Here is a 115343-nt window from a genome sequence, read left to right on the forward strand (position 1 = left end):
CGAACTCCCACTGGGTCGCGAAAGGATCTTGCGGATAGTCGCGGAAGCTGAGGCCCGGCTCGGTCCGGCTGGCGAGGGCATAGAAGCGGCGGGCCTGGTTGAACTTGTTATTCTCATACCAGCCGCCGACGGTGAAATTCTGGATGCCGAGCGAAAAGTCGATGCTGCCGAACACGCCGATCCGGTCCATCCGATATTCGGTGGTGCGCACCGAGATCGGCACGCCGTTGGGACTGGGCACATAAGGGGTGGCCCACAGGCCCATGCCCTTGTTGTTGTGATAATAGCCCTTCAGCTTGAAGCTGGCATGTTCGCCCAACGGCGCGCTGACGCCCAGCGCGCCCAGCCAGTCCTTGCGCAGGCCCGCCGCGTCATAATAGGCGTCGTCCAGGCTGATGACATTGCCGGGGAATACCGATCCGGCCGCCCGGTTGGATGGAGGCAGCCCAGTGATGTCCGATCGCCCGTCCGGGACGGGCAGGCCGCTCGAATTGTTCACCCGGTCGATATTGTTGGCGATGTCGGCATATTGGATCGCGCGGGCATAGTCGGGATATGTGTTGTCCCAGTTCCAGCCGAGGCGGCGGATCATCGACATCGACATGTCCTGATAATCCTGTTCCCGCCGGTCGGAATAGCTGAGCCAGCCGTCGACCGTTGCGGCGCCGACGGGGATCACGACCTTCGCATTGCCCATATGCTGGTCCTGCGTGCCGTTGCCCTTGAACTTGTCGGTCGAGCCATAGCCGTAGGACAGATAGCCGCGAATGCCGTCCCGGCTGCCGAGCGCCAGCCGGGCGAAGCCGCGCCATGTCTCGTTGCTGCCATAGGTCAGGTTGCCCTGCGCGCCGAAGGATCCGCCGCTCAGATAATCGGCGGGGTCGGCGGAGAATGTCTCGATCGTGCCGCCCAGCGCATTGGTGGCCTGCGTGCCGATCGACCCTGCGCCCTGGGAGACGCGGACGCTGCCGATATTTTCGGAACTGATCGCACGGGTGATGTGCAGCCCGTTATGGTTGCCGTAGCTCATGTCGCCCAGCGGAATGCCATCGAAGGTGAAGCCGAGCTGGTTCTGGTTGAAGCTGCGGATGGTGACGCGCTGCGACCATTCATAATTGCCGAACGGATCGGACGCCTGGAAATTGACGCTGGGCAGCTTTTCGATCGCCTTGAGCGGGTTGGTCCCGGGCGTCAGCGTCAAGATATCCTGGTTGGTGATTTCCTGCACCTGGCGGGTTTCGCCCCGGCCGAAGACGATGATGTTCGCGCCCTCGACCGCGGTGGAGTCGGCGGGCTGACTGTCCTGCGCGAAGGCTGGAACGGCGATGACGGATGCCGACGTCATCAGCAGGGTCGTTATGGTACGCATGGCCGGGAAGTCCCCCTTTTCAAGACTTGGATCGGGGGGCGATAGTCCGGCGATGTTGCATTGCGATGAGCGCGGGTTGACCGGAACAAGTCAGTCCCGTGACGAAGCTGTGACAGGCTGGGCCGGGCACGCCGCGACGGGCGGAAAAGGAAGGGCCGCGACGATCACGGCCCTTCCTGACCCTGAGGGAAATTACTTCATCGTCGGAATGACGAAGCTCTGGTCGATCACCGCGCCGCCGGTGGGCCAGCGCTGCGTGATCTTCTTGGTCCGGGTGTAGAAGCGCACGCCGTCCATGCCATATTGGTCGAGATCGCCGAAGCCCGAGCGCTTCCAGCCGCCGAAGCTGTGATAGGCGACAGGCACCGGGATCGGCACATTGATGCCGACCATGCCGACCTCGACCTGCGCGGCGAATTTGCGGGCGGCATCGCCATTGCGGGTGAAGATGGCGACGCCATTGCCATATTGATGCTTCGTCGGATAGCTTAACGCTTCCTCGAAGGTCTGGGCGCGCATGATCTGAAGCACGGGACCGAAGATTTCGTCCTGATAGCTTTTCATGTCCGGCGTCACCCGGTCGATCAGGGTCGGGGCGAGATAATAGCCCTCCTCATAACCCTGCAGCGAGAAACCCCGCCCGTCGACGACGATTTCCGCGCCTTCGTCGGCCGCCATCTGGATATAGCTTTCCACCCGCGCCTTGTGCTGGCCCGTGACGAGCGGGCCATATTGGGCGTCGGGGTCGGTCGGGATGCCGGGGCGCAGCGTTTCGATGGCGCTCACCAGCTTTTCGCGGAACGCGTCCGCCGTCGCTTCGCCCACCGGCACGACCACCGGAAGCGCCATGCAGCGTTCGCCCGCCGAGCCATAGGCCGCGCCGACGATATCGGCGACCGCCTGGTCCATGTCGGCGTCGGGCAGGATGATGCCGTGATTCTTCGCCCCGCCCATGCACTGGGCGCGCTTGCCGTTGGCGGCGGCGCGCTGATAGACATAGTTGGCGATATCGGACGATCCGACGAAGCTGACCGCCTTGATATCCGGATGGTCGAGAATGGCGTCGACGATCTCCTTGTCGCCATGGACGACGTTCAATATGCCCGCGGGCAGGCCCGCTTCCAGCGCCAGTTCGGCAAGGCGCACCGGCACCGACGGATCGCGTTCGGAGGGCTTGAGGATGAAGGCGTTGCCGCAGGCGATCGCCATCGCGCTCATCCACAGCGGGATCATCGCCGGGAAGTTGAAGGGGGTGATGCCCGCCACGATGCCCAGCGGCTGGCGCATCGAATAGACGTCGATGCCGGGACCGGCGCCCTCGGTATATTCACCCTTCAGCAGGTGCGGGATGCCGCAGGCGAATTCCACGACCTCCAGCCCGCGCTGAATATCGCCCCTGGCGTCGGCGATCACCTTGCCATGTTCGGACGAGAGCAGATGGGCGAGTTCGTCCATATTCTGTTCGATCAGTTCCTTGTAGCGGAACATCACGCGGGCGCGGCGCTGCGGGTTGGTCGCGGCCCATTCGGGCTGCGCTTCGCGGGCGCTGTCGATCGCCTTCTGCAGATGGGCGGGATTGGCCAGTTCGACCTGCGCCTGCACGGTGCCGGTCGCGGGATCGAGCACGTCCGACAGGCGCGCGCCGGCGAGCGGGGCTGGCTTGCCGTGGATGAAATGGGTGATGGAACGCATTGTCCGGCTTCCTCTCCTGACGAAATATGGCGAATCTATAGACGGGTCGGCTTTGCAGCGATACCTATAGGATGACACATTGGTTGTGCGGAAATGCCCATGCTCAATTCCGATGAACTGCGCCTTTTCCTTGCCGTCATGCGGGAGGGCAACATGCTTGCCGCCGCCCGGCGCTTGGGGGTCGATCATAGCACCGTCGCGCGGCGCATCACCAGCCTGGAGACGGCGCTGGGCGCGCGGCTGTTCGACCGGTCGCCGCGCGGGGTCACGCCGACGCCCGCCGCCTTCGCGCTGGTCGCCCATGCCGAGCGGATCGAGAGCGAACTGCTCGCCGCGGCCGCTAGCGTGGCGGGGCGTGACCGGGAGATTGAGGGGATTGTCCGGCTGGCGACGCCGGAGGCCTTCGCCAGCCATATGGTCGCGCCCCATGTCGCCGCGCTGCGGGCGCGGCATCCCCGGCTGACGCTGGAACTGGCTTCGGAAAGCCGCGCCGCCAGCCTGTCGAAGCGGGAGGCCGATATCGCCGTGATGCTCAAACCCCCGCCCAAGGGCCGGTTGGTGACGCGCAAGCTGGCGGATTACCGGCTCGGCCTCTATGCCGCGAAGGATTATCTGGAGCGGGAGGGGCTGCCCGTGGCGCGCGGCGACCTCAACCGGCATATCTTCGTTTCCTATATCGAGGAACTGGCGGGTTTCCCGGAGATGATCGCCCTCGACCAGATATGGCCCGGCGCCACCATCGCCTTCCGGGCGAGTTCCAGCGCGGCGCAGCATGCGGCGGTGGCGGCGGGCATGGGGATCGGCGTGCTGCATGTCTTCGCCGCGGCGCAGGATGAGCGGCTGGTGCAGATCATGCCGGGCCAGATGGAGGTGTGGCGCAGCTATTGGCTGGTCATGCATGCCGACCTGCAGCGCCTGCCGCGAGTCCGGGCGGCGGTGGATTTTCTGGACGAGGTGATGAGGGCGATGCGCGACCGGCTGTGACGGGGACCGGGTGACATAGGTGACACGACAGAGGCGCCGGAAAGCCCTGTTTTTCCTGCATTTCCTACAAAGTCAAAGAGCCGGTCACGACCCTAGCCTGAGAGGTCCGCTGTAGGACAGGAAAAACAGCCCGCCCTCATCGCCGCCCGTCGAAGAGGGAAGTGCGCCGGGGGCGTTGCAGTTCGACCGGGCGGCCCAGTTCGCGTTGCAGCATGGCGAGCATCCAGGCCCGGTGGCGGGCGAGATAGTCGGCGAAGCCGTCCGGCCGGGCGGGATCGAAGACCGGTATGTCCCAGTCCGCCGGCTGCTCCAGATAGGGGAGGATGGTCTGTCCGGCGCCATCCTCCGGCAGGTCGACATGGCGGCCCGCATAGCTGTTGCGTTTGAAGCGGATCGAGCGGGCCGGGCCAAATCCGGCCTGGATCAGATAGTCCGGCCCGCTGCGTCCCGTCTCGCTGCCATAGCGCGCATGGCCCGCGACCTTGAAGACATTGCGCCTGAACCGGACGTCGCGCGCCCAGCCGTCCCATTGCGTCGCCACCACCATCTGCACGTCCTGCGCCTCGGGCACATGGATGACATTATGGTCGATCCGGACGCCCGACACATTGCCCGCAAGCTGGAAGATACGCGTCCCGTCATTGCGACTGACATTGAAGCGGGCGCGGGTTCCCCGATTGCCGAGATTGTCCGGGCCGTGCCGGGGTGAACAGACCAGCAGGAAGCCGCCCGCATTGTCATGGCTGTAATTGTAGAGAAAGGTCGTCCGGCGCGAATTGAAGTCGGAATCGAAGCCCTGGCCGTCATAGCGGGTGCGGGTGAAGGCCGCTTCGTTGAGCTGGATCAGGCTGTCGTCGGTGCTCCATTGCCAGATGGCGGCGGTATAGCCCGGCGCCCGGCTGCCCGCCTGGCGCACGATATTATGCTCGATCAGCGCCCCGTCCGTACCCCTGGGCACGATGCCGTCGCCGCCGATATCCTCCAGGAAATTGTCGCGGATGACGACCTGGGTGCTGGGAAACCAGTCCTGCGCCGTCACCCGGTCGCTGATCCCGGCGATGCCCGACCGGTCCGTCCGCCAGACGATGTTGCGTTCGATCACCAGGTCCTCAAAGCGCGTCGGCACCCTCTGCCCGGTGGCGCGGAAGACGATGCCGCCATTGTCCTTGCGATCGTTGGTGCCGCGCACGTCATGGATATAGAGATCGCTGATCCGGATGCCGCGGGTCACGCCCCGGTCCTGCGCCGACACCAGCAGGCCGAAGCGCTGCGCGGGCGTGGGGCCGTCATTGGTCAGTTCCAGTCCGCTGACGCTCACATGGCCGGCGTCGACGATCGCGACGGCATGGGGGGACAGGCCGCCGGCGTCGATGCGGGGGCGCGCTCCGCTGCCGGTCGCGGCGATGGTGATGGGGGTGCCCTTCCGGCCCGATCGCGTCAGCGTCAGGGCTTCACGCCAGACCGATCCCGCCAACAGCAGCACCTGGTCGCCCGGTTTCAGAGGGAAATGGCCGACCTTGCCCAGCGTGCGCCAGGGGCGGTCGGGCGCCCTGCCGTCGAAACCATCGTCGCCCGTCAGGGAACTGACATAATAGGTTTCGGCGCTGGCGGCTGAAATGGATGCAGCCGCCAGCAGCGCGAGAGAGACGATTTTCGCGGCCGTGCTCAACATGGACGGGGAGCATTATAATGGGATGGAACCGGATTTCGCCATATGGATTCCGTCGTTCCGGATGTTTGATCCGGGGTCGGGCTTCATCTTGCGCGCGGCGTGAAAGAAGCCGGGTTCCCGGGTCAAGCCCGGGATGACGGCCGTGAGACTGGACTGAGTTCCATGTCCTAGACCTGCGGCGAGGGCCGCCTTTGCCGGTCGCAGGGCATGAGATGGCAGGCCGCGTCCTTGCCGGGGGGAATGGCGGGCTTGCGCTGCCATGGCGGGGTCCAGCCGGGAGGGGCGGAGCCGCAGAAATAGGGCGAGGAGGGATTGGCGTCCGGCATCGCGGCGGCCGATGTCTGCGCGCAGGCGAGAGCGGCGAGGGCGAGCGCGCTATACCGCATGGCTGAACCGCCGCTCGGCCGGTTGCAGATAGGCGTCGAAACAGGCGGCGATGCTGCGGGCATAGGGCAGGGCCTCCGGCAGCAGGACGAGCTGGTCGCCGCTCAGGCGGATCAGGCCCAGCCGATCGAAATGCGACAGGTCGGGAAGGGGGATGGCTGGGTCGATCCGGGCGTGGCCCTGGCACAGCAACGCTTCGATGATGCGGCCCCGGCGCTGGTCCTCCACGGTGCGCAGCGTGCCGCGCGTGGCGGAGATTTCGCCCGCCTCCACCCGTTCGCGCCAGGGTCCGGCCTGCTTTTCATTCTGGACGATGAGGTCGGGAAACTGGCTGATCGCGCTGGCGCCCAGGCCCAGCAATATGTCCGCGGGATCGTCGGTGAAGCCCTGGAAATTGCGGCGCAGCCGCCCCTCCGCGGCGGCCCTGGCGATGCTGTCGCGCGGCTGGGCGAAATGGTCGAAGCCGATCGCGTCATAGCCCGCGGCGGTGAGCGTTCGATAGCCCTGCGCCGCCATGGCGAAGCGGGTGGGAAGGTCCGGCAGCGCGCTGGCGTCGATGCGGCGCTGGCGGGGCAGAAGCTGGGGCATGTGCGCATAGCCGAACAGGGCGATGCGCGCGGGGCGCAGCCGGACGCTTGCCTCCAGCGTGGCGGCGAGATCGTCGATGCTCTGGCCCGGCAGGCCGTACATCAGGTCGAAGCCGGTCGCGATGCCCGACAGGCCAAGCTGGTCGACGGCGCGTGCCACCGTTTCGAGCGGCTGGATGCGGCCGATGGCGGTCTGCACATGCGGCGTGAAGGTCTGGACGCCCAGATTGACCCGGTCGACGCCCATGGCCGCCATGGTCGAAATCCATTGCCGGTCGAGGCGGCGGGGGTCCAGCTCGACCGAGATTTCCGCATGATGCGCGTCGAAGCAGAGCAGCAGTTGCTGGAGCAGCCGGACGAAATCGACCAGTGGCAGCGAATTGGGACTGCCGCCGCCAAAGGCGATCCGCCGGACCCGGCCGCGCCCCTTCAGCCGCCCCGCGACCAGCGCGATTTCCCGTTCCAGCGCCTCGACATAGGCGGCGAGGCGCTGGGAGCGGTTGGCAGCGCCGGTGTTGCAGCCGCAATACCAGCAGATGTCGTGGCAATAGGGGATGTGGACATAGAGCGAGAGCGCCGCATCCCTTTCCACCCCCTCCAGCCGGGCGGAAAGGTCCGCCGCGCCCACCTCGCCGCCGAACTGCGCCGCGGTGGGATAGCTGGTGTAGCGCGGCACGGGCCGGGCAAGCAGATCGGGATGATAGGTCCACATGCGCGTCTGATGGCAGCCGGGGCGGCAGGCCGCATTGAGGGAGGTCAAATTTCCGCTTGCGCAGGATCAATGCCGGGGAGGCGCGGGCAGGGCAGAGGGACATCACCGACAACAGGGATGGAGACAGGCCCATGACAATCAAGACGATCCTGCTGGCCGCCGCCGGTTGCGCCATCATCGCCGCTCCGGCCCAGGCCGCGACGACAGGCCTGGCCAAGGGCGACGTGCTGGTGCGGCTGCGCGGCATCATGGTGGCGCCCAACGAGAAGAGCGGCAGCGTGCTGCCCGCCTTTCCCGGCGAGAAGGTGAAGGTCGACAACAGCGTGATGCCGGAAATCGACGTCACCTATATGGCGACCGACCATGTCGGCTTCGAGCTGATCGCCGCGACCACCAAGCACAGCGCCAGCGGGCGGAGCGGGACGACCGGCGCGATCGGCCGGCTCGCCTCCACCTGGGTGCTGCCGCCGACGCTGACCGTGCAATATCATTTTCTGCCCGAGGGCAAGGTCCGGCCCTATGTCGGCGCGGGGGTGAATTACACGCTGTTCTACAATGAGAAGGCGTCCGGCGCGCTGGAAAGCGCAGCGGGGGCGACCAGCGTGCACATGTCCGACAGCTTCGGCTGGGCCGGGCAGGCGGGGGTCGATATCGACCTGAACGACAAGCTGTTCCTGAACCTGGACGTCAAATATATCGACATCGACACCACCGCGCGGCTGACGACCACGGCGGCGGGGGTGCAGCGGGTGAAGCTGGCGCTGGACCCGTTGGTCTTCGGTGTCGGGGTGGGAATGAAATTCTGACCCGGTTGGACGGGGGCGGTGGCCGGAGCGGCTGCCGCCCCTTCCCGCAATGGGGTTGGAATGGTTCGCGCAGAGGCGCGGAGGACGCGGAGAAGACCCGCGCCGTCCTCTGCGCCTCTTGACGCCCTAACTCTCTAAGCCGCGAGGGCCTTTACCACGAAGGGCAGGCGTTCGCCGTCCGGTTCGGTCAGGGTCAGATAGCTGCCCGGCAGGATCGCATGGGCGTCCAGGCGGAAGATATTTTCGTCATCCTCCTCGCCCGGTTCATAGGATAGCGCCCAGCCTTCGGACGTGCGCAGCAGGCAGCCGTGGCGGTCCGGCTCGTTGGGCCAGAAGCGCCGCACCGTCGCCAGTTCGGGATGATGGCGATATTCCTGCTCGTCGATCAGCCCGTCATGCCCCAGCGGCAGGCGCATCACATAGCTGCGCGCCGCCGATCCGTTGGGAAAGGCGGGCGTGCGGGCGAGTTCCAGGCGTATCGTCGTCCATGTCATGGCCCTGCAATCCGATTTCGCGGGCCGAAAGGATATAAGGACTATCCCGGATGGCGGGGGCGGGGCCGACTGCCCTAGCCATGGCGAAGCAAGCCATTGACGGAGACGGGCCATGAAATCGGTGCTGCTGCATATCCATGACGACCGGGGCGCGGAAAGCCGCCTGCAGGCGGCGTGCGACATGGTTCGCGCGACGGACGGTCATATCCATTGCGTGCAGGTGACGACGCTGCCCGATTTCGTGGCGGCCGACATGTATGGCGGTGCTTCGCTGGCACCCGCGATGGTCGATGAGCTTCATGCCATGGACGAGAAGCTGCGCGCGCGGACCGAGGAGCGGTTGCGGCGCGAGGGCGTGAGCTGGGACTGGCGGCAGGCCGACGGGGATATCGTTCGCGGGCTGCTGTCGGCGGCCAAGCTGAGCGATGCGATCGTCGCCACCCTGCCCGAAGGGATGCGCAGGGATTATCATGATCCGTTGCCGCTCTGCGCCGATCTGGCGCTGGCGGGGCGGACGCCGGTGATGGCGGTGCCGCAGTCGGCCAGGGCGATGATGGTGGCGGGGCGCGCGCTGGTCGCCTGGGACGGATCGCAGGAGGCGGCGGCGGCGCTGCGGGGGGCGGTGCCGCTGCTGAAGCTGGCGCAGGAGGTGCATGTGGTGACGGTGGAGGAAGCGGGCAAATATCCCTTCCCCGCGACCGATGCGCCCGAATATCTCGCCCGGCACGGCGTCATGACGCAGCTCCACACCTGGCCGCAGGATGGCCGCGCGGTGGCGGACGCGCTGATGGCGGCGATCCGGGTGCTGAAGCCGGACTGGCTGGCGATGGGCGCCTATGGCCACAGCCGCTTGCGCGAATATGTGTTCGGCGGCGTGACCCGCACGGTCCTGCAGGAAGTGCGCGTGCCGGTCTTGCTGGCGCACTGAAGACGCGCCATGGTGCGGTGATGGGGGTAGCGGACGACGATACCGAGGGCTTGAGCCAACGCGAGCATAGCCTGGAGCAGGCGCTGCTGGGGTCGATCCTGGCGACCGTGCCCGATGCGCTGATCGTGATCGACATGCGTGGGGCCATCGTGTCGTTCAGCGCGGCGGCGCAGCGCATGTTCCAATATGCCGAAAGCGACGTGCTGGGCGAGAATATCTCGATGCTGATGCCCTCCCCGGACCGGGAGCGGCATGACGGCTATATCGACCATTATCTCCATACCGGCGAGAAGCGGATCATCGGCATCGGGCGGCTGACCAGCGCCAGGCGGCGGGACGGGTCGACCTTTCCCATCGAACTGTCGGTGGGGGAGGTGCAGGATCAAGGGCGGCGGCTGTTCACCGGCTTCATCCGCGACCTGACCGAGCGGCAGCAGGCCGAACGGCGCGTGGCCGACCTGCAGGCGGAACTGGCCCATGCCAGCCGGGTGACGGCGATGGGGACGCTGGCGTCGGCGCTGGCGCATGAGCTGAACCAGCCACTGACCGCCATCGCCAATTATCTGGAGGCGGGGCGCGACCTGCTGGACGCCGGGGGGCCGGTGGACCGCGAGATGCTGCGCGAGGCGATGGACGAAAGCGCGAGGCAGGCGCTGCGCGCGGGCGAGATCATCCGGTCGCTGCGCGAGTTCATCAAGCGCGGCGAGACCATGCGCCAGCCCGAACCGTTGCGCGCGCTGCTGGCGGAAGGCGCGGCGCTGGCCTTCATCGGCGCGGACAGCCGGGGCATCGACATGGACATCCAGGTCGACCGGCGCATCGACAAGGTGCTGGTGAACCGCGTGCAGTTGCAGCAGGTCATCATCAACCTCGTCAAGAATGCGGTCGAGGCGATGGCGGGCAGCCCGGCGCGCATCCTGCGCCTGTCCGCTGTGCCGATCGACAGCGGGCGGGTGGAGGTGGTGGTGGCCGACAGCGGCACCGGGCTTGACCCCGACATGTCGCGCACGCTGTTCACGCCCTTCACCACCACCAAGGCGTCGGGCATGGGTGTGGGCCTGTCGATCAGCCAGACGATCATCGAGGGGCATGGCGGGCGCATCTGGGCGCGGCCTTCGCCCTGGGGCGGCACCGAATTTCATTTCACCCTGGACGCGGCGGACGAAGCATGAGCGAACCCTATACCATCTATGTCGTGGACGATGACGAGGCGATCCGGCGATCCCTGTCCTTCATGCTCAAGACCAGCGGCTATGCGGTCCGGCTGTTCGAGGGCGGGACGGCCTTTCTGAAGGCGGCCGCCGATCTGGAACCGGGCTGCGTGCTGCTGGACGTGCGCATGCCCGATATCGACGGGCTGGAGGTACAGCGGGAATTGCGGGCGCGGGGCGTGATGCTGCCGGTGGTGATCATGACCGGCCATGGCGACATCGACATGGCGGTGGGCGCGATGAAGGCGGGGGCGAGCGACTTCATCGAAAAGCCGTTCGAGAAGGTGGCGCTGCTGGGGTGCATCGAGGCGGCGCGGAAACTGTCCGTCGCCGACCGCAGCGCCAATGCGCGGGCGGAGGAGGCGCGGGCGCGGCTCAACGCGCTGACGGAACGGGAGCGCGAGGTGCTGGACGGGCTGGTCGAGGGGCTGCCCAACAAGACCATCGCCTATGATCTGGGGATCAGCCCCAGGACGGTGGAAATCCATCGCGCCAATCTGATGCAGAAGCTGGAGGTGAAGAGCCTTGCCGAAGCGCTGCGGATTGCATTTCATGCGGGGAGCGAGGCGGACAAGGCTGGGTGAGGGGTTTAGACCCCGCGCAGCCGTTCGGCAGCCATTTGCTTGTCCTTTGGAACGAACAATTTACTCTTGTGAGGGAAATCTGACCGGGCTGGAAGCTCTGTCCTTCCCCGAGGCGCAGCGCGCATCGAAGCTTCGAGCCAAGTCGGAGAGTTTCACTGCACCCAGCCGGGCGACCAGCAAAGCCTCCGCCTCCGCAAGCGCTTCCTCCAGTGCTTGGTTGACAGCCCCCTCAACCGCGCAATCGGGATTGGAATGTTCATTGCCGATCGCAAAGATGCGCGATCCCCCTACCGCCCGATGCACGTCGAGGAGTGACACTGTCTCCAAATCCGCCGCAATGACCCAGCCACCGCCATGGCCCTTTTCCGAGCTCACATATCCTGCGTCCCGCAAGCCAGCCATCGTGCGTCGGATGACGACCGGGTTGGTGCCCAGCATCGCTGCAATGGCTTCGGACGTCATCGCCCCTTCATGCCGCGCCATATGAAGCAACACATGGAGCATTCGCGAAAGGCGGCTGTCATTACGCATCTCTCGATCCTTCGCATTCCAGTCGGCATTGGCAAGCATGATATTTCACGATACTTATAATGTTACGTGATTCGTGGAGCAGGTGAAATGCGAGAGTTTGAAAATCCGAACCATTGGGACGCGGCCGCTCAACACTATGAGAAGACGGCCCATCCTTTCACCGCGCACTTCGCCCAGGCGGCTATGGCTCGCGTAGCCCTGGGGCCGGGTAGCCATGTACTTGACATTGCGGCAGGCACCGGCGCGCTGGCGCTGGCCGCCGCCCGGACAGGCGCTCACGTGCTTGCGACAGACTTCTCGCCCGGAATGGTCGCGCGCATCGCCGCGGCACGGCTTCCCAATGTCGAGGCGCGTGTGATGGATGGGCAGGCCCTTGCACTGGCTGACGGAGCGTTCGATGCCGTCTTCTCGATCTTTGGGGTCATCATGTTTCCCGACTGGCGAAAAGGACTGGCCGAAATGGCGCGGGTCACGCGCCCCGGCGGTTACGGCATTGTCGCAACCTGGCAGGAACGTGGTGCAGCCACTTTCCTGCTGCTCGGCAATATTCGCCGTAAGCTCTTCCCCGGCCGCGATGACGTGACAATGCCGGAGGCCATAGGCGCCCTGAGTGATCCGAACGATCTCGGCCGCGAGATGATGATCGCTGGCTTTCAAGACCCGCAGATCGAGCGTGTCACCCATGACTATGCGCTCGACGTCACGGCGCTCGACGATCCCGACACGTTATTCGGCATGTCCCCTGACTGGACCAGCCTTGGCGAGGAGGAAAGGGCAAGCGTTGTTGCGCAGGTACGGAAAATGGCGGGTGAGCGTTCGATCTTGCCCATTCCCTCAACCGCGCTGATCGGGGTCGCTCGACGCTGATAAAATCCGATGGCGGCGCTTTTGGCGGGGATCGGCCAACCGCGTTTCAACTCGAGCGCGCCGCGCTCGACCCGTTGCCGCCTTCGATCGGGTTAGCCCCGATAGGGACAATTACGGATAGGTCCGATCCCGCTGCGGAGTCATGCAGCGGACATGGATATGCGATTTGATCTGGCGCAAAAGGCGCCGCGCGATGCCGAGATGGCGCTGATGATGACACCGGCGGCGAGCGGTTGCGGCGCGGGCTGTTGCGACCGGTGCGAAGTGCGCGATCAGGCGGTCTGTGCCGATCTCGACGCGAGGGAGCGCGAGGCGCTGAACCGGATCGGGCGGCGCGTCACGCTCAAGGCCGGGCAGACCGTGATGTGGGAGGGCGACAGCTCCACCCTGGTCGCCAATGTGATCGAGGGGACGCTCAAGCTTTCCACCTCCACCGGGGACGGGCGGGAGCAGATTGTCGGCGTCGTCTACGCGTCGGATTTCATCGGGCGGCCCTTTGGCGCGCGCACGCCGCATAGCGTGACGGCGCTGACCGATGCGCGGCTGTGCCTTTATCCGCGCGGGGCGTTCGACGGCTTCGCGCGCACGCATCCGCAACTGGAGCATCGGCTGTTGCAGCGGACGCTGGACGATCTGGACCGGACGCGGGCCTGGATGCTGCTGCTGGGGCGGAAGAATGCACAGGAGAAGGTCGCGACGCTGCTGCTCGACATGGGGCGGCGGCTGCGGGGCGGTCGCGATGGGGTGATCGAACTGCCCCTGTCGCGCCAGCAGATCGCCGACGTGCTGGGGCTGACGATCGAGACCGTGTCGCGGCAGATCAGCGAGATGAAGCGGCTGGGCGTGATCGCGCTGGTGGGACGGCGCGGGGTGCGGATCTGCGACGCTGCGTGGCTGGAGAGTCTGGCCGAGGGGGAATGAGGTTAGGCGGTGCTGGATTAGAGTATCCGTGATGATCAAGCCTGAGATTGGGGCCAGCATCTATCGGCTTTGAGCAGAGCGTTTGCGGTGACGACGATCTTTCGCATGACGGCGGTGATGGCGATTTTTGCGGGCTTTCCTGCGGTGACGAGTTGTTGGTACTTTGCCTTGAGGTCAGGGTTGTATCGGGCGGCGACGAGGGCCGGCATATAGAGGGCCTGCCTCACGTTGGCACGTCCGCCGCGGATGAAGCTTTTGCCTTTCCCTTGTCCGGATTGGCGCGGGATCGGTGCAAGGCCGGCAAGGGATGCGGCCTGCTTGTTCTCAAGGCTGCCGAGTTCGGGCATGGTGGCGATGAGCTGGTTGGCGGTCAGCGTTCCCACACCCGCGATGCTGGTCAGGATCTGGTGTCGGCGAGCGAGTACGGCATCGGCGGTGATCAGGTTGGAGATCTCGGCATCGAGGGCCTCGATATGTCGATCGATCTGTTCGAGCCGCTGGCGACACTGGCGCTTGAGAAAGGCGATGGTGAGATTTTTCTCACGATTTTTGAGCGCGGTGCGATCACGAACCAGGCCGTCTCGGGCATTGATGAGTTCCGCCATTTGGGTCTGCTGTGCGCTTCGAGCGGGTCTGACGGGTGGCTGCAAGGTTGCGGCCATACGAGCCAGCAGGATGGCGTCAATGCGATCAGTCTTGGCCAGCGTGCCAGTCGCCTGGGCGAAGCGCCGGACCCGTTCAGGGTTGAGCTTCACACAGGGCCAGTTGGTCAGCGCCGCCTCCAGTGCGCGATGATAGGTGCCGGTTGCCTCATAGGCGATCCGTTCGATCGGCCATTGTCGCAGCCAGGCGATCAGCGCCTTGTGGCCCTTGGCGGTATTGGCAAATTGGCGCTCGGCGCCGACGGGGTAGGCATGGCAATCGAGGCTCGCTTTGGAGATGTCGATGCCGATCGTCTCTGGTAGATTGTCACTCATCTTTTCCGCTGTCCCATGCTTGTCATCCGGGTCCAAAACCCCGGTATCCGTTCGGGCCTGATGGAAAAGAAAGGGGCGATCCTACTCTAATCCGGTCCCTTAACGACCGGCGGTTTCGCGATCCGTCCCCTTCCGCCCGGACCGGGGTGGCCACCCCGGTCCGGGCAATCCAGCATGACCCAAACGGACGGCAATGTCATAAGACAAGCGGTTTCGATCTGATGGCATCATCTGACGGTTCAGAAATCGCGGCAAATCAAAAGAATAGAGCGGTCGATCTGATGGAATCAGATCGACCGCTCTAGGGGGAGCGGGCTGGACGCCCGCGCGATCCTGTGGATCGCATCCCTCTCACCCAGCTACGACTAGGCAGCAAGCTGCCAAGTCTGCGCATCCCTCTCCCTCAAGTGAGAGGGGTTATTGGTGTCCCCTTCCCACCCACTAGGGACATTCCCCTACAGACCCGTCCCGCCGCCTTTGACAGAGGTCAATGCATGAAAGGGGCGCCCGCGCGAAGGGCGCCGTGAAGCCTTTGACGGGGACATCCGATGGAGCAACTGGTTTGGAAGACGGGCGGCTGGTTCGCGCTCGCCACGCTCGCCTTTCTGGCGATGCTGGGGGCGGCGGATTTCGGCTTTGCCGTGCATATGGCGATCGTCTGCGCGGCGGCGCTGGCGGTGGCCGTGCTGACGATGCGGCGCGCCGACTATGAGGGGATCGCGCGGGGCTGGCTGAAAATGCCCGCCGATCAGGGCGTATATGATGACGATCCCATCCGCTGGGGCGTCATCGCGACCGTCTTCTGGGGCCTGGCGGGCCTTCTGGCCGGGCTTTACATCGCGCTTCAGCTTGCCTTCCCGGCCCTGAACCTGGGCCTGGAATATACCAGTTTCGGGCGGTTGCGGCCCTTGCACACGTCGGCCGTGATCTTCGCCTTCGGTGGCAATGCGCTGATCGCCACCAGCTTCTACGTCGTGCAGCGCACCTGCCGGGCGCGGCTGGCCTTCCCGGCCCTCGCGCGGTTCGTCTTCTGGGGATATCAGCTCTTCATCGTGCTGGCGGCGACCGGCTATCTGCTGGGGATTACCGAGGGCCGCGAATATGCCGAGCCCGAATGGTATGTCGACCTGTGGCTGACCATCGTCTGGGTCGCCTATCTGCTGGTGTTCGGCGGCACGGTGCTGCGGCGCAGGGAGCCGCACATCTATGTGGCGAACTGGTTTTACCTGAGTTTCATCCTGACGATCGCGATGCTGCATATCGTCAACAACCTGTCCATGCCGGTGAGCTGGCTGGGGTCCAAGAGCTACAGCGCCTTTGCGGGCGTGCAGGATGCGCTGACGCAGTGGTGGTACGGGCATAATGCGGTGGGCTTCTTCCTGACCGCCGGCTTCCTGGCCATGATGTATTATTTCGTGCCCAAGCAGGCGGAACGGCCGGTCTACAGTTACCGCCTGTCGATCATCCACTTCTGGTCGCTGATCTTCCTCTATATCTGGGCGGGTCCGCACCATCTGCACTATACCGCGCTGCCGGACTGGGCGCAGACATTCGGCATGGTCTTTTCGATCATGTTGTGGATGCCGAGCTGGGGCGGGATGATCAATGGTCTGATGACGCTGAACGGTGCGTGGGACCGTATTCGCACCGATCCGATCATCCGCATGATGGTGATGGCGCTGGCCTTCTACGGCATGAGCACTTTCGAAGGGCCGATGATGTCGGTGAAGACGGTGAACAGCCTGTCCCACTATACGGACTGGACCATCGGCCATGTGCATTCGGGCGCGCTGGGGTGGAACGGGCTCATCACCTTCGCCTGCCTCTATTATCTGACGCCGCGCCTGTGGAAGCGGGAACGGCTCTATTCGCTGCGGCTGGTGAACTGGCACTTCTGGCTCGCGACTGTGGGGATCGTGCTCTACGCCGCGTCGATGTGGGTCGCGGGCATCATGGAAGGGCTGATGTGGCGCGAATATGGGGCTGACGGCTATCTGGTCTACGCCTTTTCCGAAGTCGTGAAGGCGACCTTCCCGCTCTATCTGATCCGGGCGGCGGGCGGCCTGCTCTACCTGACGGGCGCGGTCATCATGGCCTGGAATATCGGCAGGACCATCGCGGGCAGCCCGCTGCGCGAGGAAAAGCCGATGAACGATGCCGCCTATGACGCCGCCGCCGACCGGCCGCTGATCGCCCAGCCCGCCTGAAGGAGTATCGACCCATGGAAACCAAGGCCAAGGGCAAGTTGTTCGACCATGGCAGGCTGGAGCGCAATGTCTCCCTGCTGGGTATTGCCGCGCTGATCGTCGTCGCCATCGGCGGCATCGTGGAGATCGCGCCACTGTTCTGGATCGACAATACGATCGAGAAGGTGGAGGGGATGCGGCCCTATACGCCGCTGGAGCTGGCGGGACGCAATATCTACATCCGTGAGGGCTGCTATAATTGCCATAGCCAGATGATCCGTCCGTTCCGGGACGAGACGGAACGCTATGGCCATTACAGCCTGGCCGCAGAGAGCATGTTCGATCACCCCTTCCAATGGGGATCGAAGCGCACCGGGCCGGACCTGGCGCGGGTGGGCGGCAAATATTCGGATGAATGGCATGTCCAGCACCTGAAGGACCCGCGCGCCGTGGTGCCGGAATCGATCATGCCGACCTATGCCTTCCTGTCGGAGCGCGAGCTGAAGCCGGCCGACATGCGCAAGGATCTGACCGCACTCAACGATGTCGGCGTGCCCTATACGAAGGACGACATCGCCAAGGCCAATGACGATCTTAAGGCGCAGGCCGATCCGGATGCGGACTCCAGCGATCTCATCAAGCGCTACCCCAAGGCGCAGGCGCGCGATTTCGACGGCAATCCGGGGAAGGTGACGGAGATGGATGCGCTGGTCGCCTATCTCCAGATGCTGGGCACGCTGGTCGATGTGGAGAGCGCCAGGCCGCAGGAGACGCTTTCCAAGGAGTCCGGGCAATGAGCTATGACGAATTGCGCCAATTTGCCGACAGTTGGGGGCTGGTGTTGATGGGGGTGAGTTACCTGACCTTCGTCGGCTGGCATTTCCTGCCCAGGGGGCGCGAGCGGAGCGACGAGGCGGCGCGCGCCATTTTCGAACAAGAGGAAGCCGATCATGGCTGACGAAAAGCGCATCGACGCCGCCACCGGCACCGAGATCAAGCATCATGAATGGGACGGCATCCAGGAACTGGACACGCCGCTGCCGCGCTGGTGGCTCTGGACCTTCTACGCGACGATCCTGTTCGCGATCGGTTATATGATCGCCTATCCGGCCTGGCCGTTGATCGACCGGGCGACAGGCGGCGTGCTGGGCTGGTCGAGCCGGGGGACGCTGGAAAAGGAACTCGCCGCGCGGGAGAGGCAGATCGCGCCGGTCCGGCAGGCGATCGCCGCGACGCCGATCACGGCGCTGCCCGGGCAGCGCCAGCTTATGCAGCAGGCGATCGAGGGCGGCCGTGCGGCCTTTCGCGTGCATTGCGTGCAATGCCATGGATCGGGCGCGGCGGGATCGAAGGGCTATCCCAACCTGAATGACGACGACTGGCTGTGGGGCGGTGATCTGGCGACGATCGAGAAGACGATCACCGACGGCGTCCGCAATCCCGATCATGCCGCCACCCGGCAGTCGCAGATGCCCGCCTTCGGCAAGGATCAGTTGTTGAGCGCCGCGCAGGTCGATGATGTGGTCGCGCATGTCCGCGTCATCAGCGGGCAGGACAAGGCGAGCGCGGCGTCGCGGCGCGGGGCCACGGTCTTTGCCGACAATTGCGCGGTGTGCCACGGCCCTGCGGGGAAGGGCAACCGGACGGTCGGCGCGCCCAACCTGACCGATGCGATCTGGCTTTATGGCGGCGACCGGGAGACGATCCACGAAACCGTCTGGAACAGCCGCCATGGCGTGATGCCGCGGTGGGACGACAAGCTGGACAAGGCCACCATCCGGATGTTGGCGGCCTATGTGCACAGTCTGGGCGGCGGCGAGGCGGCGCCCGCGGCCAGGGCCGATGCGGGGCATTGAACCATGCTGATGGCCGGAGCCGGGGCGCTGTATGAAAAGCGCAAGGGCGTCTATCCCAAGGCGGTGGACGGCTTCTATCGCCGCCTGAAATGGGCGGTGATGGCGGTGACGCTGGCCGTCTATTGGGGCACGCCCTGGCTGCGCTGGGATCGCGGGCCCTATGCGCCGGACCAGGCGGTGCTGGTCGATCTGGCGCACCGGCGCTTCTACATGTTCGCGCTCGAAATCTGGCCGCATGAATTTTATTATGTCGCCGGGCTGCTGGTGATGGCCGGGGTCGGGCTGTTCCTCGTCACCTCGGCGGTGGGGCGGGCCTGGTGCGGCTATGCCTGTCCGCAGACGGTGTGGACCGACCTCTACCAGCATGTCGAGCGGTTCATCGACGGCGACCGCAATGCGCAGATGCGGCTGGCCAAGGCGCCCTGGGGCGTGGCGAAGATCGGCCGCAGGCTCTTCAAATGGGCGGTCTGGCTGGCGATCGCTTTCATAACCGGCGGCGCATGGATCTTCTATTTCGCCGATGCGCCGACGCTTCAGGCGCAGTTCTGGAGCGGGACCGCCGCGCCCGTGGCCTATGCGACAGTGGCAGTGCTGACGGCGACGACGTTCGTGCTGGGGGGCTTCATGCGCGAACAGGTCTGCATCTACATGTGCCCCTGGCCGCGCATCCAGACGGCGATGCTGGACGAGAAATCGCTGATCGTCACCTACAAGGAGTGGCGCGGCGAGAAGCGCGGGAGCCTCAAGAAGGCGGAGGCGCATCCGGGCACGTTCGGGGATTGCATCGACTGCAACCAGTGCGTCGCCGTCTGTCCCACCGGCATCGACATTCGCGAAGGGCCGCAGATCGGCTGCATCACCTGCGCGCTGTGCATCGACGCGTGCGACAAGGTGATGGCGCAGGTCGGGCGGCCGAGGGGCCTGATCGACTATTGCACGCAGGAGGATGCGGAGGCCGAGCAGAAGGGCAGGGCGCCCCGGCCGGTGCTGAAGACACTGCTGCGGCCCCGGACCATGGCCTATTTCGCCGTCTGGGCGGGGATCGGCGCGGCCATGCTGTTCGCGCTGGGTGCGCGGACGCGGATCGACATCAGCGCGCAGCAGGACCGCAACCCGATTTTCGTGCGCCTGTCCGACGGCGCGATCCGCAACGCCTATACGGTGAAGCTGCGCAATATGGAGACGCGGCCTCGTGCCATGGAGATCGGCGTCGAAGGCCTGAAGGGCGCGGCACTGTGGACCGATGCGGGATCGCGCGAGGCGGCCCGCGCCACGCTGCGCACGACCGTGCCCGCCGACAGCGTCGCGAAGCTGCGCGTCTTTCTGGTGCAGCCCGCAGGCGGAACGGCACGGCAGGATTTCCGCTTCACGGTGCGCGGACTCGATAGCGAAGGCGGCGGCGACAGCGAACCCGCCCGATTTGAAAGGCCCTGAGGATGAATGGCATCTCTTATCCCCGCCGCCGCTTCACCGGCTGGCACATGACGGCGATCCTGGTCGCCTTCTTTGCCGTGGTGATCGCGGTGAATGTGCTGATGGCGACGGTCGCGGTGCGGTCCTTCGGCGGGACCGTGGTGGAGAACAGCTATGTCGCGAGCCAGAAGTTCAACGGCTGGCTGGCGCAGGCGCGGGCGCAGAAGAAGCTGGGCTGGCGCGATGCCGTGGCGCTGGATGACGGGCGGCATGTGCGCCTGACGCTGAACCGGACGGGCGCGAGCGTCGGTGCGGTGGCGCAGCATCCGCTGGGGCGGGCGGCCGACATTCCGCTCCGCTTCCGGGAAGTGCGACCCGGCCTGTATGTCAGCGACCATGCCCTTCCGGCGGGGCGCTGGCAGGTCCGGTTCGATCTGCGCCATGGCGGTCAGGCGATGCATCTGTTGCGGGAGGTCGACTGATGGCTACCCAGCCCCTGATGCCCCATGATCTTCCGGTCGAGGTGAAGGAAAGCCTGTTCGCCGTGCCGGGCATCCATTGCGTGAGCTGCATCGCGAAGATCGAGCGGGAACTTCCCCTGGCCGATAGCATCCAGTCCGCGCGCGTCAACATGAGCGCGAAGCGGGTGGCGATCCTGCACGATCCGGTCATGACCCCGCCGGAGCTGAAGGCGGCCATCGCCGCCATCGGTTTCGACGCGGAGCCGCTGGCCGATCCGGGCGTCGATATCGCGGCGGCGGAGAATAGGGCACTGCTGCGCGCACTGGCGGTCGCGGGCTTCGCGGCGATGAACATCATGCTGCTGTCGGTGTCGATCTGGTCGGGGGCGGAGGGGGCGACGCGGACACTGTTCCACTGGCTCTCGGCACTGATCGCCCTGCCGACCGTGGCCTATGCGGGGCAACCCTTCTTCCGGTCGGCCTGGGCGGCGCTGCGGCAGGGGCGCACCAACATGGATGTGCCGATCAGCATCGGCGTGCTGCTGACGACGGGCATGAGCCTGTATGAGACGGCGGTGGGTGGCGCCCATGCCTGGTTCGACGGTGCGGTCATGCTGCTGTTCTTCCTGCTGGCGGGGCGGGTGCTGGACAGCATGATGCGAGGCCGGGCGCGGGCGGGCGTGGCGGCGCTGCTGCGGCAGACCGCGCCGGGCGCGCTGGTGCTGGAAAGCGGCGGCGCGAGCCGGTGGACCGAGGCGGGCGCCCTGCGGCCGGGGATGCGGATGCTGGTGGCGGCGGGCGAGCGGCTGGCGGCGGACGGACGGATCGTGGAGGGGGAAAGCGGGCTGGACATCGCCTTCCTCACCGGGGAAAGCGCGCCGGTGCGCGTCTGTCCGGGCGACGCGGTGCAGGCAGGGGCGCTGAATGTCGAGGGGCCGATAACGGTCGAGGTGACGGCGGCAGGCGCGGATACGGTGATCGCCGACATCGCCCGGCTGATGGAGCAAGCGGGGCAGGGCAAGTCGCGCCATGTCCGGCTCGCCGACCGGGCGGCGCGCTATTATGCGCCCTGCGTGCATCTGCTGGCGGCGCTGTCCTTTGCCGGGTGGATGATCGCGGGGGCGGGCGTGCATCAGGCGCTGCTGATCGCGGTGGCGGTGTTGCTGATCACCTGTCCCTGCGCGCTGGGGCTGGCGGTCCCGGCGGCGCAGATCGTCGCCTGCGGCACGCTGATGCGGCGGGGCGTGCTGGTCAAGGACGGGTCGGCGCTGGAACGGCTGGCGGAAGTCAGCGAGGCGGTGTTCGACAAGACCGGTACGCTGACGCTGGGGCGGCCTGTGCCCGTGAACCTGCGGCGCCTGTGGCGGGAGGATCGGGCGATCCTGCTGGCGCTGGCGCAGGCGAGCCGCCATCCCCTGAGCATCGCGCTGCGGCAGGCGCTGGAGACGGAGGGAATCGTGCCTGCCCCGCTTTCCGGCATCCGCGAAGTGCCGGGAGAGGGCCTGTTCGCGGAATTCGAGGGCGTGGCGGTGTCGCTGGCGCGGCCGCGCGGCCTGATCGACCTGTTCGGCCTGGCGAGCGAATATCGGCGCGGGAAGCAGGCGATGCTGCTGCAGTTCACCGATGCCCTGCGGCCGGATGCGCCGGAGACGCTGGATGCGCTGCGCGGCATGGGCGTCAAGATATTGATCGCCAGCGGCGACCGGCCCGATGCGCTGGAGGATATCGCCCGCATGACGCGCGCGACCGCGATCGGCCATCTGCGTCCGGCGGACAAGCTGGCGCTGATCGGGCGGCTGCGCGCCATGAGGGAGAAGGTGCTGATGGTCGGCGACGGGCTGAACGATGGCCCGGCGCTGGCGGCGGGGCATGCCAGCATGGCGCCCGCATCGGCCAGCGACGCCAGCCAGTTGACCGCCGACGCCGTGTTCCTGGGCGACAGGCTGGCGCCGGTGGCGCTGACCGTCCATGTCGCACGGCGCACGGTCAGGATCGTGAAGCAGAATTTCGCGCTGGCCATCGGCTATAATGCGCTGGCGGTGCCGCTGGCCATTGCGGGCAAGGTCACGCCGCTGGTCGCCGCGGTCGCCATGTCGACATCCTCGCTGATCGTGATCGCCAACGCGCTGCGCCTGAAAGGAGCCGTGAAATGACCGGAATCGGCCTGCTCATCCCGATCGCGCTGGGTCTGGGGCTGCTGGGCCTCGCCGCCTTCTTCTGGGCGCTGCGCGACGGGCAGTTCGACGATGCCGACGGGGCGGCCAACCGCATCCTGATCGACGACGAGTGAGCGGCGCGGGTCATGGGGGCGCTTGCCCTGCCGCGCGTCCCGGCTTAACGACCCTGGATCATGCCCCGGCGCAAGGACATATGGAGATGCGGGATCGCCCGCGCGCCGGTCGCGGACATCATGTCCGCAGGCGGCATCGGGGACGACGTCCACTGGCTGCCGGAGGAATCCGACTTCGCCTTCCTCGCCGATCCTTTCGGCTGGCGGGACGAGGCGGGGCGGCTGCACATCTTTGCCGAACATTATGACTATCGCACGCGCCACGGCGTCATAGAGGCGCTGATCCTGGATGCGGAACTACGGCTGGTCGAGCGGAAGCCCTGTCTCGCCGAAGACTGGCATCTTTCCTATCCGCAGGTCTTTGCGGGCGAAGGCGCGGTCTGGATGCTGCCCGAAGCGCATCGTTCGGGCGCGCTGACGCTCTATCGCGATCATGGCGCGCTGGACGATTGGCGGGCGGAATGCCCGATCGCGCTGGATTGCGTGCCGGTCGACGCCAGCATCCTGCGGCATGAGGGGCGCTGGTGGCTATTCTATTCGCCCGCCAGCAGCAAGCTGTCCAAACAGGCGCATCTGCATGTCGCATGGGCGGAGACGCTGACAGGACCATGGACGCCGCATCCGGGCAATCCGGTACGGGTGGACCGGGCGTCGGCCCGGCCCGGCGGCGTGCCGCTCGCGATCGGGGGACGGATCATGCTGCCGGTGCAGGATTGCAGCGCGACCTATGGCGGCGGCATCCGCCCGCTGTGGATCGACCGGCTGGATGACGGACATTTCCACGCCGTGGCGGGCGATCCGCTGGCTCTGCCGCCTTCGGCGGGGAAATATGGCGCGGGAATGCACACGCTGGCGGCCTGCGGCGATGTCACTCTGTTCGACGTGAAGCGGATCGATACGTCGCTTCGCGGGCTGGCGCTGGATGTCAGGCGGCGGCTTGGCGGATATGATCGATGATCGCGCTGCCCGTCGCGGCGAAATGCTCCCAGGAAAAGCGGTCCAGCATGTCGGCGCGGGCGGCCTGACCCATTTGCGAGAGCCGGGCGGGGTCTGAAAGAAGCGCCGCCAGCGCGCTGGCCAGCGCGTCGACATCGGCGGGGGGCGCGGTGAGGCCGGTGACATTCTGGCGGATGGACCAGGGCAGTTCGCCCACGGCCGAGGCGATGACGGGAAGGCCCGCCGTCAGCGCTTCATGCGCGGCAATGCAGAAGCCTTCGGAACGGGAGGGCTGCACATAGAGGTGCAGGGTGGAGAGAAGATGATGCGGGGCCGGTTCGAAGCCGGTGAAATGCAGATCGTCAAGGCCTGCCTGACGCCTCAGTTCCTCCAGTTGATCGCGCTGCGTTCCGTCGCCCGCGACGCGGATGTCGAGCGGGACGGGTGCGGTGAAGCCTTCGGCGCGCAGGCGCGCAAAGGCTGCGATCAGCACGTCATAGCCCTTGACGGGGTGCAGCCGCCCGAGGCTGCCGATGCGGAGCGTTTCGCCGGGCTGCCAGGGCCGCGCCTGCGGCAGCGCCGGGTCGGCGGCGAAGATCGGCCAGCATCGCAGGCGCTCTTGCGGCACGCCGAGCCGGTCCCCGGTCAGCGCGGTGACCGATCGGGAGTCGCCCACCCAGAGCAGGGCGCGGCTTTGCAGCAGCCGCATCAGCCGCCGGTTCCAGGGCTTGAGGAAAGCGGCATGTTGCCAGCTGATGACCGGCAGGCCGAGGTGCGGGCCGAGGATGAGGCCGAGGATCGTCGCGCGGCTGAGGGACGTCCAGATATGGGTCGCGCCCCAGCCGGTGATGGCGCGTTTCAACCACAGGGCGGCGGCAGGATGATCGGCAAGGCCGCCTTCCCGGACCAGCGGGTCGAGACCGGCCGCTTCGATCGCGGGCAGGCCCCGGCGGTCGCGGGGGGTGAGGGCGAAGACCCGGACCTGCGCCCCCGCATCGCGCAGGACGCGGGTGATGGCGGGGACGGGTTGGGATGCGCCACCGCCCTCGACCGAATTGATGACATAGGCAATGCGGATGGCCTCCGGGCGCAGGGGCTTTGGGTGCAGGGGCTGGGAGCGCGGGGGCGTCATTGCGCGAGGCTGCGGCGCCAGACCAGGGCGGCGAGCAGCCCGCTCGCCAGCAGCGCCTGCCCCACCGCCTGGATCCCCGCGCCCATCAGGCCCACGCTTTGCAGCAGCCAGGGCAGCACCGGCAGGAAGATCAGGCTGGCGAAGAGATTGGCGCTCATCGACAGGGCGGGATAGCCCATGGCGGAGAGGGCCGAGCTGCATGGCGGGCCGATCACGGCGATCATGCGCGCGGCGATCAGCACGACCATGACGCTGCCCGCCGCCTGGAAGGCAGGGCCTGCCAGCAGGGTGACGATGGGGGTCGGGAACAGGGCGGCGACGATGGTGACCGGGGCGGCGGCGGCCAGGGCGATGCCGATCACACGGCGCAGCGTCCGGCGCAGCGGCGCGCCGCCTTGCCCCGCCGCGACCATGCGGGCGAGTTCGGCATAGGCGGTGTTGCCCAATATCTGCGCGGGCTGGGCGATGATGACGGTGGCGCGCTGGGCGACCGCGAACAGGCCTGCCATCGCTGGACCGAGCACCCAGCCGACGATCAGCGGTGCCACGCGGCCCGCCAGTTCGCTCAGGGTGACGTCGGCATTGCTGGCGACGAGGAAGCGCCAGATGCCCGGATTGTCGGCGCTGGCGCTGCCGCGTTCGGGGTGGAGCAATATCGCGCCGAGGCGGCGATGCGCGCACCAGAGGCCCATGCCCCAGAGCACGGCGAATTCGGCCAGCGCGGCGGCGAGCCAGGCGGCGAGGAAGCCCTTCAGACCCCAGCCCATCAGCAGCGCGAGCGAAGCGCCGATCAGCCGCACCAGGGGCTGCACCATATTGTGCAGGCCGATGAGGTCGAACCGGTCGATCAGTTGCAGATAGCCCGCTGGGGCGGAGCGCACCGATCCCAGTACGGCAAAGCTGTAGGGGATGGCGAAGGCCACGGTTTCCGGCGGCCAGCCGAGGCGCGGGCCGACGAAGGGCGCGAGCGCCATGGCCGCCACGATCGCCGCCCCGCCGCCCGCCAGTTCGACCGCCGTGCCGAAACGCAGCAGCCGCGCCAGCCGGTGGGGAGCGTCCTCCTCCCGCGCTTCCGCGCCGTACCGGACGATGGCCTGCCAGGCCGGAAATTCGACGATGCCGCAGACCGCCGTCACATAGCCGTGAACCAACACCAATATGCCATAGTCGCGCGGACCCAGCGCCCGCGCGGCGATGACCAGATAGACAAGGCTGATAAGCCCGGCCCCGGCCTTTCCGCCGAGCACCAGCCCCAGCCCCTTGAAGATACGTCCGGCAGTTCCCGCGCTGTGCGTCATGCCCGCGCTTTGCGTCATGATGGCGAAGAAGACCAGTCCTTTGCGCGCAGGGCGGTGCCATGGCAGCTGCGGGCGGCAAGCCTTGCGCTCAGAAAATGGTAGAAATACCAGTCCAGCGCGGCGGCGGGGATATAGCGGTAGAGCAGCCTTTCGGCGCGCGTCCAGCTCACCGCCTTGCGGCAGGCGCGGCGGTCGGACGGGAAGCAGACATGATCGGCATGATACAGCGCCGGACCATGGCGCATCACGCGATGGACGATCTCATGATCCTCCAGCACATAGGGCCAGCGCGCGGTGTCGAAGCCTCCGGCCGCCCGCAGCGCATCGGTACGGAAGGCCTGGGCATAGCCGCCGGCATGGCATTTGCCGGGAAAGCGGCGGCTCTTGCGCAGGATGAAGGCGGTTCGCTGGCGCGATTCCGCGGTGGAGGGGGGGGCGTAAAGGTCGATGGCCATGACGGCCGAGGCTTGGGGATGGCCGTCGAACAGGGCGATGATGCGCTGCACATAATCGGTCGGATAATGGGTGTCGGCGTCGCAGATCGCGACCAGCGGCGTTTCCACGCGGGCCAGTCCCTCCGCCATGGCATGGATCTTTCCGGGCACCGGGCATGGGACGAGGCTTGCAAGGCCGCCGAGGGGCGCCGCATGGGCCACCGCTTCGTCCGCACCCTGGTCGGTCGATCCATTGTCGACCATCAGCAGGCGGAAGCGCCGGTCGCTCTGGGCCGCAAGGCTGTCGATGGTGGGACCGATCCACCCCTGTTCATTGAAAAAGGGCAGGATGATCGTCAGCTTTTCCGTCATGCCGCCCGGGTCGTCCGGCGGCCCGCGCCACTCGCCCGGCGCCGTTCCGCCAGCGCGGCGATGACGTCGGCGGCGCGGTCGGACGACGGGCGGCCGTCAAGGTCGAAACTCTCGTTGAACAGCTGGGCCTGGGCGGATCGATAATGGCTGTGGTGCAGCTCTTCCGCGCGATCCAGCGCTTCGCCGAGCTGGTCGGGATGGGTGATGACCTCGCCTGCCTGCCAATGGGCGAAATTGGGATCGCCCCGCCATTCGATGCCGTGGCTGTTCAGGAAGATGCAGGGGCGCGGTTGCAGCAGGAATTCGTAGACCTGGCTGCTGGCGTCGCCCAGATAGATGTCGGCGGCCATGGTGTAGCTCATGTCGGTGGAGGCCCGGCTGCCGAGGTCGAAATGGATATTGTCGCCATGCAGATAGCGATTCTCGATCTTGCCCGCGCGATTGATCGTCAGCCGGTCGATGGTGAGGACGAAGGGCCGCTCGAACAGCATGACGTGGGGCGCGAAGATCAGCTCACGGCTATCGTTGCGGCCGAAAAAGTCCAGCACCTCGCGGCCATGGCGATACCAGGAGGAGAGGTGCGGCGAGACATGCGGGTTGTAGAGCACGACCGGCCGGTCGCGGTCGAAATGATGGGTCCGGCCCGCCTGCCGCACCATGTCGAACTTGGGATAGCCCACGATGCTGATCGTGTCGGGATCGACCCCCGCCTCCACGATCAGGCGGCGGCGTATCTTCTCGCCCGAGCATAGCACATGGTCGAAGCGCGCGCTGGCCCTGTCGAAGCCGATGGCACGGTCGCCAGCGCCGTGACGGGTGTGGACCATGAACAGATCGTCTAGGCCATAGCGCGTCTTGAGCAGCAACGACGTCTTTTCCGCGACCACCAGCATGTCGAGGCTGCGGAAAAAATCCAGATTGTCGCGATAGAGCATCAGCTTGCCCGCCGGGACCAGCCCGCCCAGCAGGCTCGCGATCCGCGCCGACCGGGCGCCGAGCGTCAGGCGGACATGCTGGATGGCCGACCCCAGCCATCGCCCGGCCAGCCGTTCCACTTCGGCTGCCAGCCGGTCATTGGTGGTGGCGACGACGATCTCGCCGTCGAACCCACGCTTCGCGAGCGCGACGGCGATGGGCAGGCTGTGGGCGACCTGATGAATCTGGTCGTGGTTGAACAGAAATCCGACGCGCATTCGGTACAGACGTTGCGCTCCTGACGCTGCCTCAGTCGCCCTTCGGCCAAATGTGAATTTTTTTTCAGACTGCGACCAGCTTGTTGATCGGGGCGCTGCTTTAGCTACCCAATGGCCCAGGGAGCCGCTTGTTCCGGAGTCGGCGGGCGGACAGAACAATGCATGTGAACGCCGATCAGGAATCCGATGTCGAAACGCTGTACGGCCTGCATAGGGCCGAACTGCGCAGGCTGTTGCTGGCGCGAGTGGGCGATCCGGCGGAGGCGGAGGATCTGTTGCAGGAATTGTGGCTGCGCGCGCGGCAGCGCCCGGCCGGGCCGGTCGAAAATGGCCGGGCATATCTGTTCCGCATGGCGCAGAATCTGGTCGTCGATCGTCTGCGGGAGCGGCAGCGGCGCATGGCGCGGGAAAGGCGCTGGTCGGACCAGGAAACCGACTTCACCCCCACCGGCGTGGAGCCGTCGGACCGGCGCGAGACGGCCGAGGACCAGATCATCGCCAGGGAGCAGGTGGCGGCGCTGCTATCCGCGATCGCCAGTCTCCCGGAGGGTGCGCGGCGGGCGTTCGAACTGCACAAGCTGGATGGCTTCAGCCATGCCGAAGTGGCGCAGCGGCTGGGGATCAGCAAGAGCGGCGTCGAAAAACACATGGCCGTCGCGATGAAATATCTGCGTCGTGCGTTATTGGACTGAGGTAAGGGAGCGGGCGTGCCGTCTGAGCCGAGGTAAAGGGAAGGAAGCGGTTCGGACTTGGACGAACGGGTGATCGACGAAGCGCTGGCCTGGCAGGTCGAGCTTGCCCGCGACGATGCGGACTGGGAAGGCTATATGGCCTGGCTGGAGGCCGACCCGCGCCATCGCGAAGCCTTCGATTCCGTGGCGCTGACCGAAGCCATGGTGGATGAGCACAGGAACGAGGTTCGCGCGCTGCTGGAGGCGCAGGCGCCGGATTCCCCGTCCGCAAATACCCTGTCCCCCACGTCGCCCTATCGGCCCCGGCGGCCGCTTCGCTGGGTGATGGGCGGCGGTTTGGCGGCGGCGCTGGCGCTCGCCGTCGGCCTGCCGATGATGTGGGCGCCGGAGGCCGTGACCGGCTATGCGGCCCATGCCGGAAGCAGCCGGACCGTGGCGCTGGCGGACGGCGCGAACGTCATTCTCTCACCGGCGAGCCGGATCCTGGTTCATGGCAGGAACGCCGCGCGCATCGAACTGGCGAGCGGAGAGGCCTATTTCGCCGTGCGGCATGATCCCTCGCGCACGCTGACCATCGAGGCCGGACCCTATCGCATCACGGACATCGGCACGCGCTTTTCGGTCAATCTTTCCGGCGGGACTTTCCGGATAGCCGTTTCGGAAGGCGCCGTCGCCGTCAGTTCCGACAAGGCGAACGGGCAGGTGCGGCTGCAGGCCGGGCAGCAACTGACGGGCGGCGCCGACGGAAATCTGGCGCTGGCGCCAGTGGCGGTCGCGGATGTCGGTAGCTGGCGCGATGGGCGGCTTTCCTACAATGATGCGCCGCTGGCCCTCGTCGTCGCCGATATTTCCCGTTATTCCGGCCGTCGCATCATCGTCGATTCGTCGCTGGAGACCAGACATTTTTCGGGCACGCTCGTCATTGGTGATGGATCGAGATTGTTGCCCGATCTCGCGGCGGTCATGGGCCTTGCCGTGCATCCGCAGGATGGCGGCGCCCTTCGCCTTGGCGGTGCTGATCGCTGAAGGGGCAGGGGTCGCCAGTCCGGCGCACGCCAGGGAAGAAAAGTTCAGCTTCGATCTTCCGGCAGGCCCGCTTGCCCAAAGTCTTTCGCGTTTTTCGGAGCTGACGGGGGTTTCCGTCGGCTATCCCGGCGCCCTGCCGGTGGTGACGGTCCGGCGGGTCAGCGGAACCATGGCTGCGGAGACGGCGCTGCACAAGCTGCTGGAGGGCACGCATCTGCGCGCGGTGCAGGCGGGACCGCGGCTCTACCGGCTGGAGCAGGCGGCGTCGCGGCACGCCGCCCGGGCTCCGGCGGCGGCGCTGCCCCCCGCGGGGCCGGGAGCGGATATCGTCGTGACCGCGCTCAAACGGCCGCAATCGCTGGATGATGTGGCGCTGTCCGTCTCCATCCTGGGGGCGGAGGGGCTGGGATCGGCCTCGCGCTCGCTGGCCAGCCGGGACATGAGCCTGACGATGGAGGGGCTGGCCATGACCAATCTGGGGCCTGGCCGGAACCGGCAGTTCATCCGGGGCGTGGCGGACAGTCCCTTCCTGGGGCAAAGCCAGTCCACCGTGGCGGTGCAGGTCGACGATGCCCGCGTGACCTTCAATGCGCCCGATCCCGACCTGCGGCTGATCGATGTCGACCGGGTGGAGATATTGAAGGGGCCGCAGGGGCCGCTCTACGGTTCGGGCGTGCTGGGTGGCATCTACCATGTCGTGACCCACCAGCCGGAACTGGACGATGCGTCCGCCTGGGCGCGGCTGTCGGGATCGGCCGTGGATCATGGCGGTACGGGCAGCGGTGGCGAGGGGATGGTCAACCTGCCGCTGATCGCCGGGCGGCTGGCGGTGCGGGCGGTCGGATACCGGTTCCTCGACGGCGGGTGGATCGACAATATAGGCGTGGCGAAGGACAGCAATTCGACGCGGACGAGCGGGTTGCGGGTGAGCGCGAAATGGGCGCCGTCGCAGGACTGGTCGGTCGATGCGGGCTATGCGGTCCAGAATATCGGGTCGCGCGACAGCCAATATCTCCTCACTGCCGGGAGGGATCTGGAACGAGCCGGCCATCGGCCGGAACCGACCGACAATGACTTCATGCTGGTCCACGGTACCGTCACCGGGCATCTGGGCGGCGTGCAATTGCTGTCGGCGACCAGCTATGTCAGGAATGCCTTTGGCTATGGCCTGGACGCCAGCGCGGCCGCCGCGCATTTCGGCCTGTCCGGCGCGGCATGGTTCGACGACGACCGGCATTATTCGTTGTTCAATCAGGAATTGCGCCTCTCTTCCGGGCGAGACAGCGGCTGGGTCGCGGGTGCATCCTATCTGCGGGCTTCGGCCAGCGAACGGGGGACCGTGACCGGTGAAAGCGGAAAGACCCGCACGGTCGTGCAGACCCAGCGCATCGTCACCGAATATGCGCTCTTCGGGGAGGCGAGCGCGCCTCTCCTGGCACGTCTCGACGCAACGCTGGGCGCGCGGCTCTTCTATTCCCTGGCGCAGGATGAAACGCGGGAGGCGGGCAAGCGGCGGGTCGATGAATCGACCGGCAAGATCATCCTGTCGCCCAGCATGGCCCTGTCCTACCGGCTGGCGGGCGGCGGCATCCTCTATCTGCGCTATGCGCGGGCGATGCGGCCGGGCGGGCTTGCGCCGTCGGGCATGACCGCCTCGGGCCATTTCGACGCGGATGAACTGGGCACGTTCGACCTGGGGATGCGGCGCGGCTTCTGGGGCGACCGGCTGCTGCTGTCCGGCAGCGCCTATTATACCGACTGGCAGGAGATCCAGTCCGACTATCTGCTCGCCAACGGCCTGATCACCACGCGCAATGCAGGGCGTGCCCGCATCATCGGGATCGAGGCGGCGGCCGACTGGCAGGTCGGCGCGGGCTTCGCCCTGAAGCTCGGCGGGTCGGCGCAGGATGCCCGGCTCACCCACACGGCGGATGGCACCAAATTGAGGGATCGCCGCCTACCCATCACGCCCGGCCTGTCGGGGCGCGCTGCCCTCTCCTACAGCTACAGGCTGATCGGATGGAGCGGGCAGACGGCGGTCCAGGCCAATTATATCGGCAAGGCGCGGTTGAGCTTCGACGACGATCTCGACCGGTCGATGCAGCCCTATACCAGCGTGGCGGTCAATTCGACGCTGGAACGGGGGCCATGGACGGCGGGCCTGCGCGTCGACAATCTGTTCGACGTGCGGGGCGACAGCTTCGCCTTCGGCAATCCCTTCTCGATCCGGGTCGCGCCGCAATATACGCCGCTGCGGCCGCGCGCCATCACGCTTTCACTGGCGCGGCGGTGGTAAGAGACTTCACGTCGAAGATGGCGGTATAGCCGACATGGTCCGACAACATGCTGCCGTCGGCGGCATGGCCGAAGGGGACGTCGATGCCGCGGAGGGACAGGCGCATGGTCGGGCTGCCTGTGAAAAACTCCCAATCCCGCGCGCGATAGCGGGAATAGCGGGCATCGCCGTTCAGAGGGATGGCCTTGCGGCCCGCTTCGTCATAGGCGTCCGCCACGGCCGCGCCCGGCAGCCATTGCCTGAAGGCGCCGGTCAGCAGGTCGCTGCGCCGGGCGGGATCATGCCCCATGTTGAAATCGCCCGCGACGATCATCGCATTGCGCGGATCATGGTTGCTGCGGATGAAGTCGCCAAGGCAGGCCAGTTGCAGGCCATAGGCATGGTTCGACCGGTCGTTGGCCACGCCGGAGGCGCGGCGGCTGTTGAGATGGGTGGTGACGATATCCACCGGCTCGGGCTGGCCCGGCAGCCTGATCCGGGCGAGCAGCGCGCCCTTGTTCGCCAGACAGTCGAACCCCGCGCAGGCGAAGGCGGGAAAGACGATGCGGCGAGTGTCGACGATGGGATAATCGGACAATATCTGCAGGCCGCTGCCGACGAATTTGGGCAGCCCCTCCCCATGGCTCCAGCTCTCGGCGGCGGCGAAGGCGCGGTCGCTGGCCGTTGGCACCTGGCCGTTCACCGCATCCTGATCCGCGCCGGTGGCGATATAGCGATAGCCCGCCTCGCGCCCGATCGCCTGCGCTTCCTGCGTGAAGGCCTCCTGCAGCACGACGATGTGCGGATTGCGCCCCTCGCCGCGTAGCAGGCGCAGCCTGGCGGCGATGCGGGTGAAGTCGGCGTCGCGGCCCCATGCGACCGGCCAGGGCAGGCCATGGATATTATAGGTCATCACCGGCAGCGTGCCGTCGAAGGCGGACGGCGCCTCTGGCAGGAGCGTGCTGCGCGTATCGGCGGAAGGCGCGACGGCCAGCAGCGCCGCGGCGGCCAGCATCCGGAACATATGACCGGCAATGGACAAGATTTTCTCTCCTGCGAGCATCAGCGGATTGACGGCGGCGCAGGCGTTTCGCCTCAGTCCTGCCTGCGGAGAAATTCCATTTGTCGGAAGATCGCATCGACTCCCCGCAAATCGTGATGGCGGCCTCACACGGTCTATTGTCAATCTTATCGATAGAGAATAAATATCCGCTCAGGAGGAGCCCTCATGCGCCTGAAGCCGGACCAAATTGACCCTCATGCCACGATCCTCACCGTGCCCGGACTGTCGAACAGCGGCCCCGGTCATTGGCAGACGATATGGGAAGCGGAACTGCCCCATTGCCATCGGGTCGAGCTGGGCAATTGGGACGCGCCCCATCGCAACAGCTGGATCAGCAATCTGGGGCACGCCATCGGCGGGATAGACGGGCCGGTGATCCTGGCGGCGCACAGCCTGGGATGTCATGCCGTCGCCTGGTGGGCGGCCTTCGAACTGCAGGAATGGAGCGAGAAGGTGATCGGCGCCCTGCTGGTGGCGCCGCCGGAAGTCGATTCCGGCGTGGCCGATCCCCGCCTGCGCGATTTCGGCCCGGCGCCCAAGGCTTTGCTGCCTTTCCCGTCCATCGTCGTCGCCAGCCGCAACGATCCCTATATTTCCATGGGCAGGGCGCGGTTGCTGGCGCAATTCTGGGGCAGCCAGTTCGCCGATGCAGGTGAGTCGGGTCACATCAACGCCGACTCGGGACTGGGCGATTGGGCCTTCGGGCAGTTCCTTCTGTCCCGCTTCACCAAGGGCGGAGACGGCGCCAGTCCGGTCGACCTCGATTTCGACCAGATCAGCAGCGAGCGTGAACGCAGCGCCGTCGCGACCCTGCTCTACGGGGTCTGATCTTTCCTGCGCATGATCGCCATGCGGTCCCTCCTAGGGGACATGCCATGGCAGGAGGGTCGGCGCTTCGCGGGCGCGAAGCCATTACTCCGCTCGTTCCGCCCCTGAGGCCCGCCGCGCCGCCGCCATGATCTCTTCGGACAGGGCCGGGTCGCCGACTCCGCGCGCCAGTACCATCGCCCCGACCAGTTGCGCCATACGGGCCAGCGCTTCCTCGCGAGAGATGTCCGCCGACATGGTTTCGATGACGCCGGTCAGCGCTTCGAAACCGTCCCGGAAGGCTTGCGCCAGCGCGCCGCCCCGCCGCGCCGCATCGGGGCCGAGGGCGATGAGCGCGCAGCCTGTTTCCGGCGCATCGCGATTGCGGGCGCTCAGATAATCGTCCGCTATGGCCGCAGCCGCCCTGTCCGGACCCGCCGCCTCGGCGATGGCGCGCCATCTGTCGGCGCTTCCGGCGAGCGAAGCAGCGCAGGCCTCAGCCGCCAGAGCCTCCTTGGACGGGAACTGATTGTAGAAGCCGCCATGCGTCAGGCCGGATTCGCGCATCACTTCATGGATGCCGACGCCGTCCACGCCATGCGCCCGAAACAGGCGCGATGCCGTGTCAATCACCTTGTCCCGGTTGCGCGCGGCCTGTTCCCGGCTGACCTTCATGTCCACATGCCTCCAATTGGCCTCTTGCACTTATATATGATATTCATCATTTAACACCAGTCCGAATTGCGCCGGAAGGGGTTTCATGCTGTCCACCAAGATTGCGCGCCGGCTGGCCGCGCGCCATGTTCATTATGGCTGGGCCGTGCTGGGCACGACCTTCCTTACCATGTTGGTGGTCGCGGGCGCGGTGGGCGCGCCGGGCGTGTTCATCGTGCCGCTGCAGAAGGAATTCGGCTGGAGTGCTGCCGATATTTCCGGCGCGCTCGCGATCCGATTTCTTCTCTTTGGCGGGATCGGGCCTTTTGCCGCGGCCTTCATGAACCGGTTTGGCGTGCGGCGGATGATGCTGATCTCGCTGGGCATCGTCATCACCGGCCTGCTGTTGTCGCTGGGCATGAGCCGCTTGTGGCAGCTTGTTTTGCTGTGGGGCGTGGTCATCGGGATCGGCACGGGCCTGACCGCGATGGTGCTGGGCGCGACGGTCGCGACCCGCTGGTTCACGCAGCGGCGGGGGCTGGTCATGGGACTGCTGTCCGCCAGCACGGCGACCGGGCAACTCGCTTTCCTGCCCCTGCTGGCCAGCCTGACCGAGCATTTCGGCTGGCGCCCGGCGATCATGCTGGTGTGCGGCGCGATCCTGCTGGCGGCGCTGGCCGCGCTGCTGCTGATGCGGGATCGCCCGTCGGATCTGGGCCTGCCGCCCTATGGCGAGACGGACATCCACCCCGCGCCGGCCCAGCCCGGCAGCCTGGGTGCCTTGATGCTGACGCCGATCCATGTGTTGCGGGACGCGGCGCGGGTACCGAGCTTCTGGATCCTCTTCTTTTCCTTCTACATCTGCGGCGCCAGCACCAACGGGCTGGTCCAGACCCATTTCATATCGCTTTGCGGCGACTATGGACTGGCGGCGGTGGGCGCGGCGTCGATGCTGGCGATGATGGGACTGTTCGATTTCGCGGGCACGCTGGCTTCGGGCTGGCTGTCCGACCGGTTCGACAATCGCTGGCTGCTATTCTGGTATTATGGCCTGCGGGGATTGTCGCTGCTCTACCTGCCGTTCAGCGATTTCTCGCTCTACAGCCTGTCGATCTTCGCCATGTTCTACGGTCTGGACTGGGTCGCCACCGTGCCGCCGACGGTCAAGCTGACGGCCCAGCGCTTCGGCGCGGAGCGGGCGAATATCGTCTTCGGATGGATTTTCGCCGGGCACCAGATCGGCGCGGCCAGCGCGGCGCTGGCAGGTGGTCTTTCCCGGACGGTCTGGCAAAGCTATATCCCCGCCTTCGTCGCGGCGGGCATATTGTGCCTGATCGGCGCGGCGCTGGTGCTGCTGATCAATCGCGGACGTGGCAAGGGCCTGGCTCTCGCCTGAAGGGAGAGGGTGATGCTGAAGGGAAAGACAGCCCTTGTGACCGGGGCCGGGCGGGGCCTGGGGCGGGAAATCGCGCTGGGGCTGGCAAGGCAGGGCACGCATCTGCTGCTGCATGGCCGCAACCGGGCGGCGGTCGACAAGGTGGCGGCGGACATCGCGACGCTGGGCGGCAGCGCCGACAGCCTCGCCTTCGACCTGACCGACGGGCAGGCCGTGGCCGATGCGGTGGCGGGGCGCGGCCCGATCGACATCCTCGTCAACAATGCCGGTTATCGCGACCGCAGGCCGATCGACCAGCTTGAGCGGGCAGCGGTGCGCCAGATGCTCGAAATCAATCTTGTCGCGCCTTTCGATCTGGCACGGAGGATCGCTCCGGCCATGCGGGCCGGAGGCCGGATCATCAACATCACCTCGATCGCCGGACAGATCGCCCGGTCAGGCGATGCCGCCTATACCATGAGCAAGGGCGGGCTGGACGCGCTGACCCGCGCGCTGGCGGCGGAACTGGGCCAGCGCGGGATCACGGTCAATGCGGTGGCTCCCGGCTTTTTCGCAACCCTCGCCAATGAGGAGATGGTCGCCGATCCCGCCATTGCCGAGCATCTCGCCCGGCGCACCTCGCTGGGCCGGTGGGGCCGCCCGGAGGAGATTGTCGGTCCCGTCCTGTTTCTCGCTTCGGACGCGGCCTCCTATGTCACCGGGCAGGTTCTGGCGGTCGACGGCGGCTATACCGCGCATTTTTAGGCTGCCAGCCCCTTCATCCTGAGCAGCGCATCCACCTGCGGCGCGCGTCCGGCAAAGGCCTGGAAATTCTCGGCCGCCGGGCGGCTGGCTCCGGCAGCCAGGATTTCGCGGCGGAAGGCGGTTGCCCCGCCGCCCGGCACATCGCCATGCGCGAAAATCTCGAAAGCGTCGGCCGACAACAGTTCCGCCCAGAGATAGGAATAATAGCCCGCCGCATAGCCGCCCGCGAAAATATGGCTGAAGGCATGGGCAAAGCGGTTCCACTCCGGCGGGCGGATGACGGACACGGCGGCACGGACCTGGGCCAGCATCTCATCGACGCGGGCGCCCTTCGCCGGATCATAGTCGCGGTGGAGCAGCAGGTCGAAGGTCGCGAACTCGATCTGGCGAAGCAGGGCCAGGCCCGCCTGGAACTGGCGCGCGGCGAGCAGGCGGTCGAACATCTCCACCGGCAGGGGTTCGCCGCTGTCCACATGGCCCGACAAGCCGATCAGCGTGTCGCGATCCCAGGCGAAATTTTCCATGAACTGGCTGGGCAGTTCCACCGCATCCCATTCGACGCCGGAAATGCCGCCGATGGAGGGCAGGTCGACCTCCGTCAGCAGATGGTGCAGCACATGGCCGAATTCATGAAACAGCGTCACCACGTCATTATGCGTGACCAGCGAAGGGCGGTCGCCCGCGGGCGGTGCGAAATTGGTGGTGAGATAGGCGATCGGGCGGTGGAAGCGATCCGCATCGCGGAAGCGGGAGCGGCAGACGTCCATCCATGCGCCGCCGCGCTTGCCGGCGCGGGCGAACAGGTCGAGATAGACTCCCGCCACGACGGTGCCGCTGGCGTCCTGCACATCGTAGAAGAGTATGTCGGGATGCCAGGTCGACACCTCCGCCCGCCTGAGCAGACGCACGCCGAAAAGCTGTTCGATCAGCGCCTGCGTTCCGGCGAGCACGCGCGGAAGCGGGAAATAGGCCTTCAGCGCCTCCTGATCGACGCCATGGAGCGTCCGGCGCATCGCCTCCGCCACATAGTTGAGGTCCCAGGGCCGGATATCGTCCAGACCCAGATGTTCGGCCGCGAAGGCCCTGGCTTCTGCCAGTTCCCGCTCGCCCACCGGCCGTGCCCGTCCGGCAAGGTCGGCAAGGAAGGCCAGCGCCTCGTCCGCGTCGGCGGCCATCTTGGTTTCCAGCGAATGGGCGGCGGAATCGGCAAAGCCCAATATCTGCGCCGCCTCATGCCGCAGCGCCATGATCGCGTCGATCCGTTCGCTATTGTCGTGGCTCTTGTCCTCCGCCTGGTCCGAGGCGCGGGTGTTGTGGGCACGGTAGACGCGCTCCCGCAGGGCCCGGTCCTGTGCATGGTAGAGGATCGCCAGCACGCTGGGCTGGCGCAGGGTGATGAGCCAGCCGGTCAGCCCCTTTTCCTGCGCATAGGCGGCCAGGATCGCCCTGTCACTGTCCGGCACGCCGGCGAGCGCGGCCTCGTCGGTGACATGCTCGCTCCATGCCTCGGTCGCGTCGAGCACGGCATTGCCGAATTTGGTGCTGAGGTCGCTCAAGGTCACGCCGATTTCCAGGAAACGCTGGCGCGCCTCCCCCTCCAGCGCCACGCCCGCAAGCCGGAAACCGCGCAGGGCGAGTTCCACGGCGCGTTTGCGGGCGGCGGGCAGGGTCACGAAATCGGGGCGGGCGGCCACAGCGGCCACGGCGTCATGATGGGCGCGGTTCTGGCCCGCTTCCATGAGATAGGCGGTCATCAGCGCCTGCGCCGAGGCATGGGCCTCGCGCAGTTCCGGCGTGTCGGCGACCGAGGCGAGATGGCCGACGGGGGACCATGTGCGTGACAGCAGGAAATCGGCGCGCTCCGCGGCCAGCACGACGGAGTCGAAATCATGGCCGGGCGATGCGGTGATGGCCTCGATGGCCGCGCGGTGAGCGGTAATCGCCTCCTCCATGGCGGGAACGACATGGGCTGCCTGAATGGCCGCAAAATCGGGAAGGTCGCTGTCGGCCAGAAGGGGGTTGGCGGCCAGAAGAGGCTTGGCGGCTGGCAGGGGATCGGAGGTCGTCATGGTCACTCGCAGGGAAGGGATATCCCCTAATTGGGTCATGTCGGGCGGCTCTTCAAGCGATCATGACGGGATGCTATCGATCCGGCATGAATAAAGGCTGGAGCTTTGCAATCGACCGGGGTGGCACGTTCACCGATATCGTCGCGCGGTCGCCGGACGGGGAGGTCGTCGTCCGGAAGCTGCTGTCCGACCATCCCGAACGCTATCGGGACGCCGCGGTGGCGGGCATTGCCGAAATCGTGGCGGCGCATGGCGAGGCACCCATAGACGCGGTGAAGATGGGAACGACCGTCGCCACCAATGCGCTGCTGGAGCGCAAGGGCGAGCCGGTCGTGCTCGCCATCACGCAAGGTTTCGGCGATGCGCTGCGCATCGGCTATCAGTCGCGGCCGGACATTTTCGCCCGCCGGATCGTCCTGCCGGAGCCGCTGTACGGCCAGGTGATCGAGATCGACGAGCGCATGAGCGCCGAGGGCGAGACGTTGCGCCCGATCGATGTCGACAAGGCACGCCGGGATTTGCGGGCGGCCCATGCGGCGGGCTATCGCGCCATCGCTATCGTGCTGATGCATGGCTGGCGCTGGACCGCGCATGAGGCAGCGGTGGCGGAACTGGCGCGGGACATCGGCTTCACACAGATATCCGTCAGCCATGTCGTGGCGCCGCTGATCAGGCTGGTCGGGCGCGGCGATACCTGCGTGGTCGACGCCTATCTCTCCCCCGTGCTGCGGCGCTATGTCGACCGGGTGGTGACGGTCCTTGGCAAGCGCACGCGCCTGCTCTTCATGCAGTCGAGCGGCGGTCTGACCGATGCGGCCGCCTTTCAGGGGAAGGATGCGATCCTTTCCGGTCCCGCCGGTGGCATCATCGGCATGGCGCGAACAGCGGAGCAGGCCGGTTTCGACCGGGTGATCGGCTTCGACATGGGCGGCACCTCGACCGATGTGTCGCACTATGCCGGGGCCTATGAGCGGAGCAGCGAAAGGCAGGTCGCGGGCGTTCGCGTGCGGGCGCCGATGCTCGAAATCCATACGGTGGCGGCGGGCGGCGGTTCCATCTGCCATTTCGACGGCGCCCGCTTCCGGGTGGGACCGGACAGCGCCGGGGCAGTGCCGGGACCTGCCTGCTATCGCCGGGGCGGGCCGCTGACCGTCACCGATTGCAACGTCATGCTGGGCAAGATCTGCCCCGAGCATTTCCCGGCCGCCTTCGGGCCTGATGGCGACCTGCCCATTGACCGGCAGATAGTAGAAGACGCCTTTGAAGCGCTGGCCGGCACGATCGAGGCCGCGACCGGGGAGCGCATGACGGCTGTGCAGATCGCGGAAGGCTTCATCCGCATCGCAGTCGAGAATATGGCCAATGCGATTAAGCGGATTTCCATCGCGCGCGGACATGATGTCAGCCGCTATGCGCTGGCCTGCTTTGGCGGGGCGGGCGGGCAGCATGCCTGTCTGGTGGCCGATGCGCTGGGCATGACGCGGATCATGATCCACCCGCTGGCCGGAGTGCTGTCCGCCTATGGCATGGGTCTGGCCGACATCAGTGATCTGCGCCAGCAGACGGTGGGACTGCCCCTGGATGATGTGGCGGCGCTGGAGCAATGCCTCGGGCGGATTGGGGCGGAGGCGGAAGCCGCCGTGCTGGCGCAGGGAGTGGCGGCGAAGGCGATTATGATCCATCGGCGCGCGGCGCTCCGCTATCAGGGCAGCGAGAGCGCGATGGAAGTGCCGTTTGCCTCCCCCGAAGCGATGCGGGCGGATTTCGAGGCCCTGCACAAGGCGCGCTTCGGCTTCGTCGCGGCGGAGACGCCGGTGGTGGTCGAGACGGCCATTGCCGAGGCCGTCGGGCAGTCGGGAATGCCGCAAGCCCATCCCTTTGCCCGGATGAGCGCTGAGCCGGTCCGCCTGGGCACCAACGGGGCGGGCTGGCCGATCTGGGACCGGGCGTCGCTGGGGGGCGGTGTGGATCTGCCAGGTCCGGCGCTGATCATCGATCCTTCGGCAACTACGATAGTGGAACAGGGATGGTCGGCGGGGGTGGACGTCCATGGCAACCTGATCCTGCGCAGGTCGAAGGCGCGCAGCGCGGCGGCCGCGATCGGAACCCATGCCGATCCGGTCATGCTGGAGATTTTCAACAGCCTGTTCATGGCCATGGCCGAGGAAATGGGGGTCGCGCTCCAGAACACCGCATCCTCCGTCAACATCAAGGAAAGGCTCGATTTTTCCTGCGCGATCTTCGATGGAGAAGGCGCACTGATCGCCAATGCGCCGCACATTCCGGTGCATCTGGGGTCGATCGGCGACAGCATCCGTACGGTGATCGAGGCCTGTGACCAGGGGCGCGACGGACGAGGCATGAAGCCCGGCGATGCCTATGTGCTGAACGCGCCCTATCGCGGCGGCACGCATCTGCCCGACATCACCGTCATCATGCCGGTCTTCGTCGACGGGGATGGCGAACCCGCCTGGTATGTCGCCGCACGGGGGCATCATGCCGATATTGGCGGGATCGCGCCCGGATCGATGCCGCCCGACAGCCGGACGGTGGATGAAGAGGGTGTCCTGATCGATAACCGGCTGCTGGTAGACGCCGGGCGCTTTTGCGAGGCGGAGATGCGGGCGCTGCTGGCTTCGGGTCCATGGCCCGCGCGCGATCCGGATCGCAATATCGCGGACCTCAAGGCGCAGGTCGCCGCCTGCACGCGCGGCGCGCAGGAATTGCGGCGCGTGGCGGGCGACTATGGGCGGGAGGTGATCGACGCCTATATGGGCCATGTCATGGCCCATGCGGAGGAGGCGGTCCGGCGGCTGATCGCGCGGTTGCAGGACGGCCGCTTCACCTATGCGATGGACAATGGCGCGGAGATTGCGGTGTCCGTTGAGGTGGATGCCGTGCGCCGTTCGGCAGTGATCGATTTTGCCGGGACCAGCGCCCAGCAGGCCAATGGTTTCAACGCCCCCTTCAGCATTTGCCGGGCGGCGACCCTCTATGTCCTGCGCACGCTGGTGGACGACGCCATTCCGCTGAACGACGGATGCCTGCGCCCGGTCACCTTGCGGGTTCCCGAAGGATCCATGCTCAATCCCCGCTACCCCGCCGCCGTGGTCGCGGGCAATGTGGAGACCAGCCAGGTCATCACCGATGCGCTGTTCGCCGCCTGCGGGGCGCTGGCGCCGAGCCAGGGGACGATGAACAATTTCACCTTCGGCGACGACCGGGTCCAATATTATGAGACGATCGCCGGGGGCGCGGGGGCGGGTCCGGACTTCGATGGCGCCAGTGCGGTGCAGACCCATATGACCAACAGCCGGCTAACTGATCCGGAAATATTGGAAAGCCGCTATCCCGTGCTGCTCGACCGCTTCGCCATCCGGCGGGGGTCGGGCGGGGATGGCGCCCATCGCGGCGGGGACGGGGTCGAGCGGCACATTCGTTTCCGGCGGGCGATGCGCGCCAATATCCTGTCCAATCGCCGCGCGATCGCGCCTGCGGGGCTTGGTGGAGGGGAGGCGGCCCTGCCGGGGATCAACCGGATCCGGCGCGCGGACGGGCGAGAGGAGATGCTTCCCGCGACCGCTTCGGCCGAAATGGAGGCGGGCGACGTCTTCGTCATCGAGACGCCGGGCGGGGGCGGATTTGGCGAGGCGGTCAGGCGAGGGTGAGGTAGATTTCCGCTTCGATCACCCAATCCGCGCCGATCTGGCGCCATTTGGCGGAATATCTGCCGGACGCCAGCACCTGGCCGGATGTCGCGGCGGCACCCTGCCAATGGCCCTGTTCCATGGCGATCGGTTCGACAGTCGAGGCCTGGATCGTTTCCGGCGTCCGGGCGTAGATCGTGCGGTCGGGCGCGGCGAATTCACGCTTCCAGGCCTGAAGCTGTGCCTTTCGACCGGCAATGACCCCACTGTCCGACCCAGTGACCAGCACGGCATTCTGCGCCAGGATCGGGCCGATCGCGCTCAGGTCCGCTTCGGCGAGGGCACGATTGAAATCGGCGCGGCGGAGGCGGATGGCGAGGTCGGGAGAAAGGGTCATGGGGCTGTCCTATGCGCAATCATCCGCGCAGAACAGCCCCGAGACGTGTCACCCCGCCGTCCAGCCGCCACCCAGCGCCCGGAACAGATCGACCTGCGCGAAGGCGACGGCGCGGTCGGCGCTCGCGAGATCGCTTTGCGCGGCGGCCAGCGTACGCTGGGCATCGAGGACCGTCAGGAAGTCGATCTGGCCTTCACGCTGGCGGGCGAGGCTGATGCGGGCGGCCCGGTCGGCGGCCTCCCTCGCGGCCCTGAGCGTGTCACGGCGTTCGAGCGCATGGGCATAGACCGACAGCGCCGTCTCCGTCTCCTCCAGCGCCCGCAGCACCGTGCCGTCGAAGGCGGCAAGTGACGCGTTGCTGTCGGCCTTTGCAGCGGCGATGCGCGCGCGGATCGGTTCCTGATTGGGGAAGGCCCAGTTGATCAGCGGTCCCAGCAGCCAGCGGAACGGACCACCGCCGAAAATATCGCCGCCGCCGATCGCCGTGGTGCCGATCGCACCGCCCAGCGTGATGCGCGGATAGAGGTCCGCCGTCGCGACGCCAATGCGCGCGGTGTCGGCGGCCAGACGCTGTTCGGCGGCACGCACATCCGGGCGGCGGGCGAGGAGGGCGCGGCCGTCGCCGACCGGGATCGGCTGGCTGAGGTCGGGTGTGTCCTTGAGGTCGCGGACGGTAGCTGGCAGCTCCTGCGGTGTCCGTCCCGTCAATGTGGCGAGGCGGAACAGCGCGCCGTCGCGGTCGGCGAGCAGGCTGGGAATGAGGGCGGCCTGGCTGTCGCGCAGCGCCGTCACCCGGATCAGGTCGAGCCGGTCGGACCGGCCGACCTCGAACCGGGCATTGGTGATGCGGATGCTGTTGTCGAGCAGGGCGACCGTCTGCCGGGCGACCGCGATGCGCTCGGCGGAGCTGGTGGCGTCGACATAGGCGCGCACCGTGTCGGCGACCACCGCCACGCGGACCGCGTCTGCATCGGCGGAAGCGGCGTTGACGTCCCCCTTCGCCGCCTCGATGCTCCGCTTGACGCGGCCGAACAGGTCGATCTCATAGGCGACGTTGAGGCCCGCATCGACGGTCCAGTTTTCCCTGTCCGTGCCAGGAAGGGTCTGGGCGGCGGAGGCACGGCCATAGCTTGGCTGGGCGTTGAGCGTCGTCTGGGGAATGCTGTCGGAGCGCGCGCCGCGCAACTGGGCGCGGGCCTCTTCCAGACGGGCGACGGCGACGCGGATGTCGGTATTGGCCTTCAGCGCATCCTGCACCACGCTATCGAGCAGCGGGTCGTTATAGAGCCGCCACCAATGGTCGTCGGCCTGAGCGGTGCTGACCGCCGGGCCGCCGGCGCCGATGAAGGCGCCCGCAGCCGTGGTGGGGGTGGCCGGTGCCTTATAGTCCGGCCCAGCGGCGCAGGCGGTCAAGGCCGATGCGCCGAGCAGCAGGGGGAGGAGGTGTCTTGTCATCTTCTTGTTCCTATTCCGCAGGTTGCAGCGCGGCGGGGGCCTGACCCTTGCCCTTGCGGGCAAAGCGGTCGCCGAGGGCGCGGCAGACGACATAGAAGGTGGGGGTGAAGAGCAGGCCGAAGGCGGTCACGCCGGTCATGCCGAAGAAGACGGCGGTACCCAGCGCCTGACGGAGTTCCGCCCCTGCCCCGCTTGCGATCACCAGGGGCACGGCGCCCAGGATGAAGGCGAAGCTGGTCATCAGGATCGGCCGCAGGCGGATCTGGGCAGCCTGAACGGCGGCTTCGACCGGCGACAGGCCCTGTTCTTCCTCCGCCTGCTTGGCGAATTCGACCACCAGGATGGCGTTCTTCGCCGCCAGCGCGATCAGCACGACAAGGCCGATTTGCGTGAGGATATTATTGTCCATCCCCCGCAGGTTCACGCCCAGCATGGCCGCGAACAGGCACATCGGCACGATCAGGATGATCGAGAGCGGCAAAGTCAGGCTTTCATATTGCGCCGCCAGCACCAGGAAGACGAAGAACACGGCCATGGCGAAGACGATGCCGGCGGTATTGCCCGCGATCTTCTGCTGATAGGCGACGCCCGTCCATTCGCTGCCGTAACCGGCAGGAAGGGTGGATGCCGACAGCTTCTCCATGGTGGTCAGCGCCTGACCCGAACTGGTGCCCGGAGCCGTATCGCCGTCGATTTCCACCGCAGGGAGCAGATTGTAGCGCACCACGCGATAGGGACCGGTCCTGTCTTGGAAGGTCGAGACCGAACCGATCGGAACCATCTGCCCGCTGTTGGAGCGGGTTTTCAGGTTGGCGATGTCGGCGACGCTGCCGCGATGGTCGGCATCGGCCTGGGCGGTCACGCGATAGGTGCGACCCAACAGGTTGAAGTCGTTGACGAAGGCCGAACCCAGATAGACCTGCATCGCCTCGAACACCCGTTCGGGGGGTACGCCCAGCAGGTCGGCCTTGCGCCGGTCGACATCGGCATAGACGCGCGGGGTGCCGACGTCGAACAGGGTGTAGACCATGTTGAGGCCGGGGGTCTGGTTGGCCTTCCCGATGAAGTCCTGGGCGACCTTGTTCAGCTCCGCATAGCCGCGATCCTCGCGGTCCTGCACCATCAGGCGGTAGCCCCCGGCCGAACCGATGCCCTGGATGAGCGGCGGCGGGATGAGCAGGATGCGGGCCTTGTCATAACCGGCGACGGCCTTGTTCGCCTGTTCCATGATGCCCTTATAGGTGGCGCCTTCCTTTGCGCGCTCGGCGAAGCTGTCGAACGGGAAATAGATGGCGGCACTATTGGGTGCCTGGGTCTGCGACGGCCCATGGAAGCCCGCGAACATGACCGCGCCGCGTATGCCCTTGATCGGCAGGATCTTCTCCGCCACCTCGCGCGTCGCCTTGTCGGTGCGCTCGAGCGAGGCGCCGGAGGGAAGCTGCACCACAGCGAGGAAATAGCCCTGGTCCTGCGCGGGGATGAAGCCGCCGGGCGTCACCCAGATCAGGGCGATGGTGGCGACGATCAGGCCCGAATAGGTCAGCAGCATCTTCTTCGGCCGGGCGACGAGGAAGCGGGTGAGGCGGGCATAGCCCGTGCTCAGGCGATCGAAGCCGGCGTTGAAACGGTCGGCCGCCCGGCCCGCAAGCTGGCGCCAGCGAGGGGCGTTGTCCAGGTCATGCGCGCCATGCTTCGCCTTCAGCAGCAGCGCCGCCGCCGCCGGAGACAGGGTGAGCGAGAGGATCAGCGAAATGATCGTCGCGGTCGAGATGGTGACGGCGAACTGCTGGTAGAAGGCGCCCGAAATGCCGGTGATGAACAGCGTGGGCACGAACACGGCGCACAGGACCAGGACGATGGCGACCAGCGCGGTCGATACCTCGTCCATCGAGGTGCGGGCGGCCTCCAGCGGGGACATGCCCCGTTCGATATTGCGCTCCACATTCTCGACCACGACGATGGCGTCGTCGACGACGATGCCGATGGCGAGGACCAGGCCGAAGAGCGACAGGTTGTTGAGCGAATAGCCCAGCCCCGCGAGGATCGCCGCCGTGCCGATCAGCGACACCGGGATGGCGATGATCGGGATGATCGCCGCTCGCCAGTTCTGGAGGAAGACGAGGATCACGAGGACCACCAGCACTACCGCTTCGAACAGGGTGTGATAGACCGCGTCGATCGACTGGCTGATGAACTCGGTGGGATTGTAGATGACGCTATATTCCAGCCCCTTGGGGAAGCGGGTCTTGAGCTGGTCCATCTCCGCCTTCACCTTTTCCGCCGCGTCCAGCGCGTTGGAACCGGGGCGTTGCATCACCGCGATGACGACCGTGGGCTTGCCCGAAAGATAGGTGTTGATGCCATAATCCTGCGCGCCCAGTTCGACACGGGCGACGTCGCCCACCCGGACCTGGCGGCCATCGGCGTCGGTGCGGATGACGATGTCGGAAAATTGTTTCGGTTCGGTCAGGCGGCCCTGCATCTCGACGCCGAGCTGGAAGGCTTCCCCCCGATCATAGGGAGGCTGGCCGATGGAGCCGGCCGAAACCTGCACATTCTGGGCGCGCAGGGCGGAGACGATCTCGCCCGCCGTCAGGTTGAGCGCTGCCGCCCGATCCGGATCGATCCAGATGCGCATCGCATAGTCGCGCGAGCCGAAGAGCTGCACGTCGCCCACCCCGTCGAGCCGGGCGAGCCGATCGCGGACCTGGGTCAGCGCATAGTTGGAAAGATAGTTGCGGTCGAACGTGCCGTCCGGCGACTGGAGATTGACCACCATCAGGAATTCCGGGGTCGTCTTGCGGGTGACGACGCCCAGGCGCTGCACCTCCTCCGGCAGGCGGGGCACGGCGATGGCGACACGGTTCTGGACGAGCACCTGCGCGGCGTCGAGGTCGGTGCCGACCTTGAAGGTGACGGTGATCGTCACCTTGCCGTCGCCGGTCGACTGGCTGCTCTGATAGAGCATGTCGTCGACGCCGTTGATTTCCTGTTCGATCGGCGCGGCAACCGTGGACGCGACGGTTTCGGCGGAGGCGCCGGGATATTGGGCGGACACCGTGACCGTGGGCGGCACGATGTCGGGATATTGGGAGACGGGCAGGCCGACGAAGGCGATGGCGCCGACCACGGTGATGATCACCGCGATGACGGCGGCGAAGATCGGCCGGTCGATGAAGAAGCGGGAGAGGCGCATCGGAATGTCCTTTGCGTTGGACGAAGGGACGGCGCGCGATCCGGCGGGGGTGCCGGACCACGGGCTTTCGCATCTTTGGTGCGGGCGGTTTAGCGGGCGAAGGTCGCCTGTGCGGCGATCGGCGCGGCGCCGTCCGTCGGGGTGATCGGGGCCGGGCTGGCCTTGATCGCCGTCGGCCGGGTCGCGACCTTGGCGCCGGGCATGACGGCCTGGATGTTCGATACGATCACCCGATCGCCGGGCGTCAGCCCCGTGCGGATGATGCGCAGGCCGTCGACCACCGGGCCGAGTTCGACCGGCTTGGCGATAACGCTATCATCCTTCCCGACGACAAGAACGGTCTTGCGGGCCTGATCGGACTGGATGGCTTCGTCGGGCACCAGCAGGGCGTTGACCTTGCCGCCATTGGCGAGCCGCATATTGCCGAACATGCCCGGCGTCAGGAACATGCCGGGATTGTCGAACAGGGCACGGGCGCGGATGGTGCCGGAGCGTGGATCGAGTCCGTTGTCGGTGAAGTCGAGATGGCCCTTGTGACGATAATCGGCTTCGTCCTGAAGGCGGACTTCGACCGCGCCGCCCGCTGCTCCGTCACGCTGCGATTTCAGATAAAGCGCTTCGGAGGCGTCGAAGTTGAAATAGATCGGATCAAGCTTGTTGACGGTCGTGAGCAGGGTGGCACCCGCGCCCTCGCCGGCGGACACCAGATTGCCGATATCGACCCGGCGGTCGGAGACGCGGCCGGAAATGGGCGCGCGGACCTGCGTGAACTCGACATCCAGTGCGCGCTGGCGTTCGCGGGCTTGCGCACCCGCAAGGGCGGCTTGCGCCGCTTGCAGGCGGGAGCGCAGGGCATCGACCTCGCTCGCCGAAACCGCCTCGTCGCCGGTCAGGCGCTGGACTCGGCTATAGTCGTTGTGGGCGAGGAGGAGGGCGCTGCGTGCACTGGCGGTGCTGGCCTTCGCTTCTGCCAGCGCGGCTAGGAAAGGCCGCTGGTCGATGGTGAAAAGAAGCTGGCCCGCCTTCACATAATCGCCGTCCCTGAAGTGGATCGCCGTTACCGAACCGGAGACGCGGGGACGGATTTCGACCGTCTGGCTGGGCGCGAAGCGGCCTACATAATCGTCCCACTGCGTCACCGCGCGGGACAGGGGAGCGGAAATGCCCACCGTCACCAGCGGGGTGGCCGCCGCCTGGGCGCTGGGCCTGTCGACCAGCTTCCAGCTCATGCCGCCTGCGACGGCGAGGGCGAGGACGCCCAGGGAAATATGGCGCTTACGCCAGCGGGAGAGGGGGATTGCCGAACGGCTGTCGGCGTCGATCGGGGTGTGCATGTTCATGAGAATGGAACTCCGGGAACCTTGGCCGACTGCGAAGCGGCAGGCATCGGCCGCTTCGCAATCGCGAAGAAAATCATGCGCGCCGTTCGGCGCTTATCCGGGCCAGCAGCGTTTCGAGCTGGCCTTCGTTGAAGCCGGCCTTGATGAAGGCCTTCAGATAGGAGGGGCGGGCGGTCCAGCCGCGATGCCACGCCTCGACAGCCAGGCGGCGCAGGCTCTCCAGCCGGGAGTCGGCCAGGCGAGGGTTGGCGCCTTCGCCGAAAATCCATGCCTTCAGCCGGTCCCAGCGGTTCGGCGGGCGCAGCGACGACAGGCCGTCATGGCGGGCAAGCTGGATGATCTGCCATTCGATCGGCGCGAAACCGATGACGGGCGCTACTCTGGTGGCGATTGCGCCGCCATCTTCGGCAGAGGCGGCAAGGTGCAGAAATGCCATGGCTGTTCCCCTGTGAAAGGCACAAGTCCGGATGATCGGGCGGGCAGCTTGCCGTCCGGTGCGGGCCATCCGGCCTCGGGTGAAAAAGCGGTCCCGGCCGCGCGGATCATGAACCCGCGCGTCAGGCAATCAGATGTTGATCAGGTCGCGACCACCCTGTCGGGACAGCCGCTTGGGATCGTCAGTGAAGACAGAGTGGATGAAATGTTCGCATCGCAGACCTCTCTGGATAACAGGCCTATTCAATACTGAATGGTATATAATGCGATGCAGCAATGGGGTCAACGATATTTTTATACCGATCGGTAATTTTTCGGCATTAATCCATAAAACCCTGAATTTTCGTTACTTTCCGGGCCATATCGCGAGCGTGGTTTCCACCAGCTGCTCCAGCCGCTCCGGCGGCACACCCGCCCCCGCCTGCACGGCCATGCCCTGCATCACGGCGGAAAGATAGGTAGCAAGCGCCTGCGGATCGATGGTTTCGGGAAAATCGCCCTCGTCCCGCGCGCGCTCCAGCCGGGCCAGCAGCGCAGCATCCGACGACGCGCGCCGGGCGATGACATCGTCGCGGATCGATTCGGCCTGGACGGCGCAGGCTACGGTGCTGATGACGCCCAGGCAGCCATGCGGATCGGTGGTGCCGGTCTGGATCGCCAGCGACCCGCGCAGCAGCCGTTCGGCCACGCCCTTCGCCGTGGGCGCTTCCAGCGCGGTTCGCGTGTAACAGAGCTTGTCCCGCTCATAGAGGTCGAGCGCCTTGCGGAACAGCGATTCCTTGTTGCCGAAACAGGCATAGAGACTGGGCTTGGTGATGCCCATCGCCTCGGTCAGTTCGGCCATGGAGGCGCCTTCATAGCCGCGCCGCCAGAAGACGGTGAGGGCGGCGCTCAACGCTTCCTCGGGATCAAACTCCCGCGGGCGGCCCCGTGCTGCTTGTGCCTGCGTTTCCATACCGGTCGGTACATAGTGTGCGGATGGCCCTGCGTCCATAGGGAAGCGGGATTATCTTTCAGGCGTTTTCCCGGCCCTGTCGCCCGGCAGGATCGCCGCCCTCCAGGACGATCCGGTCGATCCGGCGGAGCATCTTGCGGAAGGCATCGACCTCGGCTGCGCTGAAATGGGAAAAGATGCGGCTTTCCAGTTCGAGCGCCTTGGGGGCGATCGCGGCGTGGAGCCGCTCGCCCGCCGCCGTCAATGCCAGAAGGTGCGACCGGCGATCCTCCACATTCGGACGGCGGACGAGCAGGCCGCGATCCGTCAGCGCGATGGCGGCGCGGCTGACCGTCACCTTGTCCATGCGGGTCAGGACGCAAATCTGTTGCTGGGTGATGCTGCCCTTTTCCGCGACCCAGGCGATGACCCGCCATTCGGGGATGGTGATGTCGAACATCGCCTCATAGATTTGCGCTATGCTGTCGCTGAGGAGCGCCGTCGTGAAGGACAGGCGGTAGGGCAGGAAATCGTCCAGTCGAAGCATTTTGTCGGCCATGGGTAATAGTATCATTTGATACCTTATCCGCAAGCCGCTATACCGGTATCAAATGATACCGGTTCGGGAGCGGCATTTGATGGAAGACGATCGCTGGCATGGCCCCGCCATGATGCCCGGCTTCGGCAATCATTTCGCGACGGAGGCGGTTGTGGGCGCCCTGCCCCAGGGGCGTAATTCGCCGCAGCATGTGCCGTTCGGACTTTATGCGGAGCAATTGTCGGGCACCGCCTTTACCGCCCCGCGCGCAGAGAACCGCCGGAGTTGGCTGTACCGGCTGCGGCCCGCGGCCAATCATCCGGCCTATCGGCCCTATGAGCGGGAAGGCCTGTTGCGAAGCGGGCCTTTCGACGAGGTGCCGCCGACGCCCAATCGCCTGCGCTGGGATCCCATGCCGATATCGGCAGAGCCGACGGATTTCGTGGATGGCCTGGTCAGCTATTGCGGGGCGGGCGATCCGGCGGCGGGGGAGGGGCTGGCCGTCCATCTTTACACCGCGAACCGGGCCATGGAACGCCGGGCCTTCACCAATGCCGACGGCGAGATGCTGATCGTGCCGCAGCAGGGCGCACTCCGCATCGTCACGGAAATGGGCGTCATGGACGTCGCGCCCGAGCAGATCGCGCTGATCCCGCGCGGGGTGCGGTTTCGGGTCGATCTGCTGGAAGACAAGGCTCGCGGCTATGTCTGCGAAAATTACGGGCCGCTCTTCCGCCTGCCCGATCTGGGGCCGATCGGCGCCAACGGCCTTGCCAATCCGCGCGATTTCGAAACACCCGCCGCCCGGTTCGAGGATGATGACGGCCATTATGAGATCGTCCAGAAATTTGGCGGGCGGCTCTGGACTACAGTGCAAGGACATTCGCCCTTCGACGTCGTCGCCTGGCATGGAAATCTGGCGCCGTGCCGTTATGACCTGCGGCGGTTCAACACCATCAACACGGTCAGCTTCGATCATCCCGATCCGTCGATCTTCACCGTGCTGACATCGCCCAGCGAGCGGACGGGAACGGCCAATTGCGATTTCGTGATCTTTCCGCCGCGCTGGATGGTGGCGGAGGATACATTCCGCCCGCCATGGTTTCACCGCAATGTGATGAGCGAGTTTATGGGCCTGATCCACGGCGTCTATGATGCCAAGGCGGGCGGCTTCGCGCCGGGCGGGGCCTCGCTGCACAATTGCATGGCGGGACATGGTCCGGACAAGGCGAGCTATGAAGGCGCGGTGCGGGCCGATCTGAAGCCGCACCGGATTGCCGACACCATGGCCTTCATGTTCGAAAGCCGTTTCATGTTCAGGCCCACCCGCTTTGCTGTGGAAACGCCGCTGGGCCAGCTCGATTATGACGATTGCTGGGCGGGCTTTGAAAAGGCGCGATTGCCGGAAGGGGATGGGGCGTGAATTTCCCGCAGATCGACGAAACCCACGACCCCGCAAGGTCGAGCTGGGTCGAGGGAGCCGATGGACATACGGATTTTCCGGTACAGAACCTGCCTTATGGGATATTCTCCCCTCCAGGCGGCACCGCGCGGGCGGGCGTAGCGATTGGCGATCGGATTTTCGACCTCAAGGGCGCGGCGCGCGGAGGTCTGCTGCCCGCCGCTGCGGCGGCCGTGCTGGATGGAACGACGCTCAACGCACTGCTGGCGCTGCCGGGGAGGGATCGCATCGCGCTGCGGCAGGCCTTGAGCACCCTGTTCAGCGACGAGAGGCAAAGCGGCGCGGTCGAACCCCTGCTGCACCGGGCGGCCGATTGCCTGCTGCATCTGCCCGCGGCGATCGGCGATTATAGCGACTTCTATGTCGGCATTCACCACGCCACCAATATCGGCAAGCTTTTCAGGCCCGACAATCCGCTGCTCCCCAATTATAAATATGTGCCGATCGGCTATCATGGGCGTGCATCGTCTATCCGGCCTTCGGGCGTGCCGGTGGTGCGGCCGCGCGGGCAGCGCAAGGCGCCCGATGCCGATGTGCCGCTGGTCGGGCCGAGCCAGCGGCTGGACTATGAGCTGGAACTGGGTATCTGGATCGGCCCGGGCAATCCGCTGGGCGATCCGGTGCCGATCGCCGAGGCGACAGACCATATTGCAGGCTTCTGCCTGCTCAACGACTGGTCGGCGCGGGATTTCCAAGCGTGGGAATATGTGCCGTTGGGGCCGTTCCTGGCCAAGAATTTCCAGACGACCATTTCGCCCTGGGTGGTGACGGCCGAAGCGATGGCGCCCTTCCGCATTCCCCAGCCCCAACGTCCGGAGGGCGACCCGCAACCTCTGCCCTATTTATGGGATGAGGCGGATCAGGCAGGCGGCGCGCTGGCCATCGATCTGGAAGTGTATCTGTCTAGCGCACGGATGCGGGCGGAGGGGCTGGCGCCGCTGCGACTGTCGCGCGGGCCTGCTTCGTCCATGTACTGGACGGCGCAGCAGATCGTCGCCCACCATGCCTCCAACGGCTGCGACCTTCGCCCCGGCGATCTGCTGGGGACAGGGACGCTCTCGGCGGCGACGCGGGATGGCTATGGCAGCCTGATGGAACTGAGCGAAGGGGGGAAGGTTTCCATCGCCCTGCCGACGGGCGAGCAACGGACCTTCCTGGAGGATGGCGACGAGCTGGCGCTGAAGGCGGTGGCGCGGGCGGAGGGTTTCGCGTCGATCGGCTTTGGCGAATGCCGCGCGGTGATCATGCCCGCGCGATGAGGTGAGTTTCCGTATTTGACGCGGCGCGTCGCGAAGCGCAGCATGGCGTCCGGACAATTATCCGGAAGAATGGACCCGATGCAGTCGCACGAAGCCAGCGTTGATATGAAACGGTTGATCGAGGATTGGGTTCATTTGCACGGCCGGACGCGCGACCAGTTGTTACCATTACTTCATGCAATCCAGGAAGAGGTCGGCTTCATCGACGATGCGGCGGTTCCGCTGATCGCGCAGGCGCTGAACCTGAGCCGCGCCGATGTGCATGGCGTGGTGACCTTCTATCATGATTTCCGGCGCATGCCTGCCGGGCGGCATGTGGTGAAGCTCTGTCGGGCGGAAAGCTGTCAGGCGCGGGGCGGGGCGGCCATCGAAGTGGCGGCGGCGCAGCGGCTGGGCGTCCCCATGGGCGCGACGCGGCGTGATGGACAAGTGACGCTGGAGCCGGTCTATTGCCTGGGCCTGTGCGCGGTGGGGCCGAATGCGCTGGTCGACGGGCGCCCGGTGGCGCGGATCGATGCCGCCGCGATCGAGCGGATCGCGCAGGAGGTCGCGGCATGAAGCCGGGCCAGAAAAGCAAAATCTATGTCAGCCGCGACATGGCGTCGGTCGCGCTGGGCGCGGACGAAGTGGCGCAGGCCTTCGCGGCGGCGGGGTGCGAGGTCGTGCGCACGGGCAGCCGGGGCCTGTTTTCCATCGAGCCGCTGGTCGAGGTGGAACAGGACGGCGCCCGCGTCGGCTTCGGGCCGGTGGGACCGCATGATGTGGCGGCGGTGCTGGACGGTAGCCACGGGGCGCGGCTGGGCGATGTGGCGGCGCTGCCCTTCCTTGCCGGGCAGCAGCGTTTCACCTTTGCCCGCTGCGGGGTGATCGATCCGCTCGATCCGGAGGATTATGCCGCCCATGGCGGCTGGCGCGGGCTGGATGCGGCGCGGGGCATGGCGCCGCAGGCGGTGGTCGATGCGGTCAAGGCATCAGGCCTGCGCGGGCGCGGCGGGGCGGGTTTTCCGACCGGGATCAAATGGCAGACGGTGCTGGATGCGGCATCGGACGCGAAGTTCATCGTCTGCAACGCGGATGAGGGGGACAGCGGCACCTTTGCCGACCGGATGCTGATGGAGGGCGACCCCTATTGCCTGATCGAGGGCATGGCGATTGCCGGGCATGCCGTGGGGGCTGGCCATGGCTATGTCTATATCCGCAGCGAATATCCCTTTGCCATCGCGACGATGCGCGAGGCGATCGAGCGGTCGGCTGAACGGATCGCGCCCTTCACGCTGGAGGTGCGGGTGGGCGCCGGCGCCTATGTCTGCGGGGAGGAGACGGCGCTGCTCGACAGTATCGAGGGCAAGCGGGGACAGGTGCGGGCAAAGCCGCCTCTGCCCGCGCTGGCCGGGCTGTTCGGGCAGCCAACGGTCATCAACAATGTGCTCAGTCTGGCGGCGGTTCCCTTCATCCTGGCGGAGGGGGCGGAGGCCTATGCGGCGGTCGGCTTCGGGCGGTCGCGCGGGACCATGCCGGTGCAGCTGGCGGGCAATGTGAAGCATGGCGGGCTGTATGAAATCGGCTTCGGCATCACGCTGGGCGAGTTGGTGAACGACATTGGCGGCGGGACGGCGAGCGGGCGGCCGGTGCGCGCGGTGCAGGTGGGCGGGCCTTTGGGGGCCTATTTCCCGCCCGCCATGTTCGACCTGCCCTTCGACTATGAGGCGTTCGCGCAGGCGGGCGGGCTGATCGGCCATGCGGGGATCACCGTGTTCGACGACAGGGTGGACATGGCGCATATGGCGCGGTTCGCGATGGAATTCTGCTCGGTCGAAAGCTGCGGCAAATGCACGCCCTGCCGGATCGGATCGACGCGCGGGGTGGAGATCATGGACCGGATCATCGCGGCGCGCGACACGCAGCCGGTGGTGGCGGAAGGCGTGGAGGGCGGATTGGCCAGAGCGCTTCATTCGCGCTCGCCCGCCCGGATCGACGCGGGGCTGGAGGCGCAGACGGCGCTGCTGCGAGATCTGTGCGACACAATGAAATATGGGTCGCTCTGCGCGCTGGGCGGGTTCACGCCCTATCCGGTGTTGAGCGCGCTCGACCATTTTTCAGAGGATTTCGGGGCATTGGCTCCGGCGAAGGAAGCGGCGGAATGACTTTTACGCGCGAAACCGATCATGGGACACCGCCTGCCATCGCGACGGGCAGGAGCGTTACGCTGACCATCGATGGCGAAACAGTGACGATGCCGGAGGGCACGTCGATCATGCGGGCGGCGTCGCTGACGGGCTGTTCGATTCCCAAGCTTTGCGCGACTGACAATGTCGAGAGCTTCGGTTCCTGCCGCCTGTGCCTGGTCGAGGTGGAGGGACGCAGCGGCTATCCCGCATCCTGCACCACGCCGATTGCCGATGGCATGGTGGTGCGCACGCAGAGCGAGCGGCTGAAGCAGCTGCGGCGCGGGGTGATGGAGCTGTATATCTCCGACCATCCGCTCGATTGCCTGACCTGCCCGGCCAACGGCGATTGCGAATTGCAGGAGCAGGCCGGCGCGGTGGGCCTGCGCGAGGTGCGCTATGGCTATGATGGCGCGACCAATATGGGGCAGGCCAAGGACCAGTCGAACCCCTATTTCGACTTCGACCCCAGCAAGTGCATCGTCTGTTCGCGCTGCGTGCGGGCTTGCGACGAGGTGCAGGGGACGTTCGCGCTGACCATCGAGGGGCGGGGTTTCGATTCGAAGGTTTCGCCCAGCCAGGGACAGGATTTCCTGTCGTCCGAATGCGTGTCCTGCGGCGCCTGCGTTCAGGCCTGCCCGACCGCGACGCTGACCGAGAAGAAGGTGGTGGAAATCGGGACGCCGGACCGGGCGGTCGTGACCACCTGCGCCTATTGCGGCGTCGGCTGCACCTTCCGCGCCGAGATGCGCGGCGAGGAACTGGTGCGCATGGTGCCCTGGAAGGAGGGCAAGGCCAATCACGGGCATAGCTGCGTCAAGGGCCGCTTCGCATGGGGCTATGCCCAGCATCGCGACCGGATATTGCAGCCGATGATCCGGTCTTCGGTGGAGGAACCATGGCGCGAGGTGTCGTGGGAAGAGGCGATTGCCCATACCGCCGGCGAATTCCGGCGCATCCAGGCGAAATATGGCACGCGCAGCATTGGCGGGATCACCTCCAGCCGCTGCACCAATGAGGAGACTTTCCTCGTTCAGAAGCTGATCCGGCAGGGGTTCGGCAATAATAATGTCGATACCTGCGCGCGGGTCTGCCATTCGCCGACCGGCTATGGATTGAAGACGACCTTCGGCACGTCGGCGGGGACGCAGGATTTCGACAGCATCGCCCAGGCGGACGTCATTCTGGTGATCGGCGCCAATCCGACCGACGGGCATCCGGTCTTCGCCAGCCGGATGAAGAAGCGGCTGCGTGAAGGCGCGAAGCTGATCGTCATCGACCCGCGCCGGATCGATCTGGTGCAATCGCCTCATGTCGAGGCGGCGCATCACCTGCCGCTGCGGCCCGGCACCAATGTCGCGATGCTGACGGCGATGGCGCATGTGACCGTCACTGAAAATCTGTTCGATGAGGCCTTCATTCGCGAACGTTGCGACTGGGAAGAGTTCATGGACTGGGCCGCCTTCGTCGCGGAACCCTCCCGTTCGCCAGAGGCGGTCGAGCCGCTGACCGGGGTGATGGCGCAGGAGGTGCGGGCGGCCGCCCGGCTCTATGCCACGGGAGGAAATGCCGCGATCTATTATGGCCTTGGCGTCACCGAGCATAGTCAGGGATCGTCGACCGTGATGGCGATCGCCAATCTGGCGATGGCGACCGGCAATATCGGGCGCGAGGGCGTGGGCGTGAATCCCCTGCGCGGGCAGAATAATGTGCAGGGCGCCTGCGACATGGGCAGCTTCCCGCATGAATTTTCCGGCTATCGCCATGTGTCGGACGATGCGGTGCGCGCGTCTTTCGAAAAGGCATGGGGCGTGGCGCTGGATGCCGAGCCGGGGCTGCGCATTCCCAACATGCTGGATGCCGCGACCGATGGGACGTTCAAGGCCATCTTCATCCAGGGCGAGGATATCCTGCAGTCCGACCCCAATACCCATCATGTCGCGGCGGGGCTGGCGGCGATGGAATGCGTGGTGGTGCAGGATCTGTTCCTCAATGAAACCGCCAATTACGCCCATGTCTTCCTGCCGGGATCGACCTTCCTGGAGAAGGACGGCACCTTCACCAATGCCGAACGGCGCATCCAGCGCGTGCGCAAGGTGATGGCGCCGCTGAATGGCTATGGCGATTGGGAGATCGTGCAACTGGTGGCGCAGGCCATGGGGCTGGACTGGTCCTACAGCCATCCTTCGCAGATCATGGACGAGATCGCCGCGCTGACGCCCACCTTCGCGGGGGTGCATTATGACCGGCTGGATGCGGAAGGGTCGCTCCAATGGCCCGCCAATGACGCGGCGCCGCATGGCACGCCGACCATGCACATCGACGGCTTCGTGCGGGGCAAGGGCAAGTTCGTCGTCACCGACTATGTGCCGACCGACGAGAAGACCGGACCGCGCTTCCCGCTGCTGCTGACGACCGGGCGAATCCTCAGCCAATATAATGTCGGCGCGCAGACCAGGCGGACGGCGAATGAGGCATGGCATCGGGAGGACCGGCTGGAGATCCACCCCGCCGACGCGGAGAATCGGGGAATTGCGGACGGCGACTGGGTAAGCCTGAAAAGCCGGGCTGGGGAAACCAGCCTGCGCGCGCTGATTACGGAGAGGGTTGCGCCCGGCGTGGTCTATACGACCTTCCACCATCCCGATACGCAGGCCAATGTCATCACGACCGACTATTCGGACTGGGCCACCAACTGCCCCGAATATAAGGTGACGGCAGTGCAGGTCATGCGATCGAACGGGCCAAGCGACTGGCAGCGCGACTATGCAGCGCAGGCGCGGCACAGCCGCCGGATTGCGCCGTTGGAAGCCGCCGAATAGGATCGGACGGATGAGCGATGAAAATGACGTCATGTCGACCGAGGACCGCCTGATCTACATGGCAAACCAGATCGCGCGCAATGTCACGGCGCTGGGGAAGGATGAAGCGGTGGTCATGACGGCTAACCATATTCGGGACTTTTGGGATCCGGCGATGAAGCGGCGCATCGCTGCGCTGGCGGCATCGCGGCGCGAAGCGCTGTTGCCGATCGCAGCGGCTGCCATCGACCGGATATCGGCGCCTTGAGCGAGGCGCTGGAACGCGAGCGGACAGACGCAAATTTCTGCTTCGCGCAGGTGATGCCTGGCGGCACGAGCAGGGACGTGACGCGCGAACTGGCGGAAGAAGTCCCGATCGCCATCGAATATAATGGCATAGGCTATGCCGTGCTGATGGCCACGCCCGCCAATATCGAAGAACTGGTGTTGGGCTTCGCGCTGGCGGAGCGGCTGATGAGCCGCGAAGATCAAGTCTTTTCGGTCGATATTCATCAAACGCAGCAAGGCGTCATCGCTCGCGCGACCTTGCCCCCGGAACGGACGCACGCCCTGCTGGACCGGGTGCGGCATCGCGCGTCGGAATCCTCCTGCGGCATTTGCGGGGTCGAAAATCTGGAGCAGGCCATCCGGCCCTTGCCGCTCGTGAAGGCAAGACCACAAGCGGATCGGTCGGCAATCTTCCGGGCGCTGGAGGGACTTCAGCAATTCCAGCCCCTGAATGCCCGGACGGGCGCCGTGCATGTGGCGGCTCTGGTTGCGTCCGATGGGAAGATCCTGCTGGCGCGGGAAGATGTCGGGCGGCACAATGCCTTCGACAAGCTGATCGGCGCGATGTGGCGGGAGGGGCTGGGCTGGGGCGGCGGCTTTGCCCTGCTGTCGTCGCGCTGTTCCTATGAATTGGTCGAGAAGGCAGTGCTGGCGCAATGCCCGCTGCTTGTGACGATTTCCGCCCCGACGAAACTTGCGGCCGAAAGGGCGGCTGAGGCAGGTCTGCCACTGGTGGTGCTGGCACGGCCCGATGCGGTGCTGGCGAGTGACGGTTCCCTGTTCGCTCAACCCTGAACCTCGCCCGCCCTCCGCTATTGCCGCTCCCATGTTCGGCCTTGCACCTGACGGTTGGTTCACTGCATAGCTTGGAACATGAAGACGCCGCCACGCCCCGTTACTCTTGCCGATGTCGGCGCGAAAGCCGGGGTTTCCGCCAAAACCGTTTCACGCGTGGTCAACCGCCATCCGGAGGTCACCCCGGCCACCCGTCAGCGCGTCGAGGCGGCCATTGCCGCCACCGGCTTCAAGCCCAACATGGCGGCGCGGTCTCTGGCCACGGACCGTTCTTTCCTGATCGGCTGCTTCATCGTCAACAGCCATAACTTCTATTATGCCGAACTTGTGCGGGGTGCCGCTCGCGCGTCTCGCCGCTATGGCTTTCACCTGGTGCTCGAGGAAATCGACGCCGATGAATCCGTCGCGGACTATTATCACGAAAAGATGCGCAATATCGGCTATCACGGCCTGATCCTGCCGCCTCATTATTGCGACAGCGCTGCGTTGCTGGACGCGCTGGAGGAAGACGGCCAGCGCTATGTGCGGATTTCACCCGCGATCGACCCGGACCGTTCGCCTTCCATCTATGCGGATGACGGCCAGGGAGTCAGCGAGCTTGCCGAACATCTTTGGCGATTGGGCCATCGGCGGTTCGGCGTTCTGGCCGGGCCTGTCGGCCATCTGGCGAGCACCATCCGTTGCGACGGCTTCGTGCAGTCCCTCGTCCGGCTTGGCTGTTCGTCGTCCGACATTCGCATCGAACGCCCCGCATCCTGGAATTCCATCGCCATGGCAGGGCGCGATGTGGCGGAAAGGCTGTTAAGAACCGGGGAGCGCCCCACCGCCATCTTCTGCTATAATGACGAACTGGCAGCCGCGCTCATTGGCTACGCGCGGGATATGAACCTTTCCATCCCGCATGACCTGGCGGTGGCGGGCTTTGACGATAGTGAGACGGCAAGGCTGAACTGGCCCCCGCTTACCACCGTGCATCAACCCATCGTCGAAATGGCGGAGCGGGCGGTTGGCTGGCTTGTGTCGCCGGAACCGTCCGGGCAGACGATCTGCCCGGTGGCGCTGAAGATTCGCAGCAGCACCGATCCGGATGCCGTCTTCATCCCGGAATAGCGCGCATTCGCGATTATCGCACCGATTCCAGAACGACAGGCCCGACCAGTCCCGCCGCGACGGGTTTCAACTTGTCATAGCCCGCGACGGCCGGGTCGATCATGCTGTTCTGGGCGACATTGTCGACGGTGATCGCCAGGGCATTGTCGCCGGATTTCAATGCGCTTGTCAGGTCCATCCGGAACGGCGCACCGATGACGGGAGGAAGCTGTCGTCCATTGACGCTGACCGTCGCCATGTCGTGCACCTGGCCGAGGTCCAGCCAGACATGACCGCCGCGTTTCAGCCAGGCGGGATCGATCCGTACCGACCGGCTGTAGGTCGCCGATCCGGCAAAGCGCGCCAGTTCGGGGACATTCTTCCAGTCCTTGAGCGTGACCGTGCCGAGATCCTGCGCGAAGGGCAGGCGCTGGACATGGCCCTTGGCCTCAAGCCGCCACCCGTCGGCCGGCAAGGCTTGCCGGGCAGCCGTCTGCGGATTGGCCGATGTCTGCGGCGCGCCTGCCGGGTCCAGCATGAGCAGCGCGCTTTCGCCCGCCTCCAGCGTCAGCGGCAGGCGCGCGCCCGCCTCGACCGCCTGAGCGGAGAGAGGCGTAATCGATCCGTCCATGCCGTTCCAGCGCGACACGCTTCCCTTGCCGGGCAGCGTCAGGGTAACGTCGCGGCGCGTGCCGCCATGATTGAACAGGAAAGTGGCGGTGCGGCCATCGATCCGCCGCTGGACATAGACGATGTCCGCCGGGTCGCCCTCGAAACGGAGGTTGGGTGCGATGTTCGCAGTTCGCAAAGCGGCGGCGACCTGAGCGGCGGGAACGATCCGCGCCCCGGCGGCGATCGCATCGGCGACCGCGCGGGTCACGCGGCCGTCGCGCGCTGCGGCATCGGCCAACCCCTCGTCCCGCGACGGTGCGCGGTCGGTGAAGATGACCGGCAATCCTGCATGGGCGAACCGGGCTATGGCTTCGGCCGTGTCGGCGCGGATGCCGTCGATGGGCGGCAGCACCAGCACGGGATAGCGCTGCCCGCCCTTCGCGACCAGTTGCCCCCCTTCGACGCGCGCATCGGCGATGGCGTCAGGATTGATCCGGTCATAGTCGTACCCGGCGGCCAGAAAGCCCTTTTCCGCCGCGAACCTGGCAGCGCCCTCATCCTCTATGCCCGGATAATAGCCATAGCCGCCGTAGAAATAAGCGACGGGCACGACCGCCTCGCCTGCCTGCATGACGCCTTGCAACCGCGCGATATAGCCCGCCAGCGATTTGATCGCGGGCCAGATCGGGTTGTTTTCGTTGAGCGCGCCGGAAAAGCCCATGACGAAGCCGCTGGGCGAGAAGGGATACCAGCCCGGCCATTTGTCCGTCTCCCGGCGATAGTTCATGCCGTGCAGGACCAGGCTGTTGACCCCGCCCGAGATGATGAGATCGACGCGCTGGCGCATTTCCTGCGGCGTGACGTCGAACGGGCGGTCCTTCCACACCAGGCTTTCCGCCGAGATCAGCGGGTGGCCGTAAAGATGCGCGGCTGATCGCGCCAGGCGCATGAAATAGGGATCGGCCCCGTCCACCAGATCCTCTGTTTCCGGTATGTCGGCCAGTCCATAGCCGCGAATGATGTCGAACGCGCCGCCATGGGCCTGGAATCGCGCCTTGAGGCCATGGGCATGGTTCCACGCGACGAAGGGCTGCACGAAGCCCTCGATCATCAGGTCGGATACGGTGCGGCGGTAATCGGCGCGCACGCGTTCCCCCGCCACACTGCCGGTCGCGTCGAAATAGGGCGGCGAATAATGTTCGCCCCATGCCTGCATCCAGCCCGGCTGGAGAATGAAGGGCAGATAAGGCGTCAGGTCATAGCCCCGGCGCTTGCGGAACTGATCCAGGAAATCGGGCGTCCAGGGCATGTCCTGCATCAGTTCCAGGCTGTCGACGAAGGTCGACCGGATACCGACGGGCCGGTCGCCCAGCCGATCGCCGACGCGCGCGGCATGCACGGCAAAAGCGTCCGGACGCATATGGTCGATGACCAGTTGCGGTCCTTTGCCTGCCGACGCCATCACGCCCATGTCGGCGGCATATTGCTTGAACACCAGCACCTGCCATTTGCCCGGCGGCGGCGCCCAATCCAGCGTGCCGTCAGGGCGCAATTTGTCGGTCAGGACGACATGGCTCACCGGATCGAGGCGGCCGGGCTGGACGACATCATCCCATGGGAAGAGGCGGAAACCGGCAGGCGCACCGGAATCCTTGGTGCCCGGTGCATCGCCCTTCATCGCCACGACCGCGACGACATGGGCGCGGTCGTCCATCCGCTTCGCCCAGTCCGCGACCTTTGGGTCCTGAACACGCGGATCTTGCGGGTTGAGCGCGCCAAGCCGTCTAGTCCGGGCGGGAATGGCGACCTTGACCGATTTTCCTGTACCGCCCTGAATTTCCGTGCGGGCCATGGCCAGTTCGACCATCGCCAGTTCCGGCGTGACCGTGAAGCCGCCGCCCGACGGCCAGGCCGACCCGAACGTATAGTCCAGCGTCATGCCACGATCCTGGGCAGTCTTGCCCAGGCCGCGGAGGATTTCCCAGAAGCGCGGTTCGGCATAGTCGTTGACCGCATCGCGCTGATCAGGCGTCAGATTGTCGAGGCCAAGGGCGAAGGGCTGGATTTCCCCGCCCGCAAAGCCGTTTTCGTCCATCAGGGCCAGTTCGCGGTCCAGCTCAGCCGGATCGACCGCAGCGCCGGGCCACCACCAGCGCAGCCGGGGGCGATCCGCCTTGGCTGGGTTTTCGAACCGCTGTTCCAGCGTCTGCGCCATGGCGGGCAGCGTGCTGGACGCGGCGAGCAGCGCCGCTGCCAGCATCGTCCCCAATTTGCGGCGATCGGTCATCCTATATCCTTGCCCATCTGCATTCATGGCTTGCGGGTGGCGGCGCGTAGGCGAGCGGGAGCGCTGAGGACCGGATCGGTAGCCGACCGGGCGATCTCCACCGTCACCCGTTCCGGCCGGACCATCCAGCGCCGCGCCTTCACATCATAATCGCCCAGCACGCGGGGGTCGGCCGTCACCACCACCTCGCGGCTTTCGCCCGGCTGGAGTTCGGGCCTGCCCCAGCCGATCAGGCGCTTCGCCTTGCCGGGGCGCCTCACATAGACCTGCGGCACATCGGTTCCGGCGCGGTCGCCGCTGTTGGTCACGGTGAAGCGCACGGTCAGGCTTTCGCCCGAGACGATCTTGAGCCTGTCATAGCGGAAGCTGGTATAGCTGAGGCCATGGCCGAACGCATAAAGCGGTTTCAGTCCCTTTGCATCATACCAGCGATAACCGGCGTCCGATCCTTCGGGATAATGGATGTCGAACGGCTTGGTGTCCGCTGCCAGACCATAGGTTGCCTTGGTTTCTCCATCCGCGGCAGGCGCATCCGACCCCGGCAGCACCCGGTTGGGAAGCTGGTCGAGCGAGACCGGAAAGGTCACGGGAAGATGGCCGGACGGGTTGACCTGGCCCGAGAGAATGCGGGCGATGGCGTCGCCGCCGCGCTGCCCGCCATACCAGGCGGCAAGGATTGCGGGCACCTTCGCCTGCCACGGCATCAGGACCGGATTGCCGGTTTCCAGCACCACCACCGTGCGGGCATTGGCGCTCGCCACCGCGTCGATCAGTTCATCCTGCCCTTCGCCCAGCGACAGGTCGGGCTGGTCGAGCGCCTCGGTCGCATATTTGTCGGCGAAGACGATCGCGATATCCGCCGCCTGCGCGGCTCGGGCAGCGGCGGCCGCGTCCTTGCCGTCCAGGAAGCTGACCTGCGCTGCGGGAAATTCGGCGCGGATCGCGTCGAGCGGCGGCGTGCCACCATAGAAGCGCTGCGCGAACATCGCAGCGACGCCCGATGTCGCCGCGGCCGTCACCCGCTTCGCGCCGCCCACGGGACGGACCTGGCTCGATCCGCCGCCCGAAGGCACTCCGGCATCGGCATTGCCGCCAATCACCACGATCCGGCGTGCCTGATGGGCGAGCGGCAGCAGGCCGCCCTCATTCTTCAGCAGCACGATGCCCGCTTCGGCGGCGCGCTGGGCAACGGCGGCGTTGGCGCTCAGGTCGATCGTCGTCCCGACTGCCAGCGGATAGCGGTCAAGCTGGTGCGCATAGATGGAATGCAGCACCCGGCCCGCCGCCTGATCCACGGCGGATTGCGGGACCCGGCCTGCGGCCAGCGCCTGTTCCAGCAGGGTCGAAAGATAAGGCTTGCGGTCGATCTGCTCGCCCGATTGCTGGTCGAGGCCCGCCACAAGCGCCGCGGTCGAATGGACCGCGCCCCAGTCGGACATCACATAGCCCTTGTAACCCCAGTCGCGGCGCAGCACGTCGGTCAGCAGAAAAGGGTTTTCGCACGAATAGATGCCGCCCACCCGGTTATAGGCGCACATGACCGATCCGGGATCGCCCTTTTCGATGCCGATCTGGAAGGCCAGCAGATCGCTTTCGCGCATGGCCGCCTCATCCATCTCCACCGAGGCGACGTTACGGCCGGTTTCCTGATCGTTGAGCGCGAAATGCTTGATCGTGGCGATGATGTGGTTGGACTGCACGCCGTCGATCTGCGCGCCGACCAGCGTGCCGGCGAGCAGCGGATCTTCCCCCAGATATTCGAAATTCCGACCCCCGCGCGGATCGCGGACCAGATTGACCCCGCCCACGAGCATCACGTTGAACCCCTTGGCGCGCGCCTCCGATCCGATCATCGCGCCGCCGGCATGGGCAATGGCAGGATCCCAGGTCGATGCCAGGGAAAGGCCCGAAGGCAGCGCAGTCGCGGTATCGCCCTTGCGCGCTTCCATGAGGTTCGAGACGCCCAGGCTCGCATCGGTTTCGACCAGCCGGGGGATGCCGAGCCGCGCCACGCCCTCGATATAGCCTGCGCCCAGTGGAATGCCCTGCGGCCGCTGCTCGGGCGGCAGCAGGGTGTGCATCGGGCCGTGCAGCAGCAGCAGCTTTTCGGCAGGCGTCATGGCGGACAGCGTCCGCTCCGCGCGAATGTCCGGCGTTTCAGCCCTGGTTTCGGGGCCGCTCTGCGCGGCTGCGGACATTGTGACGACGCTCGCGCCGAGGGTGAGCAGGAGCGCGGAATGTCGTTTCATGATGTCATCACCCTCGATCGGCGGCGAAGCAGCGCACGCGTAAGCGCCGTCGCGGCCGGTTCATTCTGTCCTTGCGGAAAAATATCCCCGCCTGGCCGTCGGCCGGGCGGGGAACGATTGTCAGAAGCGGACGCGGCCGACGATGCCGAATTCGCGCGGGCGAACCGGCGTGCCGAAGGCATAACCGCTATTGTAGACGCTATAGTCGATCTGCGCCGCGTTCCGGGTCGTCAGGGTGGCAACATTGGCCAGATTCTTTCCGAAGACGGAAAATTCATAGGCGCCGTCCTTGCCACGGAAACCGACGAACACGCTGTTGTTCAGCAGATCATCATAGCGGATATTCTGGAACGGATCGGTCCGTTTGGGCACATAGCTCGCCACGCCGCGCAGGAAGAATTCCCGATTTTCGCTGACCGGCACGCTATATTCGAAGTTGAGGCTGGCACCCCATTTTGCCTGGTCGCTGATCGAACCGTTGAGGCGGCATAGCGCCACATTCTGGCCCACCGGCACCGACGGCGTGCCATTGGAATCCGGAGTGCCGTCGCCGTTGAAGTCGTTGCACGGCGCCAGCGCATTGCGGAACACCGCGTCGTTGTAGGTTCCGCTGAGGCCCAGGGTCAGGCCGCGGAACACTTCGCCGTCGATATTCGCCTCGATACCGCGCACGCGGGCATCGGCGTTGAACGTGAAGGCGACGTTGTTATCGACCACGCCGTCCTTGCCGGTCGATACCGCCAGATAGGCACCGGTGAAGGCCTGATAGTTTTTGAAGTCCTGCTGATAGACGGCGACCGAGTAGTTCACCCGGCGGTTGAACAGGGTTCCCTTAAGGCCGGCCTCATAATTGTCCGACTTCTCCGCCTTGAACAGCAGCAGATCCTCGTCGATCGCCGCCACTGTGGCGGTCGCGCCGCCGGGACGGTAGGAACGGCCATAGCTGACATAGCCGGTCAGGTCGCGGCTGAACTGATAGCGCAGGCTGGTTCCGCCGGTGAGCTGACGATAGGTGACGTCGCGATTTTCCGGCGAATAACCCGACCCGATCGTCGTGCCGTTCACCGACAGGAGGAAATCGCGGTTCACCTTCGAAATCTGGTAACGCAGCCCGGCCTGGAACTGCAGCTTGTCGGTCAGCTGGAAGCGGTGATCGGTGAAGGCCGCGTAATTCTTGCTCTTGTTGGGAATACCCACACCGATGTCGAGGACCAGATCCGGCAGCCGCGGCGCGCTGGTCGAGACGGGGCCGAAGAAGAGCGGCTGCTTCTGGGCGACATTGGTCACCGCGTCGGAATCTTCATAATAGACGCCGAACAGATAGTTCCAGAACCGCGAGCCCTTCGACGTGAGGCGCAGTTCCTGGGTCAGACGCTTGGTAGTGCCGGTGAAGGCTTGGGGCTGGGAATAGCCTGGGATCGAACCGCCATAGGCAAGGTCGGTCGCGCGGCTGGTGCTGGTGTAGCTGTAGCCGCCGATATAGTTGATCGCCGCGCCGCCCAGGTCATAATCGATACCCAGGGTGACGATATGCCCGTGGAAGGCATATTGTCCCGCCTTCGTCACCTTGGCGGTGCGATCCGACGGTTCCAGGATCGGATCGGTCGTCTCACCCGGCAGGGTGAAGAGGATCGGCGAATAAGTGGTGCGGTTGTTCAGATATTGATAGGTCAGATTGATGTCGAGCGCGCTGCTCGGACGGAAGGCGATGCTGGTGCGGACGCTTTCCGTCCGGTCGCGCTCATCTTCCCCGTTGGAGATGTTATGGCCGCCCAGGCCATCGTTCCGGTCGAACAGGCCCGCGACGCGGATCGCCAGGACATCGTTCACCAGCGGCATGCTGACCGCGCCCTGCGAGTTGATCCCGTCCTGGGTCGTCAGGGTCTGCTGGAAATAGCCCTCGACCTTGTCGAGGCTGGGCTTGGCCGCCGCGATCGTGATCGCGCCCGAAGGCGATGTGCGGCCGCGTAGCGTGCCCTGCGGTCCGCGCAGCACTTCGATCTGGCCCACGTCATACATGGCACGGAAGGCGGTGCCCGCATCGAGCGGCATTTCGTTGAAATAAATGTCCACCGTCGGCAGGGAGGCCGAGGAGGGGTTGAAGTCGACGCCGCGCAGTTTTACCGCGTTGAAGCCCGGCTCGGTGGAGTTGAGCGACAGGCCCGGCGAAAGCTGCTGCACGTCGCTGAAGGTCTTGAGGTTCAGGTCCTGGATCAGGGCGCCCTGGACGACATCGACGGTCGCCGGAACATCCTGCAACCGTTCGGCGCGCTTCTGGGCTGTCACGATGATCTCGCCGGAGTCGCCGGAATCGGTGGACACCTGGGCTGCGGCGCTGGAAACGCCCAGGGCCAATCCCATGAGCGACGCGGAGAATAGCAAGGTAGATTTCATTCGTCCCCTCCTGAAAAATCAATAGAATCTCATATTGTGAGATGGCGTCTTATAGAATGAGGTAAGCGCTGTCAAATACTGTTTTGAAGGAAGCCGATCGGCCTGTGATCCGCGCGCGCGCCGACAGCCCCGTGAGGAAGCATTATATGCGGTTCAGGGGTGAAGTTCGGCCCGTTCGAGAGGCCGGTCAGGGCGCCTTATTGCCCGGCATTTCGAGCAGGATCAAGGAAACGCCCTGACGGGGCAGGCGGAAGTCGATCGTCGCGCCCTTCTTTCCGATCGGGGAAAGCGAAATTCCCTGATCCACCGTCGCCAGCTGCGCCGCCTCCAGCAGGCTGGCGCGCTGGGTGTCGCTGGGCGCTATGGGAGAGCCCATCTTCAGCCACGCCGCATAACTGTTCGAATGATCGCGATCGACGCGATACTGGGTCAGCTTCGCTTGCCCGCGCAGGGCCGAAGGCAGGCCGGTCAGGCTGATCCGCACAGCGGCGTCAGGGCCTGCCACATCGTCGTCATGATAGTGCCAGACCAGGATAGCGAGCCTGTTTGCCTCCATCGTCGCCACCGTGCCCACATCGGCATCGCCGCGCACGCCGTCCGCCATCACGCGGTCGAGCGGAATCTGCCGGTCCGACGTGGCCGCGACATGGTGGCCGCCCATCTTCGCCAACATCTTGAAGACGTTCATCACCGGCAGGTCGATCCCGGCGGAGGTCAACTGGCGGAAGCCGGCGAAATAGGGCTGGTCCTCAAATTCGAAGGCCCAGCTCAACACGCCTTCCAGATTGACGCCGCGCCGGGCGGCGAGCGCCTGGAGCCGGGGGAAGGAGGCGGCGGTGTAGCTGGAATAGACGGTCCCGTTCCGATAGGCATTGGCCGGTCCTTGGCAGGCGGCGCAGCCTTCGGGATCGGATTCCCCGATGATGACCGGCGTATCGCGGAAGGCAGGGTGCTTGCCGATCTGCGCGAACTCATGATCCGCGACCTGCAGATGGGTGGCGATGCCCATGCGCACATGGCCCTTGCCATCACCGTCATCGATGAAGCGGGGCATGCCCTTCGCATGGAAGGACAGGAAGTCGGTCGGCGTTCCCGCCTGCTTCACATGGTTCATGAAGTCGGTCAGATAAGTATCCCGCATCCCTGCGATATCCGGGCCACCGACCCGCGCATCCGGCAACGCACGGCGGACGCCGCGCACCGCCGCGTCATGCAGGCGGAAGAAATCGGCCTGGTTGCCGCCCCAATAATATTGTTCGAGATTGGCCTCGTTCCACGTCTCGAAATACCAGCTTGCCACCTCTTCCCGGCCATAGCGCTCGACGCAGTGACGCACCCATTGATAGATGAGTTCCTCCCACTTCGCATAATCCTTGGGCGGATAGGCCCAGCCGGTGCGGATGTTGCCGCTGCCGGGGCGGAAATCATGCTGATAGGGCCGGGGTCGGGTGGACAGCGCCTCCGGCATGAAGCCCAGTTCGACATAGGGCTTCACATGCCGTTCGCGATAGGTGTCGAAAATATGATCGACGATGGTGAAATCATAGACCGGACGCCCCTGCGCATCCTCCGTATAGATGTTGGTCGATCCCCATTTGAGCGCCGGGGTGCCGTCGCCCGACGTCAGCAGATTGTGCGCGCGGAAATAGACGCGATCCGGTGCCAGGCCGCCGAGCGTGGCCAATGTCGTGCGCCCGTCCTTCATCGTCGCATAATTGGGTTCGTCGGCGCCGAAGAAGCGCCAGACGGGCTTGACCGGCCCTTCCGCCTTCGCCGCATCGACCGCGATCCTGACGGGGAAGCTGGCTTCCTGCGCTGCCGCGCCCGTGACTGCGGCCATGGCGGCGGCGGCAAGGCCGGTCAGGGCGAATTTCAGCATCTTTCTCTCCCGAGAAAAAGACGGCCGACCGCCAGCGATCCGGCTGGGTGGGCCATCAGGACTGGCGCAAAGGCTCCACGACGGCGGCAATGTCGCGATCGCCCAGGCCCGCCTGCTCCGCCTCCAGGAAGCGCGCCCTGGCGGCGGCGGCAAGGCCGGACCGGATGCCTGCCGAAGCCAGCAATGCCTCCCCATAACCCAGATCCTTGGCCATCAGCGGGATCAGGAAATTGGGATCGTAATTCCGTGCCAGCATCCGGTCCGCCATGAGGCCGACCATCGGGCTGCCCGGCGCGCCGTTGCGAAGCAGATTGGCGGCCTGTTCGCGATCCAGACCCTTCGCTTCCACCAGCGCGAGCGCTTCGGCGAAGGCGGCGACCTGGATGCCTGCCATGACATTGTTGGCCAGTTTGAGCACGGCCCCGCTGCCGGCCGGGCCGAGATGGGTGACGCCATTACCCATGCTGTCCAGCACCGGGCGGGCGAGCGCCAGGCTTTCCGGATCGCTGCCGACGAAGAAGCGCAACGTGCCGCCTTCCGCCTGGACCTTGCTGCCCGTCACCGGCGCCTCCACGAAATGAACGCCCGCCGCCTTCATTTCCACCGCCAGCGTTTCGACCCAGCCGGGATCGAGCGTGCTGCTGTCGATCGCAACTTTGCCCCGCGCCATGGCTGCCAGCGCGCCCTGCGGGCCGAGCCAGACGCTGCGCGAGGCGTCATTGTCGGCGACCATGGCGATCACATAGTCGGCGCCGGTTGCGGCGTCGACCGGGCTTTCGGCCTGACGGGCGCCCGCCTCCACCAGCGAGGCGGCGCGTGCCGGGCTGCGGTTCCACACCGTCACTGCATCGCCTGCCTGCAGCAACCGGCGAGCCATGCCCATGCCCATGATGCCGAGGCCCAATATTGCGATCTTCTTGCTCATCAGCCTGTCACCTCAAATCGGGAAAGCGCCTCTTCGTCGATATCCAATCCCACGCCGGGGAGGGCGTCATCCAGGTCGATGAAGCTGCCGGCCGGCGTGATGCCGAAGCGGCGCAATTCACGATCGCCATGGCTTTCTTGCCCGACTCACGAATCCCGTCAGCCTCTGGTTCGATTGATTTCTCATACTAGATTAGCGCGATGAGCCTTGAAGTAAACCCACCTTGTCCCGGTGGCTTGCCGCTTGACGGAGGGAAGCTTGTCGCGCCACGTCGATCCCGTGAGTCCTTTCGAAACCTTCCCCCTGGTGCGGCCGCCGCGCAGCGTGCACGACAAGATCGCGCACCAACTGGGCAAGGCGATCGTGTCCGGACAGCTCCAGCCGGGCGAAGCGCTGGTCGGGGAGGAGCGTTATAGCGCCGAACAGGGCGTGTCCCGCACCGCCTATCGCGAGGCGATCCGCATGCTCTCGGCGAAGGGGCTGGTGTTCAGCCGGACCAAGAGCGGAACCAGGGTCAGCGAGCGGCGGCGGTGGAGCATGCTGGACCTGGACGTCATCGCCTGGATGTTCGAAACCGGTCCGTCCCCGGATTTTCTGCGTGGAATCTTCGAGTTGCGGATGGCGGTGGAACCGTCGGCGGCGGAACTGGCGGCGCAGCGGCGCACGTCGCAGGATATCGCGGCCATGGGCCATGCGCTGGAGGAAATGCGTCGGCACGGGTTGATGACGCCACAGGGGCGCGGGGCGGACCAGGCCTTTCACCACCTGATCATGGAAGCGACGCGCAACGAACCGCTGATGTCGCTGTCCTCGTCCATTGCCGCGGTCGTTGCATGGACCACGCGTTTCGCGCGCGAGGAGCGGGGCGAATCCCGCAATCCGATGCCGGATCATGACGGGGTGTTCGATGCCATCGTCGCCGGGGATGGGGACAAGGCGCATGCCGCCATGCTGGCGCTGATCCGCAACGCATCCGCGGACGCGGGAATGTTGTAGCGGGAATGGCCAACGGCCGCCTGGAAAATATTGTATCATTTCTCATACCAGTTTAAGAGGAGCCGCCATTCCGGCTGCTGGAGTCCGCCCATGCCTCTCTCGCCATCCGTCCGGTTTCCCCTCGTCCTTGCGCTCAGCGCCGCCTGCTTCCTGTTGGCCGGTTGCCATGCCGAAAGTACGCAGCCGGACCAGGTTACGCGTAGCTGCACGGGGGATAATGGCGGCCTGTCGCTGCCGCCCGGATTCTGCGCGTCGCTGTTCGCCGAGGGACTGGGGCATGTCCGGCATCTCGTGGTGGCGGCAGACGGGACCGTCTATGCCAACAGCCAGCCTGGCAATGAGGAGGGGGAGGGGGGCCGGTCGGGACTGATCGTGCTCCGCGACACCGACAGCGACGGCCGGGCGGATCAGGTGACGCGGCCGCACCCGTCGGAAACGGGCGGCACGGGCATCGCCCTGCATGGCGGCCATGTCTATCTGGAGGATGGCGATCATGTTCAGCGTTATCCCATCGATCCCGGCAGCCATCTGCCGGTCGGAAGGGGCGAGACCATCCTGTCGGGCCTTGCCACCGATGGCGATCACCGGTCGCATTCGATCGCGATATCGCCGGATGGCGCCCTGTATGTGAACTCCGGCAGCGCGACCAATGCCTGCCAGAAATCCAACCGTCAGGCCGGTTCGCCGGGCAACAGCCCCTGTGAGGAGAAGGCGCTGCGCGCGGGCATCTGGCGTTATGAGGCGGAGCGGCAGGGCCAGAATTTCTCGCCGGGCGAGCGCTATGCCAGCGGCATCCGCAATGCCGTGGGGCTGGCGCTCGACGGGCAGGGCCGCCTGTTCGCCACCCAGCATGGACGCGACCAGCTTCATGAAAATTGGGGTTCGCTTTACGACGCGGAGCAGGGCCAGAACCTGCCTGCCGAGGAACTGGTCGAGGTGACCAGGGGCAGCGATTATGGCTGGCCCGAATGCTATTATGACCCCAACCGCAAGGCGCTGGTCCTGGCGCCCGAATATGGCGGCGACGGGGGCCGGGCGCTGGGACCATGCGCCCAGCGCCAGGCGCCGGTCGCGGCCTTCCCCGCCCATTGGGCGCCCAACGCCCTCGTCATCTATGAAGGCAATCAGTTTCCCACCGCCTATCGCGGCGGCGCTTTCATCGCCTTCCACGGTTCCTGGAATCGCGCGCCCGGACCGCAGGGGGGCTTCAACATCGTCTTCCAGCCGATGAAGGAAGGGCGGGCGTCGGGCGCCTATGTGCTGTTTGCCGACGGCTTTGCCGGTCCGGGCAAGGAGTCGGGCAATGCCGCGCATCGTCCCTCGGGCCTTGCCGTCGGGCCTGACGGCGCGCTCTATATCGGCGACGACAAGGCAGGGCGGATCTGGAAGATAACCTACATGGGGAATGCCGCCGCAGCGGTGGCGGAGGCGAAGCCGGTGCTGGCCGGAAAAGCGCGGGAGGCACCGGCGCAAAAGGGGGCGTCCGGTGCGTTGCCGCCGGGGGTTTCCGCCGCGATGGTGGAGCGAGGCCGCCTGATCTATTCGGGCGCGCAGGGTGGCGCGACCTGTTCGGGCTGCCATGGTCCCAGCGGGCAAGGATCCGAGATCGCGCCCCGGCTCTCGGACCAGCAATGGCTGTGGGGCAACGGCAGTCTGGCCGAGATTCGCGACCTGATCGTCAAGGGCGTGCCGAAGCCCAGGCGCCACCCCGCACCGATGCCGCCCTATGGCGGCGCGCAACTGAAGCCGGATGAGGTGGATGCGGTGGCGGCCTATGTGTGGTCGCTGTCCCACAAGGACTGATAATGGCGTGATCCCGGATCAAATCCGGGATCACGGTGATGAAAGCTACCGTGGAATCGGGCGCATAAGGCGCATAATATAATGCGACTGACTTGCATTAGTATCGCGAAGGCGTTAGCCAGCCCCTGAACAAGGGGACCATCGTGCACAAAGCCATTCATATCCTGTTTTCGACCACCGCATTGCTGGCCGCGGACCCTGCGTTCGGCCAATCGTCGCCCGCCGCGCCCGCCACCAGGGAGGAAGCCGACGGCCCGATCGTCGTGACGGCTGCCCGCAGCATCCTGCCCGCCAGCGCCCTGCCGCTGACGATCGACGTGATCGACAAGGATGCGCTGGACCAGCAGATCGCGATTTCGGGTTCTGTGACCGACGCCGTGGCGACGCTGACCCCGTCCTTTTCGCCCACGCGGCAGAAGCTTTCCGGCGCGGGCGAGACGCTGCGCGGCCGTTCGCCGCTCTATGCCATCAACGGCATCCCGCAATCGACGCCGCTGCGCGACGGCGGGCGGGATGGTTTCACCATCGACGGCTTCTTCGTAGACCGGGTCGAGCTGATCTACGGGTCCAACGCGTTGCAGGGCATTGGCGGCACGGGCGGCATCGTCAATCAGGTGACGGTGGGCGCCCCCCGGCAGGAGGGGCTGAGTGGCCGGGTGCTGATCCAGGGCACGGCCGACATGCATTTCCATTCCGACGGGTTGGGCGGAAAGGTCGGCGGCCTGTTCCAGTATAAGGTCGGCGATTTCGATGCGACCATCGGCGCGACCTATGAAAAGCGTGGCGTTTTCTACGACGGGCAGGATCGTCGCGTCGGCCTGAACCTGACGCAGGGCGAAACGCAGGATTCTCGCGCGACCAATATCTTTGCGCGGCTGGGCTATGCGGTGTCGGCGACGGGGCGGATCGACCTGATCGCCAGCCGTTTCGAGCTGAAGGGCGACGGCGATTTCGTCGCGGTGGCCGGCGATCGCCTGACCGGAGCGCCGACCAGCGCCGTGCATGGCAATCCGCCGGGCGACCCCGCCGCCAACCGCACCGAAAGCATCACCCTGTCCTATACCGACAGCGCGCTGGGCGGCGGCAATTTCGTGAGCCAGATCTTCTTCAACCGGTCCCGCGATACGTTCGGCGGCGAGCTGATGCCCATCCCCAGCTTCCAGGACCCGTCGATCGCGCCGGTGGGCACGCTGTTCGACCAGTCGCAGAACCGCTCGCGCAAGCTGGGCGCCAAGTTCAGCTATGAGCGAGCCGTGCCGGGGTTCGAGGCGCTGACCGCCACGCTGGGCTTCGACGCGCTGTGGGACAGGACCGAGCAACGCCTGATCGCCACCGACCGCATCTGGGTGCCGCCCGCCGAGTTTCGCAGCCTGGCCCCCTTCGCGCAGGCCAATCTCAAGCTGCTGAACGGGCTGGTTCGCCTGGCGGGCGGGGCGCGGTGGGAAAATGTCCAGATCGGGATCGACGATTTCCACACGCTCGCCCAGACCACGCAGACGCTTCCCGCCGCGCAGCGCTATTGGGGCGGCGTCGATGTCGCGGGCGGCAAGCCGAAGTTCGACGATGTGCTGCTGAACGGCGGCGTCATCATCGAACCCTGGGACGGCATCCGCGCCTATGCCAGCTATGCCGAGGGCTATACCGCGCCGGACATCGGGCGGATCACCCGGTCGATCAACCAGACCGGCGTCGATATCGACAGCTATCTCGCGATCGAGCCGATCGTTTCCAACAATCGGGAAATCGGCGTCGAGGTGAAGCGCGGGCCGTTCTACGGATCGGCCACCTATTTCTGGTCATCCAGCGACAAGGGGCAGTTGCTCGTGCCCGGCACCGGGCGCAATTTCGACGTGCAGCGCCAGCGCATCGAAATCGAGGGGCTGGAGGTCAACCTGCGCGCCGCAACGCCGGTCGAGGGCCTGAAACTGGGCATCGGCTATGCCCATATCCAGGGGCGCTACGACAGCAATTCGGATGGTGTCGTGGACACCGATCTGGACGGCGTCAACATCTCGCCCGATCGGGTCAACCTGTCCGCCACCTACAATCATGGGCCGGTTTCGGCGATCGTGCAGACGCAATATTATCTGTCGCGCAATTTCCACGCTGATGCCGGTTTCACACAGCCTGACCAGCGCAACAATTTCGGCGGCTATGCCGTCACCGATGCCAGTATCCGATACCAGACCGGTTTTGGCGGCGTGCGCCTCAGCGTCCAGAATCTGTTCGACAAATTCTACATTGACTATAGCAGCGACACACGGCTGCCCACCGACAACCTGGCCTATTTCGCGGGCCGGGGGCGCAGCTTCACCTTGAGCTGGGATTATGGCTTTTGAAGACGCTTGACCTTCTGCATCGCTGGATCGGCGGACTGATCGGGCTGGTGCTGGCGGTGCTGGGACTGTCCGGCGCGCTGCTCGTGCACAAGGATGCGTGGGTGCTGCTGCCCCATGCGTCGGACGCCCCGGTGCAGGACAGCGGGGCGATCGCCCGCGCGGTCGAGCGGATCATGGCCGATCCCGCCGCCCGGCCGGAGATGATCAGCTTTGCCGGTCCCGGTTTCGGGCTGGACCGGCTGCGCTTCGCCAATGGGTCGGGCGCCTATGTCAGCCAGGCGGGCGATCTGGTGACCCGCTGGGACAGCCAGTGGGAGCGGCCCGAACTGTGGCTGTTCGACCTGCATCATCATCTCTTCGCGGGCGATATGGGCGAAACGGTCATCGGCATCGCTGCGCTGTGCGGGTTGTTCTTCGTGATTTCTGGCGTGATCCTGTGGACGCGGACGCGCAAGACATTCGAATTCCGCCTGTGGCCCCGGCGATGGAGCCGTCCGGCGATCGTGCGGCAGCATCGCGACCTGGGCGTGGTGGCCGCGCCCTTGCTGTTCCTGTCGCTGCTGACGGGCGCGACATTGGTCTTTCGTCCCGTCGCGGCGGTGATCCTCGGCCCGTCGGCACCTGCCCAGATCGACGCGAGCCTGAAGGCGCCCCAATCGGCCCCCGTCCCGCTTGCGCCGGGACTGGATTGGCGCGGCCTGATCGGGACGGCGCGAAGCCGTTTCCCCAACGCCGAGATACGCAGCCTGTCGCTGCCGCGAAAGCAGAGCGGCCTCATCACCTTGCGGATGAAGAAGGCGGAGGAGTGGCTGCCCAATGGGCGCACCACGCTCTGGTTCGCGGCGGACAGCGGGCGGCTGGTCGCGGCGCGGGACGCATCGCAACTGCCGGTCGCGGTAAAGGCCTACAACATGCTCTATCCGCTGCATGCCGCGAAGGTCGGCGGGCTGGCTTACCGGATCGTCATGACCTTTTCGGGGCTGGCGCTCGCCCTGCTGGGGAGCCTGACGCTCTGGTCCTTCTGGTTCGCCGGTGGACGTTCATCCATCGCCCGTCCGCGCGCTGTCGGAGGCCGACGGCGGGCGGACCGGGAGCGTCGCGTCGAGGTCTAGCTCAGCCCTTTCGGGCGAGCATGCCGTGCATGTCGATCCACCGCACGAAGGCATCGAACCAGCCGGTGCTGGTGGTCGCCTTGGGATACATGCCAAAGCCATGGCCGCCCTGCTCGAACAGGTGGAACTCCACTGGCCGCCGCGCCGTGCGCCAGTCGTCGATCAGCCTGAAATCGCGCTTGCCGAACAGCGGATCGTCGGCGGCGATTGCGGCGAACATCGGCGGCGCATCCTGCGGCACGGTCATGCCACCCAAGGGGCCGTAGATATTGCCGATAAAGGCGGGCTTCGCTTCCTTGACCGTCAGGGTCGTCGCCATGGTGAGCATCGCGCCCGCCGAAAAGCCGATCATGCCGATCCGGTCGGGATCGACATGCCATCGCGCCGCGCGGGCGCGGATCAGGCGGAAGGCGGCGGTCGCATCGGCAAGCTGGGGGGCGAGGTCGTTGGAGGCGCTGGCGGGGGCGGGTAGCGGCGCGCGGGCGGCGCCGGAGAACATCTCCCGCATCGACCGTTCGAAGTCCGCCACGTCGGCCGGTGTCTGACGCAGGCGATATTTGAGCACGAAGGCGGCGATGCCTTTTGCGGCCAGTGCGCGCGCGACGTCGAAGCCCTCATTGTCCATGGAGAGGGTGCGGAAGCCGCCGCCCGGCGCCACGATGATGGCCGCGCCCGATGCCTTGGACGGATCAGGCAGGACGGGCGTCAGTGTCGCGACCGTGACGTTGCGGGCAAAGCGGCTGCCATATTGGCGATGCCAGGATTCCTTCGCCGTCGCGCCGGGAAGCGGGCCTGTGCCGAGATCGATGGCGTCCGGCTGAACCGGGGAGGCGATCGGCACCATCCTGTCTTCCTGCGACCAGCCTTGCACCGGCGCGGCGAGCGTGCAGGCGGCAAGCCCGATCGCGATGAGGCTTGGGACCGGGAAACGCCATCTCCTGCCTCTACGCCGGTGCTTCATGTCATCCTCCTCATCGATAAAGTTGCGGTGATCGTCCGGCGCCAACGGTCATTTGGGCAGGGAAACGGCCCGAGAGATGCTGTAGCTCGCCTTCTGGCCCTGGGTCGTTTCGCCGGGCTGGCCGCTGCCTATGTCGAGTTGGTAAGTCCCCGGTATCAGGCCGCGATCGCCCGCCCTGCTGACGAAGCTGAGGTCGCGGGGCGAGAGGATGAATTCGACCGGCCTTTCCTCGCCGGGTTTGAGCGTGACCAGCTGGAACCCGCGCAGGGCGGTTCGGGGCGCGCCCTCGAAACGGGGCGGCGTGATGTAGAGCTGGGCGACGTCGTCCCCTGTCCGCGAGCCGGTGTTCGTGACCGTCGTGCGCACGCGCAGGCCATTTTCGGCCGCGCCGTTCAGCGGTTCGACCGACAGCGGCGCATAGCGGAAGCTGGTGTAGCTGAGGCCGTAGCCGAAGGGATAGACCGGCTTCCCCTTGAAATAGCGGTAGGTGCGGCCATCCATGCTGTAGTCGGTAAAGGGAGGGAGATCCTCGACGCCCTTGTAGAAAGTGACCGGCAGGCGGCCGCCGGGGTCGGCCTTGCCCGACAGGATGTTGCCCACCGCAAGGCCGCCCGACTGGCCGGGATACCAGGCCTCGACGATGGCGGAGGCATTGTCCTTCGCCCAGGACAGGTCGATGGCGCTGCCGTTCATCGCCACGACGATCAAAGGTTTGCCCAGCGCCCTGGCCTTTTCCAGGAAGGCGCGCTGGTCGGCGGGCAGGTCCAGCGTCGTCTTGTCGCCGCCGGAAAAGCCCTCCACCTTGACCGGCATTTCCTCGCCCTCCAGATCGGAGGTCAGGCCGACGACGGCGACGACGACATCGGCATCCCTCGTTCCCGCCGCCAGATCGCGGTCGAGGTCGTCGGTGACGCGTTTCCAGAAAATCGCGGGATTGGTGGAGACGCCGCTTTCGGCCTGCAGGCGGATCGCAAGACGGTCCCCCCTGGTCAGGCGGAGCTGTGTCATCTGGAGCGGTTCGGCCCAGCGCGAATAGTCCCGCGCGGAAAGGACTGGCTTGCCGTTCAGCGACAATTCTCCCTTCACGCCGGTCAGGGCGAGGCGATAAAGGCCGGTTTCCGGCGCGACCAGATAGCCGGTCCACAGGATGCTGTGCCGGTCGGACACCTGCCGATATTCGGCCGCGCTGGAAAGGAGGCTGGGTTCGGTGCGCGTCAGCACCGGCTTTGCCGCGAACCCGTTCTGGCCGGTGGCGTTGAAATATTGCGCCATGATCCCGGCCTTGCCGTCGGGCGTCCGCAGCGCGCTTCCCGGCACCAGATCGCCATCGGTGATCGAGGGGCTGAAGGGGATGAGGGTGATCGCGCTTCCGGGCATGGCCTGTTTCAGGCCATCGGCGACGGATATGGGCGGGGCGCTCCTGGCCGAGGAATAATTGCCCCGCAGCACGCGGGTCGCATCGGCCAGCGGCCCGGCAAGCGCGATGCGCGTGCCCGGTTTCAGCGGCAGGACGCCGTCATTCTTGAGCAGGACGAGGCTCTTTTCGGCGGTGGTGAGCGCCAGCGTGCCATGGTCGCGCGTTCCGATCGCGCCGGGCGGAGTGGCATCGGCCTTGCGCGCCGACAGGCCCGGAAGGTCGCCATTGCGGTAGCGCGCGGAAAAGAGGCGGACCAGCGCGGTGTCGATATCCCCCATGCTGATATGGCCGCGCGCCAGCGATTCCCTGTAGCGATCGCCCAGATCCTTACGGCCGCCCAGCGTGGCGGTGTTGCATTCATTGTCCACGCCATATTTCAGCGCCACCGCCACGCCGGTGGCGGCGTCGGGCGCATATTTGTGATGATCGTAGATGTCGACCACGGCATCGCAGTCCGACACCACATAGCCCGTAAAGCCCCAGGCGCCGCGCAGATAGTCCTGAAGCAGCATATGGCTGCCGCAGGCCGGTTGCCCGTCCACGCGATTATAGGCGCACATGATCGATCCGGCCTTGCCCTCCACGATCGCGGCGCGGAAGGCGGGAAGATAGCTGTCCTCCAGATCGTGCGGCGTCGGGAAGATATTGTCGACATGGCGGCTGGGTTCGGGACCGCTATGGACCGCGAAATGTTTGGGGGTGGCGACGACCTGGGGCAGTTCGGGATCTGCGCCCTGTATCCCCTGGATGAAGGCGACGCCGATATGCGCGGTCAGATAGGGGTCTTCGCCATAGGTTTCCTGCCCCCGGCCCCAGCGCGGATCGCGGAACAGGTTGATGTTGGGCGACCAGGTGTCCAGTCCGGTACCGATGCTGCCGAGATGGCCCGTCTGGCGGCCCAGCGTATGGAGCGCCCGCACCTCCGTGCTGATGGTGGCGGCGACCTGCTTGACGAGGGGGGCGTCGAAAGTGGCCGCGAGACCGATCGGTTCGGGGAAATTGGTGGTGGGGACGGCACCGATCGCGCCATGCAGGGATTCGGTCCACCAATTATAGGCGGGGATGCCAAGCCGCGGGATCGCGGGCGCGACATTCAGAAGCTGCGCGACCTTTTCATCCAGCGTGAGTTGATCGACGATGGCCCGCGCCTTGCCGTCGGCTTCGGCCCGGATGTCCGCCGTCTGCGCATAGGCTGTGGCGGACGTCGTCATCAACAGCATCGCGCAGGCCGCGCGCATGACGAAAGAGGCCGTCATCCTTCTCTCCTGGTTCAGTCGTTATTGGCGTGTTTTTTAGTTATTTTTTGCTGCGGAGAGGCTCCAGTTTGAAGTCACCCTGCGATGATGGCCACGCGGACATGGCGTCGATCCGCGACGGCCATTGTCATTGCGAACCCGTGGACTTGGATTTTTTCGTGACGAAAGGATTGATCGTCTGGATAGTGCCGTCAGTACGGTAGTGAAGTTCCGTCACCTTCACATTGCGCAGGCGCGTCTGTCCCGACAACTGGCTGTCGGCGTAGAAAAGCCACCAGCGTCCATTCCATTCGACGATGGAATGATGCGTCGTCCATCCTTCCACAGGCTCCAGGATGCGGTCCTTGTAGGTGAAGGGACCATAGGGCGAGTCCCCGATGGCGTAGACCAGATAATGGGTGTCGCCGGTCGAATAGCTGAAATAATATTTGCCCTTATATTTATGCATCCATGACGCCTCGAAGAAACGGCGGTCATGGTCGCCGCCCAGCAGCGGCTTGCCCTTCTCATCGAGGATCTGGATAGGCCGGGGCGTTTCGGCGAATTGCAGCATGTCGCCGCTCATTTTCGCGACGCGGGGCTGGAGCGCGGGCTTGTCGTCCTGGCCAAGGTCGGTCTTCGATCCGTTGGGATCATATTGGCCGTCGATGTTGCGCTGAAGCTGGCCACCCCAGATGCCGCCGAAATACATGTAGCTGGCGCCGTCGTCATCGGTGAAGACGGCGGGGTCGATCGAATAGCTGCCCTTGATCGGCTGCGGCTGCGCCTTGAAGGGGCCCATCGGGTCCTTCGACGTCGCGACGCCGATGCGGAAGGCGCCCGATTTGTCCTTGGCCGGGAAATAGAGATAATAGGTGCCGTCCTTATGGGCGGCGTCGGGCGCCCACATCTGCTTGTCCGCCCAGGGCACGTCCTTGACGTCGAGCGCGACGGGGCCGACCGTCACCGGGCCGCCGATCCTGTCCATCGCCAGGATGCGATAGTCGCGCATTTCGAAATGGCCGCCCAGATCGTCTTCGGGCGTGGGACCGTCAATGTCGTGGCTGGGATAGACGTAGATCTTCCCGTTCCAGACATGGGCCGACGGGTCGGCGGTGTAGATGTCCCTGACCAGCGGCTGCGAGAGATATTCGGACGCGTCGCGCTTCGCTCCCTTCGCCGGTTGCGCTTCGTTCGACGGCTGGGACTGCTGGCATCCGGTCGCGAGCAATGCGATGGCAAGCGGCAGGGCTTCAAGTGCGCGCAACTTCATGGGCATGCTGTTCCTCTCTCGTTATTGTGTCGAAGATAGCGCTACCATCTAGCCAACGCAATCTTGTAGGACAAATAATATCGCCGGTGAGCCGGGCTGCGAACCGTCAAACCGGTTGCAGTCCATGCATCACGATCCTGTCGATCAGGTCGCGGTGCCGCGGCAGGCCCGTGCGCAGCTTTGCCGTCAGGGCCGCATTTTCCCGCCTTGCCCGTTCGGCCAGATGGGCGTCGCGCGCCAGAGCGTGGCGGTCGACCTGCGTCCGGTAACCCATGCCGTAGAGCACATATTGATAGCTCGCTGCCGGGAACACCTCCTCTACCCGGTCGAACTCGTCGAGGAACCAGGGCGACTGGTAGCGCCAGAGCAGCATCAATTCCTTCAGCCGGTCGGGGATGCTTTCCTTGCGTATATTGTCGCGCCAGAAGTCGCTGTCGGTGCGTCTGGTCAGCACATAATGGAGCTTCAGGAAATCGATGATCCGGCCCCAGCGATAATGGGTCGTGGCATTGAAACGGGATGCGATGATGTCCATCACTTCGCGGCAGGCGGGCATCTGTTCGGCGATGATCTTGGCCGACAGTTCGATGAGCACGATGGCCGAGGCTTCGAGCGGTTCTAGGAAACCGGCGGCAAGGCCCACGGCCACGCAATTGCCCTTCCAGAAGGTCTCGCGATGGCCGGAACGGATGGAGATTTTCCGGGCATGGAGGCCATCCGCCAGGGGACCGATATAGGCGCGCAGCTCGCGCTCCGCCTCTTCGTCGGAAATATGGCTGCTGGAATAGACATGGCCGATGCCCCGGCGGGTCGGCAGGCCGATGTCCCAGACCCAGCCAGCGCTTTGCGCGGTCGAGATGGTGTGCGACGCCATCGGGCTGTCGGGCCGCTCATAGGGCACCTGCATCGCCAGCGCAGTGTCGCAGAACAGCACGTCGTCGCAATCGCGGAAAGGCACCTGCATCGCGCCCTCGATCAGCAGTGCCTTGAACCCGGTGCAATCGACGAACAGGTCGCCCTGGATCTCGCCGGCCTGGGTGGTGCGGACGGCGCGGATGTCGCCATCCTCCTTCATCAGCACCTGCTCCACATCGGCAAGGACGTGGCGCACGGCCAGCTTTTCACAGCAATGGCGTTGCAGGAAGGGCGCGAACTTGCCCGCGTCCAGATGATAGGCGTAATTGGCAAGCGCATCATATTCGGCTGTCGCGATCGTCTTGGGCGCGAGGCCCTCGTCGCAGATCCGGCCCTGCGCGCAGACGCTGTCGCAGAAGCTTTCGCCATCATCCCGGGCGAGCCAGTGGGGCGCCAGGTTCACCTGTCCGAAATTCTGCGGCAGCATCAGCGGATGATAATAGCCGTCGCCGGGGTCTCCCGTCGTCCAGCGGGCGAAGCGCGCGCCCTGTTTGAAGGCGGCGTCGCATTCGCGGAAAAGATCGGTTTCGGAAACGCCCATGCGCGACAGGGTCGTGCGCAGCGTCGGCCAGGTGCCTTCACCGACGCCGATGATGGGAGTGTTGGGGGATTCGACCAGCGTCACGGTGAAGCCGTTGTCGATGCGGCTGCGATGACGGGCGGCGATGATGCCCGCGGTCAGCCATCCGGCGGTTCCGCCGCCGACGATCACGATATTGCGGACGGGATGCACCATGTCGGAACCCAGGAAAAGGGAAGGGCGTGAAAAGGGAAGGGACGCCGATCGGCATCCCTTCCAGGGCGAGAAGCGTCAGAAGCGGTAACGGACACCGGCGGTAAAGCGCCGGCCATAGCCATAGACATCCAGCAACTGGTTGCTGAAGCGGCCATGGGTACTCAAGGTTTCATTGGTGATGTTGAGCGCTTCGCCGAAGACGCTGAACTGATCGGTCAGCCTGATGTTGGTGCTGAGGTCGATCTGGAGGCTGGAGTTGACGAATGTCGGCTCCGCTCCGAACAGCGAGTTGTTCTGCGCCTGACCGAACTGGAGCAGATATTTGTCGCGCCAGTTCACCGCCGTGCGGAACTCGAAGCCGTTCTTGTCATAGAAGGCCACGAGGTTCGCGGAATTGGCGAGGCCGGTCACGGCAAAGCCGCTGGTCGACAGGTCGTTGCGGTCATAGGGCTTGTTGGTTTCGACGAAGGTGGCGTTGGCGTTGAAGCCGAAGCCGCTGTCCCCGAACACGTGCTGCCATGCGAGTTCGACGCCCTTGACCGTGGCTTCCGGACCGTTGACCCGCTGCGACACGGTGAAGACCGCGGGCTGCCCCGTCGATGGATCGATCACATTGTTGATGGTCTGGCGCTGCGTGCCCGCGACGATGAAGTTGGACACATCCTTGATGAAGAAATTCACCGCGGCATAGGAGTTACGCTGATAATACCATTCCGCCGCCAGGTCGAAATTGTCCGCCAGATAGGGTTTGAGCGCCGGGTTGCCGCCAGTGGCGGTCAGCGCGCCGACGCGCTGGCCGCTGCCCACGTTGAGGACCGGGGTCAACGTGTTGAGCGCCGGACGGGTCAGCGTGCGCGAGGCGTCGAAGCGCAGGTGGAGATTGGGCGTCAGTTCCAGCTTCATGTCCAGCGCGGGCAGGAAGTAGGAATAGCTACTGCTGGTAGAGACCGGCTGGGCGTCGGTGAAGGCCACCGTCAGCAAGGTCGGGTCAGCCTGGCTGCCGACGATGGAGACGGGCAGGCGGCCGATGCCGGTCGAGATGACCTTGGTGATTTCTTCGCGGGCACCGGCGTTGAAGTGGAAGGGCATTCCCGCGATTTCGGTTTTGAAACTCGCGCTGATCCAGGCGGACCAGCTCTTTTCCAGGATGTTCTGCACCGAACCGGGATCCAGCGCGAGATCCAGGGTCCCGTTGAAGCCGGTGCAACAGCCATTATTATATCCCGGCGTCGCGGTCGGCCCCTTCCAGAGGCTTTCCAGATACTGCTGGTATGCGCGGGCGTCATAGTTGAGCAGCACAGGTGGCAGGTTGCCCTTGAAGCCGGGAATCCAGTTGCCGGTGCCGATCGTGCCCTGGATCAGGCTCGCCGGAATGGGGACGCCGCTGGTGCGGCCCGAGGGCGCGCCGTAACCGGCATAGGCCTGCCAGTAATTGTTGGCGAAGGTGTTGCGGTTCTCCAGGGAGAATTCATCCTCCATGTAGCGGCCGCCGATCTTCACCGTCAGATCGTCCTGCTTCCAGGTTGCGCCCAGGCGGAACTGCTTGATCTCGTCGCTGTTCTTCTGCGCCATGCGCACCGTGACATGCGAACCGAGAATGGCCTGATCGGTCCAGCGCGCCTGGTTGCCGTTGGGGCCATAGGTGGTGAGTTCCGGGAAGGCGTTGCTGCTGTTGCCGGTCACCCGCACGCCCAGCGTGGTGCCGAGCAGGCCGCCATAGCCGATGTCGGCGCCTTCGCTGCTGACCTGGCCGTCCGGATTGAGGCGACTCTTGGAATAGCTGGCGTCCGCGTCGATCGTGAGATTTTCAGTCGCTTCCCACTTGACGTTCGCGCCGACCTGGTTGGTTTCCAGGATATTCTTGTCGGTGCCCGCCGTGAAATCGGTCGGTGAACCCGCCTGGAGGAAGTTCACGGTGGTGCCGTTGCTGTCCAGTTCGACATTGCGCAAGTCGCCCTGGTTGAACCAGATGCCGAAACCGGCAATGTCGGTGACGACCTTCTGGCGCGAATAATTGTCGTCGATCGTCAGCACGACGTCGTCGGACGGCTGCCACTGGAAAGCGATGCGGCCGTCGATGCGCTCATCCTTGGTATAGCGCTGGTCGGCGCCATATTGCTGCTGATACCAGCCGTTGATGCTTTTCCGGTCGGACGGTGCCGCCGTGGCGTCGTCCGACGGGTTGCACGTCGTCGCGGTCGATCCAGCGATCTGGCAGGGCGCGAATTTGCCACCCTGCCAGCCCGAGACATAGACGCGATTGGTCTGCGTGTCGCGGCGGGTATAGATGGCATCGACCAATATGCCCATCGTGTCGTCGGCGAAGGTGGTGCTGAACAGGCCGCCGACGGTCGGAACGATCTTGCCCGATTCATCCTGGATCGAGCCTGAAGCGCTCATCGCCACGCGGGTGCCCGGCTTGTCGAACGGCTTGGGATAGGAGATATTGAGCGTCGCGCCGATCGAACTGCTGGAAAGCGAAACGTCCGGTGTCTTGAATACGGCCAGCTGCCCTACAAAGTCGGCGCCGACCGTGGTGAAGTCGACCGAACGGCCGCCCGAAGCCGTCGAGATACGGCGGCCGTCGACCAGCGTTTCGTTGAAGTCGCCGCCGAAGCCGCGAACCGATATTCCCTGCGGTTCGCCACGCGAACCCGAACGCTGGATGGAGACACCGGGCAGACGCTGGAGCGAAGCCGCGACGTTGGAGTCCGGAAACTTGCCGATATCTTCCGAGGAAATGACGTCGACTACGCCGGACGATTCGCGTTTGATGTCGAGATTGCGCTGCAGCGAACCGCGAATGCCGGTGACGATGATATCGGCATTGCTGGCCGGATCGGTGGCGACGCCCTGTGCCGCATCCTGCGCGCCGGCGGGAACGGCGACGGCCAGAACCAGCAGACTTGCCGTGGCGGCAAGCGCGGCACGTCCGCGCACGCTTCCCTCTTTTGTCAATCTGTACTTCATGATCCTCCCCTTGTTCAGACAATATCTCGCCCGAACGCCGGGACACTATCGCCCCGGCGATCATGTTTTCCTGATCTGAAGTGATTTTTTCTCCGCCATCCTTGCGGACTTACATCATCCTCACCCAGGTCTTCTTTTCTTCTATGGAAAATGGTAGCGCTATCGAAATCATGGATCAAGCTAAATTGTAGGTGTAATCAAGATCGGCACGGAATGCTGCGACAGTCCGCACAGGCCATATTGCCGGCGATGTTCACGCAAACAGGAGCGGAGGGGGTATGGACCAGATGGAATTGCTGAACAGCGAGGTTCACGCGACGTTACGGATGCGCCCCTCCGCTCAGAATCCGGGGCCGTTCGTGCGCCTCGTCATCAGCGAATTTCCTGCCGCGGCGGTCGCCTGTCCCTTGCTGTTTTCCAAGCATCCGGAAACGGGCGCCTTTTATGCGGGGGCACTGAGAGGGTTCAAAATCGGCGAATCACTGACGGATTCGCCTGACGGCCTGCCCGCATTCCGGCCTCTGGAAGCGATCCGCGAGGGATTCTTCGCTTCAGGCGAGAATATTGCGATCGATCGGGCGAGCGGACGCTTCGCCACGGAGGAGGGCGAAGCGCTGTTCGATGCGCAGGGCGCGCCGACGGCCGCGCTCCAGGCCGTGCAGAAGGCGCTGGGCCGCCTGATGGCCGGGGCGGAAGCGACCGACGCCTTCATTGCAGACCTGCTGGCCCATCGCCTGATAGAGCCGATCGACATCGCACTGAACTTCGACGATGGGGAGCGGCTGCGGCTTGACGGGCTCTACACCGTCAGCCTCGATGCGCTGGGGGAACTGGACGATGCGGCGGCAATCAGCCTCTTTCGTTCCGGGCACATGCAATGGGCCTATGCGATGATCGGGTCGCTCCAGCATATTGCGCTCATGGCACGCCGCCGCAACGAGCGGCTGGCCTCGCCGGTCTGAACCATGGCGGACGAATTGCACCCCATCGAGACATTCGCGGCGCGGGACATGGCGGGCGCCGAACAACTGCGCGTCTTTGCGAAATCGTGCCGCCCCGCGGTCATACGGGCACGTTTTGCGGACTGGTCCGCTGTCGCGGCGGGACGGCAGGGAGGCGCCGAGGCGCTTGCCTATGTCGCACGCTTCGACGCGAGCCTTAGCGCAGAATATTTTTCCGGCGGCGCGGATCTGGACGGACATTATCATTATGGCGAGGGACCGGGCGGCTTCAATTTCATGCGGCAGACGGCCAGCACGGGCAGCGCGCTGGACCGGATCGCTGCCAATATGGGTGGCGCTGGCGAAACCGCCTATCTGGGCTCGCTGCCGACGGACGCCTATTTCCCCGGATTCGCGAAGGAGAATCCCTGCGGCCTGCTGGCCCCGGAGGTTCGCCCGCGGCTGTGGGTGGGCAATCGGTCCACCGTCGCGTGTCATTACGACAATTATGACAATCTGGCCTGCGTGGTGGCGGGGCGGCGGCGCTTCACCCTCTATCCGCCCGATGCGATAGGCGATCTCTATGTCGGGCCGGTCGACCATACGCTGTCGGGCCAGCCCATTTCCATGGCGTCGGGAGCATCGGAAGGCGCCAATGCCTACCCCCGCTTCGCGGCGGCACAGGCCAGGGCGATCGTCATCGATCTGGAGCCGGGCGACGCGCTCTATCTGCCCAAGCTGTGGTGGCATCAGGTCGAAGCGCTCGATCCGGTCAATATCTTGGTCAACTATTGGTGGGACGGTTTCGCCGCCGGCCCGGATTCGCCCTATACGGCCATGCTGCTGGCGATGATCGCGGTGGCGGAAAGGCCGGAGCCGGAACGGGCCGCATGGCGTGCCTATTTCGACCATTATGTATTCCGCCCGGACGGGCATCCGCTGGCCCACCTGCCCGAAGAACGGCATGGCGTGCTGGGCCCGCTGGCGAAGGGCAATTACGGCCGTATCCGAACGCTGGTCATGCGGCTGCTGCGCGGCGGTTGAGGATCAGGACGGCCCATGAACAGTTCTGACAAGGAGGGGCAGGCGTGAAGCGGAAGAACATCATCATGGCGGTTTTCGGAGCCGCACTGGCCATGCATGCGGCACCCGCACCGGCGCAGGTGACCACCGGCGGACCTGCGGCGGTCGCAGGCGCGCGACCGGTGACGATCGAGCGGATCAAGGTCCATGCGCCGACGATAGAAGGCAATCTGGAGGGGGAGTCGGCGGATCGCGACGTGCTGGTCGTGCTGCCCCCCAGCTATGGCCGCGAACCGCGCAGGCGATATCCGGTCATCTATGCGCTGCACGGCTATTCCATCGGCGCGGAGCAGTGGACGGGGGAAATCCATGTTCCGACGACTGTGCAAAACGCCTTCGCCAGGGGCGCGCGCGAAATGATCCTGGTGCTGCCCGATTCGAATACAGTCCATAATGGGTCCATGTATTCCAGCTCCGTGACGACGGGCGATTTCGAGACCTTCATCGCCCGCGATCTCGTCGCCTACATCGACGGTCATTACCGCACGATCGCAAAGCGGGACAGTCGAGGTCTTGCGGGGCATAGCATGGGCGGATACGGCACCACCCGCATCGGCATGAAACATGCCGACATGTTCGGCGCGCTCTATATGATGAGTCCCTGTTGCCTGTCCGCCCGGGATGCGGGGCGCATGGACGCCGACGCGATGAAGGCGCTGGAGGCGGTCAGGACGCCCGCCGATTCGGCCGGCCTGCCGTTCATCCTGCGGGCGCAGCTCGCGACGGCCGCCGCATGGTCGCCCAATCCGAAAAGTCCGCCGCTCTATCTCGACCTGCCGGTCAAGGATGGCGTGGTGCAGCCTCAGATACTCGCCCGATGGGCCGCCAACGCGCCGCTGGCCTTTGTCGATCAATATGTCGGCAATCTGCGCCGTTACCGGGCGATCGCGATCGATGTCGGCGACAGGGACGGGCTGAAAGGCGACGCGCAGACCCTGCATGAGGTGCTGGACCGCTATGGCATCGGCAACAGTTTCCAGATTTATGAAGGCGATCACACCAGTCGGGTGGCATGGCGGTTTCAGGACGAATTGATCCCCTTCTTTTCCCGAAATCTCGATTTCGGGCCGGCGAAATAGCCCCGGCGCGAGAAGTCGGACATGAAACTATGATAGCGATACCAAAAATCGGTTGTGGTGCCTGGATAAACCCTTATTCCTGCCGTCAACGGTCCGGAAGAGGACAGGTATCTGAGTGGAGGAACTGAAGGCATGTTTCCACGCAATTCTGTTCTGTGGTCCGCGACCGTGGCGGTCGGCGCTGGCGCGCAAGCCATGGCCCCGGCGCTGGCGGCACCCCGGTTCGACCCGATGTTCGGCGACCATGCGGTCATCCAGCGTGATCACCCGGTAACGGTGACAGGACGTTCCGAACCGGGGGAAATGGTGACGGTGACGCTTGCCGGGCAAAGCCTTCAGGTCCGCGCCGACAAGGAGGGGCGGTTCGAGGCGAAATTCGGTGCCCTGGACCGGGCCGGGCCGGTGACGATGGAGGCCCGCGCGCCGTCTGGGAGCACCGCCGCGCGGGATGTCATGGCGGGGGACGTGTTCCTGTGTTCGGGCCAGTCCAACATGGAGCTGGAGGTGCGCAACGCCCAGGACGCCATGACGCAGATCCGCACATCCGGCGACGACCAACTGCGGTTGATGCTGGTGCCCCGCGCGACCGCGGACGAGCCGCTGCGCGACTTCAAAAAGGCGCCCTCCTGGCAGCGCGCCGGGCCGGACAGCGTATCCGGCTTTTCCGCGGCCTGCTTCTATATGGCGCGGGAGTTGCGCAAGACCGCAGCGGTACCGATCGGCGCCATCGCCAGCAGTTGGGGCGGGTCCCGGATCAGCCCGTGGATGGGCGCGCGGGCGCAGGCGGCCGTCGGGCAAGCCGCACAGTCGGCGCTGCTGTCGCTCCATGGGCGCGATCCCTTCGCGGCGGAACGGGCCGCCAGCGCCGAGTGGGAAAAATGGTGGCGCAAGGAAACGGGCGACGTCGCGGGCAAGGAGCCGTGGCAAGCGGCGAGCCAGCTTGCCTGGCGCGACGTTCCCCGCATCGGCCCGTGGGAAGAATGGGGCGTGCCCGAACTGGCGGACTTTGACGGCATGGTCTGGTATCGTCGCGAGATCGACCTGACCGCGGAGCAGGCGAAGGACGCGGCCACGCTCTCGCTCGGGCTCCTGGACGATGTCGGACGGGTATGGATCAACGGCAAGCCGGTGGCGATGAGCGCGCGTAGCTGGCAGCCGAGCACATTCGATGTTCCGCCGGGTGTCTTGAAGGCGGGCCGCAACCTTCTGGTCGTCAATGTGCAGGACAATTATGGCACTGGCGGGCTGTCGGGTCCGGCCGACGTCATGAAATTGGGGCTGAAGCAGGGCGGGGACATTCCGTTGGGCGACGGGTGGCGCTATGCGGTCGTGGCGAAGTCGCCATCGGGCGCGCCGCGTGTGCCCTGGGGCGATGTCACCGGATCGGGCACGCTGTACAACGGCATGATCGCACCGCTGGGACCGATCGGGCTGAAGGGCGTGGCCTGGTATCAGGGGGAATCGGATGTCGGCCTGCCCGGCTATGCCGACCGGATGAAGGCGATGATGGCGGACTGGCGGCGCCAGTTCGGCGCGCCCGACCTCGCGTTCGTGGCGGTCCAGCTCGCCGCTTATGGCGCGCCCGCGACCCGGCCGGCGGAAGATGGGTGGGCGCAGATGCGTCATGTGCAATATCAGGCGATGGCGCAGGATATGCATGCCGGGCTGGCGACGGCCATCGACCTGGGCGATCCGTTCGATATCCACCCCGGCGAAAAGCAGGAGGTCGGCCGCCGCCTGGCGCGGGCGATGCGGGCGGTGGCCTATGGCGAAGCGGTGTCGCGCACCGGGCCGCAGGCGGCCCGCGCGCTTGCCATGCCCGATGGCGGCGTTGCGGTCGAATTTACCGGCCTGACTGGCGGCCTGCACCTGCGCAGCGCCGCGCAGGCAGTGGGTTTCGAACTCTGCGGGGAGGGACCGGGCAGTTGCCGCTTCGTGCCCGGCCGGGTCGAAGGGGCGCGGGTGCTGCTGGCGGGGGATGGCCAACCGGCGGTGCGGGTGCGCTATGCCTGGGCCGGATCCCCGGTGGTCAACCTCTATGACGAAGCGCCCTTGCCGGTCGGATCGTTCGAAATGCCGATCCGTTAGAATATTTTCGAAGCGGGTGGCATCGCCTGCTGGCGCGGAAAATATCGAAAACCAAAGAGAAATGGGCTGGGATCAGCGGTGCAGCGCCGCGTCTCCCCAGCTTACGGGAACGGCATTGCCGCTGACCCCATCCGCGCGGGCGACCAGTTCGATGATGGCGACGCCCTTCACATCGGCGGACAGGGCTGTGGCGGCTGTGCCCCGGCGCAGGGGCGGCGTGCTAGCCATCGGCTTGCCGTCGCCATAGAGGAAGAAGCGCACCGGCTGCCCGCCGTCGTCCGCGCTGTCGTCTACCCCGACCTGGGCGGTGAAGCGGGTGAAGCCCTCGTTGCGCACCTCCAGCCGGGAATTGGCGAGAATGCCGATGCCTGACGCGAATGTCCGGCCGGCGACGGTGAGCGGCTGGTTATAGGGCGTCGCGTCCGGCATGGCGCCGCCCCAGCCCGCATAGATGGGGCGCTCGCCGATGCCGCGCGTGCTTCGCCAACCGGGGATGGAGCGATAGATGGTTGGGTCGGGCTGGGGCTGGACGACGCCATCGACGGCGGGATTGACGATGCCGGGTCGTTCGGAAAGATAGACGCCGTCGGCGAGCTGGCGCTGGCCGGAAGCGCGGAAAACCAGAGTCTCTCGCGGTTCGACATGCAGCTTCGTCTCTTTCGAGAAAATGCTCTTCGCGCCGGTCCAGAGGTCCGACAGGGCGATGTCGCGATCGGCCCGGAATTTGAGATGGTCGGCGGTCAGCACCGCGTCCACCGGCGCCATGCCCCGGTTGAAGAGAGCGACAGCCTTGTCCCCATTGGACAGCGTCTTGACCAATATCTGAAGGCCGTCGCTGTCGAACGCGATGACGGCCTGGTTCCCGGCCGGGTCCTGGTCGACCGCGATCAGCGCTGCATTGCCGAATATGTCCAACAGCGGCTGCGGCGTCTGGCGCAGGTCCGCGCCGATCAGCAGCGGCGCGTTCATCATCGCCCAGAGCGCAAAATGGGAGCGGGCCTCCGTCAGATGCTGCGCATCGAAGTCGCCCGCGCCGATGAACAGCATGTCGGGATCGTTCCAGGACCCCGGATGGGCATAGAGCGCCCGGCGCACGGCGCTGTCGTAATTGGTGAGCATCCGGCTCCAGTTGGGCGCGATATCGTCGCTGGTGCGAGAGATGTTGCCGACATCCTTGCCCCAGCCACGCACATTGGCACTGCCCCAGATGCAGAGCGAGAGCAGATAGCCGCCGTCCGGATTGTGGCGCGCCAGCGCCTTGTTGATGTCGGCGAACAGGGCCTTCACGGCCGGGATGTCGGACCGGCTGGTGGACGCCTGGTCGATCAATGGCGGCAGGGCGCGATATTGCCCGTTGCGCACCCGTTCGGCATCGGCCGCGAAGGCGCGGATGCCGCAGCCGTCGACCTTGATCGCGTCGAAGCCCCAGTCGGCGAAGAAGAGGCGGATGTCCTGATCGATATGGCCGTAAAGGCCGACTTCCCGCTCCGCCATCGTTCCTTCGGGCAGTTGCGCCTTGCCGGTGGAATAGGCCTGCGAACAGATATTGCGGCCCAGGTCGGAATAGATGCCTGCCCTGAACCCCATGGCGTGCAGCCGGTCGGTCAGGGGCCGGAAGGAGGGATCGCCATGCGCCATGCGCGCCGAGGGGAATTGCTCCGTCCGGATCATCAGCCTGCCGTCGCTGGTGCGGCGCTTGAGCCACCAGCCATCGTCGATGTTGATGTAGCGATAGCCCTTCTGCGCAAGGCCGCTGTCGAGGATGCGCTGCGCCGATCCAAGCAGCTTTTCCTCATCGATCTCCGTGAAAAAGGCGTTCCAGCTGTTCCAGCCCATCGGCGGCAGGTCGGCCTGGCCGCCGCGATAGGCGCTCCACCGGCCGGTGGGGGCGAGCGGATCGGGGCCTTGCGCCGAGAGGGCGGTGCTGGCGCAAAGCGCCGCGATCGGCAGGAGAAGGCGGCGAAGGATCATGCAAAATCTCTCATGGTCAATGTGACCGGCCTTCCGGCCTTGAGGGAAAGGACGCGGCCCTTGTCACCCAGGCGGACGGTCCTTTGGCCATCCAGTTCAGGGCGAAGCACCGCCCTGTCAAGCCCGCCGTCGCGCCATTGGACGTCGACGGCGCAGCGGCCACGGGCGCGCAGGCCGCTGATCTGGCCGCTGGGCCAGGCGCGGGGCAGCGCGGGCAGAAGGTCGATGGTCTCGCCATGGCTGGTCATCAGCATTTCGACGATCCCGGACGCGCCGCCGAAATTGCCGTCGATCTGGAAAGGAGGATGGGCATCGAACATGTTGGGATAGGTGCGTTCGGGGCCGAGTAGGAAGCGCAGGATCGCATGGGCATGATCGCCCTCCCGCAGCCGCGCCCACAGGTTGATGCGCCAGGCCGTCGCCCAGCCGGTCGCCCGATCTCCCCGGATCTGCAGGGTCCGGCGCGCCGCGGCGGCAAGGTCCGGCGTACCGTCCGGGCTGATCTGGCGGGAAGGATAGAGGCCGTAAAGATGCGACACGTGCCGGTGCTTTTGTTCCGGCGCATCGGCGTCCCAATCCTGCTGCCATTCCTGAAGCTGGCCCTGGCGGCCGATCCGGTAGGGGGCGAGCCGCTCGCGGGCGGCGCGCATCTCGCCGATCAGGGCGGGGTCCGTCCGCAGGATGGTCGCGGCCTCGATCGTCTGGCCGAACAGGTCCCGGATGATAGCCATGTCCATCGTCGGACCCGCGCAGATCGTCCCGCCATGGCCGTGCGGATTTTCCGGGCTCATCGACGGGTTGGTGACCAGGAAGCCGGTCGTGGGATCGCTTTGCAGCGTATCGAGGAAGAAACGCGCCGCGCCCGCCATCAGCGGATAGATGCCGGTGAGATAGGCGTGGTCGCGGCCATAATCATAATGGTCCCATAAATGGGTGCAGAGCCATGCGCCGCCGGTCGGCCACAGGCCGAACTGCGCCCCGTCGATCGGCGCCGTCGCGCGCCAGAGGTCGGTATTGTGATGCGCGACCCAGCCGCGCGCGCCATACATGGTCCGGGCGGTGCGGGCGCCGGTGACGGCCAGGTCGCGGACCATGTCGACCAGAGGCGTCACGCATTCGGCAAGGCCGGTCGGCTCGGCGGGCCAGTAGTTCATCTCCGTATTGATGTTGATCGTATATTTGGACCCCCAAGGCGGGGTCAGACTATCGTTCCACAGGCCCTGGAGGTTGGCGGGTTGTCCGCCCGGCCGCGACGAGCAGATCAGCAGATAGCGGGCATATTGGAAATAGAGAGCGGCGAGCGCCGGATCGTCGCTGGTCTGGGATGCCGCGATCCGTTCGTCCGTCGGCTGCCCGGCGGCGGCCGATGTTCCAAAGTCGATGGCGACGCGGCGGAACAGCCGCCGGTGCGCGATGGCGGTGTCGGTGGCGATGCGGGCGAAGGGACGGGTGCGCGCTTTGCCGATGACGGCGGCCGTGGCGGCCAGCGGATCGCCGCCGACATCGTCGAACCGGCGATGGCTGGTCGCCATCGCGATGAACAGGGTGGCCGCCCGCGCGCCGCGGATGGAGAGCCTGCCGTCCGGCGCATGGACGGCCCGTCCGCCCTCGACCTGCGCCAGCAGGCGTGCCGCGAACCGGAGACCGCCTTCGATCCCCTTCGATGCGCTGTTGCGTCCGCTCATCAACAGGCCGAAGGAGCCGTCCGCCGCCAGCGTGACGGCCTGCTGCGGGGACCGGAGTCCGACATCGACGTCGAGCTTGCCCGGCCCGGTCGCGGTGAGCCGAATGGCGATGACCTGGTCTCCGGGCGAGGCCGTCACCTGACGGACATGCATGGAGCCGCCGGATTCGAAACGGGTGGTCGCCATGGCGCTGTCGAGGTCGAGGTCGCGCCGATAGCGGCTGATCGGCCCCAGGCCAGGAAAATCGAGGGTGAGGTCGCCCAGCGTCTGATAGGGCATCTGCGCCAGCGGCCTGGCCATCAGCATTTTGTTGGCAAGGGCCTCGGCCTCCGCGATCCTGCCCGCGAAGATCAGCGCGCGGACCTGTGGCAGCATCTCCTTCGCCTGAGGATTGACGGGATCATAGGGCTGCCCCGCCCAAAGCGTGCTTTCGTTGAGCTGCAACCGTTCCTGCGCCGTGCCGCCGAATATCATCGCGCCCAGACGGCCGTTTCCGACCGGCAAGGCCTGCGTCCATTCGCTCGCAGGCTGGCGATACCAGAGGGCGAGCGGCTGGACGGGCGGGGGCGTGTGGGTGGATGCGCGGCTCCTTCCGGCGGCCAGCGCCAACGTGCCCGCGGCAAGACCGGCGGCGGCTTCGCGCCGGCTGATGCTCACTGTCCCGCTCCGGCAGGACGGCGCAAAGGGGTATAATGATAGGGGCCGACGACGGTGCCGACGAAACCGCCCGCTTTCTTCGTACTGAGCAGCGTCGCGTCGAGCCCTGCCTTGAGCGTCCGCGTCCGGCCGTTCACGCCATAGTCGAACGCCATGGTGCCGCCCGTGGCCCGGATGGTCAGCGTCACCGGACCGGTCGCGGCGAGCGGCGCGGACGCCACCAGCGTATCGGTATCCGCCTGGCCGCGCGTGTAGAGCGCTACGACCTGTTTCCCGCCGATCCGCGCCACGCCGAAGAAGAGGTTGTTCCGGTCGCTCTGCACCGCGGCAAGACCGGCGCGGTCGCCATCCACGGCCGGACTATAGCGCAGCGTGGTGGAGATGGTGGCATTGGCATGCTGCTGGCGACGCCCGACAAAGGCCGGGACGCCGTTCAGGTCGCCAAGGGGCGCGCCGCTGTCCAGTTCCAGCGCGCCGCCGTTCAGGCGGTAGAAGGGCTGGCGCGGCGTGCGGATGCCGATCCACTGCATCGACAGGCGGTTGCCGTCGAACTCGTCCGTATAGGAGAAATCGCCGCTGGTGGGCAGGGCGGGCCTCGCCTGAACCGGCAGGCGCGGGGCCTTGGCGACATGCGGGATCGCTTGCCCGTGCGGCAGGATGACCGGCCAGCCATCCTTCCATGTGACGGGCAGCAGGAAGGTCTCGCGCCCGATATTGTAAAAATCCTTCGCATAAGGACGAACCGCCAGGAAGGTCGCCCACCAGTCGCCATTCTGCGTCTGCACCAGCTTGGCGTGCCCCGCCGAACCGATGGGGTCGGGCCGGGCGGGGTCCAGATCACGCTGGGTGAGGATCGGATTGTCCTGGAAGGGCAGATAGGGGCCGCGTAGTTCCTTCGACCGGAACACCACCTGGGAATGGTTGACGCTGGTGCCGCCCTCCGCCGCCGTCAGATAATAAAAGCCGTCCTTCCTGAAGATATGCGGCCCTTCGATCCAGACCGGCTTTTTCGCGATATCGACGCCGCCGTTGATGAGTTGCGTGCTGGGCCCCACCATCTTGCCGGTGCGCCAGTCGAATTCCTGAATCCAGATGGCGCGATGCCCGTCATAGCGGGCAGGCTCGTCCGGTGCGCGGTTGTTGACGATATAGGCCTTGTCGCCTTCCCAATAGATGGAGGGATCGATGCCTTCGAAGGGCAACCAGACAGGGTTGGACCATGGTCCGGCGGGATCCTTCGCGGTGATGACGAAATTGCCCCGGCACCCGACACAAGTGTTGACGATGTAGAAGGTACCGTCATGCCAACTGATGTCCGGCGCGAATGCAGCCTGGGATGTTCCGCGTCCGGTGAAGTCGAGCTGTTCGGGCCTGTCGATCGCATTGCCGATCTGGGTCCAGTTGACGAGGTCTTTGGACTGGAAAATCGGCAGGCCGGGGAAATGGGCGAAGGAGGAATTCACCAGATAATAGTCGTCGCCCACGCGGGTGATGGAAGGATCGGGATAATAGCCCGACAGGATCGGATTGCGATAGTCGCCCCTGGGCAGGGGGGCCTGCTCGACAGCATGACCCTGATAGGTGAAGCGTTCGAAACGGGCAGGAGCGGCCTGCGCGGCCATGGTGGAGAGTGACAGGAGCGCCAGGGGCAGGATCGTCATGGTGGATGCCCGGCGCTTCATTCTCTTCTCTCCTTTCATCAACGCGCGTGAGGCGCGGCGATTGTTGATTACGTTAACATATGCGGTAGTCGAATCGCGCCGGAATCCCGATAGCAAGGTCAGAGCGCGGCCGCGGCGGGGATCGTATCGGATAGTCTGGTCTGGTCAATAACTCCCACAAATAAATTTGCAATCACGGAGCGGCGCCCATCGCCAGCATCATGGGAATGGTCCAATTTTCCCTTTGCCTCGACCGATCCATGGCTTAGGCCATGGGGCGGGATATGCGGGCAAAAGGGCAGGAAATGGCCAGACCAGAGCGGCGGGGCGTGACGATCGTCGATGTGGCTGCGCGCGCGGGGGTATCGTCGATGACCGTTTCCAGGGTCATCAACGGCCGGACCGGCGTCAGCGACGAAACCCGTGCGATGGTCAAGGAAGCGATCAAGGCGCTGGCCTACATACCCAATGTCGCGGCACGCAGCCTCGTCACCTCCTCGGAATTACGGATCGGGGTCATTTATTCGAACGCCCGGGCCGCGTTCATGAGCGATTTCCTGACCGGCGTGTTCGAAGAGGCATCGGCGCGCGGCGCCCGCCTGATATTGTTGAAGGGGGAGGAGGGACGCCCGCCCCCCACCACAGCGCTGGAGGATCTGGCGGCCTCCAACGTCAGCGGCGTGCTGCTTGCCCCGCCTCTGGGGGAGGCGCCCGAAGTTCTACGCATATTGCGCGAGGCGGGCTGTGCCATGGCGGCCGTGGGCGCCTACCCATCGCCGGAAAAGATTTGCGTCCGTATCGACGACCGGGCCGCATCCTATCAGATGACGCGGCTTTTGCTGGACCAGGGGCACCGCAGGCTGGGCTTCATATTGGGCAATCCGGACCAGGCCGCCAGTGCCGAGCGCATGGCCGGTTTCCATGCCGCCGTCCGCGAAACCGGCGGAGTCGACATCCAGGTGGTGCAGGGCGATTTCACCTATGCATCCGGGCTGGTGGCGGCCGAACAGCTTCTGTCCTCGTCCCAGCCGCCCACCGCCATATTCGCCAGCAACGACGATATGGCCGCGGCGGTCGTTTCCGTCGCGCACCGGCGTCATCTCGACGTGCCGGGCGAATTGACGGTGGCGGGGTTCGACGACACGACGGCTGCGGTGACGCTCTGGCCGCCGCTCACCACCGTACGGCAACCCGTGCGCGAACTGGCGGCAGAGGCCCTCAGCCTGCTGATCGCCGAGATCGGCGCGGGGGGCGGCAAGGCGGATGTGCCGCGCGAGCGGATATTGAGCCATGAGATCGTGGAGCGCGAGTCCACCTCTGTCAGGGCGAAGGCGGACTGACGCCGTCCTGCCCCTCATAGACGAACCAGGCGAAATCCGCCGGCATCGCGCCTCCGGAACTATCCTGACATGCCATGCCGACAAAGGCTCCGGTGAAATTGGGCAGTCCGGGAGAGGTGACCTCGTCCGACAGGATGCTGGCGTCCAGTGTCCGGTCCAGCATGTTCCAGGATGCCGCGCCCTCGGGCCGCCAGGCGAAGCGCAGCCTGTCCCCGTCCACCTCCGCGCGCAGTTCGATCGGCCCTTCGGGAAGCGTCGTGATCACTTCCAGCGTGGTGCCCTCCTCCTGATCCGGTGACGCGCACATGAGTTGCAATTCCCGCGCGCCCTCGTCCGCGCTGATGCAGAGATAATGGAATTTCATGCTGTTATAGTAATAGATCAGTCCGGCAGCCTGCTGGAAACTGCTCGGATCGAAGCTGAGGCAAGTGGTCGCCGTGAAGCGGAAATGCTCCTGGCGGCGCGCCACCAGGGCCTGTTCGAACAGGCTGCCTACCGTCTCGCGCCCGTAGAGACGAAGGAAACCGGGCCGGGCGGAGAGGCTGAACAGGCGTTCGGGGAAGGGAGTCCGCAACCACTGGAACGGCTCGGGGAGGTCGGGGCCGTTGAAGTGGCCGTCCCGGGCCGGCGCCGGAAAGGGCGACGGCGCCAGCGGTGGGACTGGCGGCGCAGGCATCGGGCGGGCGTCGCCATCCAGCGTCCGCAGCCATCCATCTTCACCCCATCGCATCGGCTGGATCGCGGTTTCCCGGCCCATGATGCAGCGCTCGCGGCCCGGCAGAGGGCGGCCGCACAGATAGGCGAGCCAGGGCGTGCCGTCGGGCAGCTCGACCAGATCGCCATGCCCCGCCCGGGCGATGGGGGCATCCCGCTCACCGAAGGAGGTCAGCACCGCGCCGTCCGGATGCACCTCATAAGGCCCCAGAAGGTTGCGCGACCGTGCCATGACGACGGCATGGTTCCATCCGGTGCCGCCCTCCGCCACGAGCAGATGATAATAGCCGTCGCGCTTGTAGAGATGGGGGCCTTCGGTCAGGCCGCGATCCGTGCCCTGAAAGATCAGATGCGGCTCGCCGGTCAGGGTGCGGCTGGCACGGTCGAAACCCTGTATCTGGATGCCCGCGAAACGGCCCCGGCCGGGGCGATGGTCCCACAGCATGTTGAGCATCCAGCTGCGGCCGTCATCATCGTGGAACAGGGCAGGATCGAAGCCGCTGCTGTTGAGATAGGCAGGGTCCGACCATTGTCCATCGATACGGTCGCAGGTCACGACATGATTGTGGAAATCCCGCAGCGACACGCCTCTTGCCCCGTTCACCGTCGTGGTGCCGTAGCGCTTGACGTCAGTGAAGATCAGCCAGAAGCGGCCGTCGGCGAAACTCAGGTCAGGCGCCCAGACCCCGCAGGAGTCCGGATTGCCGCGCATGTCGAGCTGCGATGCGCGGGCCAGTGGACGCGCCACGAGCCGCCAGTGCACAAGGTCGCGGCTATGATGGATCTGAACGCCCGGATACCATTCGAAGGTGGATGTGGCGATGAAGAAGTCGTCGCCGACCCGCAGGATCGAGGGATCGGGATTGAACCCGCGCAGGATGGGATTGGAAAAATGGTTCATTGCGGCTTGCGTACCAATATCCACAGGAGAGCGGCGCCCACCAGATCGAGCAGGCCGAGCAGGACGAAGAAGGGTGTGTAACCGACCTGATCGACCATCTGGCCCAGCAGCAGGGAAAAGACGAGCAGGCCGAGATTGCCCGCCATCCCCGCCATTCCGGCGGCGGTTGCGACTTCATTCTTCGGGAAAAGATCGGACGCCATGGTGATGACGGTGACCGACAATGTCTGATGGGCGAAGCCGCCAAGGCAGAGCAGCGCGATCGCTGCAAAGGGATGGGAGGCAAGGCCGACGAAGGCCATGCCCGTCATCAGGACCGCGCCCAGGGTGAAGGCCCAGCGGCGAGCGTCGATCAGGTCCACATGGCGGCGCTGGAGGAAGGTCACGACGGCTGGGCCGAACAGGCATCCCAGATCCGCGGCGAGAAAGGGAAGCCAGGCGAAAAGCGCGATCTGCCCCAGGTCGAAACCGCGCGCCCGCGCCAGATAGAGCGGCATCCAGAAGGACAGCATGCCCCAGACCGGATCGGCCAGCATGCGGGGCAGGGCAATGCCCCAGAGATCGCGGCGCCGCGCCATGGAGAGAAGCGACGGGCGCTCCGCACGGGCAGCGAGCCGGGCCTCCTGTCCGCTCAATATATAGTCTCGTTCCGCCTCGCCCAGCCGGTGGTGCCGGGCGGGCGTGTCATAATTTATCAGCCAGAGCAGTGCCCAGACCAGCCCGATGCCTCCGGCAACAAGGAAGGCCAGCCGCCAGCTATGCACCATGACCGCCCAGGCGACGAGCGGAGGGGCGAACACCGCGCCGAACGATGCGCCGATATTGTAGACGCCGCCCGCGAGGCCGCGTTCCCTGGACGGGAACCATTCGGCGACCAGCTTCTGGCCAGCCGGTTGCGCCGACCCCTCCGCCAGGCCGAGCAGGCCGCGCAGCGCGGCGAAGCCGAACCAGCCATTGACCAGCGCATGGGCCATGGTGACGAGCGACCATATGGCGACGCAGAGGGCGAAGCCGATCCGCAATCCTGCGCTGTCCAGGAAATAGCCCGCGATCGGCTGGAACATCACGCCGAGCTGGAACGCGCTCGTGATCCAGCCATATTCGGCATTGCTGATTCCCTGTTCGGTGAGGATGACCGGAGCCGCCACGCCCATGACCGATCGCGCGAGATAATTGATGACCATCGCGCCGACGAGAAGGCCGATGATGGTCCAGCGGAATTTGCCGATGCCTAGGCGGACCATGTCTGAGATCCGGCCTGATGATCGTCCATGGCAAGGGGCATGGCCGCCGCCCGCTCCGGGTGGACCATCGAACGCGATTTCAGAGCGGCCGGTGATGCTGTTGCGTTCAGGGCCTTCCTCCTCCCAATATATTTTGTATGAGTATTATGGATTGCCATGGCAATATCAAGAGATAACGTTAACGATAACGTTCCTTTGGTACGATAGCGAACCGCAGGGTGAAAATAGCATCGGCAATGGCGCAATGCCAAATGCCAGGCCCGCGATGCCAGGCGCGCGCCTGCTCCGATACCGGAAGAAGGGCTTTCTCCTTTTCCTCGATCGTGGTAGCGCTCCCAACACAAGATGGGGGAGGGTCGAATGGCTAGGGATGCTATTTCCATGCTGGCAAACATTCTGGCGCCTCATGGGCCGCCTGTGGGAGCGAAACTGTCCAGCTTCGTCGCAGGCGACTACAGCATTCACTTTTTTCTGCAACTGGCGCTCATTCTGGCGGCGTGCCGGGGCGTGGGCTGGCTTGGCCGGAAATATCTCGCGCAGCCGCAGGTGGTGGGTGAAATGATCGCCGGCGTCCTGCTGGGACCATCGCTGTTCGGGCTGATCGCGCCCGATCTGCAGGCCCTCATCTTTCCCAGGGATACGAACGGCCTGCTCTATGCGGGCGCGCAGTTCGGCGTCTCGCTCTATATGTTCCTTGTCGGCTTGACCCTGCGGCTCGATCATTTTCGGTCGAAGGCACGCAATGCGGCCATGGTATCGGCCGCCGGCCTGTTCGCGCCCTTCCTGATCGCGGTGCTGATCACGCCCGGCCTGGTGGCCGTGCCCGGCCTGTTCGCGAAAGGCATCGGGCAGGGCAGCGCGACGCTGTTCATGGGCGCGTGCATCGCCCTGACGGCTTTCCCGATGCTGGCGCGCATCATCAATGAACGCGGACTTGCCGACAGCCCGCTCGGCACGCTGTCCCTGACTGCGGGAGCCTTTGACGATGCGGCATCCTGGTGCGTGCTGGCCGTGGTCCTTGCCCTGTTCGGCGGCGGCGGCAGCGTGGCCGTGCTGGCGATCGCCGGCGGCTTCCTTTATGTCGGCTTCCTGCTGATGTTCGGGTGGCGGTTGCTCGCACCGCTGGGCCGCGCGGTCGAGGCGCGGGGCGAGATGAGCATGACGGTGCTGGCGATGACGCTGGCGCTATTCTGCCTCTCCGCGTTCGTCATGGATGCGATCGGCATCCACGGCATATTCGGCGGGTTCATCCTGGGCGTGTTCATGCCGCGCGGATTGTTCGTGGAGGAATTGAAGAAGAAGGTCGAACCGGTTGCCGTCGTCATGCTGCTGCCGATGTTCTTCACCTATTCCGGCCTCAATACACGGCTCGACATGGTCAATTCGCTGCCGTTTCTGCTGATCGCGCTGGGCATATTGGCCGCCTCCATTACGGCCAAGTTCGGCGCCTGCTATGCCGCCGCCCGTCTTTCGGGCGAGGACAATCGCACCGCGCTGGGCATTGGGGCGCTCATGAATTCCCGGGGCCTGATGGAATTGATCATCATCAATATCGGGATACAGAAGGGCATTATCGAACCGGCCCTGTTCTCGATGCTGGTGCTGATGGCCATCGTGACCACCATGATGGCGGGGCCCCTGTTCGAGATCTTCTATGGCAGGCAGGCGAGGGCGGAAGGAGAATTGGCTCAGCTCGGAATGGCGGCGTGACGACTTGCCCTCGCGCTCATGAGAATTGACGCGTTCATGCCGAGAGCCAGGCGGGATTGAGCGGGAGAACCGCCAGCATGTCGGATGAGGTCATGAACAGGCGCCGGCCGCCCAGGTCGAAGCAGCAATTGGCCACCGTCTTTCCCGTGCTGGCCAGGCCCAGCGCCTGCCCTTGGGCCGTGAGGATATGGACGCCGCCGGGACCGGTCGCGAAGACATGTCCGTCGGGCGCCACCTTGATCCCGTCGGGCAGGCCGGGCAAGCCTTTCTCCCGATGGACACGCATGTCGTAGAACAGGCGCTGGCCCGTCGCCAGGCCGTGCGCGTCCAGTGCATAGGCATGGACCTCCGGCTGGCGTTCGTCGGATAGGGCCAGATAAAGCGTCCGCCCGTCCGGCGAAACCGCCACGCCATTGGGGCGGCGATGGCTCCGGTCGAGCAACGTCAGCTTTCCGTCCGGCCCCAAGGCATAGAGGCCAGAATAATCCAGCTCGCGCAGGGACGAGGTGTCGCCATCGGTCAGCCCATAGGGCGGATCGGTGAAATAGATCATGCCGGATGGGGCGACGCACAGATCATTGGGGCTGTTGAAGCGCTTGCCTTCGAAGCGATCGGCCAGGATCGTCCGCTTGCCGGTGCGCGGATCGACCCGCACGATGGCCCGCGTTCCGCTGTCGGCGGCGATCAGCGCACCCGCTGCGTCCAGCGCCAGGCCGTTGAGGCCCGCTTCCCGGATGCCGGGCGGAACGACGCCTTGCAGGCCCGAAGGCGACAGCAATGGGCGCGCGCCGCCCTCGGCGCGCCACCGGTACAGGACATTGGAAGGCGGATCGTTGAACAGCAGTCCATTGTCCCGCGGAACCCAGACCGGACCTTCCGCCCATCGGAAGCCCTTTGCCAACAGGCTGATCGATGCCGCCGGCGCGATGATCCCGTCGAGCGCGGGAGAGAGCCGGGTGATGGAGCCGATATTCGCCGCTGCGGTTTCGGCGCGCGCCACGGTGCTGACCGGCAGGCTGGCCAAGCCCGTCAGGAACATCCGGCGGGACGTCATGCGCCGATCCTGATTTCGCGTCTTTCGGTGGCCGAGCGATAGATCGCCTCGATGACGCGCAGATCCGCCATGCCTTCTTCGCCCGCCACGATCGGAGTCGTTCCATCGATGATGCATTCGGCGAGATGATCGAGCTGCCCGGCAAACTGGTTCTTGCCGGTGGTTGGCAGCGTGCGCGGGGCCGTGACCCCATCCTTCCGGATCGACATGGCCTGCCCCGCATAGGGCGTGGCCGGTTCCATGTCGATCCAGCCCTGCGTGCCGATGACGCGATAGCCATTATGGTTGGAACTGTAGCTGGAGATGCAATTGGCAATGATGCCGGACGGAAAGCGCAGCATGAAGCTGATCCGGTCCTCGACCGTCCGGAAACGCGGGTCGGACCGGTCGGTGGACTCGACGGCGCTGACCGCGACCGGCTCTTCGCCGGTCAGGTAACGGGCCGCGTTGAGGCTGTAGATGCCGATATCCATCATCGACCCGCCGCCCGACAGGGGCCGGTCGAGCCGCCATTGATCCGGTTTGATCGCAAAGCCATGTTCGGCGGTGATCAACCGCGTCGGCCCCACATGGCCGCTCCGCGCCAGGTCGATGGCGAGCCGGTTATAGGGTTCGAAACGCGATCGATAGCCGATCATCAGTTTCTTTCCCGCCTGTTGGCAGGCGGCGATCATCGCGCTGCATTCGGCCACCGACACCGCCATCGGCTTTTCGCACATCACATGTTTGCCCGCGCGTGCGGCGCGAATGCTATATTCGGCGTGAAGACTGTTGGGCAGAACGATATACACTGCGTCGATATCCGGATTGTCGCGGATCCCGTCGAAATCGGCATAGCTGTAGCGATGGGTGGGCGGGATGCCATATTGCGCGCCATATTGTTCCAGCTTGGCAGGCGTGCCGCTGACCAGCGCCACCAGCCGGGCATGATCGCAGCCTGCGAAGTTGGGCATGATCTGGCGCGTGGCGTAAGAACCCAGGCCCACAATCGCATAGCCGATCCTGCGCGAAGGCGCGGCGACCGATCGGCCGCTGATGCCGGCCAGGACCATTCCGGCGCCCACGCCGGCCAGAATTTCACGACGGGAACCCATTGCCACGCGACTCTCCCGGATCAGAATTGAGTTTTCGTTCTGTCTTGCACGCCGCAGCGCTGCGTCGGATTCGTTAGCGTTAACATAACGAGACAGGGAGAAAGGATACAAGCCCAAAATAGGATAGCTCAGGAGGGACAGGGCGGTGGTTCGCTCCCCGCGATCATCCTATCTCTTGTCCCACACGAAAATGCCGTACCGCATGGCGCCGGTGCGGAGTGCGACGATCAGGCGCGGGAGGCTGAGCATGAAACTGCGGTTGGTCGTCGCCCGGCTGAAGGCCAGCCGCCGCAGCGCCGGATCGGTCAGCAATCCTCCGGCCAGCCGCCGCAGGCAGATGGTCCAGGTCCGCCGGACGCGGGCGCTGGCATCCTCATAGTCGCTCAGGGCAAAGCCCGCCTGGACGGCGAGCGCCTGATAATCGGCGCGGCTGCCCATGCCGGGCAATTGCCCTTCGCGGCAGATAGGCTCCAACAGATGGCGCTTTTCCCAGGGCCGGGCCGTCTCGCCCTCCAGCCAGGCGCAGACGACCAGCCTGCCGCCCGGGCGCAGCACCCGTGCGGCCTCGCTGAAGAAGCGCGCCTTGTCGACCATATGTTCGGAACTTTCGATCGCATAGGCGCGGTCGAAGCTCGCATCGGCGAAATCATTGTGCAGCCAGTCCTGCCGCAGGCAGGTGAAGCGGGGCGACGGCCGGGCGCTGGCGATCCGATGCTGCGCGGCGGAGAGGGTGACGCCGGTGACGCGGACATCATGCCGCGCCACGATATGGGCGGCGGTCGCGCCATAGCCGCAGCCTATGTCGCACAGGCTTTGCCCCGGTTCCAGGGCCAGCCGCGCCTCGACCGTCTCGGCCAGCGCGTCGGCTGCCTCGGCTGGGCTTTCGCGGCCGGTGCGCCAATAGCCATGATGCACATGTTCGCCCCAGATCCGCCGGTAGGCGAGATCAAGTTCGTCATAATGGGTCGCGACACCCGCCGCGGTCGAGGGCAAGTCCGGCACGATCATGCCATTCTTATCCCCCGGCAGCGCCAGGGTGGCAAGTCAGCCCGCCGCTGCCAGCAATTTGGCGCTCAACGCCGGCCATTCGGCCATGTTCCAGCCTTCGGGCGTTTCGCGGGTCATGATCTGGTCGGCGCCATAGCAGTTGGCGAGGTCGATATCCTCGCCCTTTTCGAAGGCGCGGTCGGCCAGCGAATAGAAGGGGCGGACCATGGGCAGGGTCAGGTCATCGGGATTCTGCTCGACGACGATGGCCAGACGATGGGAGCGCAGGCGCACCAGCGATCCGATCGGGTAGATGCCGACGGCGCGCTGGAAGGCCTGGAAAATCTCCGGATCATAGAGGGTCTGCGCCTCGTCCAGCATCAGCAGCGCGCGGGACGGGTCCTCGCCATGGCGGTGGATGCGGTTGGAAGTCATCGCGTCATAGGTGTCGCAGATCGCCGCCATGCGGGCGAACAGCCCGATTTCTTCCGCCTTGAGGCCGTGGGGATAGCCGCTGCCGTCCAGCCGCTCATGATGATGCAGGCAGACGTCGAGCACTTCTTCCGGCATTTCGCCGCCCAGCGCGAGAAATTCATGCGCCAGCGTGGTGTGGCTTTTCACCACATCCCATTCTTCCGGCGTCAGCGGGCCGTCCTTGTCCCAGGTCTCCTGCGGCACATGGCCCATGCCGACATCCATCAGCAATCCGGCCAGTCCCGCTTTCTGTATGTCCTCAGGCGACAGGCGCAACTGTTGGGCCAGGCTGATCATCAGTGCGCAGACCGTCAGCGCGTGGAGATAGAGATATTCGCTGCTGTTCTTGAGCCGCGTCACCGCCATGAAGGCGTGGGGATTGCGCTGGATCGAACTGGAAATCTCCTCGATCATCGGTTCCAGCTTGGTGAGCTTGATCGCCTTGCCCAGCCGGACATCGTCGAAGATCTTCTGCATGGCACGGACCGATTTGCGTGCCAGCCGATTGGCGTGGACCATTTCCGCCTTTGCCGACTGTCTCTCCTTCGACAGCGGATCGAACGCGCGAGGGGCGGAAGGCGGGGCCTGGCGGCGGGCTATGGTCGCACCGGCACGGCCGAAGGTCCGGTCGCGCATCTCCGGGACAGGCGTTCGCGTGGGCTGGGGCGGCGCCTTGGGGGTCAGGTCGGCGCCGCGCTCCGTATCGATCTGGACCCATTCGACGTTGCTCGCCTTCAGCGTGGCGAGCTGATCGGGATCCTCCAGCAATATCCTGCTCTTCCAGAAGGGATGGGAAAACCATGACCCTTCCAGCTTGTGGAGAAACATGCCCAGCTCGACATCCTGGGTTCGGATTCTTTTCAACATTTTCGCGCGGCCCCGGCTAACGTCCGCATTTCGCCGGGGATGCCTTGCAAAAAGGTTAAAATGGCCATTGCCAATATCGGCAATGCGCCGATTACAGCCTGCTCGCCCGTCAGTCCTTTTCGACCTGGCCGACGTCCCGCACGGCGCCGCGGGCGGCGTTGGTGGTGAGCGCGGCATAGGCACGCAGCGCGGGCGAAACGTTGCGCTTGCGGCCGAACGGCTTCCATGCCCTGGCGCCCCGCGCTTCCATCTCTGCCTTGCGTTCGGCGATGACGGCCTTGCTCAGGTCGAGCTTGATGACCCGGTTGGGAATATCGATCAGGATAGGATCGCCCGTGGCAACCAGCGCGATCAGCCCGCCTTCGGCCGCCTCGGGCGAGACATGGCCGATCGACAGGCCCGACGTGCCACCCGAAAAACGCCCGTCGGTGATGAGCGCGCAGGCCTTTCCAAGCCCCTTCGACTTGAGGTAACTGGTCGGGTAGAGCATTTCCTGCATGCCCGGCCCGCCCTTCGGCCCTTCATAGCGGATGACGACCACGTCGCCCGCCTTCACCTCATTGCCCAAGATGCCCGCGACCGCCGCGTCCTGGCTTTCATAGACCCGCGCCGTGCCATGGAAGGTCAGGATGGATTCGTCCACGCCCGCCGTCTTCACGATGCAGCCTTCCGGCGCGATATTGCCGAACAGCACCGCAAGGCCGCCATCCTTGGAGAAGGGATGCTCGGCGCTGCGGATGACGCCGGACTCCCGGTCCATGTCCAGCTCCTTCCAGCGGTTCGACTGGCTGAAGGCGACCGTGGTGCGCACGCCGCCAGGCGCCGCCTTGTAGAAATCCTGCACCGCCGGGCTGTTGGTGCGGCTGATGTCCCAGCGATTGAGCGCCTCCCCCATGGTGGCGCTGTGGACGGTGGGCAGGCTGCTGTCGATCAGTCCCGCCCGGTCGAGCTGGCCGAGGATCGCCATGATGCCGCCCGCGCGGTGGACATCTTCCATATGCACGTCCTGCTTGGCGGGCGCGACCTTGCAGAGACAGGGGACGCGGCGCGACAGCCGGTCGATGTCGGCCATGGTGAACTCGACCCCGCCCTCATAGGCGGCGGCGAGCAGGTGCAGCACCGTGTTGGTGGACCCGCCCATGGCGATGTCGAGGCTCATCGCGTTCTCGAACGCGGCGAAGCTGGCGATGGAGCGGGGCAGGACGGACGCGTCCTCCTGCTCGTACCAGCGCCTCGCGAGGTCGACGATGGTGTGGCCCGCCTCGCGGAACAGCTTTTCGCGGTCGGCATGGGTGGCGAGGACGGAGCCGTTGCCGGGCAGCGACAGGCCCAGCGCTTCAGTCAGGCAGTTCATCGAATTGGCGGTGAACATGCCCGAGCAGCTTCCGCAGGTCGGGCAGGCCGAACGTTCGATGACCTTCACTTCCTCGTCGCTATAGCTTTCGTCGGCGGCGGCGACCATCGCATCGACCAGATCGAGCGCGATCGTCTGGCCATGGATATCCGCCTTGCCCGCCTCCATCGGGCCGCCCGAAACGAAGATGGCCGGGATGTTGAGGCGCATGGCGGCCATCAGCATGCCGGGCGTGATCTTGTCGCAATTGGAGATGCAGACGAGCGCGTCGGCGGTATGGGCGTTCACCATATATTCGACGCTGTCGGCGATCAGGTCGCGGCTGGGCAGCGAATAGAGCATGCCGTCATGGCCCATGGCGATGCCGTCGTCGACCGCGATGGTGTTGAATTCCTTGGCGACGCCGCCCGCCGCCTCGATCTCCCGCGCGACGAGCTGGCCCAGATCCTTCAAATGGACATGGCCCGGCACGAACTGGGTGAAGCTGTTGGCGATGGCGATGATTGGCTTGCCGAAATCCTCGTCCTTCATGCCGGTGGCGCGCCACAGGCCGCGCGCGCCCGCCATGTTGCGGCCATGGGTGCTGGTGCGTGAACGATAATGGGGCATGGCTCTCTTCCTCGGGATTCCTCTGGCGCGGCCTTTACGCCTTTGCGTGTGGGTTGTGAAATATATTGAAAGCGTCCGATAAAGTCGTGCTATGAATGATCGGGATGGATTTGCGGCAATTGAACCACTTCCTCGCGGTCGCGGAGGAACTGCATTTCGGCCGTGCGGCGGAGCGGCTCGGCATGACCCAGCCACCGCTCAGCCAGTCGATCATGGCCCTGGAACGGGAGCTCGGGTCGCCGCTCTTCACCCGGACGAAACGGCAGGTCGCCCTGACGCCGTTCGGCGCGCAATGGCTGGAGCATGTCCGTCCCGCGGTGGGCGCGATCGGCGAATTGCCCGCCATGGCGCAGCGCTTGCGGGAAGGAACCGCTGGGCGACTGGCGCTCTCTTTCGTCAGTTCCGCCGACTACAGCATCTTGCCCGAACTGGTGCGCCGTTATGCGACGGCCTTCCCCGATGTGGAGATGACGCTGGCGGAGGCGACCAGCGATGTGCAGGTGGAGGCGCTGGCGGAAGGCCGGATCGATGCCGGCCTGCTCATCCCGCCTGCTTCGGGCCTTCCGGCCGCGATCGATTACCGGCCCCTGCTGCGCGAACCTTTGGTGGCGGCCGTGCCGCAGGTCTGGGTGGAGGAGGAACGGCTTGCCACCGCGCGGGGCAAGCTGGTGGGCGAAGGCTGGCTCGATCAGCCGCTGCTGCTCTTTCCGCGCCATGTCTCGCCGACTTTTCACGACCTTGTCCTCGACCATTATCGGGCCAAGGGACGCCAGCCGCTGATCCGCCAGCGCGCGATCCAGATGCAGACCATCATCAGTCTGGTCTCGGCTGGAATGGGGATCGCGCTGGTCCCCGCTTCGCTCCGGAACCTGGCGCGCACCGGCGTGCGCTATCTCCCGCTGGCGGACGCCGCGCCCATATTGGAAACGGGGCTCGCCTGGCGCCGCGCCGACGACACGCCGACACTGCGGGCGTTGATGGGGATAGCCCTCGACATGGCCGGGCGCTGATCGCCCCTTACCGGACCACCGCGCGCGTGTAGAGATGCCAGGTTGCATATCCCAGCACCGGCAGCACGACCGCCAGACCCACCAGCGCCGGCAGCGAACCCAGAAACAGCATGGCCACGACCATCAGGCCCCAGGCCGCCACCGTCACCGGATTATGCCATGCCACGCGGAAGGATGTGCGCATCGCCACGCCCCAACTGACCGGCTTGTCCACCGCCATGGGGAAGGAGACGACGCCGACCGCCAGCGTCAGCAGGGCAAAGCAGAAGCCCGCCAGATTGCCGACCAGGATCATCTGCCAGCCTTCGGACGTGCCGAACAGGGCGGACAGGAAAGAGCCGGGGGAGGACGTCGATCCCGGCACATTTTCCAGCGTGACATGATAGATGAACCAGGCGGCGGCCATCCATGCCATGAACAGCAAGGCCAGTACGCAGGTCAGGTCGAACAGTGCGGAGCCGCCCGGCATGCGGATCACGTCCAGGAAATGGCGCCAGCGCGCGTCCAGCCCATGTTCGCGCCGTCGCGCCAGTTCGTAGAAACCGCTGGCAAAGGCCGGTCCCAGCAGGATCGCGCCCGCCACCAGCGGGAAGATGAGCGGCAGGATCGACATCTGGCTGGCGGACATGATCGCCAGGGCGACGATGACCGGATAGATGAAGCCCAGGAAGATCAGATCGCCCCGCTTGTCGAGGAAATCGTCCCAGCCCTGTCGAAGCGCGATGCGCAGATCATCGAAAGTGATGGTGCGAATGCCGATATCGTCCTGGGCGGATGCCGCTGGGGAAGGATGCGCAATTGCCATGGTTCGCTCTCCTGGCCGAACACCATGACACGCCTTGCTCTGCTATTGTCCTCTGTCGGGACATGCGCGCTTCAAGGAGCGGGCATCTCTCGGCATGAGGGAGCGCCTCATGGCCAATGACGACATCTTACACCGGCTTGGGAGGGCGTGCCAGTCCATTTGATGCGAGCCTCAGGCGCGCTACAGATACGGCATGATCGATCCCAGAGCCTTGCGCACCTTCCTGGCCGTGTGCCGCGCCAACTCCATCAGCGGCGGGGCACGGCTGCTCCATATCTCGCAACCTTCCGTGTCGAATGCGATCGCGCAACTGGAGCAATCGGTGGGCGTGGCGCTGTTCGAACGGTCGCGGGCCGGCATAAGCCTGACGGCGGAAGGCGAAGTGCTGCTGCGCCGTGCGGAAGCGATGGACGCCTTGTTGAACGGCGCGCAGGAGGAATTGCGGCTGACCCGGCAAGGCGTGGTGGGGCCTTTGCGCGTCGGTGGTACTCCGGGCGCGCTGGTAAGCCTGCTTCCCGCGGCGGTGCGGACGCTGGAGGCACAGGCGGGCAGTTTCGCGCTGCATGCGGTGGAACGGGCTGATCATGATCTGGCGACCCTGCTGCGGCAGGGAGAGATCGAACTGGCCTTCGTCACCACGGGTATCGAGACGCCGCCGGACGATCTGGAGGAAATGACCTTCTCGCAAGATCCCTTCGCGCTGATCGTCGGACGCGCCAACGAACATCTTCCCTCGGAAATCTCCCTGCGGGACGTGATGACGATGCGTTTCGTGTTGCCGGAGGCGGTGGGTGCTTTCCGGCGGCAGATCGATGCGCTGTTCATGGCGGCGGACGTGTCCGTGCCGCAGGACTGTATCCGCTGCGACTCGCTGCTGACGACCAAGGCGATCGTGCGGGGCAGCAGCCGGGCGACAATCCTGCCGATGCAGGTGGCGGCGGCGGAATTGTCCATCGGTGTGTTGCGCGCCATCGCCATCCGGGAAGCGGTTTTTCACCGCAGCATCGGCATTCGCAAGGTGAAGGGCGCCCGGCTCTCGCGTCTGGCGGAGCAGCTTCTGGATATTCTTATCCATAGCTCCAGGCTATGACATTCCAAAAAATCACTATTTTTCTTATGGAGCTTGGAGGTTCATAAGCGCTTCCAACAGCAAAAGCCTTCGGGAGAGAGCGCCGTGCGGCAGTTGATCCGCAACGTAGAGATTTTCGACGGGACAGGCAGTGCACGTCGACCCGGCGCCGTCGTCGTCGAAGGGGACCGCATCGCCGCCGTTCTGGATGATGGGCCAGCCGTCGAAGCGGTGTGCGCCGATGTGGAGATGGATGGCCAGGGCGGCACGCTGATGCCCGGCATGGTCGATGCCCATACCCACCTTACCTGGGGCTCGTCGGTCGAGAAAATCTATCACCAGTTCATCCTGCCGCCCGAGGAGTTGAAGGCGGCCGCCTGGCGCAACGCGCGGGTGCTGCTGGACCATGGTTTCACCAGCCTCTATTCGGCGGGCGCTCTGGGCGACCGGATCGAACCGGAACTGGCCCGCGCGATTGCAGCGGGCGAAACGCCGGGTCCGCGCCTCGTCCCCTCCACGCTGGAACGCAGTCCGGAAGGCGGGGAGGGAATCGAAACCGGCGATGTTTTCAATGGGCGCGGACCCGAGGCGATGCGCGCCTTCGTCTCCTATTGCGCGAACGCAGGCGTTCAGTCGCTGAAACTCGTCATTTCCGGGGAGGACGCGCTGAAACCCGGATCGTCGCAGGACATTCTCTACACCGAAGAGGAAATGCTGGCGGCGGGAGAGGCGGCCAAGGAGGCTGGCCTCTGGATCGCAACCCACGTTTACACGCCGCGCGCGATCCATCTTGCGCTCGAAGCGGACGCACGCATCCTCTACCATTGCTCCTTTGCCGATGATGCGGCGATAGAGGCGATGGCAGCGAGGAAGGACAGGATCTTCTACGCGCCGGGACCGGGGGTATCGGTCGCTGCACTGGAGGCTGCGCCCCCGCCCCATATCGACATGGGCGCGATGAAGGCAAGTGCGGCGCAGAGGCTGGAACTGGAGAAGACGCTGGTGCCGAAATTGAAGGCGCGGGGCGTACGGGTGCTGCCGGGCGGCGACTATGGTTTCCCCTTCAATCCCCATGGCCGCAACGCGCGCGATCTGGAGCATTTCGTCCGTCACTATGGCTACAGCCCGGCTGAGGCTTTGAGTGCTGCGACCATGCTGGGCGGGCAGTTGATGGGAAGGCAGGTGGGGCTGGTGCGCGAGGGCTGGCTGGCCGATCTGCTGCTGGTCGAGGGCGATCCGACGCAGGATGTGGCCATCATGCAGGACAAGGACCGGATCCGGATGATCATGCTGGGCGGACAGCTTCATAAATCGCCTCTGAACCAACCTATAAATGCCTAAAAAATAGAGATAATATGTTCGACGTCGCAATTATCGGCTGCGGGCCGGTAGGGGCCTTTGCGGCCAATCTCCTGGGGAAAAGCGGCTTGTCGGTCCTGGTGGTCGAGAAGGATGCGCACCCCTATCCGCTGCCGCGCGCGGTGCATCTCGATCATGAGATGATGCGCCTGTTCCAGTCCGCTGGGGTCATCGACCGGGTCGCGCCCGGAATGCGCGATACCGAGGGGCATCTGCATGTCGGCGCGGATCATGGCGTGATCCGCTATATGGGCACCGTGGGACGCCCCCGGCCGTTTAGCTGGTCGAACGACTATTTCTTCTACCAACCCGAACTGGAAGACCATCTGCGCGATGCGCTGGAGGTCTATTCGAATGTCGCGCTGCGCCTGGGCTCGGCATTTGAGGGGCTGGAACAGGATGCGGAAGGCGTGACATTGACGCTGACCGGCGGAGAGACCGCTCGCGCCCGCTATGTCATTGCCTGTGACGGATCGCGCAGTGCCGTGCGGAAGGCTTTGGGCATCGCGCTTGACGACCTGGATTTTGAAGAACCCTGGCTGGTGGTCGATGCCGAGGTCGATGGCCCGGTGCGCTTCCCCGACCTTTGGGGCGTGCCGGAAGTGGCAGACCTTCAGAAACTGTCGGTGATGATGTGCGACCCCAGGCGGCCCACGACGGTCGTGCC

General features: G+C 65.6%; 88 protein-coding genes (2 of these 88 running past the window's edge). 45 read left to right on the forward strand and 43 right to left on the reverse strand.

Going from position 1 to position 115343, the window contains the following annotated elements; translation table 11 throughout:
* Nucleotides 1-1369, reverse strand: the 5' portion of a protein-coding gene (locus MJ601_RS03985; protein WP_242123502.1) for a TonB-dependent receptor. The gene continues 977 nt to the left of window position 1, outside the view; 1369 of the gene's 2346 nt are visible here — the first part of the coding sequence; its start codon is at nucleotides 1367-1369; its stop codon lies off the left edge, out of view.
* 192 nt (nucleotides 1370-1561) lie between these two features.
* Nucleotides 1562-3061: a CoA-acylating methylmalonate-semialdehyde dehydrogenase gene (locus MJ601_RS03990; RefSeq protein WP_242123504.1), complete on the reverse strand. Its 1500-nt coding sequence runs from the start codon at nucleotides 3059-3061 to the stop codon at nucleotides 1562-1564.
* A gap of 99 nt (nucleotides 3062-3160) precedes the next feature.
* Here MJ601_RS03990 and MJ601_RS03995 point away from each other — a divergent pair, with 99 nt between their 5' ends.
* Nucleotides 3161-4045 carry a LysR family transcriptional regulator gene (locus MJ601_RS03995; protein ID WP_242123506.1) on the forward strand — a complete coding sequence of 295 codons (885 nt, stop codon included), beginning with the start codon at nucleotides 3161-3163 and terminating at the stop codon, nucleotides 4043-4045.
* Between the two features lie 136 nt (nucleotides 4046-4181).
* On the opposite strand, the gene MJ601_RS04000 is transcribed toward MJ601_RS03995, so the two are convergent.
* The 3 genes from MJ601_RS04000 to hemN all read right to left on the reverse strand — a co-directional run bounded on the left by MJ601_RS04000 (nucleotide 4182) and on the right by hemN (nucleotide 7400).
* Nucleotides 4182-5717, reverse strand: coding sequence for a right-handed parallel beta-helix repeat-containing protein (locus MJ601_RS04000; protein WP_242123508.1), 1536 nt, complete (start codon nucleotides 5715-5717; stop codon nucleotides 4182-4184).
* Nucleotides 5718-5884: 167 nt separating this feature from the next.
* Entirely contained in the window at nucleotides 5885-6103 is a 219-nt protein-coding gene (locus MJ601_RS04005) for a hypothetical protein (RefSeq protein ID WP_242123510.1), read from the reverse strand.
* Nucleotides 6093-7400, reverse strand: a complete 1308-nt coding sequence (hemN, locus tag MJ601_RS04010; protein WP_242123512.1) for an oxygen-independent coproporphyrinogen III oxidase — start codon at nucleotides 7398-7400, stop codon at nucleotides 6093-6095. Before hemN ends, MJ601_RS04005 begins: the two co-directional genes overlap by 11 nt.
* A 131-nt stretch (nucleotides 7401-7531) precedes the next feature.
* Between hemN and MJ601_RS04015 the strand changes: the two genes are divergently transcribed.
* Nucleotides 7532-8206 (forward strand): OmpW/AlkL family protein, encoded by a 675-nt coding sequence (locus MJ601_RS04015; RefSeq protein ID WP_242123514.1) that lies wholly within the window; start codon nucleotides 7532-7534, stop codon nucleotides 8204-8206.
* 134 nt (nucleotides 8207-8340) lie between these two features.
* Here the strand turns inward: MJ601_RS04015 and MJ601_RS04020 are convergent, their stop codons facing one another.
* Nucleotides 8341-8700 (reverse strand): hypothetical protein, encoded by a 360-nt coding sequence (locus tag MJ601_RS04020; RefSeq protein ID WP_242123516.1) that lies wholly within the window; start codon nucleotides 8698-8700, stop codon nucleotides 8341-8343.
* 112 nt (nucleotides 8701-8812) lie between these two features.
* Between MJ601_RS04020 and MJ601_RS04025 the strand changes: the two genes are divergently transcribed.
* Genes MJ601_RS04025 through fixJ form a run of 3 tightly spaced genes read left to right on the forward strand, consistent with a single transcriptional unit; the run spans nucleotide 8813 to nucleotide 11423 of the window.
* Nucleotides 8813-9628, forward strand: coding sequence for a universal stress protein (locus MJ601_RS04025; protein ID WP_242123518.1), 816 nt, complete (start codon nucleotides 8813-8815; stop codon nucleotides 9626-9628).
* Between the two features lie 20 nt (nucleotides 9629-9648).
* Entirely contained in the window at nucleotides 9649-10800 is a 1152-nt protein-coding gene (locus tag MJ601_RS04030) for a sensor histidine kinase (protein WP_242123520.1), read from the forward strand.
* Nucleotides 10797-11423 carry a response regulator FixJ gene (gene fixJ, locus MJ601_RS04035; RefSeq protein WP_242123522.1) on the forward strand — a complete coding sequence of 209 codons (627 nt, stop codon included), beginning with the start codon at nucleotides 10797-10799 and terminating at the stop codon, nucleotides 11421-11423. Before MJ601_RS04030 ends, fixJ begins: the two co-directional genes overlap by 4 nt.
* 60 nt (nucleotides 11424-11483) lie before the next feature.
* Here the strand turns inward: fixJ and MJ601_RS04040 are convergent, their stop codons facing one another.
* On the reverse strand, nucleotides 11484-11954 hold the full coding sequence (locus tag MJ601_RS04040; protein ID WP_242123793.1) for an Rrf2 family transcriptional regulator: 471 nt from the start codon (nucleotides 11952-11954) through the stop codon (nucleotides 11484-11486).
* 87 nt (nucleotides 11955-12041) lie between these two features.
* Here MJ601_RS04040 and MJ601_RS04045 point away from each other — a divergent pair, with 87 nt between their 5' ends.
* Together MJ601_RS04045 and MJ601_RS04050 are read left to right on the forward strand one after the other, a co-directional pair.
* The gene (locus MJ601_RS04045; RefSeq protein ID WP_242123524.1) at nucleotides 12042-12821 is read left to right on the forward strand and encodes a class I SAM-dependent methyltransferase; all 780 of its coding nucleotides are present in this window, start codon (nucleotides 12042-12044) and stop codon (nucleotides 12819-12821) included.
* Nucleotides 12822-12974: 153 nt separating this feature from the next.
* A complete protein-coding gene (locus MJ601_RS04050) occupies nucleotides 12975-13742 on the forward strand; it encodes a Crp/Fnr family transcriptional regulator (protein WP_242123526.1) in 768 nt (255 codons plus the stop codon).
* Between the two features lie 35 nt (nucleotides 13743-13777).
* On the opposite strand, the gene MJ601_RS04055 is transcribed toward MJ601_RS04050, so the two are convergent.
* Nucleotides 13778-14719, reverse strand: a complete 942-nt coding sequence (locus MJ601_RS04055; RefSeq protein ID WP_242123528.1) for an IS110 family RNA-guided transposase — start codon at nucleotides 14717-14719, stop codon at nucleotides 13778-13780.
* Between the two features lie 548 nt (nucleotides 14720-15267).
* On the opposite strand from MJ601_RS04055, the gene ccoN reads away from it, so the two are divergent.
* Genes ccoN through MJ601_RS04100 form a run of 9 tightly spaced genes read left to right on the forward strand, consistent with a single transcriptional unit; the run spans nucleotide 15268 to nucleotide 23882 of the window.
* Nucleotides 15268-16926 carry a cytochrome-c oxidase, cbb3-type subunit I gene (gene ccoN, locus MJ601_RS04060; protein ID WP_242123530.1) on the forward strand — a complete coding sequence of 553 codons (1659 nt, stop codon included), beginning with the start codon at nucleotides 15268-15270 and terminating at the stop codon, nucleotides 16924-16926.
* Nucleotides 16927-16940: 14 nt separating this feature from the next.
* Complete coding sequence (gene ccoO, locus MJ601_RS04065; protein ID WP_242123532.1) at nucleotides 16941-17702, forward strand: cytochrome-c oxidase, cbb3-type subunit II; 762 nt, start codon at nucleotides 16941-16943, stop codon at nucleotides 17700-17702.
* Nucleotides 17699-17863, forward strand: coding sequence for a cbb3-type cytochrome oxidase subunit 3 (locus tag MJ601_RS04070; protein WP_242123534.1), 165 nt, complete (start codon nucleotides 17699-17701; stop codon nucleotides 17861-17863). The genes ccoO and MJ601_RS04070 overlap by 4 nt, the downstream gene beginning before the upstream one ends.
* Nucleotides 17856-18761 (forward strand): cytochrome-c oxidase, cbb3-type subunit III, encoded by a 906-nt coding sequence (ccoP, locus tag MJ601_RS04075; RefSeq protein WP_242123536.1) that lies wholly within the window; start codon nucleotides 17856-17858, stop codon nucleotides 18759-18761. Before MJ601_RS04070 ends, ccoP begins: the two co-directional genes overlap by 8 nt.
* Nucleotides 18762-18764: 3 nt before the next feature.
* On the forward strand, nucleotides 18765-20195 hold the full coding sequence (gene ccoG, locus MJ601_RS04080) for a cytochrome c oxidase accessory protein CcoG (RefSeq protein WP_242123539.1): 1431 nt from the start codon (nucleotides 18765-18767) through the stop codon (nucleotides 20193-20195).
* 2 nt (nucleotides 20196-20197) lie between these two features.
* Nucleotides 20198-20656 carry a FixH family protein gene (locus tag MJ601_RS04085; RefSeq protein WP_242123541.1) on the forward strand — a complete coding sequence of 153 codons (459 nt, stop codon included), beginning with the start codon at nucleotides 20198-20200 and terminating at the stop codon, nucleotides 20654-20656.
* Entirely contained in the window at nucleotides 20656-22788 is a 2133-nt protein-coding gene (locus MJ601_RS04090; protein WP_242123543.1) for a heavy metal translocating P-type ATPase, read from the forward strand. Before MJ601_RS04085 ends, MJ601_RS04090 begins: the two co-directional genes overlap by 1 nt.
* Nucleotides 22785-22925 carry a cbb3-type cytochrome oxidase assembly protein CcoS gene (gene ccoS / locus MJ601_RS04095; RefSeq protein WP_242123546.1) on the forward strand — a complete coding sequence of 47 codons (141 nt, stop codon included), beginning with the start codon at nucleotides 22785-22787 and terminating at the stop codon, nucleotides 22923-22925. The genes MJ601_RS04090 and ccoS overlap by 4 nt, the downstream gene beginning before the upstream one ends.
* A 60-nt stretch (nucleotides 22926-22985) precedes the next feature.
* Nucleotides 22986-23882, forward strand: a complete 897-nt coding sequence (locus tag MJ601_RS04100) for a glucosamine inositolphosphorylceramide transferase family protein (protein ID WP_242123548.1) — start codon at nucleotides 22986-22988, stop codon at nucleotides 23880-23882.
* Here the strand turns inward: MJ601_RS04100 and MJ601_RS04105 are convergent.
* Genes MJ601_RS04105 through MJ601_RS04120 form a run of 4 tightly spaced genes read right to left on the reverse strand, consistent with a single transcriptional unit; the run spans nucleotide 23851 to nucleotide 28290 of the window.
* Nucleotides 23851-24993: a glycosyltransferase family 4 protein gene (locus MJ601_RS04105; protein ID WP_242123550.1), complete on the reverse strand. Its 1143-nt coding sequence runs from the start codon at nucleotides 24991-24993 to the stop codon at nucleotides 23851-23853. The genes MJ601_RS04100 and MJ601_RS04105 overlap by 32 nt on opposite strands.
* Nucleotides 24990-26291 carry a lipopolysaccharide biosynthesis protein gene (locus tag MJ601_RS04110; RefSeq protein ID WP_242123551.1) on the reverse strand — a complete coding sequence of 434 codons (1302 nt, stop codon included), beginning with the start codon at nucleotides 26289-26291 and terminating at the stop codon, nucleotides 24990-24992. The genes MJ601_RS04105 and MJ601_RS04110 overlap by 4 nt, the downstream gene beginning before the upstream one ends.
* Before the next feature lie 14 nt (nucleotides 26292-26305).
* Nucleotides 26306-27097 (reverse strand): glycosyltransferase family 2 protein, encoded by a 792-nt coding sequence (locus tag MJ601_RS04115; RefSeq protein ID WP_242123553.1) that lies wholly within the window; start codon nucleotides 27095-27097, stop codon nucleotides 26306-26308.
* Complete coding sequence (locus MJ601_RS04120) at nucleotides 27094-28290, reverse strand: hypothetical protein (protein ID WP_242123555.1); 1197 nt, start codon at nucleotides 28288-28290, stop codon at nucleotides 27094-27096. The genes MJ601_RS04115 and MJ601_RS04120 overlap by 4 nt, the downstream gene beginning before the upstream one ends.
* A 158-nt stretch (nucleotides 28291-28448) precedes the next feature.
* On the opposite strand from MJ601_RS04120, the gene MJ601_RS04125 reads away from it, so the two are divergent.
* From MJ601_RS04125 to MJ601_RS04135, 3 genes are read left to right on the forward strand one after another with little or no spacing between them, the layout of a single operon-like run.
* On the forward strand, nucleotides 28449-28982 hold the full coding sequence (locus MJ601_RS04125) for an RNA polymerase sigma factor (protein ID WP_242123558.1): 534 nt from the start codon (nucleotides 28449-28451) through the stop codon (nucleotides 28980-28982).
* Between the two features lie 57 nt (nucleotides 28983-29039).
* Complete coding sequence (locus tag MJ601_RS04130) at nucleotides 29040-30008, forward strand: FecR family protein (protein WP_242123560.1); 969 nt, start codon at nucleotides 29040-29042, stop codon at nucleotides 30006-30008.
* Nucleotides 29971-32304: a TonB-dependent receptor gene (locus tag MJ601_RS04135; protein WP_242123562.1), complete on the forward strand. Its 2334-nt coding sequence runs from the start codon at nucleotides 29971-29973 to the stop codon at nucleotides 32302-32304. The genes MJ601_RS04130 and MJ601_RS04135 overlap by 38 nt, the downstream gene beginning before the upstream one ends.
* On the opposite strand, the gene MJ601_RS04140 is transcribed toward MJ601_RS04135, so the two are convergent.
* On the reverse strand, nucleotides 32276-33325 hold the full coding sequence (locus tag MJ601_RS04140) for an endonuclease/exonuclease/phosphatase family protein (protein ID WP_242123564.1): 1050 nt from the start codon (nucleotides 33323-33325) through the stop codon (nucleotides 32276-32278). The genes MJ601_RS04135 and MJ601_RS04140 overlap by 29 nt on opposite strands.
* 186 nt (nucleotides 33326-33511) lie before the next feature.
* On the opposite strand from MJ601_RS04140, the gene MJ601_RS04145 reads away from it, so the two are divergent.
* The gene (locus tag MJ601_RS04145) at nucleotides 33512-34174 is read left to right on the forward strand and encodes an RBBP9/YdeN family alpha/beta hydrolase (RefSeq protein ID WP_242123566.1); all 663 of its coding nucleotides are present in this window, start codon (nucleotides 33512-33514) and stop codon (nucleotides 34172-34174) included.
* An 84-nt stretch (nucleotides 34175-34258) separates the two neighbouring features.
* Here MJ601_RS04145 and MJ601_RS04150 read toward each other — a convergent pair whose 3' ends face one another.
* Entirely contained in the window at nucleotides 34259-34828 is a 570-nt protein-coding gene (locus tag MJ601_RS04150) for a TetR/AcrR family transcriptional regulator (RefSeq protein WP_242123568.1), read from the reverse strand.
* Between the two features lie 85 nt (nucleotides 34829-34913).
* Here MJ601_RS04150 and MJ601_RS04155 point away from each other — a divergent pair, with 85 nt between their 5' ends.
* On the forward strand, nucleotides 34914-36203 hold the full coding sequence (locus tag MJ601_RS04155) for an MFS transporter (protein WP_242123570.1): 1290 nt from the start codon (nucleotides 34914-34916) through the stop codon (nucleotides 36201-36203).
* 12 nt (nucleotides 36204-36215) lie between these two features.
* Nucleotides 36216-36947 carry an SDR family oxidoreductase gene (locus tag MJ601_RS04160; RefSeq protein ID WP_242123572.1) on the forward strand — a complete coding sequence of 244 codons (732 nt, stop codon included), beginning with the start codon at nucleotides 36216-36218 and terminating at the stop codon, nucleotides 36945-36947.
* Here the strand turns inward: MJ601_RS04160 and MJ601_RS04165 are convergent.
* A complete protein-coding gene (locus MJ601_RS04165; protein WP_242123574.1) occupies nucleotides 36944-39016 on the reverse strand; it encodes a M3 family metallopeptidase in 2073 nt (690 codons plus the stop codon). The genes MJ601_RS04160 and MJ601_RS04165 overlap by 4 nt on opposite strands.
* Before the next feature lie 86 nt (nucleotides 39017-39102).
* Between MJ601_RS04165 and MJ601_RS04170 the strand changes: the two genes are divergently transcribed.
* Nucleotides 39103-42684, forward strand: coding sequence for a hydantoinase B/oxoprolinase family protein (locus MJ601_RS04170; RefSeq protein WP_242123576.1), 3582 nt, complete (start codon nucleotides 39103-39105; stop codon nucleotides 42682-42684).
* On the opposite strand, the gene MJ601_RS04175 is transcribed toward MJ601_RS04170, so the two are convergent.
* From MJ601_RS04175 to MJ601_RS04205, 7 genes are all read right to left on the reverse strand, one after another.
* Nucleotides 42671-43060: a nuclear transport factor 2 family protein gene (locus MJ601_RS04175; RefSeq protein ID WP_242123578.1), complete on the reverse strand. Its 390-nt coding sequence runs from the start codon at nucleotides 43058-43060 to the stop codon at nucleotides 42671-42673. The two genes, MJ601_RS04170 and MJ601_RS04175, sit on opposite strands and share 14 nt — an antisense overlap.
* Before the next feature lie 48 nt (nucleotides 43061-43108).
* Entirely contained in the window at nucleotides 43109-44515 is a 1407-nt protein-coding gene (locus tag MJ601_RS04180; RefSeq protein ID WP_242123580.1) for an efflux transporter outer membrane subunit, read from the reverse strand.
* 10 nt (nucleotides 44516-44525) lie between these two features.
* Nucleotides 44526-47711: an efflux RND transporter permease subunit gene (locus tag MJ601_RS04185; protein ID WP_242123582.1), complete on the reverse strand. Its 3186-nt coding sequence runs from the start codon at nucleotides 47709-47711 to the stop codon at nucleotides 44526-44528.
* Nucleotides 47712-47800: 89 nt separating this feature from the next.
* On the reverse strand, nucleotides 47801-49051 hold the full coding sequence (locus tag MJ601_RS04190; RefSeq protein ID WP_242123585.1) for an efflux RND transporter periplasmic adaptor subunit: 1251 nt from the start codon (nucleotides 49049-49051) through the stop codon (nucleotides 47801-47803).
* 73 nt (nucleotides 49052-49124) lie between these two features.
* Nucleotides 49125-49487, reverse strand: coding sequence for a hypothetical protein (locus tag MJ601_RS04195; RefSeq protein WP_242123587.1), 363 nt, complete (start codon nucleotides 49485-49487; stop codon nucleotides 49125-49127).
* A 345-nt stretch (nucleotides 49488-49832) separates the two neighbouring features.
* Entirely contained in the window at nucleotides 49833-50441 is a 609-nt protein-coding gene (locus tag MJ601_RS04200; RefSeq protein WP_242123795.1) for a TetR/AcrR family transcriptional regulator, read from the reverse strand.
* 58 nt (nucleotides 50442-50499) lie between these two features.
* Nucleotides 50500-50979, reverse strand: a complete 480-nt coding sequence (locus MJ601_RS04205) for a MarR family winged helix-turn-helix transcriptional regulator (protein WP_242123589.1) — start codon at nucleotides 50977-50979, stop codon at nucleotides 50500-50502.
* A 112-nt stretch (nucleotides 50980-51091) separates the two neighbouring features.
* On the opposite strand from MJ601_RS04205, the gene hmgA reads away from it, so the two are divergent.
* From hmgA to MJ601_RS04245, 8 genes are all read left to right on the forward strand, one after another.
* Nucleotides 51092-52381 carry a homogentisate 1,2-dioxygenase gene (gene hmgA, locus MJ601_RS04210; RefSeq protein ID WP_242123797.1) on the forward strand — a complete coding sequence of 430 codons (1290 nt, stop codon included), beginning with the start codon at nucleotides 51092-51094 and terminating at the stop codon, nucleotides 52379-52381.
* Nucleotides 52378-53679, forward strand: coding sequence for a fumarylacetoacetase (fahA, locus tag MJ601_RS04215; protein WP_242123591.1), 1302 nt, complete (start codon nucleotides 52378-52380; stop codon nucleotides 53677-53679). Before hmgA ends, fahA begins: the two co-directional genes overlap by 4 nt.
* Nucleotides 53680-53784: 105 nt before the next feature.
* Complete coding sequence (locus MJ601_RS04220) at nucleotides 53785-54237, forward strand: formate dehydrogenase subunit gamma (RefSeq protein WP_242123593.1); 453 nt, start codon at nucleotides 53785-53787, stop codon at nucleotides 54235-54237.
* A complete protein-coding gene (locus tag MJ601_RS04225) occupies nucleotides 54234-55823 on the forward strand; it encodes an NADH-ubiquinone oxidoreductase-F iron-sulfur binding region domain-containing protein (protein ID WP_242123595.1) in 1590 nt (529 codons plus the stop codon). Before MJ601_RS04220 ends, MJ601_RS04225 begins: the two co-directional genes overlap by 4 nt.
* Nucleotides 55820-58666, forward strand: coding sequence for a formate dehydrogenase subunit alpha (gene fdhF, locus MJ601_RS04230; protein WP_242123597.1), 2847 nt, complete (start codon nucleotides 55820-55822; stop codon nucleotides 58664-58666). The genes MJ601_RS04225 and fdhF overlap by 4 nt, the downstream gene beginning before the upstream one ends.
* Before the next feature lie 10 nt (nucleotides 58667-58676).
* Complete coding sequence (locus tag MJ601_RS04235; protein ID WP_242123599.1) at nucleotides 58677-58913, forward strand: formate dehydrogenase subunit delta; 237 nt, start codon at nucleotides 58677-58679, stop codon at nucleotides 58911-58913.
* A 53-nt stretch (nucleotides 58914-58966) separates the two neighbouring features.
* Complete coding sequence (fdhD, locus tag MJ601_RS04240) at nucleotides 58967-59728, forward strand: formate dehydrogenase accessory sulfurtransferase FdhD (RefSeq protein WP_242123799.1); 762 nt, start codon at nucleotides 58967-58969, stop codon at nucleotides 59726-59728.
* A gap of 78 nt (nucleotides 59729-59806) precedes the next feature.
* Nucleotides 59807-60838 (forward strand): LacI family DNA-binding transcriptional regulator, encoded by a 1032-nt coding sequence (locus MJ601_RS04245; protein ID WP_242123601.1) that lies wholly within the window; start codon nucleotides 59807-59809, stop codon nucleotides 60836-60838.
* 13 nt (nucleotides 60839-60851) lie between these two features.
* Here MJ601_RS04245 and MJ601_RS04250 read toward each other — a convergent pair whose 3' ends face one another.
* The 5 genes from MJ601_RS04250 to MJ601_RS04270 all read right to left on the reverse strand — a co-directional run bounded on the left by MJ601_RS04250 (nucleotide 60852) and on the right by MJ601_RS04270 (nucleotide 71163).
* Nucleotides 60852-63716 carry a glycosyl hydrolase gene (locus MJ601_RS04250; RefSeq protein ID WP_242123603.1) on the reverse strand — a complete coding sequence of 955 codons (2865 nt, stop codon included), beginning with the start codon at nucleotides 63714-63716 and terminating at the stop codon, nucleotides 60852-60854.
* A 23-nt stretch (nucleotides 63717-63739) separates the two neighbouring features.
* Nucleotides 63740-65965 carry a beta-glucosidase family protein gene (locus MJ601_RS04255; RefSeq protein ID WP_242123605.1) on the reverse strand — a complete coding sequence of 742 codons (2226 nt, stop codon included), beginning with the start codon at nucleotides 65963-65965 and terminating at the stop codon, nucleotides 63740-63742.
* A 120-nt stretch (nucleotides 65966-66085) separates the two neighbouring features.
* Nucleotides 66086-68359, reverse strand: coding sequence for a TonB-dependent receptor (locus MJ601_RS04260; RefSeq protein ID WP_242123608.1), 2274 nt, complete (start codon nucleotides 68357-68359; stop codon nucleotides 66086-66088).
* A gap of 187 nt (nucleotides 68360-68546) precedes the next feature.
* Nucleotides 68547-70238 (reverse strand): GH39 family glycosyl hydrolase, encoded by a 1692-nt coding sequence (locus MJ601_RS04265; RefSeq protein ID WP_242123610.1) that lies wholly within the window; start codon nucleotides 70236-70238, stop codon nucleotides 68547-68549.
* 55 nt (nucleotides 70239-70293) lie between these two features.
* On the reverse strand, nucleotides 70294-71163 hold the full coding sequence (locus MJ601_RS04270; RefSeq protein ID WP_242123612.1) for an NAD(P)-dependent oxidoreductase: 870 nt from the start codon (nucleotides 71161-71163) through the stop codon (nucleotides 70294-70296).
* A 258-nt stretch (nucleotides 71164-71421) separates the two neighbouring features.
* Here MJ601_RS04270 and MJ601_RS04275 point away from each other — a divergent pair, with 258 nt between their 5' ends.
* The 4 genes from MJ601_RS04275 to MJ601_RS04290 all read left to right on the forward strand — a co-directional run bounded on the left by MJ601_RS04275 (nucleotide 71422) and on the right by MJ601_RS04290 (nucleotide 77413).
* Nucleotides 71422-72159 (forward strand): FadR/GntR family transcriptional regulator, encoded by a 738-nt coding sequence (locus MJ601_RS04275; protein ID WP_242123614.1) that lies wholly within the window; start codon nucleotides 71422-71424, stop codon nucleotides 72157-72159.
* Nucleotides 72160-72249: 90 nt separating this feature from the next.
* Nucleotides 72250-73962 (forward strand): PQQ-dependent sugar dehydrogenase, encoded by a 1713-nt coding sequence (locus tag MJ601_RS04280; protein ID WP_242123616.1) that lies wholly within the window; start codon nucleotides 72250-72252, stop codon nucleotides 73960-73962.
* A gap of 143 nt (nucleotides 73963-74105) precedes the next feature.
* Entirely contained in the window at nucleotides 74106-76301 is a 2196-nt protein-coding gene (locus MJ601_RS04285; RefSeq protein ID WP_491572880.1) for a TonB-dependent receptor, read from the forward strand.
* Nucleotides 76298-77413, forward strand: a complete 1116-nt coding sequence (locus MJ601_RS04290) for a PepSY-associated TM helix domain-containing protein (RefSeq protein WP_242123618.1) — start codon at nucleotides 76298-76300, stop codon at nucleotides 77411-77413. The genes MJ601_RS04285 and MJ601_RS04290 overlap by 4 nt, the downstream gene beginning before the upstream one ends.
* Nucleotide 77414: 1 nt before the next feature.
* Here MJ601_RS04290 and MJ601_RS04295 read toward each other — a convergent pair whose 3' ends face one another.
* The 5 genes from MJ601_RS04295 to MJ601_RS04315 all read right to left on the reverse strand — a co-directional run bounded on the left by MJ601_RS04295 (nucleotide 77415) and on the right by MJ601_RS04315 (nucleotide 86920).
* On the reverse strand, nucleotides 77415-78374 hold the full coding sequence (locus MJ601_RS04295) for an alpha/beta hydrolase (RefSeq protein ID WP_242123620.1): 960 nt from the start codon (nucleotides 78372-78374) through the stop codon (nucleotides 77415-77417).
* 48 nt (nucleotides 78375-78422) lie between these two features.
* Nucleotides 78423-81047 (reverse strand): glycoside hydrolase family 3 C-terminal domain-containing protein, encoded by a 2625-nt coding sequence (locus MJ601_RS04300; protein WP_242123621.1) that lies wholly within the window; start codon nucleotides 81045-81047, stop codon nucleotides 78423-78425.
* A gap of 127 nt (nucleotides 81048-81174) precedes the next feature.
* A complete protein-coding gene (locus MJ601_RS04305; RefSeq protein ID WP_242123623.1) occupies nucleotides 81175-82305 on the reverse strand; it encodes a glycoside hydrolase family 43 protein in 1131 nt (376 codons plus the stop codon).
* Nucleotides 82306-82405: 100 nt separating this feature from the next.
* The gene (locus MJ601_RS04310) at nucleotides 82406-83950 is read right to left on the reverse strand and encodes a tryptophan halogenase family protein (RefSeq protein WP_242123625.1); all 1545 of its coding nucleotides are present in this window, start codon (nucleotides 83948-83950) and stop codon (nucleotides 82406-82408) included.
* Nucleotides 83951-84025: 75 nt separating this feature from the next.
* Nucleotides 84026-86920, reverse strand: a complete 2895-nt coding sequence (locus tag MJ601_RS04315; protein ID WP_242123627.1) for a TonB-dependent receptor — start codon at nucleotides 86918-86920, stop codon at nucleotides 84026-84028.
* 278 nt (nucleotides 86921-87198) lie between these two features.
* Between MJ601_RS04315 and MJ601_RS04320 the strand changes: the two genes are divergently transcribed.
* From MJ601_RS04320 to MJ601_RS04335, 4 genes are all read left to right on the forward strand, one after another.
* Nucleotides 87199-87882, forward strand: coding sequence for a SapC family protein (locus tag MJ601_RS04320; protein WP_242123629.1), 684 nt, complete (start codon nucleotides 87199-87201; stop codon nucleotides 87880-87882).
* Nucleotides 87883-87885: 3 nt separating this feature from the next.
* Nucleotides 87886-88905 (forward strand): cupin-like domain-containing protein, encoded by a 1020-nt coding sequence (locus MJ601_RS04325; RefSeq protein WP_242123631.1) that lies wholly within the window; start codon nucleotides 87886-87888, stop codon nucleotides 88903-88905.
* A 44-nt stretch (nucleotides 88906-88949) separates the two neighbouring features.
* Nucleotides 88950-90023: an alpha/beta hydrolase gene (locus MJ601_RS04330; RefSeq protein WP_491572881.1), complete on the forward strand. Its 1074-nt coding sequence runs from the start codon at nucleotides 88950-88952 to the stop codon at nucleotides 90021-90023.
* Between the two features lie 195 nt (nucleotides 90024-90218).
* Nucleotides 90219-92111 carry a sialate O-acetylesterase gene (locus MJ601_RS04335; RefSeq protein ID WP_242123804.1) on the forward strand — a complete coding sequence of 631 codons (1893 nt, stop codon included), beginning with the start codon at nucleotides 90219-90221 and terminating at the stop codon, nucleotides 92109-92111.
* 72 nt (nucleotides 92112-92183) lie between these two features.
* Here MJ601_RS04335 and MJ601_RS04340 read toward each other — a convergent pair whose 3' ends face one another.
* From MJ601_RS04340 to MJ601_RS04350, 3 genes are read right to left on the reverse strand one after another with little or no spacing between them, the layout of a single operon-like run.
* Nucleotides 92184-94082: an NPCBM/NEW2 domain-containing protein gene (locus MJ601_RS04340; protein WP_242123633.1), complete on the reverse strand. Its 1899-nt coding sequence runs from the start codon at nucleotides 94080-94082 to the stop codon at nucleotides 92184-92186.
* Complete coding sequence (locus tag MJ601_RS04345; protein WP_242123634.1) at nucleotides 94079-96424, reverse strand: glycoside hydrolase family 95 protein; 2346 nt, start codon at nucleotides 96422-96424, stop codon at nucleotides 94079-94081. Before MJ601_RS04345 ends, MJ601_RS04340 begins: the two co-directional genes overlap by 4 nt.
* The gene (locus tag MJ601_RS04350) at nucleotides 96421-98106 is read right to left on the reverse strand and encodes a glycoside hydrolase family 43 protein (protein ID WP_491572882.1); all 1686 of its coding nucleotides are present in this window, start codon (nucleotides 98104-98106) and stop codon (nucleotides 96421-96423) included. The genes MJ601_RS04345 and MJ601_RS04350 overlap by 4 nt, the downstream gene beginning before the upstream one ends.
* Before the next feature lie 284 nt (nucleotides 98107-98390).
* On the opposite strand from MJ601_RS04350, the gene MJ601_RS04355 reads away from it, so the two are divergent.
* Complete coding sequence (locus tag MJ601_RS04355) at nucleotides 98391-99425, forward strand: LacI family DNA-binding transcriptional regulator (RefSeq protein WP_242123637.1); 1035 nt, start codon at nucleotides 98391-98393, stop codon at nucleotides 99423-99425.
* Here MJ601_RS04355 and MJ601_RS04360 read toward each other — a convergent pair.
* Complete coding sequence (locus tag MJ601_RS04360) at nucleotides 99406-101040, reverse strand: glycoside hydrolase family 43 protein (RefSeq protein WP_242123639.1); 1635 nt, start codon at nucleotides 101038-101040, stop codon at nucleotides 99406-99408. The genes MJ601_RS04355 and MJ601_RS04360 overlap by 20 nt on opposite strands.
* Entirely contained in the window at nucleotides 101037-102284 is a 1248-nt protein-coding gene (locus MJ601_RS04365; RefSeq protein ID WP_242123641.1) for an MFS transporter, read from the reverse strand. Before MJ601_RS04365 ends, MJ601_RS04360 begins: the two co-directional genes overlap by 4 nt.
* 381 nt (nucleotides 102285-102665) lie before the next feature.
* On the opposite strand from MJ601_RS04365, the gene MJ601_RS04370 reads away from it, so the two are divergent.
* Nucleotides 102666-103994 (forward strand): cation:proton antiporter, encoded by a 1329-nt coding sequence (locus MJ601_RS04370; protein WP_242123643.1) that lies wholly within the window; start codon nucleotides 102666-102668, stop codon nucleotides 103992-103994.
* 34 nt (nucleotides 103995-104028) lie between these two features.
* On the opposite strand, the gene MJ601_RS04375 is transcribed toward MJ601_RS04370, so the two are convergent.
* The 5 genes from MJ601_RS04375 to ilvD all read right to left on the reverse strand — a co-directional run bounded on the left by MJ601_RS04375 (nucleotide 104029) and on the right by ilvD (nucleotide 110433).
* Nucleotides 104029-105048 carry an SMP-30/gluconolactonase/LRE family protein gene (locus MJ601_RS04375; RefSeq protein WP_242123645.1) on the reverse strand — a complete coding sequence of 340 codons (1020 nt, stop codon included), beginning with the start codon at nucleotides 105046-105048 and terminating at the stop codon, nucleotides 104029-104031.
* Nucleotides 105045-106142, reverse strand: a complete 1098-nt coding sequence (locus tag MJ601_RS04380) for a Gfo/Idh/MocA family protein (RefSeq protein ID WP_242123808.1) — start codon at nucleotides 106140-106142, stop codon at nucleotides 105045-105047. The genes MJ601_RS04375 and MJ601_RS04380 overlap by 4 nt, the downstream gene beginning before the upstream one ends.
* Before the next feature lie 168 nt (nucleotides 106143-106310).
* On the reverse strand, nucleotides 106311-107150 hold the full coding sequence (locus MJ601_RS04385) for a class I SAM-dependent methyltransferase (RefSeq protein WP_242123647.1): 840 nt from the start codon (nucleotides 107148-107150) through the stop codon (nucleotides 106311-106313).
* 36 nt (nucleotides 107151-107186) lie between these two features.
* Nucleotides 107187-108470 (reverse strand): cyclic di-GMP phosphodiesterase, encoded by a 1284-nt coding sequence (locus tag MJ601_RS04390; RefSeq protein WP_281061203.1) that lies wholly within the window; start codon nucleotides 108468-108470, stop codon nucleotides 107187-107189.
* Nucleotides 108471-108579: 109 nt separating this feature from the next.
* Nucleotides 108580-110433: a dihydroxy-acid dehydratase gene (gene ilvD / locus MJ601_RS04395; protein WP_242123651.1), complete on the reverse strand. Its 1854-nt coding sequence runs from the start codon at nucleotides 110431-110433 to the stop codon at nucleotides 108580-108582.
* Between the two features lie 104 nt (nucleotides 110434-110537).
* Here ilvD and MJ601_RS04400 point away from each other — a divergent pair, with 104 nt between their 5' ends.
* On the forward strand, nucleotides 110538-111443 hold the full coding sequence (locus MJ601_RS04400) for a LysR family transcriptional regulator (protein ID WP_242123810.1): 906 nt from the start codon (nucleotides 110538-110540) through the stop codon (nucleotides 111441-111443).
* 7 nt (nucleotides 111444-111450) lie between these two features.
* On the opposite strand, the gene MJ601_RS04405 is transcribed toward MJ601_RS04400, so the two are convergent.
* Nucleotides 111451-112248, reverse strand: coding sequence for a DUF2189 domain-containing protein (locus tag MJ601_RS04405; RefSeq protein ID WP_242123653.1), 798 nt, complete (start codon nucleotides 112246-112248; stop codon nucleotides 111451-111453).
* Nucleotides 112249-112441: 193 nt separating this feature from the next.
* Between MJ601_RS04405 and MJ601_RS04410 the strand changes: the two genes are divergently transcribed.
* The 3 genes from MJ601_RS04410 to MJ601_RS04420 all read left to right on the forward strand — a co-directional run.
* Nucleotides 112442-113338: a LysR family transcriptional regulator gene (locus tag MJ601_RS04410; RefSeq protein WP_242123655.1), complete on the forward strand. Its 897-nt coding sequence runs from the start codon at nucleotides 112442-112444 to the stop codon at nucleotides 113336-113338.
* An 84-nt stretch (nucleotides 113339-113422) separates the two neighbouring features.
* Nucleotides 113423-114658: an amidohydrolase family protein gene (locus tag MJ601_RS04415; RefSeq protein WP_242123657.1), complete on the forward strand. Its 1236-nt coding sequence runs from the start codon at nucleotides 113423-113425 to the stop codon at nucleotides 114656-114658.
* Between the two features lie 14 nt (nucleotides 114659-114672).
* A protein-coding gene (locus MJ601_RS04420; RefSeq protein WP_242123659.1) for a bifunctional 3-(3-hydroxy-phenyl)propionate/3-hydroxycinnamic acid hydroxylase crosses the window boundary here: on the forward strand, nucleotides 114673-115343 show its start. It continues 832 nt past the right edge of the window; 671 of the gene's 1503 nt are visible here — the first part of the coding sequence; it begins with the start codon at nucleotides 114673-114675; its stop codon lies beyond the right edge, outside the window.

The organism is Sphingobium trunci (assembly GCF_022664535.1).
Lineage (GTDB): Bacteria > Pseudomonadota > Alphaproteobacteria > Sphingomonadales > Sphingomonadaceae > Sphingobium.

What these genes read in the sequence shown, in the direction of transcription:
- MJ601_RS03990 (WP_242123504.1), bottom strand. Translation starts at nt 3,061, where the DNA reads ATGCGTTCCATCACCCATTTCATCCACGGCAAGCCAGCCCCGCTCGCC.
- MJ601_RS03995 (WP_242123506.1), top strand. Translation starts at nt 3,161, where the DNA reads ATGCTCAATTCCGATGAACTGCGCCTTTTCCTTGCCGTCATGCGGGAG.
- MJ601_RS04000 (WP_242123508.1), bottom strand. Translation starts at nt 5,717, where the DNA reads ATGTTGAGCACGGCCGCGAAAATCGTCTCTCTCGCGCTGCTGGCGGCT.
- MJ601_RS04005 (WP_242123510.1), bottom strand. Translation starts at nt 6,103, where the DNA reads ATGCGGTATAGCGCGCTCGCCCTCGCCGCTCTCGCCTGCGCGCAGACA.
- hemN (WP_242123512.1), bottom strand. Translation starts at nt 7,400, where the DNA reads ATGTGGACCTATCATCCCGATCTGCTTGCCCGGCCCGTGCCGCGCTAC.
- MJ601_RS04015 (WP_242123514.1), top strand. Translation starts at nt 7,532, where the DNA reads ATGACAATCAAGACGATCCTGCTGGCCGCCGCCGGTTGCGCCATCATC.
- MJ601_RS04020 (WP_242123516.1), bottom strand. Translation starts at nt 8,700, where the DNA reads ATGACATGGACGACGATACGCCTGGAACTCGCCCGCACGCCCGCCTTT.
- MJ601_RS04025 (WP_242123518.1), top strand. Translation starts at nt 8,813, where the DNA reads ATGAAATCGGTGCTGCTGCATATCCATGACGACCGGGGCGCGGAAAGC.
- MJ601_RS04030 (WP_242123520.1), top strand. Translation starts at nt 9,649, where the DNA reads ATGGGGGTAGCGGACGACGATACCGAGGGCTTGAGCCAACGCGAGCAT.
- fixJ (WP_242123522.1), top strand. Translation starts at nt 10,797, where the DNA reads ATGAGCGAACCCTATACCATCTATGTCGTGGACGATGACGAGGCGATC.
- MJ601_RS04040 (WP_242123793.1), bottom strand. Translation starts at nt 11,954, where the DNA reads ATGCGTAATGACAGCCGCCTTTCGCGAATGCTCCATGTGTTGCTTCAT.
- MJ601_RS04045 (WP_242123524.1), top strand. Translation starts at nt 12,042, where the DNA reads ATGCGAGAGTTTGAAAATCCGAACCATTGGGACGCGGCCGCTCAACAC.
- MJ601_RS04050 (WP_242123526.1), top strand. Translation starts at nt 12,975, where the DNA reads ATGGATATGCGATTTGATCTGGCGCAAAAGGCGCCGCGCGATGCCGAG.
- MJ601_RS04055 (WP_242123528.1), bottom strand. Translation starts at nt 14,719, where the DNA reads ATGAGTGACAATCTACCAGAGACGATCGGCATCGACATCTCCAAAGCG.
- ccoN (WP_242123530.1), top strand. Translation starts at nt 15,268, where the DNA reads ATGGAGCAACTGGTTTGGAAGACGGGCGGCTGGTTCGCGCTCGCCACG.
- ccoO (WP_242123532.1), top strand. Translation starts at nt 16,941, where the DNA reads ATGGAAACCAAGGCCAAGGGCAAGTTGTTCGACCATGGCAGGCTGGAG.
- MJ601_RS04070 (WP_242123534.1), top strand. Translation starts at nt 17,699, where the DNA reads ATGAGCTATGACGAATTGCGCCAATTTGCCGACAGTTGGGGGCTGGTG.
- ccoP (WP_242123536.1), top strand. Translation starts at nt 17,856, where the DNA reads ATGGCTGACGAAAAGCGCATCGACGCCGCCACCGGCACCGAGATCAAG.
- ccoG (WP_242123539.1), top strand. Translation starts at nt 18,765, where the DNA reads ATGCTGATGGCCGGAGCCGGGGCGCTGTATGAAAAGCGCAAGGGCGTC.
- MJ601_RS04085 (WP_242123541.1), top strand. Translation starts at nt 20,198, where the DNA reads ATGAATGGCATCTCTTATCCCCGCCGCCGCTTCACCGGCTGGCACATG.
- MJ601_RS04090 (WP_242123543.1), top strand. Translation starts at nt 20,656, where the DNA reads ATGGCTACCCAGCCCCTGATGCCCCATGATCTTCCGGTCGAGGTGAAG.
- ccoS (WP_242123546.1), top strand. Translation starts at nt 22,785, where the DNA reads ATGACCGGAATCGGCCTGCTCATCCCGATCGCGCTGGGTCTGGGGCTG.
- MJ601_RS04100 (WP_242123548.1), top strand. Translation starts at nt 22,986, where the DNA reads ATGCCCCGGCGCAAGGACATATGGAGATGCGGGATCGCCCGCGCGCCG.
- MJ601_RS04105 (WP_242123550.1), bottom strand. Translation starts at nt 24,993, where the DNA reads ATGACGCCCCCGCGCTCCCAGCCCCTGCACCCAAAGCCCCTGCGCCCG.
- MJ601_RS04110 (WP_242123551.1), bottom strand. Translation starts at nt 26,291, where the DNA reads ATGACGCACAGCGCGGGAACTGCCGGACGTATCTTCAAGGGGCTGGGG.
- MJ601_RS04115 (WP_242123553.1), bottom strand. Translation starts at nt 27,097, where the DNA reads ATGACGGAAAAGCTGACGATCATCCTGCCCTTTTTCAATGAACAGGGG.
- MJ601_RS04120 (WP_242123555.1), bottom strand. Translation starts at nt 28,290, where the DNA reads ATGCGCGTCGGATTTCTGTTCAACCACGACCAGATTCATCAGGTCGCC.
- MJ601_RS04125 (WP_242123558.1), top strand. Translation starts at nt 28,449, where the DNA reads ATGCATGTGAACGCCGATCAGGAATCCGATGTCGAAACGCTGTACGGC.
- MJ601_RS04135 (WP_242123562.1), top strand. Translation starts at nt 29,971, where the DNA reads ATGGCGGCGCCCTTCGCCTTGGCGGTGCTGATCGCTGAAGGGGCAGGG.
- MJ601_RS04145 (WP_242123566.1), top strand. Translation starts at nt 33,512, where the DNA reads ATGCGCCTGAAGCCGGACCAAATTGACCCTCATGCCACGATCCTCACC.
- MJ601_RS04150 (WP_242123568.1), bottom strand. Translation starts at nt 34,828, where the DNA reads ATGAAGGTCAGCCGGGAACAGGCCGCGCGCAACCGGGACAAGGTGATT.
- MJ601_RS04155 (WP_242123570.1), top strand. Translation starts at nt 34,914, where the DNA reads ATGCTGTCCACCAAGATTGCGCGCCGGCTGGCCGCGCGCCATGTTCAT.
- MJ601_RS04160 (WP_242123572.1), top strand. Translation starts at nt 36,216, where the DNA reads ATGCTGAAGGGAAAGACAGCCCTTGTGACCGGGGCCGGGCGGGGCCTG.
- MJ601_RS04165 (WP_242123574.1), bottom strand. Translation starts at nt 39,016, where the DNA reads ATGACGACCTCCGATCCCCTGCCAGCCGCCAAGCCTCTTCTGGCCGCC.
- MJ601_RS04170 (WP_242123576.1), top strand. Translation starts at nt 39,103, where the DNA reads ATGAATAAAGGCTGGAGCTTTGCAATCGACCGGGGTGGCACGTTCACC.
- MJ601_RS04175 (WP_242123578.1), bottom strand. Translation starts at nt 43,060, where the DNA reads ATGACCCTTTCTCCCGACCTCGCCATCCGCCTCCGCCGCGCCGATTTC.
- MJ601_RS04180 (WP_242123580.1), bottom strand. Translation starts at nt 44,515, where the DNA reads ATGACAAGACACCTCCTCCCCCTGCTGCTCGGCGCATCGGCCTTGACC.
- MJ601_RS04185 (WP_242123582.1), bottom strand. Translation starts at nt 47,711, where the DNA reads ATGCGCCTCTCCCGCTTCTTCATCGACCGGCCGATCTTCGCCGCCGTC.
- MJ601_RS04190 (WP_242123585.1), bottom strand. Translation starts at nt 49,051, where the DNA reads ATGAACATGCACACCCCGATCGACGCCGACAGCCGTTCGGCAATCCCC.
- MJ601_RS04195 (WP_242123587.1), bottom strand. Translation starts at nt 49,487, where the DNA reads ATGGCATTTCTGCACCTTGCCGCCTCTGCCGAAGATGGCGGCGCAATC.
- MJ601_RS04200 (WP_242123795.1), bottom strand. Translation starts at nt 50,441, where the DNA reads ATGGAAACGCAGGCACAAGCAGCACGGGGCCGCCCGCGGGAGTTTGAT.
- MJ601_RS04205 (WP_242123589.1), bottom strand. Translation starts at nt 50,979, where the DNA reads ATGGCCGACAAAATGCTTCGACTGGACGATTTCCTGCCCTACCGCCTG.
- hmgA (WP_242123797.1), top strand. Translation starts at nt 51,092, where the DNA reads ATGCCCGGCTTCGGCAATCATTTCGCGACGGAGGCGGTTGTGGGCGCC.
- MJ601_RS04220 (WP_242123593.1), top strand. Translation starts at nt 53,785, where the DNA reads ATGAAACGGTTGATCGAGGATTGGGTTCATTTGCACGGCCGGACGCGC.
- MJ601_RS04225 (WP_242123595.1), top strand. Translation starts at nt 54,234, where the DNA reads ATGAAGCCGGGCCAGAAAAGCAAAATCTATGTCAGCCGCGACATGGCG.
- fdhF (WP_242123597.1), top strand. Translation starts at nt 55,820, where the DNA reads ATGACTTTTACGCGCGAAACCGATCATGGGACACCGCCTGCCATCGCG.
- MJ601_RS04235 (WP_242123599.1), top strand. Translation starts at nt 58,677, where the DNA reads ATGAGCGATGAAAATGACGTCATGTCGACCGAGGACCGCCTGATCTAC.
- fdhD (WP_242123799.1), top strand. Translation starts at nt 58,967, where the DNA reads ATGCCTGGCGGCACGAGCAGGGACGTGACGCGCGAACTGGCGGAAGAA.
- MJ601_RS04245 (WP_242123601.1), top strand. Translation starts at nt 59,807, where the DNA reads ATGAAGACGCCGCCACGCCCCGTTACTCTTGCCGATGTCGGCGCGAAA.
- MJ601_RS04250 (WP_242123603.1), bottom strand. Translation starts at nt 63,716, where the DNA reads ATGACCGATCGCCGCAAATTGGGGACGATGCTGGCAGCGGCGCTGCTC.
- MJ601_RS04255 (WP_242123605.1), bottom strand. Translation starts at nt 65,965, where the DNA reads ATGAAACGACATTCCGCGCTCCTGCTCACCCTCGGCGCGAGCGTCGTC.
- MJ601_RS04260 (WP_242123608.1), bottom strand. Translation starts at nt 68,359, where the DNA reads ATGAAATCTACCTTGCTATTCTCCGCGTCGCTCATGGGATTGGCCCTG.
- MJ601_RS04265 (WP_242123610.1), bottom strand. Translation starts at nt 70,238, where the DNA reads ATGCTGAAATTCGCCCTGACCGGCCTTGCCGCCGCCGCCATGGCCGCA.
- MJ601_RS04270 (WP_242123612.1), bottom strand. Translation starts at nt 71,163, where the DNA reads ATGAGCAAGAAGATCGCAATATTGGGCCTCGGCATCATGGGCATGGGC.
- MJ601_RS04280 (WP_242123616.1), top strand. Translation starts at nt 72,250, where the DNA reads ATGCCTCTCTCGCCATCCGTCCGGTTTCCCCTCGTCCTTGCGCTCAGC.
- MJ601_RS04295 (WP_242123620.1), bottom strand. Translation starts at nt 78,374, where the DNA reads ATGAAGCACCGGCGTAGAGGCAGGAGATGGCGTTTCCCGGTCCCAAGC.
- MJ601_RS04300 (WP_242123621.1), bottom strand. Translation starts at nt 81,047, where the DNA reads ATGACGGCCTCTTTCGTCATGCGCGCGGCCTGCGCGATGCTGTTGATG.
- MJ601_RS04305 (WP_242123623.1), bottom strand. Translation starts at nt 82,305, where the DNA reads ATGCCCATGAAGTTGCGCGCACTTGAAGCCCTGCCGCTTGCCATCGCA.
- MJ601_RS04310 (WP_242123625.1), bottom strand. Translation starts at nt 83,950, where the DNA reads ATGGTGCATCCCGTCCGCAATATCGTGATCGTCGGCGGCGGAACCGCC.
- MJ601_RS04315 (WP_242123627.1), bottom strand. Translation starts at nt 86,920, where the DNA reads ATGAAGTACAGATTGACAAAAGAGGGAAGCGTGCGCGGACGTGCCGCG.
- MJ601_RS04320 (WP_242123629.1), top strand. Translation starts at nt 87,199, where the DNA reads ATGGACCAGATGGAATTGCTGAACAGCGAGGTTCACGCGACGTTACGG.
- MJ601_RS04325 (WP_242123631.1), top strand. Translation starts at nt 87,886, where the DNA reads ATGGCGGACGAATTGCACCCCATCGAGACATTCGCGGCGCGGGACATG.
- MJ601_RS04335 (WP_242123804.1), top strand. Translation starts at nt 90,219, where the DNA reads ATGGCCCCGGCGCTGGCGGCACCCCGGTTCGACCCGATGTTCGGCGAC.
- MJ601_RS04340 (WP_242123633.1), bottom strand. Translation starts at nt 94,082, where the DNA reads ATGATCCTTCGCCGCCTTCTCCTGCCGATCGCGGCGCTTTGCGCCAGC.
- MJ601_RS04350 (WP_491572882.1), bottom strand. Translation starts at nt 98,106, where the DNA reads ATGAAGCGCCGGGCATCCACCATGACGATCCTGCCCCTGGCGCTCCTG.
- MJ601_RS04355 (WP_242123637.1), top strand. Translation starts at nt 98,391, where the DNA reads ATGGCCAGACCAGAGCGGCGGGGCGTGACGATCGTCGATGTGGCTGCG.
- MJ601_RS04360 (WP_242123639.1), bottom strand. Translation starts at nt 101,040, where the DNA reads ATGAACCATTTTTCCAATCCCATCCTGCGCGGGTTCAATCCCGATCCC.
- MJ601_RS04365 (WP_242123641.1), bottom strand. Translation starts at nt 102,284, where the DNA reads ATGGTCCGCCTAGGCATCGGCAAATTCCGCTGGACCATCATCGGCCTT.
- MJ601_RS04370 (WP_242123643.1), top strand. Translation starts at nt 102,666, where the DNA reads ATGCTGGCAAACATTCTGGCGCCTCATGGGCCGCCTGTGGGAGCGAAA.
- MJ601_RS04375 (WP_242123645.1), bottom strand. Translation starts at nt 105,048, where the DNA reads ATGACGTCCCGCCGGATGTTCCTGACGGGCTTGGCCAGCCTGCCGGTC.
- MJ601_RS04380 (WP_242123808.1), bottom strand. Translation starts at nt 106,142, where the DNA reads ATGGGTTCCCGTCGTGAAATTCTGGCCGGCGTGGGCGCCGGAATGGTC.
- MJ601_RS04385 (WP_242123647.1), bottom strand. Translation starts at nt 107,150, where the DNA reads ATGATCGTGCCGGACTTGCCCTCGACCGCGGCGGGTGTCGCGACCCAT.
- MJ601_RS04390 (WP_281061203.1), bottom strand. Translation starts at nt 108,470, where the DNA reads ATGTTGAAAAGAATCCGAACCCAGGATGTCGAGCTGGGCATGTTTCTC.
- ilvD (WP_242123651.1), bottom strand. Translation starts at nt 110,433, where the DNA reads ATGCCCCATTATCGTTCACGCACCAGCACCCATGGCCGCAACATGGCG.
- MJ601_RS04400 (WP_242123810.1), top strand. Translation starts at nt 110,538, where the DNA reads ATGGATTTGCGGCAATTGAACCACTTCCTCGCGGTCGCGGAGGAACTG.
- MJ601_RS04405 (WP_242123653.1), bottom strand. Translation starts at nt 112,248, where the DNA reads ATGGCAATTGCGCATCCTTCCCCAGCGGCATCCGCCCAGGACGATATC.
- MJ601_RS04410 (WP_242123655.1), top strand. Translation starts at nt 112,442, where the DNA reads ATGATCGATCCCAGAGCCTTGCGCACCTTCCTGGCCGTGTGCCGCGCC.